At 71.3% G+C, this 108098-nt stretch carries 104 protein-coding genes and 1 tRNA gene; 63 read left to right on the forward strand and 42 right to left on the reverse strand.

The window, feature by feature from the left end; translation table 11 throughout:
- Positions 1-160: 160 nt before the first annotated feature.
- Positions 161-805, reverse strand: coding sequence for a hypothetical protein (locus tag RAN62_RS36650; protein WP_305789461.1), 645 nt, complete (start codon positions 803-805; stop codon positions 161-163).
- Between the two features lie 271 nt (positions 806-1076).
- Entirely contained in the window at positions 1077-1730 is a 654-nt protein-coding gene (locus RAN62_RS36655) for a lytic polysaccharide monooxygenase auxiliary activity family 9 protein (RefSeq protein WP_305789462.1), read from the reverse strand.
- Positions 1731-1860: 130 nt separating this feature from the next.
- Between RAN62_RS36655 and RAN62_RS36660 the strand changes: the two genes are divergently transcribed.
- On the forward strand, positions 1861-2667 hold the full coding sequence (locus tag RAN62_RS36660) for an Fpg/Nei family DNA glycosylase (RefSeq protein WP_305789463.1): 807 nt from the start codon (positions 1861-1863) through the stop codon (positions 2665-2667).
- Positions 2668-2947: 280 nt separating this feature from the next.
- Here the strand turns inward: RAN62_RS36660 and RAN62_RS36665 are convergent, their stop codons facing one another.
- The 3 genes from RAN62_RS36665 to RAN62_RS36675 form a co-directional block, all read right to left on the reverse strand.
- A complete protein-coding gene (locus RAN62_RS36665) occupies positions 2948-4075 on the reverse strand; it encodes a polysaccharide deacetylase family protein (RefSeq protein ID WP_305789464.1) in 1128 nt (375 codons plus the stop codon).
- A gap of 464 nt (positions 4076-4539) precedes the next feature.
- Positions 4540-5916 (reverse strand): FAD-dependent oxidoreductase, encoded by a 1377-nt coding sequence (locus tag RAN62_RS36670; RefSeq protein ID WP_305789465.1) that lies wholly within the window; start codon positions 5914-5916, stop codon positions 4540-4542.
- A complete protein-coding gene (locus tag RAN62_RS36675) occupies positions 5913-7037 on the reverse strand; it encodes a carboxylate-amine ligase (protein ID WP_305789559.1) in 1125 nt (374 codons plus the stop codon). Before RAN62_RS36675 ends, RAN62_RS36670 begins: the two co-directional genes overlap by 4 nt.
- A 239-nt stretch (positions 7038-7276) precedes the next feature.
- Here RAN62_RS36675 and RAN62_RS36680 point away from each other — a divergent pair, with 239 nt between their 5' ends.
- The 3 genes from RAN62_RS36680 (at position 7277) to RAN62_RS36690 (ending at position 11334) form a co-directional block, all read left to right on the forward strand.
- Positions 7277-8635 carry a carbohydrate-binding protein gene (locus RAN62_RS36680; protein WP_305789466.1) on the forward strand — a complete coding sequence of 453 codons (1359 nt, stop codon included), beginning with the start codon at positions 7277-7279 and terminating at the stop codon, positions 8633-8635.
- Between the two features lie 244 nt (positions 8636-8879).
- Positions 8880-10142: a chitinase gene (locus RAN62_RS36685; protein ID WP_305789467.1), complete on the forward strand. Its 1263-nt coding sequence runs from the start codon at positions 8880-8882 to the stop codon at positions 10140-10142.
- Between the two features lie 76 nt (positions 10143-10218).
- A complete protein-coding gene (locus RAN62_RS36690) occupies positions 10219-11334 on the forward strand; it encodes a chitinase (protein WP_438874598.1) in 1116 nt (371 codons plus the stop codon).
- On the opposite strand, the gene RAN62_RS36695 is transcribed toward RAN62_RS36690, so the two are convergent.
- Positions 11318-12016 carry a DedA family protein gene (locus tag RAN62_RS36695; RefSeq protein WP_305789469.1) on the reverse strand — a complete coding sequence of 233 codons (699 nt, stop codon included), beginning with the start codon at positions 12014-12016 and terminating at the stop codon, positions 11318-11320. The two genes, RAN62_RS36690 and RAN62_RS36695, sit on opposite strands and share 17 nt — an antisense overlap.
- A 77-nt stretch (positions 12017-12093) precedes the next feature.
- Between RAN62_RS36695 and RAN62_RS36700 the strand changes: the two genes are divergently transcribed.
- The 4 genes from RAN62_RS36700 to RAN62_RS36715 all read left to right on the forward strand — a co-directional run bounded on the left by RAN62_RS36700 (position 12094) and on the right by RAN62_RS36715 (position 16515).
- On the forward strand, positions 12094-13740 hold the full coding sequence (locus RAN62_RS36700) for an alpha-amylase family protein (protein WP_305789470.1): 1647 nt from the start codon (positions 12094-12096) through the stop codon (positions 13738-13740).
- Between the two features lie 85 nt (positions 13741-13825).
- Positions 13826-14584, forward strand: a complete 759-nt coding sequence (gene fabG, locus RAN62_RS36705; protein WP_305789471.1) for a 3-oxoacyl-ACP reductase FabG — start codon at positions 13826-13828, stop codon at positions 14582-14584.
- Between the two features lie 72 nt (positions 14585-14656).
- On the forward strand, positions 14657-15058 hold the full coding sequence (locus RAN62_RS36710; RefSeq protein ID WP_305789472.1) for a hypothetical protein: 402 nt from the start codon (positions 14657-14659) through the stop codon (positions 15056-15058).
- Between the two features lie 2 nt (positions 15059-15060).
- Positions 15061-16515 (forward strand): glutathionylspermidine synthase family protein, encoded by a 1455-nt coding sequence (locus RAN62_RS36715; RefSeq protein ID WP_305789473.1) that lies wholly within the window; start codon positions 15061-15063, stop codon positions 16513-16515.
- 21 nt (positions 16516-16536) lie between these two features.
- On the opposite strand, the gene RAN62_RS36720 is transcribed toward RAN62_RS36715, so the two are convergent.
- Positions 16537-16989 (reverse strand): hypothetical protein, encoded by a 453-nt coding sequence (locus tag RAN62_RS36720; protein WP_305789474.1) that lies wholly within the window; start codon positions 16987-16989, stop codon positions 16537-16539.
- Positions 16982-17347 carry a hypothetical protein gene (locus RAN62_RS36725; RefSeq protein WP_305789560.1) on the reverse strand — a complete coding sequence of 122 codons (366 nt, stop codon included), beginning with the start codon at positions 17345-17347 and terminating at the stop codon, positions 16982-16984. The genes RAN62_RS36720 and RAN62_RS36725 overlap by 8 nt, the downstream gene beginning before the upstream one ends.
- Before the next feature lie 99 nt (positions 17348-17446).
- Between RAN62_RS36725 and RAN62_RS36730 the strand changes: the two genes are divergently transcribed.
- Positions 17447-18340: a Gfo/Idh/MocA family protein gene (locus RAN62_RS36730; protein ID WP_305789475.1), complete on the forward strand. Its 894-nt coding sequence runs from the start codon at positions 17447-17449 to the stop codon at positions 18338-18340.
- A gap of 4 nt (positions 18341-18344) precedes the next feature.
- Here the strand turns inward: RAN62_RS36730 and RAN62_RS36735 are convergent, their stop codons facing one another.
- The gene (locus tag RAN62_RS36735; protein ID WP_305789476.1) at positions 18345-19541 is read right to left on the reverse strand and encodes a hypothetical protein; all 1197 of its coding nucleotides are present in this window, start codon (positions 19539-19541) and stop codon (positions 18345-18347) included.
- A gap of 11 nt (positions 19542-19552) precedes the next feature.
- A complete protein-coding gene (locus tag RAN62_RS36740; RefSeq protein WP_305789477.1) occupies positions 19553-20074 on the reverse strand; it encodes a SigE family RNA polymerase sigma factor in 522 nt (173 codons plus the stop codon).
- Between the two features lie 205 nt (positions 20075-20279).
- On the opposite strand from RAN62_RS36740, the gene RAN62_RS36745 reads away from it, so the two are divergent.
- From RAN62_RS36745 to RAN62_RS36760, 4 genes are all read left to right on the forward strand, one after another.
- The gene (locus tag RAN62_RS36745; protein ID WP_305789478.1) at positions 20280-20888 is read left to right on the forward strand and encodes a sigma-70 family RNA polymerase sigma factor; all 609 of its coding nucleotides are present in this window, start codon (positions 20280-20282) and stop codon (positions 20886-20888) included.
- A complete protein-coding gene (locus RAN62_RS36750) occupies positions 20885-21643 on the forward strand; it encodes an anti-sigma factor (RefSeq protein WP_305789479.1) in 759 nt (252 codons plus the stop codon). Before RAN62_RS36745 ends, RAN62_RS36750 begins: the two co-directional genes overlap by 4 nt.
- A gap of 67 nt (positions 21644-21710) precedes the next feature.
- Positions 21711-22349, forward strand: a complete 639-nt coding sequence (locus RAN62_RS36755) for a fasciclin domain-containing protein (RefSeq protein ID WP_305789480.1) — start codon at positions 21711-21713, stop codon at positions 22347-22349.
- A gap of 20 nt (positions 22350-22369) precedes the next feature.
- Positions 22370-23848, forward strand: coding sequence for a molybdopterin-dependent oxidoreductase (locus tag RAN62_RS36760; RefSeq protein WP_305789481.1), 1479 nt, complete (start codon positions 22370-22372; stop codon positions 23846-23848).
- Positions 23849-24114: 266 nt separating this feature from the next.
- Here the strand turns inward: RAN62_RS36760 and RAN62_RS36765 are convergent, their stop codons facing one another.
- Positions 24115-24405 (reverse strand): hypothetical protein, encoded by a 291-nt coding sequence (locus tag RAN62_RS36765; protein WP_305789482.1) that lies wholly within the window; start codon positions 24403-24405, stop codon positions 24115-24117.
- 343 nt (positions 24406-24748) lie between these two features.
- Between RAN62_RS36765 and RAN62_RS36770 the strand changes: the two genes are divergently transcribed.
- The gene (locus tag RAN62_RS36770; protein WP_305789483.1) at positions 24749-25087 is read left to right on the forward strand and encodes a hypothetical protein; all 339 of its coding nucleotides are present in this window, start codon (positions 24749-24751) and stop codon (positions 25085-25087) included.
- A gap of 279 nt (positions 25088-25366) precedes the next feature.
- Here RAN62_RS36770 and RAN62_RS36775 read toward each other — a convergent pair whose 3' ends face one another.
- Positions 25367-26275, reverse strand: a complete 909-nt coding sequence (locus RAN62_RS36775) for an AraC family transcriptional regulator (RefSeq protein ID WP_305789484.1) — start codon at positions 26273-26275, stop codon at positions 25367-25369.
- A gap of 367 nt (positions 26276-26642) precedes the next feature.
- On the opposite strand from RAN62_RS36775, the gene RAN62_RS36780 reads away from it, so the two are divergent.
- On the forward strand, positions 26643-26999 hold the full coding sequence (locus RAN62_RS36780) for an STAS domain-containing protein (RefSeq protein WP_305789485.1): 357 nt from the start codon (positions 26643-26645) through the stop codon (positions 26997-26999).
- A 144-nt stretch (positions 27000-27143) separates the two neighbouring features.
- Here RAN62_RS36780 and RAN62_RS36785 read toward each other — a convergent pair whose 3' ends face one another.
- Positions 27144-28721, reverse strand: a complete 1578-nt coding sequence (locus tag RAN62_RS36785) for an MDR family MFS transporter (RefSeq protein ID WP_305789486.1) — start codon at positions 28719-28721, stop codon at positions 27144-27146.
- The gene (locus RAN62_RS36790; protein WP_305789487.1) at positions 28718-29347 is read right to left on the reverse strand and encodes a TetR/AcrR family transcriptional regulator; all 630 of its coding nucleotides are present in this window, start codon (positions 29345-29347) and stop codon (positions 28718-28720) included. The genes RAN62_RS36785 and RAN62_RS36790 overlap by 4 nt, the downstream gene beginning before the upstream one ends.
- 93 nt (positions 29348-29440) lie before the next feature.
- Here RAN62_RS36790 and RAN62_RS36795 point away from each other — a divergent pair, with 93 nt between their 5' ends.
- Positions 29441-29908, forward strand: coding sequence for a VanZ family protein (locus RAN62_RS36795; protein WP_305789488.1), 468 nt, complete (start codon positions 29441-29443; stop codon positions 29906-29908).
- Here RAN62_RS36795 and RAN62_RS36800 read toward each other — a convergent pair.
- Together RAN62_RS36800 and RAN62_RS36805 are read right to left on the reverse strand one after the other, a co-directional pair.
- Positions 29871-30593 (reverse strand): VOC family protein, encoded by a 723-nt coding sequence (locus tag RAN62_RS36800; protein ID WP_305789489.1) that lies wholly within the window; start codon positions 30591-30593, stop codon positions 29871-29873. The two genes, RAN62_RS36795 and RAN62_RS36800, sit on opposite strands and share 38 nt — an antisense overlap.
- A 122-nt stretch (positions 30594-30715) precedes the next feature.
- Positions 30716-31144, reverse strand: coding sequence for a hypothetical protein (locus RAN62_RS36805; RefSeq protein WP_305789490.1), 429 nt, complete (start codon positions 31142-31144; stop codon positions 30716-30718).
- A gap of 116 nt (positions 31145-31260) precedes the next feature.
- On the opposite strand from RAN62_RS36805, the gene RAN62_RS36810 reads away from it, so the two are divergent.
- Positions 31261-32214, forward strand: a complete 954-nt coding sequence (locus tag RAN62_RS36810) for a GlxA family transcriptional regulator (RefSeq protein ID WP_305789491.1) — start codon at positions 31261-31263, stop codon at positions 32212-32214.
- Between the two features lie 46 nt (positions 32215-32260).
- Here RAN62_RS36810 and RAN62_RS36815 read toward each other — a convergent pair whose 3' ends face one another.
- Together RAN62_RS36815 and RAN62_RS36820 are read right to left on the reverse strand one after the other, a co-directional pair.
- Positions 32261-32731, reverse strand: a complete 471-nt coding sequence (locus tag RAN62_RS36815) for a hypothetical protein (RefSeq protein WP_305789492.1) — start codon at positions 32729-32731, stop codon at positions 32261-32263.
- Entirely contained in the window at positions 32728-33114 is a 387-nt protein-coding gene (locus RAN62_RS36820) for a winged helix-turn-helix transcriptional regulator (protein ID WP_305789493.1), read from the reverse strand. The genes RAN62_RS36815 and RAN62_RS36820 overlap by 4 nt, the downstream gene beginning before the upstream one ends.
- A gap of 74 nt (positions 33115-33188) precedes the next feature.
- Between RAN62_RS36820 and RAN62_RS36825 the strand changes: the two genes are divergently transcribed.
- The 4 genes from RAN62_RS36825 to RAN62_RS36840 all read left to right on the forward strand — a co-directional run bounded on the left by RAN62_RS36825 (position 33189) and on the right by RAN62_RS36840 (position 36541).
- Positions 33189-34181: a zinc-binding alcohol dehydrogenase family protein gene (locus RAN62_RS36825; protein WP_305789494.1), complete on the forward strand. Its 993-nt coding sequence runs from the start codon at positions 33189-33191 to the stop codon at positions 34179-34181.
- 32 nt (positions 34182-34213) lie between these two features.
- Positions 34214-35362, forward strand: coding sequence for a serine hydrolase domain-containing protein (locus tag RAN62_RS36830; protein ID WP_305789495.1), 1149 nt, complete (start codon positions 34214-34216; stop codon positions 35360-35362).
- The gene (locus RAN62_RS36835; RefSeq protein ID WP_305789496.1) at positions 35359-35775 is read left to right on the forward strand and encodes a VOC family protein; all 417 of its coding nucleotides are present in this window, start codon (positions 35359-35361) and stop codon (positions 35773-35775) included. Before RAN62_RS36830 ends, RAN62_RS36835 begins: the two co-directional genes overlap by 4 nt.
- Before the next feature lie 379 nt (positions 35776-36154).
- Entirely contained in the window at positions 36155-36541 is a 387-nt protein-coding gene (locus RAN62_RS36840) for a nuclear transport factor 2 family protein (protein WP_305789497.1), read from the forward strand.
- Positions 36542-37116: 575 nt separating this feature from the next.
- Here RAN62_RS36840 and RAN62_RS36845 read toward each other — a convergent pair.
- From RAN62_RS36845 to RAN62_RS36875, 7 genes are read right to left on the reverse strand one after another with little or no spacing between them, the layout of a single operon-like run.
- Positions 37117-38367, reverse strand: coding sequence for a sensor histidine kinase (locus RAN62_RS36845; RefSeq protein WP_305789498.1), 1251 nt, complete (start codon positions 38365-38367; stop codon positions 37117-37119).
- Positions 38364-39020, reverse strand: a complete 657-nt coding sequence (locus RAN62_RS36850) for a response regulator transcription factor (protein WP_305789499.1) — start codon at positions 39018-39020, stop codon at positions 38364-38366. The genes RAN62_RS36845 and RAN62_RS36850 overlap by 4 nt, the downstream gene beginning before the upstream one ends.
- Before the next feature lie 27 nt (positions 39021-39047).
- A complete protein-coding gene (locus tag RAN62_RS36855; RefSeq protein ID WP_305789500.1) occupies positions 39048-40310 on the reverse strand; it encodes a cation:proton antiporter in 1263 nt (420 codons plus the stop codon).
- Positions 40307-41560 carry a cytochrome P450 gene (locus tag RAN62_RS36860; protein ID WP_305789501.1) on the reverse strand — a complete coding sequence of 418 codons (1254 nt, stop codon included), beginning with the start codon at positions 41558-41560 and terminating at the stop codon, positions 40307-40309. The genes RAN62_RS36855 and RAN62_RS36860 overlap by 4 nt, the downstream gene beginning before the upstream one ends.
- Entirely contained in the window at positions 41557-42546 is a 990-nt protein-coding gene (locus RAN62_RS36865; protein WP_305789502.1) for an alpha-hydroxy acid oxidase, read from the reverse strand. Before RAN62_RS36865 ends, RAN62_RS36860 begins: the two co-directional genes overlap by 4 nt.
- Position 42547: 1 nt before the next feature.
- The gene (locus tag RAN62_RS36870) at positions 42548-44113 is read right to left on the reverse strand and encodes an NAD(P)-binding domain-containing protein (RefSeq protein ID WP_305789503.1); all 1566 of its coding nucleotides are present in this window, start codon (positions 44111-44113) and stop codon (positions 42548-42550) included.
- Positions 44103-45617, reverse strand: a complete 1515-nt coding sequence (locus RAN62_RS36875; RefSeq protein ID WP_305789504.1) for an aromatic amino acid ammonia-lyase — start codon at positions 45615-45617, stop codon at positions 44103-44105. Before RAN62_RS36875 ends, RAN62_RS36870 begins: the two co-directional genes overlap by 11 nt.
- A 63-nt stretch (positions 45618-45680) precedes the next feature.
- On the opposite strand from RAN62_RS36875, the gene RAN62_RS36880 reads away from it, so the two are divergent.
- From RAN62_RS36880 to RAN62_RS36915, 8 genes are all read left to right on the forward strand, one after another.
- Positions 45681-47219 (forward strand): NAD(P)-binding domain-containing protein, encoded by a 1539-nt coding sequence (locus tag RAN62_RS36880; RefSeq protein WP_305789505.1) that lies wholly within the window; start codon positions 45681-45683, stop codon positions 47217-47219.
- Complete coding sequence (locus tag RAN62_RS36885) at positions 47209-48579, forward strand: class I adenylate-forming enzyme family protein (RefSeq protein ID WP_305789506.1); 1371 nt, start codon at positions 47209-47211, stop codon at positions 48577-48579. Before RAN62_RS36880 ends, RAN62_RS36885 begins: the two co-directional genes overlap by 11 nt.
- An 85-nt stretch (positions 48580-48664) precedes the next feature.
- Positions 48665-49675, forward strand: a complete 1011-nt coding sequence (locus tag RAN62_RS36890) for an iron-siderophore ABC transporter substrate-binding protein (RefSeq protein ID WP_305789507.1) — start codon at positions 48665-48667, stop codon at positions 49673-49675.
- 5 nt (positions 49676-49680) lie between these two features.
- On the forward strand, positions 49681-50700 hold the full coding sequence (locus RAN62_RS36895) for a FecCD family ABC transporter permease (protein WP_305789508.1): 1020 nt from the start codon (positions 49681-49683) through the stop codon (positions 50698-50700).
- On the forward strand, positions 50697-51728 hold the full coding sequence (locus RAN62_RS36900; RefSeq protein ID WP_305789509.1) for a FecCD family ABC transporter permease: 1032 nt from the start codon (positions 50697-50699) through the stop codon (positions 51726-51728). Before RAN62_RS36895 ends, RAN62_RS36900 begins: the two co-directional genes overlap by 4 nt.
- Positions 51725-52540: an ABC transporter ATP-binding protein gene (locus RAN62_RS36905; protein WP_305789510.1), complete on the forward strand. Its 816-nt coding sequence runs from the start codon at positions 51725-51727 to the stop codon at positions 52538-52540. Before RAN62_RS36900 ends, RAN62_RS36905 begins: the two co-directional genes overlap by 4 nt.
- Positions 52537-53091 carry an MSMEG_1061 family FMN-dependent PPOX-type flavoprotein gene (locus RAN62_RS36910; protein WP_305789511.1) on the forward strand — a complete coding sequence of 185 codons (555 nt, stop codon included), beginning with the start codon at positions 52537-52539 and terminating at the stop codon, positions 53089-53091. The genes RAN62_RS36905 and RAN62_RS36910 overlap by 4 nt, the downstream gene beginning before the upstream one ends.
- Before the next feature lie 435 nt (positions 53092-53526).
- The gene (locus tag RAN62_RS36915; RefSeq protein WP_305789512.1) at positions 53527-55335 is read left to right on the forward strand and encodes an immune inhibitor A domain-containing protein; all 1809 of its coding nucleotides are present in this window, start codon (positions 53527-53529) and stop codon (positions 55333-55335) included.
- Between the two features lie 42 nt (positions 55336-55377).
- On the opposite strand, the gene RAN62_RS36920 is transcribed toward RAN62_RS36915, so the two are convergent.
- A complete protein-coding gene (locus RAN62_RS36920; protein ID WP_305789513.1) occupies positions 55378-55548 on the reverse strand; it encodes a hypothetical protein in 171 nt (56 codons plus the stop codon).
- Positions 55549-55867: 319 nt separating this feature from the next.
- Here RAN62_RS36920 and RAN62_RS36925 point away from each other — a divergent pair, with 319 nt between their 5' ends.
- Positions 55868-56449, forward strand: coding sequence for an NUDIX domain-containing protein (locus RAN62_RS36925; RefSeq protein ID WP_305789514.1), 582 nt, complete (start codon positions 55868-55870; stop codon positions 56447-56449).
- Between the two features lie 8 nt (positions 56450-56457).
- Here RAN62_RS36925 and RAN62_RS36930 read toward each other — a convergent pair whose 3' ends face one another.
- Genes RAN62_RS36930 through RAN62_RS36940 form a run of 3 tightly spaced genes read right to left on the reverse strand, consistent with a single transcriptional unit; the run spans position 56458 to position 59784 of the window.
- Positions 56458-57255, reverse strand: a complete 798-nt coding sequence (locus RAN62_RS36930) for a carbohydrate kinase family protein (protein ID WP_305789515.1) — start codon at positions 57253-57255, stop codon at positions 56458-56460.
- Between the two features lie 52 nt (positions 57256-57307).
- Complete coding sequence (locus tag RAN62_RS36935; protein WP_305789516.1) at positions 57308-58765, reverse strand: toll/interleukin-1 receptor domain-containing protein; 1458 nt, start codon at positions 58763-58765, stop codon at positions 57308-57310.
- On the reverse strand, positions 58720-59784 hold the full coding sequence (locus RAN62_RS36940) for a hypothetical protein (RefSeq protein ID WP_305789517.1): 1065 nt from the start codon (positions 59782-59784) through the stop codon (positions 58720-58722). The genes RAN62_RS36935 and RAN62_RS36940 overlap by 46 nt, the downstream gene beginning before the upstream one ends.
- A gap of 282 nt (positions 59785-60066) precedes the next feature.
- On the opposite strand from RAN62_RS36940, the gene RAN62_RS36945 reads away from it, so the two are divergent.
- Positions 60067-60138 (forward strand) — tRNA-Arg (locus RAN62_RS36945).
- Positions 60139-60519: 381 nt separating this feature from the next.
- Here the strand turns inward: RAN62_RS36945 and RAN62_RS36950 are convergent.
- Both RAN62_RS36950 and RAN62_RS36955 read right to left on the reverse strand, forming a co-directional pair.
- The gene (locus RAN62_RS36950) at positions 60520-61188 is read right to left on the reverse strand and encodes a DUF305 domain-containing protein (RefSeq protein ID WP_305789518.1); all 669 of its coding nucleotides are present in this window, start codon (positions 61186-61188) and stop codon (positions 60520-60522) included.
- Positions 61185-61982: a thioredoxin-like domain-containing protein gene (locus RAN62_RS36955; protein ID WP_305789519.1), complete on the reverse strand. Its 798-nt coding sequence runs from the start codon at positions 61980-61982 to the stop codon at positions 61185-61187. The genes RAN62_RS36950 and RAN62_RS36955 overlap by 4 nt, the downstream gene beginning before the upstream one ends.
- A gap of 96 nt (positions 61983-62078) precedes the next feature.
- Between RAN62_RS36955 and argS the strand changes: the two genes are divergently transcribed.
- From argS to thrC, 4 genes are all read left to right on the forward strand, one after another.
- Complete coding sequence (argS, locus tag RAN62_RS36960) at positions 62079-63722, forward strand: arginine--tRNA ligase (protein ID WP_305789520.1); 1644 nt, start codon at positions 62079-62081, stop codon at positions 63720-63722.
- Between the two features lie 3 nt (positions 63723-63725).
- On the forward strand, positions 63726-65111 hold the full coding sequence (gene lysA, locus RAN62_RS36965; RefSeq protein WP_305789521.1) for a diaminopimelate decarboxylase: 1386 nt from the start codon (positions 63726-63728) through the stop codon (positions 65109-65111).
- Positions 65108-66421: a homoserine dehydrogenase gene (locus RAN62_RS36970; protein WP_305789522.1), complete on the forward strand. Its 1314-nt coding sequence runs from the start codon at positions 65108-65110 to the stop codon at positions 66419-66421. Before lysA ends, RAN62_RS36970 begins: the two co-directional genes overlap by 4 nt.
- A 78-nt stretch (positions 66422-66499) precedes the next feature.
- The gene (thrC, locus tag RAN62_RS36975; RefSeq protein WP_305789523.1) at positions 66500-67549 is read left to right on the forward strand and encodes a threonine synthase; all 1050 of its coding nucleotides are present in this window, start codon (positions 66500-66502) and stop codon (positions 67547-67549) included.
- 60 nt (positions 67550-67609) lie between these two features.
- On the opposite strand, the gene RAN62_RS36980 is transcribed toward thrC, so the two are convergent.
- On the reverse strand, positions 67610-68008 hold the full coding sequence (locus RAN62_RS36980) for a hypothetical protein (protein ID WP_305789524.1): 399 nt from the start codon (positions 68006-68008) through the stop codon (positions 67610-67612).
- 377 nt (positions 68009-68385) lie between these two features.
- Between RAN62_RS36980 and RAN62_RS36985 the strand changes: the two genes are divergently transcribed.
- Complete coding sequence (locus tag RAN62_RS36985; RefSeq protein WP_305789525.1) at positions 68386-68562, forward strand: hypothetical protein; 177 nt, start codon at positions 68386-68388, stop codon at positions 68560-68562.
- Positions 68563-68570: 8 nt separating this feature from the next.
- Here RAN62_RS36985 and RAN62_RS36990 read toward each other — a convergent pair whose 3' ends face one another.
- Entirely contained in the window at positions 68571-69059 is a 489-nt protein-coding gene (locus RAN62_RS36990; RefSeq protein ID WP_305789526.1) for a MarR family winged helix-turn-helix transcriptional regulator, read from the reverse strand.
- Between the two features lie 104 nt (positions 69060-69163).
- Here RAN62_RS36990 and RAN62_RS36995 point away from each other — a divergent pair, with 104 nt between their 5' ends.
- Both RAN62_RS36995 and RAN62_RS37000 read left to right on the forward strand, forming a co-directional pair.
- Positions 69164-72433: an efflux RND transporter permease subunit gene (locus RAN62_RS36995; protein ID WP_305789527.1), complete on the forward strand. Its 3270-nt coding sequence runs from the start codon at positions 69164-69166 to the stop codon at positions 72431-72433.
- Positions 72434-72499: 66 nt separating this feature from the next.
- The gene (locus tag RAN62_RS37000) at positions 72500-73729 is read left to right on the forward strand and encodes an MFS transporter (RefSeq protein ID WP_305789528.1); all 1230 of its coding nucleotides are present in this window, start codon (positions 72500-72502) and stop codon (positions 73727-73729) included.
- A gap of 155 nt (positions 73730-73884) precedes the next feature.
- On the opposite strand, the gene RAN62_RS37005 is transcribed toward RAN62_RS37000, so the two are convergent.
- Complete coding sequence (locus tag RAN62_RS37005) at positions 73885-74277, reverse strand: hypothetical protein (RefSeq protein ID WP_305789529.1); 393 nt, start codon at positions 74275-74277, stop codon at positions 73885-73887.
- A gap of 52 nt (positions 74278-74329) precedes the next feature.
- Between RAN62_RS37005 and thrB the strand changes: the two genes are divergently transcribed.
- Both thrB and rho read left to right on the forward strand, forming a co-directional pair.
- Entirely contained in the window at positions 74330-75208 is an 879-nt protein-coding gene (thrB, locus tag RAN62_RS37010) for a homoserine kinase (RefSeq protein ID WP_305789530.1), read from the forward strand.
- A 351-nt stretch (positions 75209-75559) separates the two neighbouring features.
- Positions 75560-77644, forward strand: coding sequence for a transcription termination factor Rho (gene rho / locus RAN62_RS37015; RefSeq protein ID WP_305789531.1), 2085 nt, complete (start codon positions 75560-75562; stop codon positions 77642-77644).
- 196 nt (positions 77645-77840) lie between these two features.
- Here the strand turns inward: rho and RAN62_RS37020 are convergent, their stop codons facing one another.
- From RAN62_RS37020 to RAN62_RS37030, 3 genes are read right to left on the reverse strand one after another with little or no spacing between them, the layout of a single operon-like run.
- Positions 77841-78473, reverse strand: coding sequence for an RNA ligase family protein (locus tag RAN62_RS37020; protein WP_305789532.1), 633 nt, complete (start codon positions 78471-78473; stop codon positions 77841-77843).
- Complete coding sequence (locus RAN62_RS37025) at positions 78473-79369, reverse strand: phosphatase domain-containing protein (protein ID WP_305789533.1); 897 nt, start codon at positions 79367-79369, stop codon at positions 78473-78475. Before RAN62_RS37025 ends, RAN62_RS37020 begins: the two co-directional genes overlap by 1 nt.
- The gene (locus tag RAN62_RS37030) at positions 79366-80427 is read right to left on the reverse strand and encodes an RNA ligase (RefSeq protein WP_305789534.1); all 1062 of its coding nucleotides are present in this window, start codon (positions 80425-80427) and stop codon (positions 79366-79368) included. The genes RAN62_RS37025 and RAN62_RS37030 overlap by 4 nt, the downstream gene beginning before the upstream one ends.
- Before the next feature lie 194 nt (positions 80428-80621).
- Here RAN62_RS37030 and rpmE point away from each other — a divergent pair, with 194 nt between their 5' ends.
- Both rpmE and prfA read left to right on the forward strand, forming a co-directional pair.
- Complete coding sequence (gene rpmE / locus RAN62_RS37035; RefSeq protein ID WP_305789535.1) at positions 80622-80846, forward strand: 50S ribosomal protein L31; 225 nt, start codon at positions 80622-80624, stop codon at positions 80844-80846.
- Positions 80847-81145: 299 nt separating this feature from the next.
- The gene (prfA, locus tag RAN62_RS37040; RefSeq protein ID WP_305789536.1) at positions 81146-82234 is read left to right on the forward strand and encodes a peptide chain release factor 1; all 1089 of its coding nucleotides are present in this window, start codon (positions 81146-81148) and stop codon (positions 82232-82234) included.
- Here prfA and RAN62_RS37045 read toward each other — a convergent pair whose 3' ends face one another.
- Genes RAN62_RS37045 through RAN62_RS37055 form a run of 3 tightly spaced genes read right to left on the reverse strand, consistent with a single transcriptional unit; the run spans position 82235 to position 86430 of the window.
- Positions 82235-83557 carry an outer membrane protein assembly factor BamB family protein gene (locus RAN62_RS37045; protein ID WP_305789537.1) on the reverse strand — a complete coding sequence of 441 codons (1323 nt, stop codon included), beginning with the start codon at positions 83555-83557 and terminating at the stop codon, positions 82235-82237.
- Between the two features lie 14 nt (positions 83558-83571).
- Complete coding sequence (locus RAN62_RS37050) at positions 83572-84900, reverse strand: PQQ-binding-like beta-propeller repeat protein (RefSeq protein ID WP_305789538.1); 1329 nt, start codon at positions 84898-84900, stop codon at positions 83572-83574.
- Between the two features lie 24 nt (positions 84901-84924).
- Positions 84925-86430 (reverse strand): GGDEF domain-containing protein, encoded by a 1506-nt coding sequence (locus RAN62_RS37055; RefSeq protein ID WP_305789539.1) that lies wholly within the window; start codon positions 86428-86430, stop codon positions 84925-84927.
- 112 nt (positions 86431-86542) lie between these two features.
- On the opposite strand from RAN62_RS37055, the gene prmC reads away from it, so the two are divergent.
- From prmC to RAN62_RS37075, 4 genes are read left to right on the forward strand one after another with little or no spacing between them, the layout of a single operon-like run.
- Complete coding sequence (prmC, locus tag RAN62_RS37060; protein WP_305789540.1) at positions 86543-87427, forward strand: peptide chain release factor N(5)-glutamine methyltransferase; 885 nt, start codon at positions 86543-86545, stop codon at positions 87425-87427.
- Positions 87427-88071 carry an L-threonylcarbamoyladenylate synthase gene (locus RAN62_RS37065; protein ID WP_305789561.1) on the forward strand — a complete coding sequence of 215 codons (645 nt, stop codon included), beginning with the start codon at positions 87427-87429 and terminating at the stop codon, positions 88069-88071. Before prmC ends, RAN62_RS37065 begins: the two co-directional genes overlap by 1 nt.
- A 1-nt stretch (position 88072) precedes the next feature.
- The gene (locus RAN62_RS37070) at positions 88073-88696 is read left to right on the forward strand and encodes an arsenate reductase/protein-tyrosine-phosphatase family protein (protein WP_305789541.1); all 624 of its coding nucleotides are present in this window, start codon (positions 88073-88075) and stop codon (positions 88694-88696) included.
- Positions 88693-89622, forward strand: coding sequence for an L-threonylcarbamoyladenylate synthase (locus RAN62_RS37075; protein WP_305789542.1), 930 nt, complete (start codon positions 88693-88695; stop codon positions 89620-89622). The genes RAN62_RS37070 and RAN62_RS37075 overlap by 4 nt, the downstream gene beginning before the upstream one ends.
- Here RAN62_RS37075 and RAN62_RS37080 read toward each other — a convergent pair.
- Complete coding sequence (locus RAN62_RS37080) at positions 89546-91063, reverse strand: SDR family oxidoreductase (RefSeq protein WP_305789543.1); 1518 nt, start codon at positions 91061-91063, stop codon at positions 89546-89548. The genes RAN62_RS37075 and RAN62_RS37080 overlap by 77 nt on opposite strands.
- Before the next feature lie 72 nt (positions 91064-91135).
- On the opposite strand from RAN62_RS37080, the gene glyA reads away from it, so the two are divergent.
- From glyA to RAN62_RS37165, 17 genes are all read left to right on the forward strand, one after another.
- Positions 91136-92416 carry a serine hydroxymethyltransferase gene (gene glyA / locus RAN62_RS37085; protein ID WP_305789544.1) on the forward strand — a complete coding sequence of 427 codons (1281 nt, stop codon included), beginning with the start codon at positions 91136-91138 and terminating at the stop codon, positions 92414-92416.
- Positions 92417-92428: 12 nt separating this feature from the next.
- Entirely contained in the window at positions 92429-92914 is a 486-nt protein-coding gene (locus tag RAN62_RS37090; RefSeq protein WP_305789545.1) for a hypothetical protein, read from the forward strand.
- A gap of 210 nt (positions 92915-93124) precedes the next feature.
- On the forward strand, positions 93125-93358 hold the full coding sequence (locus RAN62_RS37095) for an AtpZ/AtpI family protein (protein ID WP_306203851.1): 234 nt from the start codon (positions 93125-93127) through the stop codon (positions 93356-93358).
- A 15-nt stretch (positions 93359-93373) separates the two neighbouring features.
- Positions 93374-94162 (forward strand): F0F1 ATP synthase subunit A, encoded by a 789-nt coding sequence (gene atpB / locus RAN62_RS37100; protein ID WP_305789547.1) that lies wholly within the window; start codon positions 93374-93376, stop codon positions 94160-94162.
- A gap of 73 nt (positions 94163-94235) precedes the next feature.
- Positions 94236-94469, forward strand: a complete 234-nt coding sequence (locus tag RAN62_RS37105) for an ATP synthase F0 subunit C (protein WP_305789548.1) — start codon at positions 94236-94238, stop codon at positions 94467-94469.
- Between the two features lie 37 nt (positions 94470-94506).
- Positions 94507-95052: a F0F1 ATP synthase subunit B gene (locus tag RAN62_RS37110; protein WP_305789562.1), complete on the forward strand. Its 546-nt coding sequence runs from the start codon at positions 94507-94509 to the stop codon at positions 95050-95052.
- Positions 95049-95870 carry a F0F1 ATP synthase subunit delta gene (locus tag RAN62_RS37115; RefSeq protein WP_305789563.1) on the forward strand — a complete coding sequence of 274 codons (822 nt, stop codon included), beginning with the start codon at positions 95049-95051 and terminating at the stop codon, positions 95868-95870. The genes RAN62_RS37110 and RAN62_RS37115 overlap by 4 nt, the downstream gene beginning before the upstream one ends.
- An 82-nt stretch (positions 95871-95952) precedes the next feature.
- Positions 95953-97599, forward strand: coding sequence for a F0F1 ATP synthase subunit alpha (gene atpA, locus RAN62_RS37120; RefSeq protein ID WP_305789549.1), 1647 nt, complete (start codon positions 95953-95955; stop codon positions 97597-97599).
- Positions 97600-97602: 3 nt separating this feature from the next.
- Positions 97603-98532 (forward strand): F0F1 ATP synthase subunit gamma, encoded by a 930-nt coding sequence (locus RAN62_RS37125; RefSeq protein WP_305789550.1) that lies wholly within the window; start codon positions 97603-97605, stop codon positions 98530-98532.
- Positions 98532-99974 carry a F0F1 ATP synthase subunit beta gene (atpD, locus tag RAN62_RS37130; RefSeq protein ID WP_438874596.1) on the forward strand — a complete coding sequence of 481 codons (1443 nt, stop codon included), beginning with the start codon at positions 98532-98534 and terminating at the stop codon, positions 99972-99974. The genes RAN62_RS37125 and atpD overlap by 1 nt, the downstream gene beginning before the upstream one ends.
- Positions 99975-100234: 260 nt before the next feature.
- The gene (locus RAN62_RS37135; RefSeq protein WP_438874597.1) at positions 100235-101368 is read left to right on the forward strand and encodes an LCP family protein; all 1134 of its coding nucleotides are present in this window, start codon (positions 100235-100237) and stop codon (positions 101366-101368) included.
- A gap of 133 nt (positions 101369-101501) precedes the next feature.
- Positions 101502-101783, forward strand: a complete 282-nt coding sequence (locus RAN62_RS37140; RefSeq protein WP_305789552.1) for a F0F1 ATP synthase subunit epsilon — start codon at positions 101502-101504, stop codon at positions 101781-101783.
- Positions 101784-101790: 7 nt separating this feature from the next.
- Positions 101791-102258, forward strand: a complete 468-nt coding sequence (locus tag RAN62_RS37145) for a DUF2550 domain-containing protein (RefSeq protein ID WP_305789553.1) — start codon at positions 101791-101793, stop codon at positions 102256-102258.
- A 388-nt stretch (positions 102259-102646) separates the two neighbouring features.
- Positions 102647-103021, forward strand: a complete 375-nt coding sequence (locus RAN62_RS37150; protein WP_305789554.1) for a DUF2255 family protein — start codon at positions 102647-102649, stop codon at positions 103019-103021.
- A 10-nt stretch (positions 103022-103031) separates the two neighbouring features.
- Positions 103032-104054 carry an aldo/keto reductase gene (locus tag RAN62_RS37155; RefSeq protein WP_305789555.1) on the forward strand — a complete coding sequence of 341 codons (1023 nt, stop codon included), beginning with the start codon at positions 103032-103034 and terminating at the stop codon, positions 104052-104054.
- 90 nt (positions 104055-104144) lie between these two features.
- Complete coding sequence (locus tag RAN62_RS37160) at positions 104145-106778, forward strand: FtsK/SpoIIIE domain-containing protein (protein ID WP_305789556.1); 2634 nt, start codon at positions 104145-104147, stop codon at positions 106776-106778.
- A complete protein-coding gene (locus RAN62_RS37165) occupies positions 106765-107502 on the forward strand; it encodes a hypothetical protein (protein WP_305789557.1) in 738 nt (245 codons plus the stop codon). Before RAN62_RS37160 ends, RAN62_RS37165 begins: the two co-directional genes overlap by 14 nt.
- Positions 107503-107520: 18 nt before the next feature.
- Here RAN62_RS37165 and RAN62_RS37170 read toward each other — a convergent pair whose 3' ends face one another.
- Entirely contained in the window at positions 107521-107919 is a 399-nt protein-coding gene (locus tag RAN62_RS37170; protein ID WP_305789558.1) for a hypothetical protein, read from the reverse strand.
- Between the last annotated feature and the right edge of the window lie 179 nt (positions 107920-108098).

Here is a 108098-nt window from a genome sequence, read left to right on the forward strand (position 1 = left end):
CCCCGTCCGGGGCCGTATGCCCTCCGAAACAGACGCTCACCAAGTCACATGTCGCGGTGGCCGCGGGATCGCGTCGGTCGCGGCGTGCGGTGGCTGCTGTTCGGCGGCGCCGGGATCAGATGCCGGCCGGGCCGCGCGGTGGCTTTCGGCGGCGCCGGGGTCAGATGCCGGCCGCGGCCTCGTAGCGGCGGCGGGTCTCCGCCATCTCCGGCTCGGACAGCGCCTCCTTCATGGCCAGGTCCGCGTACTTGGGCGGGAACATCTGGCGCAGCCGGTCGACGTATCTGACCTGCGGTGTCGCCTCGACCACGCGAATGCCCGGCGGCTCGGTGGACATGTCGACGATGAGCGGGCCGGCCAGCTTGACGGCCACGTCCCACGGGCGCTTCTGCTCGGCGACTCCGCAGAAGTGGAAGCCGTAGACCGTCCGTACCGCGGCGATCGTGGTGGCGGCGGCGGGTTCGTACCCGTAGACGCGGACCCCGCAGATCACCGGAGCCGGCGCCGCCGGGGCCGAGTGGCCGGCATGGTGATGTTGCTCGGGGCTCTGCTGCTCGAGCGTGTCGCGCATCCGGGTCATGAGCTGGTCCTCCAAGCTGACCGGGGCGCCGGCTTCAACCGCCCCTGCGCGGCCTGCTTCCGAGCCCGCGCCTGCCGGGCCGGCCACTGAGCCGGTGCGTGCGGGGTCGGCCACCGAGCCGGTGCGGGCGGGGTTCGTCTCCGAGCCGGACGCGCGGGCCACGGCGACCGCGCCGCCCGTCACTGCCAGGATCACGGCCACTCCCGCGAAGCGGTTCAGGCCCATCGCTGCTGCTCCTCCCAGGTCGGCCGCGCTGCCTTCGCCTCCGTGGCAGCGCGGATGGTCATGACGGGCGGCGGTGAGCCCGGGTCCGCCGTTCGGGAGCCCGGGCTCGAAGCGAACCGGGGCCCCGATGGACGCCCGGGCTCGGAGCGAACCCGGGTTGCCGGTCCGGAGTCCGGGCTCGAAGCGAACCGGGGCCCCGACGGACGCCCGGGCTCGGAGCGAACCCGGGGCCGTCGGACGGAGCCCCGGGTTCGAAGCGCCTCCGGGCGGATCAGCCGAAGGTCACGTCGCTGCACCACATGTAGGCCTGGTCGAGGTGCGAGGCCTGCCAGATGACGAACAGGATGTGGTTGCCGGTGTAGCCCGACGTGTTGATGTTGAACGAGATGTTCTGCGCCGGGGCGTACCGGCCGGTCTGCGTGATGAAGTCGAGGTTGCTCCAGCCGAGGGTCTGCGTGGCCGGGTTGTAGCCCTGCTTGCTCACATAGACCTTGAAGTAGTCGGCGCCGTGGCTCGCCTGGTCGTAGAGCTGCACCGTGAAGTTGTTGCTGACCCGGGTGCTCTTCCAGGCGCCGGGCTTGTTCAGGCTGTCGTTGCGGGTGAGGCCGTTGCTGCACAGCTGCCCGTTCGGCGTCTTGGCCTCGAACTGCGCGCCGAGACCGTCGCGCAGGGCGCTCATCCAGTTCCACATGGTGTCGGGGTTGGCCTGGAAGGCCTGGTAACACATCGGGTCCTGGGTCTGCATCGCCGGATCCATGTGGTGGCTGCCCCAGGTCTGCCAGCACTGATAGGCGCGGCTCGCCGGGTTGACGATGGTGCCGTGGGCCTGCGCCGGGCCGGCCCAGGACAGCAGGCTGATCATGGTGGCCAGCGCCACGGCCAGCACAAACACCGGCCGGCGGACGGTTGATCGGGATGTGTCCACGGGTGGTCCTCCAATTCCGGGGGATGGGAGCGCTCCCAGCATTGCAGGTATGTTTCGTAATATCAACGTTGATCTATGTCAGACGGTCTCGAATGGCGGAGAAGCGGACAGCTGGCTAGCGTTGTCCGACGTGCCGGAGGGACATACGATTCATCGCCTCGCCGCCCGTCACCGGGAGCTCTTCGCCGGGCAGGCCGTCGCCGTCGACAGCCCGCAAGGCCGCTTCCAGGCGGGCGCCGCGCTGCTCGACGGGCGCCGCCTGGCGGACACCGAGGCGTACGGGAAACATCTGCTCCACCACTACGACGGCGACGCGACCGTCCACATCCACCTGGGGCTCTACGGCAAGTTCGCCGACGGTGAGCTGCCGGCGCCCCCGCCCGTGGGGCTGATCCGGCTGCGCATGACCGGCGAGCGGCACTGGCTGGAGCTGCGCGGGCCGACCGCGTGCGAGATCCTGAACCCGCCCGAGGTCGCGGCGCTGCGAGCCCGGCTCGGCCAGGACCCGCTGCGCGACGACGCCGAGCCCGCTCTGGCCCACGCGCGGATCGGTGGCAGCTCGAAGCCCTTGTTCGCGCTGCTCATGGACCAGACCGTGGTGGCTGGGTGCGGGCTGATCTATGCCAACGAGGTGCTCTTCCGGGCCGGTCTCGCCCCGACGCTGCCGGGCCGCCGGGTGAGCGCCGAGCTGTGGCAGGAGATCTGGGACGACCTACGCGCGCTCATGAAGGAGGGCGTCGCGCGGGGCCGGATCGACACCGTGCACACCGAGCACACCCCCGAGGCGATGCGCCGGGCGCCCCGCGTGGACCGGCACGGCGGCGAGGTGTACGTCTACCGCCGCCCCGGCCAGCCCTGCCTGGTCTGCGGCACGACGGTCGCCCGGGGCGCGATGGCCGGCCGCAACCTCTACTGGTGCCCGTCCTGCCAGAAGTGAAGTCCGAACGGCGTCGCCCGGCTCCGCAAGAAGCAAAAGGCGATCAGTCCTCGCCCGCCGCTGACTCTCGCTTCCCTGACCTGCAGCGCTCCGCTCGCGGGCGTCCAGGAGGGGCGGGACATGCGGCGCTGCTCAACTCATGCGCGCGCCGGGTGGCCGGGGCGGGCGACGGTGCTGACCTCGCGGGCGGGGTGACGACGGTGCCCGGTGCGCGGGCGGGGTGACGACGGCGCTCAGTGCGCGGGCGAAGGCGACGGCGGGGCTGAGGGCGACGGCGGGGTCAGCTTGCGGGCGGGGGCGACGGCGGGGCTGAGGGCGACGGGCGGTCCACTCCGGCGGCTCCCGCGGCGGGGGCCGAGGAGGCCGGAGCGGCCGGGGCCGTCGGGGCCGGCGGGATGCCCGGCAGTCCGAGCGTGAAGCGCGTCTGCAGCCACGGGATCAGTGTCTCGTACGCCTTGATCGTGTCGGGCTGGTTGAAGTCGTGCGACAGCACGATCGCCCCGGGCCGGGTGTGCTTCTGGACGCTCTTGATGACCCGCTCGATGTGCGTGTCGTCCTTCTCGCCCTCGGGGTGGTCCCAGTCGGCCGGGTCGACCTCCCAGTAGAGCGAGGTCATCCCGTCGGCGTAGGCCGTCTGCACCAGCAGGTCGGTGAAGTTGCCGCCCGGCGCCCGGAAGAACGGGATCTCGGCGCCCGGGACGGCGGCGCGGATGGCGGCGTTGGTGCGGGCCAGGTCGGCGCGGATCTTCTCCGGCTTGTCCTTGCCGATGGTGAGGCTGTGGTCCCACGTGTGGTTGCACAGCGTGTGCCCGGCCTCGACGATGTCGCGGACGATGTCGGGGTGCCGCTTGACCTGCTGGCCGACCAGGCAGAAGGTCGCCTTGACCCGATATTTGGCCAGCATCGCCAGCAGCTTGGGCGTCTGCTCGGGGTCGGGCCCGTCGTCGAAGGTCAGCGCGACGGTGGACGAGCCCGTGGTGCGCAGCGACTGGCCCGGGCCGTCGCCGGCGGGCACCAGCACGGTCTGCGCGGCGGCGGTCGGCGTGGCCGAGGCGCCCGGGGTCGCGGCCGGGACGGCGTGCGTCGGACCGGCGGACTTGCCGGAGCCGGCCGCTTCGGGCGCACCGGCCGTCTGGTCGGCGTCGCCGGCGACGGGCTTGCCGGCGGGGGCGTCGGCGGTGTCCTGCGGCTTGGTCTTGGGCTTGCTGGTCGCCGTGACGGCGTGGTCGGCTGCGATCGGGTCGACCGTCGTGTCGCCGCCGCGCTGCTGCATGGGCAGGATGACCGCGAACAGGCCGGCGACGACGAGGGCGCCGAGCACCACCGACTGGCGGGTCCGGCTGAGGGTGCCCGAGCCCGGGGCGCGGTGGGCGCCGCCGGAGGAGCGCACGCCGGGCAGCCCGCGCACGGTGACGACCGGTTGGTCCGGGTGGGAGTGCCGGCCCCGGCGGCCCGAGCCCGCGTCGAGCGCGGCGCGGCGGCCCCCGGCGATCCGGCGGGTGGAGGACCCGGGCGCCGCGGAGTCCGCACGCGGCTCGGAACGCCGATGCCGTCCGAACTCGCCAGTGCCACCGGTGAGAGCAGAACCCGGCGTGGCCGACGAAGGCGCAGCAGCCGACGAAGACGCGGATGCCGAAGAAGAAGACGCGCGCGAAGAGCGCGAAGGGGCGCCGCTGACACGGGCGCGCGGGGCCGGCCCGGCCGCGTGTCGCGGCCCGCTTCCGGTCGCCGTACGTTTGGGGGGTTGCGGCGGCATTCGTCATGGATACCGTTTGGCTCGATCAAAAACGATACCAATATCGTGTACGCGCAATTACACCCGGTCATTGACGCTGGTGAACCGAGTGTGATGAAGCGCCGAGGTGATAAGACTCAGCGTGAGGCGTGGACCTCGTCGGTCGCTTTCCGGGCGGCGATGAGCACCGGATCCCACACGGGGGAGAACGGCGGCGCGTAACTCAGATCGAGCGCCGTCATCTCCTCGACCGTCATGCGGTTCCAGATGGCGATGGCCAGCGAGTCGATCCGCTTGGCCGCCTCCTCGCGCCCGACGATCTGGGCGCCCAGCAACATTCCCGTACGCCGCTCCGCGATCAGCTTGATCGTCATCTCCGACGCCCCGGGGTAATAGCCCGCGCGACTGGTCGACTCCACCGTGGACGTGACGAACGCGAAGCCCGCCTGATCCGCTTCCTTCTCGGTGAGTCCGGTGCGCGCCACTTCGAGTTCGCACACCTTCGTGACGGCCGTGCCGATGACTCCGGGAAAGGTCGCGTATCCGCCGCCGAGATTGATGCCCGCCACCCGGCCCTGTTTGTTGGCGTGCGTGCCGAGCGGGGCGTGCAGCGGGCGGCCGCTGATCCGGTGCACGGTCTGCACACAGTCGCCCGCGGCCCACACCCCGGGGACGGGCCCGTCCGGCCCCACGACGCGCATGCGCAGATCGGTCCGAAGGCCACCGGTCGGGCCCAGCGGGAGGCCGGCCTCGGCGGCGAGGGCGGTGTTCGGGCGGACGCCCAGCCCGAGCACCACGATGTCGGCCGGGAGTGTCCCGTCGTCGGTGACCACGGCACGCACCCGGCCGTCCGCGGTCTCGAGCCCGGTGACGTGCGTGTCCGTGCGTACCTCGATGCCCAGCCCGCAGATCGCGTCGCGCACCCGGCGGCCCATGTCGGGATCCACCGTGGACATGGGCTGCGCCGACTTCTCGACCAGCGTGACGTCGAGCCCGCGGCGGACCATTGCCTCGGCCATCTCCACGCCGATGTAGCCGCCGCCGATGACCACGGCCTTGCGGCGCTCGGCGGACGACAGCCACTCCATGATGGCGGTCCCGTCGTCGAGCGTCTGCACGCCGAAGACGCCGGCGGCATCCACCCGCGCCCACTCCGGCGTGACCGGGACGGCGCCGGCGGCGTACACGAGCTCGTCGAAGCCCTCCCGGCGCTCGCCGCCGCCCGTCAGGTCCCGCGCGACCACCTCGCGCCGGTCGAGGTCGATCGCGGTCACCTCGTGCCGCAGGTGCACGTCGATCCCGGCCTGCGCGAACTCCGCGGGCGTCCGGGCGATCAGCGCGTCCCGGTCCTTGACGGCGCCGCCGATCCAGTACGGAATCCCGCACGCCGAGTAGGACGTGAAGTGCCCGCGCTCGAACGCCACGATCTCCAGCTCGTCCGGTCCCCGGCGCTTACGGGCCTGCGACGCGGCCGACATGCCCGCCGCGTCGGCGCCGACGACCACGAGCTTCACAGCTCGGGGGCGCCCTTCGTGGTGGCGGCCAGCCAGTCGACGACGTCCGAGACGGTGGCGCCCTGGGAGAGCAGTGCGCGCTGCCGGGCCGCCCCGGTGCCGTGCGAGCGCAGCCGGCCCATCAGGATCGTCGCCATCTCGAGGTCGCCGTGGCGCTCGAGCTCCGGGCGTACGTAGTCGAAGAGCTGGCGCATCAGCCGCCACGCCGGGCGCGGCTCGCGGGTGGCCATGTCGATGTTGAGCCCCTCGAGCCCGTCCTTCGCGGCCCGCCAGTGCGCGGCCATGAGCAGCGGCTGCGGCACGTCGGGAGCCTGCTTGCCGTCCTGCACGTCGCTGAGGATCGTCGCGACGAGCGCCCGGGCGAGCGCGGCCAGCAGCAGCGTGTCGTCGAGCGAGGGGCAGACGTCGCCCATCCTGATCTCGACCGTGGGGTAGTTGGCGGAGAGGCGGGCGTACCAGTAGAGCATGCCCTCGTCCAGTGCGGCGCCGCTCGCGATGAGGTCGGAGATCATCGTCAGGTAGTGGTCGTGCGACTGGAGATAGGGCGTCGGGCCGACGGTGGGCCAGCGCTCCCACTGCATCGAGCGCCAGCTGGCGTACGTGGTGTCGCGCCCGGCCCACAACGGCGAGTTGGCCGTCGCCGCCTGGAAGATGGGCAGCCAGGGGCGCAGGTGGTTGAGGACCTGCACGCCCGTCTCCGGGTCGGGGATGCTGACGTGGACGTGCATGCCGCACATGCCGCCGCCGGGGGAGAGCTCGCCGAAGCGCTCGCGCATCCGGTGGTAGCGCGGCTTGTCGACCACGCGCGCGTTGGGTCCGGCCGCGGGGGCGGTGCCGACGGCGAGCAGCCGGACGCCGGCGGCCTCGGCGGCGCTCGCGATGCCGGCGCGCACATGCCGCAGAGCGTCGTACAGACCGCGCAGCTCGAGCTGGGGCGGGCTCGCCGTCTCGATCTGGCTGCGCATGAACTCGTGCTGCACCGCTTCGGCCAGCTCGTCGGGAACCTGGTCGAAGACCTCCTCGACCGCCTCCACCGCGCGCGGCTCGACCGCGTCGACCAGGAGGTATTCCTCCTCGACGCCGAGCGTCAGCAGGCCCTGGGACTCGGCCTCGTCGCGCATCTCCTCGGAGATCGTCGTCGCTCCTGCTGCGGTCTCCGAAGTCGCCATGCGCCGCAAGATACCCCCTGGGGTCGGCCGGAAAACGAACATCGTCCCCAGCCTGTCGCGGGCCCGGCGCCCCCGGGACGTTTCAGGCTTCTTGTCGCCCGGTCGTGCATTGAGATTGATAGATATTGACTCGATCTCGTAACGTCCCCGAAACTCTGTGAGAGCGCTCTCACGATCAAGGAGCCGTCCTCATGAAGATTCGTCTCGCCCTGGCCGCCGGTGCGGCCGTCCTCGTAGCCCCGCTCGCCCTCGCCGCCACCGCCGACGCCTCGCTGCCGCCCCCGCCCTCCGGCTGGACCCAGGTCTGGGCGGACGACTTCACCGGGTCCGCGGGCACCCTGCCCAGCTCGGCCAACTGGATCTTCGACACCGGCACCAGCTATCCGGGCGGCCCCGCCAACTGGGGCACCGGCGAGATCCAGACCTACACCACGAGTACGAGCAACATCAGCCAGGACGGGTCCGGCAACCTGCGCATCACGCCGATCCGCAGCAGCTCCGGCCAGTGGACGTCGGCGCGCATCGAGACGCAGCGCAGCGACTTCAAGCCGCCGTCGGGCGGGGTGCTGCGGCTCGAGGGGCGCATCCAGATGCCGAACGTCACCGGCGCGGCGGCGTCGGGTTACTGGCCGGCGTTCTGGGCCCTCGGCGCGCCCTATCGCGGCAACTACCAGAACTGGCCGGGCATCGGCGAGCTCGACATCATGGAGAACGTCAACGGCATCAACCAGGTCTGGGGCACGCTGCACTGCGGCGTCAACCCGGGCGGCCCGTGCAACGAGACGAACGGCCTCGGCGCGACGCGGGCCTGTCCGGGCTCCAGCTGCCAGGGCAATTTCCACACGTACGCCTTCGAGTGGGACCGCAGCACGAGCCCCGAGCAGCTCCGGTGGTACGTCGACGGGACGCAGTTCTTCACGGTCACGTCCAGTCAGGTCGGCGAGCCGTACTGGACGAACATGACGTCGCACAACGGTTACTTCATGCTGCTGAACGTGGCGATCGGCGGCGCCTTCCCGAACGGGGTCGCCGGGTCCGCGACGCCGACGAGCGCGACCGTCTCCGGCGTGCCCATGCTGGTCGACTATGTCGCGGCCTACACCCGGGGCGGGGGCGGCACCACTCCGCCGCCGAGCGGGGGCACGCGGGACGCCTACTCGACGATCGAGGCCGAGTCGTACGACGCCGCGTCCTCAGTGATCAAGGAGACGGCTTCGGAGGGTGGCCAGAACGTCGGCGCGATCGGCAACGGTGACTGGCTGCAGTTCAACAACGTCAACTTCGGCTCGTCGGCGCCGCGCGACTTCCTGGCGCGGGTGTCCTCCGGCGCGGGAAGTGGCGTCAGCGGTCTCGTCGAGGTGCGCGTGGACAGCCGGTCGAATGCGCCGATCGGGTCCTTCGCGCTCGGCAACACGGGCGGCTGGCAGTCGTGGCGCTCGGTGCCCGGCAACGTCTCCGGGGTCACCGGCACGCACACGGTCTACCTGACCTTCACCAGCGGCCAGTCCGCCGACTTCGTCAACGTCAACTGGTTCCAGTTCCGCCGCTAGGGGTTTTTCCACTCACACACGTCGCCCGGTGCGGCATCGCGATCTGGACGCGTCAGCGGCCAGCGATGTCGTGCCGGGCCCTCGGCGTGAGCGACGGTCTGTACGCCCCACCCAGCTACGACATCCAGAATTTGATCTTGATCTGGACGTTAACTGGAAATTAAGTTGGCCAATACCTTTACAGGCTTTGTAAACACTCCTAATAATTGGGCCACCCCATCCCCCTGGTGGAAGGCCCATCCCCATGCGCCGATCCCTTCCCCTGGCCGTCGCCGCCGTCGTCCTGACGTCCGGCGCCGGCCTCTACCTCGCCACCGGGGCGAACGCGGCCGTCGCGTGCGCCCCGGCCTGGTCCTCGTCGCAGGTCTACACCGGCGGCAACCAGGCCTCCCAGAGTGGCCACAACTACACCGCCAAGTGGTGGACGCAGAACGAGTCGCCGGCCATGCACAGCGCCCAGTGGGACGTCTGGGCCGACAACGGCGCCTGCGGCACGGGCGGCACCGACCCGACCACGCCGCCGACGACCCCGCCCACCACGCCGCCGACAACCCCGCCCACCACGCCGCCCACCACCCCGCCGACCACGCCCCCTCCCTCCAACGGGACGCTGCCGAAGCACGTGGTCACGGGTTACTGGCACAACTTCGACAACCCGGCCCAGGAGATCAAGCTGGCCGCGGTGCCGAACACGTACGACCTCGTGGCCGTCGCCTTCGCGAACGCGACCTCCACCCCGGGCGCGGTGTCCTTCGCCGTCGACCCCGGGCTGGCGGCGAGCGTCGGCGGCTACACCGACGCGCAGTTCAAGGCCGACGTCGCGACCCTGCACAGCCGGGGCAAGAAGGTCATCATCTCGGTCGGCGGCGAGACCGGCACGGTGTCGGTCAACGACGCGACCGCCGCGACGAACTTCGCCAATTCGGTGTGGTCGGTGATGCAGACGTACGGCTTCGACGGCGTCGACATCGACCTGGAGAACGGCGTCAACCCGACCTACATGGCCCAGGCGCTGCGGAGCCTGCGCACCAAGGCGGGCTCGGGCCTGATCATCACGATGGCCCCGCAGACGATCGACATGCAGAACCCGGCCGGCTCGTACTTCAAGCTCGCGCTGGACATCAAGGACATCCTGACGATCGTCAACACGCAGTTCTACAACTCCGGCGCCATGCTGGGCTGCGACCAGAACGCCGCGTACGGCCAGGGCTCGGTCAACTTCATCGTCGCGCTCGCCTGCATCCAGCTCGAGGCGGGTCTCCGCCCCGATCAAGTCGGGATCGGCGTGCCGGCGACCACCAGCGCGGCCGGCGGCGGCTACGTCACCCCGGCGGTCGTCAACCAGGCCCTCGACTGCCTGGCCCGCGGCACCAACTGCGGCTCGTTCAAGCCCCCGCGCACCTACCCCGGGCTGCGCGGCGCGATGACCTGGTCCGTGAACTGGGACGTCACCGCCGGCAACGGCTGGGCGAACGTCGTCTCCCCCCACGTCCACGCTCTCCCCTGAGGAATCCCCCGTGAAGAAGTCCCTCCTGGCGGCCCTGGCCGTCACCGTCGCCGGCGGCGCCGCGGCGATCATCCCCATGACGGCCTCGAACGCGGCCGTCGTCTGTGCCCCGGCCTGGTCCGCCAGTGCCGTCTACACGGCCAGCAACCAGGCCTCGCAGTCCGGTCACAATTACACGGCCAAGTGGTGGACGCAGAACGAGTCGCCCACCACGCACAGCGGCCAGTGGGACGTCTGGGCCGACAACGGCGCCTGCGGCGGCACGACCGACCCGACCACCCCGCCGACCACGCCGCCCACCCAGCCGCCGGCGACGGGCACGAAGATGGCCTCGGCGCCCTACATCTACCCGGGCTGGGGCAACCCGCCCGCGCCCTCGACGGTCATGAACGCCACCGGCATCAAGGCCTTCACGATGGCCTTCGTGCTCGCCAACGGCTGCAACCCCGTCTGGGACGGTGAGGGCGGCCTGACCGGCGGCGTGCACGCCAGCACGATCAACGCCATCAAGGCGGCCGGCGGCTCGGTCGTCCCGTCGATCGGCGGCTGGTCGGGCAACAAGCTGGGCCCGAACTGCTCGACGCCCGAGGCGCTCGCCGGCGCGTACCAGAAGGTGATCGACGCCTTCGGCCTGCAGGCGATCGACATCGACATCGAGAACAGCGACGAGTTCGAGAACACGGTCGTCCAGGACCGCATCCTCAACGCGCTGAAGATCGTCAAGCAGAAGAACCCGTCGGTGAAGACGATCCTCACCTTCGGCACCTCGCCGACCGGCCCGAACTACTACGGCACCCGGCTCGTGCAGCAGGCCAAGGCGCTGGGCGCGAACATCGACATCTTCACCCAGATGCCGTTCGACTTCGGCGGCGGCAGCGACATGTACGCGGCCACGGTCGGCGCCTCCGAGGGGCTCAAGAACCTGCTCAAGACCACCTTCGGCTACACCGACGCGCAGGCGTACAGCCACATGGGGATCTCCGGCATGAACGGCCTGTCCGACCAGCAGGAGCTGACCAGCACCGCGACGTGGACCAAGATCCGTGACTACGCGAAGAGCAACAACTTCGCTCGGTTCACCTTCTGGGCCGTCAACCGTGACCGGGGCTGCGCCGGGGGCGGCGTGGTCTCCGACTGCTCCGGCATCGCGCAGGGCGACTGGGAGTTCACGCGGATCAGCGCGGGCTTCTGATCTCCTTGTCCGTGGCGCGGTCCTTCGGGGCCGCGCCACGGCGTTTCCGGACCTTCTTCACGATCCAGCTGACCACCATGTAGAGGATCAGCGCCCAGATCGCGTAGTCGAACCAGTGGCTGTACTTCTCGACGTTCTGCCAGCGCTCGCCGAGCACGTAACCCCCGCCGACGAAGAGCGCGTTCCACACCCCGCTGCCGATCGCGGTGAGCAGCGTGAACAGACCGAGCCGCATGTGGTTGGCGCCGGCCGGGATCGACACCACGCTACGGACCACGGGCGCGACGCGGCCGAAGAGCACGGCGGCCTTCTCGTGGCGCTCGAACCAGCGGTCGGCCTTCTCCAGGTCGTCCGCGTCGACCAGCGGGATGTGGTCGAGCCACCGCTTCAGCCGGTCCTCGCCGACACCGCGGCCGAGCCAGTAGAGCAGCAGCGCGCCGACCACCGAGCCGGCCGTCGCCGCGGCCCACATCAGGATCAGGTTGCCCTTGCCCTCGCTGGCCAGATAGCCGGCCAGGGACAGCACGATCTCGCTGGGGATCGGCGGGACGATGTTCTCGAGGGCGACGAGCAGGCCGACGCCGAGGGCGCCGAGGGAGTCGATCACCGACGCCACCCAGCCGGTCAGGCCGCCCGCCTGGGTCAGGTCGGCCTCGGCCGCGAGGACGTGGGGGACGCTCATGACTCTCTGCCTACCCGGCCCGGCCGGAAAGAATCCCTGGTTTCCGCGCGGGCAGCGGTGGGGGATGTAACAGGGACATGAGCGACCGGTGGTACGAGAAGGCCGTCATCTACTGCTTGGACATCGACACGTTCGCCGATTCGGACGGCGACGGCGTCGGGGACATCCGGGGACTGATAGGGCGGCTGGACTATCTCGCCCGGCTCGGCATCAACACCCTGTGGCTCAACCCCATCCACCCGACGCCGGACAAGGACGACGGGTACGACGTCTCCGACTTCTACAACGTGGACCCCCGGTTCGGGAGCCTCGGTGACTTCGCCGAGCTGCTGCACCAGGCGGAGAACCGCGGCATCAAGGTCATCATCGACCTGGTCGTCAACCACACGTCGGACCAGCACCCGTGGTTCCAGTCGGCGCGGTCGTCGCCCGATTCGCCGTACCGGGACTGGTATGTCTGGAGCGAGACCGAGCCGCCGGACCGGCACCAGGGCATGGTCTTCCCGGGCGAGCAGGACACGACCTGGAGCTACGACCGGACCGCCAAGCAGTGGTACTACCACCGCTTCTACAAGTTCCAGCCGGACCTCAACATCGAGAACCCGCAGGTCCGCGCGGAGATCAAGAAGATCTGCGCCTTCTGGCTGCAGCTCGGCGTCGCCGGCTTCCGGATGGACGCGGTGCCGTTCATCATCGAGGAGACCAAGCCCGGCAACCCGGCGCCGCCCAAGGACCTCGAGTTCCTCAGCGAGCTGCGCCAGCACGTTCAGTGGCGCAAGGGCGACGCCGTCCTGCTGGCCGAGGCGAACGTCGAGCCCGACGAGCTGAAGCACTTCTTCGGCGATGACGGCGGCTCGTCCAACCGCATCCACATGCTCTTCGACTTCATGCTCAACAGCCGGCTGATGCTCGGCCTGGCCCGCAAGGACCCCGAGGGCATCATCGACGCGCTGCGCGACACCCCCAAGCTGCCCGCGGGCGGTCAGTGGGCGACGTTCCTGCGCAACCACGACGAGGTCGACCTCTCCCGGCTCACCGCCGAGCAGCGGGCCGAGGTGTTCGCCGAGTTCGGACCGGACGAGACCATGCAGCTGTACGGGCGGGGCATCCGCCGCCGCCTCGCCCCGATGCTCGGTGGCGACCGTCGTCGCATCGAGCTGGCCTACGCGCTGCAGTTCAGCCTGCGCGGCACGCCGGTGATCCGCTACGGCGAGGAACTGGGCATGGGCGAGGACCTTTCCCAGGACGGGCGCAATGCCATCCGTACGCCGATGCAGTGGTCGTCGCTCCCCAACGGCGGCTTCTCGACCGCGTCGCCGGACAAGGTGGTGCGGCCGGTCATCTCCGGTGGTGACTACGGCTACGAGACGGTCAACGCCACGCTGCAGCGCCACGATCCGAAGTCGCTGTTCTCGTGGTTCGAGCGGATGATCCGTACGCTCCGGGAGACGCCCGAGGTCGGCAGCGGCAGCTGCACGCACGTCGACGTGCCGGTGCCGCACGGCGTGCTGGTGCACCGGGCCGACGCCGACACCGGCTGCATGGTCTTCATCCACAACCTCGGCGAGTCCGACGCCGTGGTGGACCTGAGCTCGCTGGCCGCCGAGGCGGAGTTCCCCAACGACATCCTCGCCGATCAGCAGTATCCGGACCTGGACAAGTTCGACGCCCTGCCGGTGGCCGGCTACGGCTACCGCTGGATCCGCCTGCGCCGATACGCGTGAGATCTTGCACTCGGCCTCACAATTGTTCACCGGCCGGAAACACATCGATAGAGTCGGTCTCACATCGAGCATCTGGAGGCCACGAATGACCCAGCCGAGCCGGGTAGCCATCGTCACCGGAGCCGCGCGCGGGATCGGGGAGGCGACCGCGCGCAAGCTGGCGGGCGACGGCCTCGCGGTCGCCGTCGTCGACCTCGACGAGGGGGCGTGCGCGAACACGGTGACGGCCATCCACGACGCCGGCGGCACCGCGCTCGCGGTCGGCGCCGACGTCTCGGACGCCAAGCAGGTCACCGCGGCCGTCGAGCGGGTCACGGCCGAGCTCGGCGCCCCGACCGTGCTGGTCAACAACGCCGGCGTGCTGCGCGACAACCTGCTGTTCAAGATGACCGACGACGACTGGGAGACCGTGATGGCGGTCCACCTGCGCGGCGCGTTCCTCTTCAGCCGGGCCGTGCAGAAGCACATGGTGGACGCCGGCTGGGGCCGCATTGTCAGCCTCTCCAGCACGTCGGCGCTGGGCAACCGGGGTCAGGCGAACTACGCGGCGGCGAAGGCCGGGCTGCAGGGCTTCACCAAGACGCTGGCGATCGAGCTGGGCCGCTTCGGCGTCACCGCGAACGCGGTCGCGCCGGGGTTCATCGTGACCGATATGACCGCGGCGACCGCCGCGCGGGTCGGCGTCGACTTCGCGGATTTCCAGAAAGCGGCGATCGGCCAGATCCCGGTCGGCCGGGCGGGCCGTCCCGAAGACGTGGCGAACACCGTATCCTTCCTGGTCAGTGAGGGCGCCGGATTCGTCTCCGGTCAGGTGATCTATGTCGCCGGCGGCCCTCGCGCCTAGTTACTGAAGTTGTCCGGGGTCGCTACACATGAGTAAGGGACCCCGGACAGCGAAAGGGCGGAGAAGCCGACTGTGACACGACGGATGACCTCGCGTAGCGTCTCGTTGACCAGCACGTTCCTGCTGCTGGCGGCCGGTGGCGCGGCCGCGTGCGACAACGGGAACCAATATCAGGACGAGGGCTTCTACTGCGCCGACGCCAACGGTGTCATCGTCGACGAGGACTACTGCGACGACGACTACCACGGCGGCGGCGGGGGCGGCGGCTTCTTCATCTGGCATTCGTCCGGCTACCGGTCCGGTTATCCGATCGGCTCGCGGCTCCCGGCGGGCGGCTCCAAGTTCGCCTACAACGACGCGGCGGCCCGGCGCTCGTTCGGCCTGCCGTCCACCGGCAAGATCGGCAACGGCACCGTGAAGACCAGCGTCGTCGGCAAGGGCGGCACCGGCACCTCCGGAAAGTCGGGCAGCTGACCATGCGCCGTGTCCCCTACGGGCCCGTTCGCGAGGGCTGGCAGCTCACCAACTACAGCCTCGGGCTGACGTACAACGACACCGAGCTGCCCGACGGCACGATGCTGTCGTACTGGCAGGAGGGGCCGTACTACGACTTCACCCAGGCCGAGATCGAGGAGCTGGAGACGGCGACCTCGACGCTCTACCAGATGTGCCTCGACGCCGGCGACTGGATGGTCAAGCAGTGCCCGCGCCACACCGCGCAGGGCCGGCGCGACGGCTACTTCACGTCGGTCTGCACCCCTGACGCCTGCTTCCTGACGAAGATCGGCATCCCCGAGTACACGCACGAGCAGATCATCCGCACCTGGTACGACGGCGACGCCGAGACCTGGACCCACCTCGACAAGGACCCCGACAACCGGGTGCCCCTGCAGACGCCCGACTTCTCGCCGACCGTCTACGGGCGCTTCGACCTCTGGTACAACGGCGCCGGCACCGTGCCCCGGCTGCTCGAGTTCAACGCGCAGACCCCGACGTCACTGGTCGAGGCCGCCGTCATCCAGTGGCACTGGGCCGACCAGACCAACCTCACCCAGCACGAGTGGCGCCAGTGGAACTCGATCCACGACCGGCTCGTCGGCTGGGAGGCCACCCCGGACGAGCCCGCCGACCCGGGCGCCTGGCGCCGCAACATCGCCAAGCTGCGCGAGGCCCGGCCCTGGCTCCCGGAGAAACCCAAGATCTTCTTCGCGTACGAGACCAGCGAGCCGACCGGCGAGGACCGGATGAACGTGGCCTACCTCATGAGCACCGCCGAGGAGGCCGGCTTCGGTGTCGAGCTGATCGCCATGAGCCAGATCGGCTGGGACGTCAACGGCGACCGCGTCCTCTTCGTCCCGGCGCCGGGGCAGGAGCACAAGGCCGAGCCCATCGACGTGATCTTCATGCTCTACCCGTGGGAATGGTTCTGGAACGAGGAGGGCGGCAAGGCCTTCTTCCGCAACATGGCCGACCCGTCGAAGCGCGGCACGGTGTGGATCGAGCCGCCCTACAAGGCCGCGCTGCTCGGCAACAAGGCGCTGCTCCCGGTCCTGTGGAACCTCTTCGGCAACGACCCCGAGCGCGGCAAGTACCTGCTGCCCGCCTACTTCGCCGAGTCGTCCAAGGCGGCGACCCTGACGTCGTACGCGAAGAAGCCGGTCTGGGGCCGCGAGGGCGGGTCGGTCACGCTGATCAAGGACGGGGTCACCCTCACCGCCAACCCCAGCGAGTACGGGTCCGACGGGCGCTATGTCGTGCAGGAGCTGTGCGAACTGCCGTCCTTCGACGGGCTCGAGGGCACCGTGCACCCGGTGATCGGCTCATGGCTCATCGACGGCGAGCCGGCCGGGATGGGCATCCGCGAGGGCATCGGCCAGGACGGCCTCGTGACCAAGGACGCCTGCCACTTCCTCCCGCACGTCATCAGCTAGCTTTCCGTCGCCGGACCCCGGCTAGCCGGCCTGGGCGGTGCTCTCCTTCGCCGGGCGGTTGCGCCAGAGCCACCAGAGGCCGATGAAGGGGAGCACGAGGGGGACGTAGCCGTAGCCGCTGCCGTAGTGCGACCAGACGGTGTCGTCGGGGAAGGCCACCGCGTCGGCGATGCTGAGGGTGCCCACGATGAGGACGCCGAGGAGCTCGATCGAGCAGCTGACCAGGGCGATGCCGCGGCCGCGGGTGCCGCCGATCGCGAGGCCGACCGTGGCGGCGATGTAGACCAGGCCGGCGAAGGCCGAGAGCAGGTAGGCCAGCGGCGCCTCGGAGAAGTGCGTGGTGATCTGGACCAGGGCGCGGGCGCTCGCCGAGAGGGCGAAGATGCCGTACACCAGGAGCAGCACGCGGCCGAGGCCGGAGCCGATGGCGGCGTCCCGGGGCCGGGTCTGGGTGGGGGTCGGCTGCTCAGCCACTGGTCACCTCCGCGATCTGCTGCAGGCGCAGCACGAGTACCGGCAGCGTCAGTGCGGCGACGCCGAGAATGAGGGTGCCCCAGCGGGTCGGCTCCAGGCGGGCCAGATAGACGCCGACCGGCGCGAAGGCGACGGTGGTGATGAGATAGCCGACGAAGGTCGTCGTGTCGCTCGGGCGGTCACCGGTGAGCAAGCCGGCGATCGCGACGACGACCAGCACGACGACGAGCACGCCGAGCCCGAGCATCGCCCACAGGTCGGTGTTGGTCGGGCGCTTGTCGAGGGCACATCGCACGAGGTACCAGACACCCAGCACCAGGGCCACCACGATCGTCGCGAGCGAGAGCGGGCCGTTCATCACCGGCACAGCGTACTGAGCGGCCGGGGCGTGTTAGCTTTCGCCCGGGTGGATCATCGTCCTGCCCCCGGGCGGATCTTGACAGGAAGGCGGCGCGGCATGCGCTTCGGACTCTTCGGCACGGGGCCCTGGGCTCATCTGGCGCACGCGCCCGCCCTCGCGGCGCACAAGGACGTCGAGCTGGTCGGCGTCTGGGGCCGCAACCCGGCCAAGGCCGCCGCTCTCGCCCAGGAGCACGGCGCCACGGCCTACGCGGACATCGACGCCCTCATCGCCGACGTCGACGCCGTGGCCGTCGCCCTGCCGCCCGACATCCAGGCCGACATCGCCCTGCGCGCCGCCCGGGCCGGCAAGCACCTGCTCCTCGACAAGCCGGTCGCCTTCACCACCGAGGCCACCGACGCCATCGTCAGCGCCGCCGCGGAGCACGACGTGGCGAGTGTGGTCTTCTTCACCCGCCGCTTCATGCCGGCCATCCAGGACTTTCTCGACCAGGTCAGCGCGACGGGCGGCTGGCTCGAGGCCCGCGTGGACCACCTCGGCTCGATCTTCCAGGACGGCAACCCCTTCGGCGAGTCGGTCTGGCGCAAGGAGAGCGGCGGCCTCTGGGACGTCGGCCCGCACGCCGTCGCCCTGGTCCTGCCCGTCCTCGGACCGGTCACCCAGGTGACCGCCCTCGCCGGCGCCCGCGACATGACCCACGTCCTGCTCCGCCACGAGAGCGGCGGCATCACCACCCTCACGCTGACGGTCGACGCCCCGGAGAAGCTGGAGCGTGAGGACGCCTCCTTCCACGGCGAGTCGGGCATCGCCGTGGTCCCCGCCGTCCAGTGGGCCCCGGTCGACGCCTTCGCCCGGGCCGTCGACGCCCTGATCACCGCCGCGGCCGGCGGCCCCGCCTCCCCGCTCGACATCCGCTTCGGCGCCCAGGTCGGCCGCATCCTCGCCGCCGCCGCCGAATCCATCGACACCGGCCGCACCATCACCCTCTGACCCGTCAGGAGCAGGTCCACAGCGTGGCGCCGCCGGCCTGGCCGCCGAGCAGCCGCCCGTCGGCGCTGACGGCACGGACGCTCGCCCGTCCGCCCGCAGCGGAGCTGGGCAGGGTGAGGATCTTCGTGCCGTCGAAGAGGCGTGCCGTCTCCGTCCGCAGGTCGTCGCCCACGATCCAGCCGCGGGCGTTGACCGCGGCTGGCCGATCGATCCCGGCCGGGACGGCGGTCCACCGGCCGGCGGCGACCTCGTAGCGCAGCCCCACCTGCTTGCCGTCAAGGGTGCCCTCGGCGGCCAGCCAGCCGTCACCGGCCACGAAGTTCGCCGGGTTGCGCACGGTCGTCCCGTCCACGACCGGCGAGGGGATCACCTTTCCACCCCGGTGGTCGGCATTCCACCGGTAGAGCAGGTGCTCCCCGCCCCGGCCGACGTCGCCGAGGACCGTGCCGTCGGAGGAGATCCCCAGCGATCGGCTCGTCGTGTAGCCGGCGGGCAGCGGCAGCACGATCGGCTCGGCGCTGATGTCCTCCCAGACCACGGCCCGCCAATGGTCCGCGTCGCCCTGCCAGCCGGCGATCGTGCCGTCGTCGTTGACGCCGAACGCTTGAGCGCTCTTGGCGCCGGCCTTGAGCATGGTGAGCTTCCCCTCGGACCACGCCCAGGCCTGCAGCGTGTCCTCGACCGGCTCGTGCGATCCGACGATGACCCCCGCCGGGCTCACCGCCGCCACGATCGGCTTGCCGTTCGGGAAGGTGGCCCGGTCCTGCACAGTCCGGTCGCGCCAGACGGTCAGGTCGTCGCCCGCGGTCCCGGCGAGCCACCGGCCGGCCGGGTCCATCGCCTCGATCGCGGCATCGTCACCGGATGTCGCCGGACGTGCGCCGCCCGGCGTGGCCAGGTCGACCTGCTCACACGAGCGGACCCGCGCCAGGGCCGCCGGTGCGCTGCCGGTGGACGGCTTGACGCTCGCGGCCGGAGCCACGGATTCCGGCGCCGGTGGCCGCAGGGCCGAGAGCGCCACGGGAGTGCCGACGGCCACGGCGGCGGTGACCGCGACGACGCCCAGCGCGGCCGACACGCGGCGCCGGCCCCGGCGCCTGCGGCCCTCCCGGACCGCGCGATCCAGGTCGACGCCGGACGGCGTACCCGGCTCATGGGTGAGCGTGGTGAGCAGCTGCACCGCACGCTTGTCGTCGATCATGCTTTCCTCCCTCATCGCGCGCGGCCCAGCTCGTGGCCGGCCGGGTAGCTGCCGTTGTCGTCGTGGCCGGCCAGGATGCGGCGCAGCGCGGTCAGGCCGTGCGCGGTCTGGCTCTTGACCGTGCCCTCGCTGCAGCCGAGCAGGGCCGCGGTCTCCGCGACCGGCAAATCGTTCAGATAGCGCAGCACCAGCACCGCGCGTTGTCGTGGTGGCACCTGGGCCAGGGCCGTGCGCACGTAGTCGCGCTCCTCGACGGCCGGCGGCGGCGCCGCGACCCGGTCCGGTGGCGTGCCGAGCAGCACCTTCCACCAGCCACGACGGCGTGAGTCGAGGAAGGTGCGGACAAGCATCCGGTTGACGTAGGCGTCGACGCTCTCCAGCGACCGGATGCGCGACCACCGCACGTAGAGCTTGGTCACGGTCTCCTGCACGAGGTCGTCCGCCTCGTGCGGGTCGCCGCTGAGCTGGTGGGCCAGCCTGCGCAGCGCGGGCACGCGGGCTCGCACATAGGTGAGGTATTCCTCGTCCGCCATCGGCCGCCCTCCATCGTCTGGTCCGCCCTGTAAACGCAGTCCGCTCGGATGTCGGTTGTACGCGCCGCCGATGAACTGATCGTGAGTTGTCCACAGGCCCGCCGTTATCCACAGGCAAGACCCATCCGCGTGGCCTCGTGCGCCGAATCCGCGTTGAATGCCGGGTGACCCACCACCGGCACGACCAGTCAGGAAAGGCGGACCCATGACGGAGCACGGCGCGGCGCGGCGCCCGGACCATCTGTCCGCGGTGCCCGCCCCACCCGCGGACGTGGGCGATCTGCTCCGCGCGGTGGCTCGCGGTGACGAGCAGGCCTTCACCCGGCTGTACGACCTGGTGGCCCCGCGGGTCTACGGGCTGATCCGGCGCGTGCTGCGCGATCCCGCCCAGGCGGAGGAAGTCGCCCAGGAGGTGCTCGTCGAGGTGTGGCGCACGGCGGCCCGGTTCGACGCGGCCAAGGGCTCGGCGACCTCGTGGGTGTTCACGATCGCGCACCGGCGGGCCGTCGACCGGGTCCGCTCGGAGCAGGCTTCCGCCGACCGCACGATGAAGGCCGGCGCGGCGGCGATGGACACGCCTTACGACGAGGTCGCCGACGAGGTGTCCGGGCGTCTGGAGCGCCAGCAGGTCCGGCACTGCCTCGACGATCTGACCGAGCTGCAGCGGGAGGCCGTGACGCTCGCCTATTACAAAGGCCACTCGTACCGGGAAGTGGCCGACCTGCTCGGCGCGCCGTTGCCGACGGTCAAGACCCGGATGCGCGACGGCCTGATCCGCCTGCGTGACTGCCTGGGTGTGGAGGTGCCCGCATGACCTCAGATGATGTGCATTCGCTCGTGGGTGCGTACGTGCTCGATGCCGTGGACGACGACGAGCGGGCGTCCTTCGAGCAGCATGTGGCCGGCTGTGCGTCCTGCCGGGCCGAGCTGGCCGAGCTCCGCGAGACCGCCGGCCGGATGGCCGACAGCACCTGGTCGATCCCGCCGCCGCGGTTGCGGGCCGAAGTCATGGGGGCGATCAGGCGCACCCGGCAGCTGCCGCCGGCCGACGGCGGGCGTCCGGCGTCCGAGGTCGTCAGCCTGCGTCCGGCGGCACGTCTGCGGCGCTGGCCGGTCGCGGCGGCAGCGGCCCTGATTCTCTCCGCCGGCACCGGGGCAGGCGTCTGGGCCGTGCAGGAGCATCGGCTGGAGGAACAGAGCCGGATCGCAGCGGCGGCGGCCCAGCGCGAGGCACGCGTTCAGGCGATCTTGTCCGCGTCCGACGTCGTCATGAAGTCAGGTGCCGTTCGCGGGGGCGGGACCGTGACTGTCGCGTCGTCGGCCTCGCACAGCGCCGCGGTGGTGCTGATGGGGGCGGTCACCCCGCCGGCGAAGGACCGGGCCTTCCAGCTGTGGGCCGTGCACGACACCACCATGACCGATGCCGGCGTGCTGGCGGCCGGGGCCGGGTCCGCGGTGCAGATCGTGGAGGGCCTGCCGGGCAGCGACGCGCTGGGCGTGACGCTCGAGCCGGCCGGCGGGTCGGCCGAGCCCTCGTTGCCCCCGGTCGCGGAAATTTCTTTGACCTAGACCAATCCGGGCGTTCATCGGGTGCGAATCAGGAGTGAAGCCACGAACTACTACCGAGGGGTACGAAATGCGCAGCTCGAAGATCACCGCCGTCGCGGCGGCCGCCCTGTTCTCGGTGTCCGTCGCCGCCTGCGGCAGCGACTCCGACTCGGACAACACGGCCGCCGAGCCGGCTCCCACCATGACCTCGGCCGCGCCGATGATGTCCTCGGCGGCGCCGTCGGACACGATGACCAACTTCGGCGCCGGGTGTTCGGCGGTCCCGACGGACGACTCCAACCCGGGCAGCTTCGCCGCCATGGCGCAGGTGCCGGTGGCAACGGCGGCCTCCGGCAACCCGGTGCTGTCGACGCTGGTCACCGCGGTGAAGAAGGCCGGCCTCGTGGACTCGCTCAACACGGCCCCGGAGCTGACCGTCTTCGCCCCGGCCAACTCGGCGTTCGACAAGATCCCGAAGGCCGACCTCGACAAGGTGCTCGCCGACAAGAAGACGCTGACCAGCGTCCTGACCTACCACGTGGTTGCGGGCAAGCTGACGCCGGCGGAGCTGGCCGGCACGCACAAGACGCTGGAGGGTGACGAGGTCACCGTCACCGGCAGCGGCACCGACTTCAAGGTGGACGACGCGTCGGTGGTGTGCGGCAACGTGCAGACCGCGAACGCGACGGTCTACATCATCGACTCCGTGCTGATGCCGAAGGGCTGACAGTGTCACGGCGTGCGGGAGTGCCGGCACTGATCGGGATCCTGGCCGCCGGGCTCGGGCTGGCCGTCGCGGAGTTGCTCGCGGCGGCCACCCGGCCCCAGGCCGGACCGTTGGTCGCCGTGGGTGGTGCGGCGATCGACGCGGCGCCGACCCCGGTCAAGGAATTCGCGGTACGCACCTTCGGCACCCACGACAAGCCGGTGCTGCTGGCCGGGATCGTGGTGGTCCTGGTCCTCGTGGCCGCGGCCGTCGGAGTGGGTAACGCCCGCCGCCGCTGGATCGGCGTGACCGGCGCCGCGGTGCTCGGGCTGGTGGGTGCGGCGGCGGCGTTGTCCCGTCCGGCCGCCGGCTGGTACGACGCCGGGCCCGCCGTGGTCGCCGGCCTGGTGGCCGGTGCGGTGCTGTGGTGGCGTGGGCGACCGGGGCGAGGCGATGCTCCGGGGCCTGCGGGGTTCGATCGGCGGGCGTTCCTGCGTACGGCTGTGGTGGTCGGCGGGGGTGCGGTGCTCGCAGGGGGCGGCGCCGAGGTGGTCCGGCGGGCGCGCGGGGGAGCGGTGACCCGGTCGCGGGAGGCCATCCAGCTGCCGGCGGCGGCCGACCCGGCCCGGCCACTGCCGGCGGGGACGGCGCCCGGGTTCTATTCGGAGCGGTTCTATCGGGTGGACACGGCGCTGAGTGTTCCGCGGGTCGACGTCGGCGACTGGCGGCTGCGGGTGCACGGCATGGTGGACCGGGAGGCGACGTACACCTTCGACGACCTGCTGCGCCGGCCGCTCGTCGAGCGGGACATCACCTTGAACTGCGTGTCGAGCGAGGTGGGCGGGCCTTACACGGGGACCGCGCGGTGGCTCGGCGTGCCGCTGGCGCCGTTGCTGAGGGAAGCGGGGATCGACCCGGCGGCGGACCAACTGGTGGCGCGGTCCGGGGAGGGCATGACGATCGGCACGCCGGTCGCCACGGTGCTCGACGGGCGCGACGCGATGCTCTGCGTCGGGATGAACGGCGAGCCGCTGCCGCTCGAGCACGGTTTTCCCGTACGGATGCTGACGCCCGGCCTGTACGGATACGCCGGCGCTTGCAAGTGGGTGACCGAGCTGGAGCTGACCACGTTCGCGGAGTTCGACGCGTACTGGGTGCGGCGGGGCTGGGCGGCGCGGGGGCCGGTCAAGACGGCGTCGCGCATCGACAAGCCACAGCCCTTCGCCCAGCTGGACGCGGGACGGGTCACCGTCGCCGGGGTGGCGTGGGCGCAGGGGCGGGGCATCCGCACGGTCGAGGTTCGGGTGGACGAGCGCCCGTGGGAAAAGGCCGAGCTGCTCCCGGCGCCGTCCTCCGACACCTGGGTGCAGTGGCGCTGGGAGTGGCAGGCCGCGCCGGGGCCGCACACGCTGACAGTTCGCGCCACGGACGGCGCCGGGGCGCTGCAGACCGAGACGCGGGCGACACCCTTCCCGGACGGCGCCACCGGCTGGCACAGCATCACCGCCACCATCACCTGATGCTTCGCGCGTCGTCCGTCGCGCGGCGTTGCTCGGCTGCTGATCACGCTCGGGGAGACGGTTGCGCCTGACGGTCGGGCGAGGGCGGGCACCGTGGCCTCTTGCCCGGTCGTGGCGACGTGGGCCGGCACGGGCACAGCCGGCTTCGGGTGGCCGGCGTGCGCGGGCATGGGCGGAAGTTGCGGCTTGGGGATGGACACACGTCGGCGAGCCGGGCTCGGGGGAGCTGCGGCTCGCCGTGGCGGGTGGTGCGGGCGGGTGGCTGGTCAGGGGACCGTGCGTTCGATGGCGGCCGGGCCGTCCTGGTCGAGTTCCTGGCGGGCTCGCTCGATGTTGGCCGGGGTGGGGTCGCGGCCCTCGGCCTCGGCCAGGTCGACCGGCTCCCAGGGCTGGTCGGCGCCCGTGCGGATCTCGGGGCGGCTGCCGGGCTCGATGAACTCGGGGGTGTCGGAGTCGGGGCCACCGCCGGTGATGAAGGCGTCGACGGCCACGTCGTCCTCGATGGCGTCCGCCACTTCCGGCGACTCTTCCAGCGGCGGGCGGATCTCCTCGGTCATGGCTCCTCCAAGATGGATGCCCACGGGCATTGATCGATTCTTGTGCCTTTCTTCCTCTCGCTTACCCCGTCCGGGTGGATCTCAACGCGAACCCATCTCCATGCCGTTTCTTGCGCGTACGCAAAACGGGCGTTCATGCCGTTCGGCGCCGGGCGAGCGCGATTCGGACAACAGCCGCGCGCAGCGGATGGACGGTGAGTAGCCGGACGAATACATTTCTGCGGTGTCACCTGTGTGGGTGTCCGGCGGGGATCACACACGCGGTGGCGAGGGGAACGTGACGAGAGATGAGCGATCGCTGCGGTATGCGGCGCGACACTCCGGCGGGACCGGGTGGTTCACGATGAGCGACCTGAACGACGCGGAGCGCGACGCGAGCGAGGTGGTGCGGCTGCTCACGGGCCTCGCCATGGTGTTGGACCGGCGGGGTGCCGGGCCCGACGAGGACATGCAAGTGCTGTCCGCCCTCGCCCGTGACGGCGGGGCGGCGGCGGTCCGGGTCCTCGAATACCTGCGCGCCCTGCGGGGCGCCGGCGACGGCGTGGCGATGGCCGTGCCGATGCGGCTGGGCCTCTGGCGCGACTGGGTGCCGCCGCGGGGCAGCCTCTTCGCCGGCCCGCCCGGTGCGCCCCCGGTCGACGAGCTTCCCCGTCCACGCCGCCGCCGCGATCCCGGCGAGTAGTCCGCCCCGACGAAGGACGAAGAAGTCCCCGGCGGCCGCCGAAGAGCGGGCGGCGAAGAGCGGGCGGCGAAGAGCGGGCGGCGAAGAACAGGCGGCGAAGAACAGGCGGCCAAGAACGGGCGGCCAAGAACAGGCGGCCAAGAACAGGCGGCGAAGAAGGCCCGGGCGGGCAGGATCGCTGCGGCGACGACGGCCCGGTGGGCAGGCAAGGCCGCAGCGATCCTGCGAGAAACAACGAGGAGTGACGACAACCGCTGACCCGGCGGAGTGGTGCCCGGGTCAGCGGTTGCGCAGCGTGTCCGACGGCGACATGCCGTACCGGGCCCGGTAAGCCGACGCGAACCGTCCGAGGTGGGCGAATCCCCACCGGTGCGCGATGGCCGCCACGGTCGTCCGGGCCGGGTCTTCGCGCAGCAGGGCTTCGTGCGCGCGGGTGAGGCGTACCTGTTGCAGGTAGGTCATGGGCGCGCAGTCGAGGTGCCGGCGGAAGCCCTCCTGCAGGGACCGCACGCTCACGCCCGCGATCTCCGCGATCTCGCCCACCGTGTACGCCCGCTCGGGCTCGTCGTGGATCGCGTCGACGGCCCGCTGGATCGCGCGGGAGGGACCGGCTGTGACAGGCGCGGTCAACGCATCGGTGTAACGGTGCGGCAGGCCCAGTAGCAGACCGTTGATGATGCTGCGCCGCAACTGCTCCGCTATCAACGGCTCGTGCACGAGGCTGCCGCCGTGGCGGATCTCGCCGCGCAGGAGGCGGATCATGCGGATCCAGCTGCGCATCGGGCCGGTTCGCAGATCCGTGAACACGGGCAGGTCCAGGGGTCCCTCGATCCGGTGACCGAGCAGGGCGGCGAGTTCACTCTCCAGGGCGGCCCGTTCGATCTTGACGTCGAGTTCGGCCGAGTTGCGGTCGTGCAGCGTGTGGACCGGGGCGTCGGGGTGGAAGATCACCGCCTGGTCGACGTCGGTGAGCACGCGGTTGCCGTCCTGCCGGGAGCGGACCTGACCGGCGAGCGGAATGGTCAGGTGGTACGCGTCCAGGTCCCCCGAGGCGAGGGTCACAGGCGCGCCGAATCCCAGCTGGCCGACCGTCAGCGGTCCGAGTTGGATCACGTCGAACCGGAAGCGGAAATGGTGCGCCCCCTCGGGTACGCCCACGGACAGCGGATAGAAGAACCTCTTCAGCAAGTACCGAGTATCGTCGAGATCAACGCTCGCGATGCTTGCCTCGGCCGGGGCCGCCGCCGTTCTCGGGTGAACGTCAGTCATCTCTCAAGGCACTCCTATGCATACGCTGAGTATTCTTAGGGGTGGAGGTCGCGTCAATGTCCGCGGCTCTCGGTGACCGATCCAGCACATTCCGGCCATATGAACTACTCTGGCGTTCCGCGCCTACCTGGCGTAACTTGCAGACCAGCGGAATGTTGTCAGGACGCGACGTCGGCCGGTGCCTTGGTGAGGCATCCGGGCTGGGTGTGCCGGTGATGGCCGGCGGCGCAGCAGACTCCCGCGGAACGTTCGGCGTCGCCCGCACGACGCCAGGAAGAGGGCAGCCGTGTATCTGCCGATCACCACTCGCCAGTTGGCCGATGGCACCGTCGAGATCGCGCCGAGCGGTGAGATCGATCTGGACAACGCTCACGTCATGCGGGACGCCGTCAACGACGTCCTGACCACCCAGACGCCGGGCCGGATAGACCTCGACCTCCAACGGGTGATGCTGATCGACAGCATCGGCATCGGGATCCTGGTCGCCTGCTTCCACGCGGCGGCCGCCTCCGGGGTCAAGCTGGTGGTCAGCCACCCCAGCCCGACCGTCTACCGGCAGTTGTGGATCTCCGGACTCGTCGGGCTGCTCGGGTGCGCCGAGCCGCCGACACCGCGCACGTCCGTGGGCCTCCGCCCCAGCTGATCCGGCTCCCGTGCGCCCGTTGCCGCGAGCGCCGGGGACACGCCCGGGACAGGGATGCTCGCCCGAGGCGGTGGGCGGGTTCTCGTATGGGAAAGGAAGCGGGCGCCCCCGCAGAGCGGGAGCGCCCGATCGAGCCGGCACCGATCAGTGCATGGGCGCGGCGGCCTCGCGGGCGCGCCGTTCCTCACCGCTCAGCGTGTGCAGCGGCTTCTCCTTGATGAACAGCACCGCGACGACCGCCAGCGCGGCGATCGGGGCGCCGATGAGGAAGAGCTCCGACGTCGCCTGCGCGTAGATGTCGGCCACGATGGCGCGCACCGGCTCGGGCAGGGTGGAGACGTCGGGTACCTCCTGCGTGCCGCCGGTGGTGGCGGCCTGCGGGAACTTCTCGGCGAACAGGGACGAGACCTTCCCGGCGAGTACGGCCCCCAGGGCGCTGACGCCGATCGTGCCGCCCATGCTCCGGAAGAACGTGAGCGTCGACGTGGCGGCGCCCAGCTCGGCGGCGGGGACGTCGTTCTGGGCGGCCAGGACGAGGTTCTGCATGAGCATGCCGACGCCGGCGCCGAGGATCAGCATCCAGATCGACAGCATGAAGACGCTCGTGTCGGCGCCGATCGTGCTCAGCAGCAGCATGCCGATCGTCATCACGATGGCGCCGGCGACCAGGTAGATCTTCCAGCGGCCGGTCTTCGTGATGAGCGCGCCGGCGACGGTCGAGGAGACGAGCAGGCCGAAGATCATCGGCAGGCTCATGAGGCCGGCGACGGTCGGGGACTTGCCCAGGGCGATCTGGAAGTACTGGCTGAGGAACACCGTGCCGCCGAACATCGCCACGCCGACCAGGGCGCTCGCGACGATCGTCAGCGTGACCGTGCGGTTGCGGAAGATGCCGAGCGGGATGATCGGCTCCTTGGCCTTCGACTCGACGAGCACGGCGAGCGCGAGCAGCACGATGCCGCCGATCACGAAGGCCGCCGTCTCCCAGGACGCCCAGTCGAAGTGGTTGCCCGCGAGCGTCGACCAGATCAGCAGGTCGCTGACGCCGGCCGTGATGAGGAAGGCGCCGAGCCAGTCGATGCTGACTTCCTTGCGTACGGACGGCAGGTGCAGCGTCCGCTGCAGCAGAAAGATCGCGGCCAGCGAGAACGGCACGCCGATGAAGAAGCACCAGCGCCAGCCCAGCCACGACGTGTCCACGATGACGCCGCCGATCAGCGGGCCCGCGATCGTGGCGACGCCGAAGACCGCGCCGAAGATGCCGGAGTAGCGGCCCATCTCCCGGGGCGGGATCATGGCGGCCATGACGATCGTCGCGAGGGCCGTCATGCCGCCCGCGCCGACGCCCTGCAGGATGCGGCTGACGATCAGCAGCTCCACGTTGGGCGCGAAGCCGGCGATCAGCGAGCCGCCGACGAAGAGGCCGAGCGACAGCTGGATCAGCAACTTCTTGCTGTAGAGGTCGGCCATCTTGCCCCACAGCGGCACGGTCGCCGTCATGGCCAGCAGCTCGGTGGTGACGATCCACGTGTAGACCGACTGCGAGCCGTTCAGGTCGGCGATGATGCGGGGCAGGGCGTTGGAGACGATCGTCGAGGCCAGGATGCTGACGAACATGCCGAGCATCAGGCCGGAGAGCGCCTGCACGACCTCGCGGGGCGTCATGCGGCCGGCGGAGGCCGCGTCGGGCGCGTCCACCTTGGCCGTTTCGTCCAGGGTCATCGGTTGTCCTTGATAGTGGGGGTGGGGTCGGTCAAGCCGTGGGCGAGCAGGTCGAAGGCCTCGCGCGCCAGCTCGACGAGCGAGGGCGTGCCGCCGGCCGCGGCCCAGCGCATCACCGCGGTCCGCAGGGCGGCGCCGGCGACGGCGGCGGTCAACTGGGGGTACGTGTCCTCGGGGCTGACGCCCAGCCGCAGCGCGATGGCCGTGACGAGCTCGCGCTCCACCGCCGCGGACCGGCCGATGAGCCCGGCGATCAGCGCGGGGTTGGCGTCCATGACCCGGAAGCGCAGCAGCCACAGCTCGTGATCCGCCTCCATGACGGTGAGCAGGGGCTCGAGCGCGAGCAGCAACGCCCGGACCGTCGGCACCTCGCGGGGCACCCGCAGGAAGCGCTCCCGGGTCTCGTGGTCGTCCACGAACTGGTCGCCGGTGATCGCCTCGTCCTTGGTGGCGAAGTAGTTGAAGAACGTGCGGGGCGACACGTCGGCCGCCTCGGCGATGTCCTCGACCGTGACGTGGTCGAGCCCGCGCTCGTCGACGAGGCGCAGCGCGGCGGCGATCAGCGCCTGCCGCGTCTGCTGTTTCTTCCGGTCGCGCCGGCCCGGCGGCGCGGTCTGCTGGGGCACGCCCTCACCGTACGGTGATTTTTGCAGGCCGTGCAAACTTTTATCGCCTGCAAAGCTGTGGCCTCCATGACAGCAGGGCAGAATCGAGTCACCATGCGGCGGCTCCTTCTCGGCACCATCTCCCTGCTCTACGCGGCGGCGGTCATCCTGATCACGATCTTCCCGATCCGCCCGCACCCGGCGTCCTACTGGGCGGGGGAGCCCTTCAGCGGCATGGTCCACTGGATCCCGGGCGACGTGGACGCGCCGAGCTTCGTGCTCAACGTGATCATGTTGCTGCCCTTCGGCGTGCTCGGGCCGCTGCTCTCCCGCCGCTGCGACGGGTACGGCCCGATCGCCTGGCGCGCCGCCACGGCCAGCGCGGCGATCGAGCTGACCCAGCTGGTGCTCGGCCTGACGCTGGGCAGCCGGCGTACGATCGACGTCAACGACCTAGTCGCGAACACGGCCGGCGCCCTGCTCGGACTGCTGATCCTGCGCCTGGCAGTGCCGGCCCGGGCGCACCGGGCGAGGTTGGCGGGGGTCACACCAGCAGATCCGGCTCCACGTGGTGGATCTTGACCGGCATGCCGTCCGGGGTCTCGACGTGCAGCCGCGTACCCAGATCGGGGTCGGTCTTCGTCTCCACCACGGTCACGTTGCGCTCGCGCAGCATGCGTTCGAGCCGGTCGAGCGGCATGGTCGCGGAGAAGTTGAGCTCCACGGTGCTCTCGCCGCGGGTGGGGTCGGGCGGGCGGACGACCAGGCCGATCTGGGCCGTTCCGACCTGCATGAGCACCCACTCGCCGTCCCGGTCGCCGTGCACGAGCTCCCCGCCGAACGCCTCGTAGAAGGCGACGGCCGCGGCCATGTCGGCGACGTGCACCATGGGCTGCAGGGCGAGGCCGACGATCTGCGGGCGCGGGGTGGGCGGCGCGGGGACCTTGGCGACGCCGCGCTGGTTGGCCGGCCGGCGACCGGTGGGTGCGGCCCAGCCCGCCGCCCGGTTTTTCGTGGGCCTCGGCCGCTGCTGCTGCTCAGGGGCCGCGGCCGGGGGTTCGGGGGCGGGCCCGGCCTGCGGGTCGGGTCCGGGCTTGGCCTCGGGTTCGGCCTCGGGCGGTGGTGTGAGGAAGGGCGCGGGGATCGGGCGCGGATCGGCGGCGCGGCCGGAGACGGGACGGCGCGGCCCCGGGGTGGCGGGCGTGGCGCTCGGCCTGCCCCGGGTCGCCGCCTTGCCTCCGGACGGCGCCGGTCGTTGCTTGGCCATGGCGGACTCCTGTCGAGCGGCTCTCGGGCGCCGGCGGGTGCCGTCACCCGAGGGGCTCAACGACTGATGGCGTCCGTCGATACATCTCCCCGTGTGCCGTTTTTCGATGGGTGATCCGGACGTCACGCCCCCGTCGTGGAGCCGGGGCGGACGATCATGAGGACGACGACCGCCGCCCACAGCAGGTTGAAGATGCCTGTGACCATGCCCAGCCGGCGGGCCGTGTTCTCCTTCGGCGCGGCCAGGGCCTCGGCCTGACGCGGCAGCACCACGCCCACCAGCAGCAGGGCGGAAACCGCGGTCAGCACCATCGATGCGATCAGCCACGCGTCGGTGAGGACGCCGAGTGTACTGGCCGTGGCCAGGCCGAAGACGGGCACGAGCAGGCCCAGCGCCGCGTAGACCCGGCAGATCCGGTGCAGGGTCCGCAGCACCGCCGGATCGGCAGGGCGCCGTCGGAGCAGCCCCGGGAACATGCTGGCCGCCACAGTCACCGGGCCGATCGCGACAATGGCCGCGAGGACGTGCAGGGAGAGAAGCACTTTTGTCACGCCTGACGACCGTAGGGACGCCCACCGCCCGCGGACAGCGGCCGGAATGCCACATGTCAACGGATTCCCGCCACCCCCGGCGGCTGACGGTCCGGCGGGGCCTACAGTGCGACGTCATGCACATCGTGGCCGTGCTCGCCCTCGACGGCGTGATCGCCTTCGACTTGTCGACGCCCCTGGAGGTCTTCGGCCGGACCCGGCTCGCCGACGGGTCACCCGCTTACGAGGTACGCGTCTGCGCGCCGGCCGGGGAAGTCGACGCGGGCGCCTTCACGCTGCGGACCCGGTGGGGGCTCGACGCGCTGGCAACGGCCGGCACCATCATCGTGCCGGGGATCGCGGACGTCTCGGGTGGCGTACCCCCCGAAGTCGTGGCCGGGTTGCGGGATGCCGCCGCGCGCGGCACCCGGATCGCCTCGATCTGTGCGGGCGCGTTCGTGCTGGCCGCGACCGGTCTGCTGGACGGGCGCCGGGCGACCACGCACTGGCTCGGCGCGGCCGGGCTCGCCGAGCGTTACCCTGAGATCGACGTCGACCCGGACGTCCTCTACGTCGACAACGGCCAGATCCTGACCTCGGCCGGCGCCGCCGCGGGCCTCGACCTGTGCCTGCACCTGATCCGCCGCGACCACGGCTCGGCCGTCGCCGCGGACGCCGCCCGGCTGTCCGTGATGCCGCTGGAACGCGACGGCGGCCAGGCGCAGTTCATCGTGCCGGAACGCCCGCCCGCCCCGCGCGGCTCCGAGCTCGAACCGCTCCTGCGCTGGCTCGACGAGAGCGCCGGCCGCGACCTGACCACCGCCGAGATCGCGGCGCGCGCGGGCATGAGCACACGCACGTTGAACCGGCGCTTCCGCGAGCACACCGGCACGACGCCGCTGCAGTGGCTGCACCGCACCCGCGTCCGCCACGCCCAGCACCTGCTCGAGACCACCGGGGACGGCGTCGACCGGATCGGCGCCACGGTCGGCTTCGGCTCGCCGACCGCCTTCCGCGACCGCTTCAAGCGCATCGTCGGCACGAGCCCGCACGACTATCGCCGCGCCTTCCGCACCCGCACCCCGGCCTGAGCCGCCGCGGCGAATCAGTCGTCGAGCCGGCCGCGCTTCGAAACCGTCAGTCGTTGAGCTGGGCGCGTTCGATCTCGCCGAGGGCCGCCGTCAGCACCTCCTCCGGTTTCTCGCCGACCGTCAGATGACTGATGAGCAACGCGGCGTGCAGCCCCAGCGCGTCCGGCTTCGGCGGCGGGGAGCCGTCGTCCTCCCACACCTGCAGGGCGTTGGCGAGCAGGAACAGCAGCACCTGCGGGTCGACCTCGGGACACCACGCGGCGGCGGCGCGCACGCTGCTCGACAACACCTCGCGTACGTCGTCGGCGTCGAGCCCGTCGGGATGCCGCGCCTCCAGGAGCACGCGCACAGCCGTGCCGAGGATCAGGCCCGTCTGAGCCTGGTCCTGCGCGGCGAGCTCGGCCACCGCCTCGGTCAGCGCCACGCGCTCCTGGCGCCGGGCCGCCCCCACCGCCGCCACCGTGGCCGCCGCGATCGGGCGGGCCGGCGCGGGCAGATGCCGCCATTCGTTGGTCACACGAGCACGCTAGCCCCGGGGTCCGACACTTTTTCCGCCGGGAACCGCTCGATGTTGTCGACGACCCACCGGCGCAACAGGGCGAGGGGCTCGCAGGCGTCCCGGCCGAGCGGGGTCAGCGAGTATTCGACGTGCAACGGGACGGCCGGGAACACCGTACGGTCGATCAAGCCGTGCTCCTCCAGGCGGCGCAGTGTGGCGGTGAGCACCTTCGGGCTCACGCCGTCGAGCCGCGTGCGGAGCTCGCCGAAGCGGCGCGGGCCGTCCTCGAGGGCGCCGAGGGCGAGCGCGCTCCACTTGTTGGCCAGCAGATCCAGCATCTGACGGCACGGGCAGGAGGCGTCGTAGACGTCGTGGACCCGGCCGCACGAGGTGGTTGTCACGGCCCCACCGTAGTACCCAAAGGGAACCAGTGGCCGTTGACGGTAACTAGGGTCACCGAAATACCGTCCCCGACATGGCTGAACTCATGAAAGCGGTGGGCTACCGCATGTCCCTCCCGATCACCGACGCGGAGTCGCTCGTCGACCTCGAGCTGCCGGTGCCGGCGCCGGGCGCGCACGATCTGCTCGTCCGGGTGCGGGCGGTTTCGGTCAATCCCGTGGACGTCAAGGTGCGCGCCGGGGGCGACCCCGGGGCCGAACCCAAGATCCTCGGGTACGACGCAGCCGGCGTCGTGGAACAGGTCGGCAGCGCGGTCACGCTCTTCCGGCCCGGCGACGAGGTCTGGTACGCGGGAAGCATCGCCCGCCCCGGCACCAACGCCGAGCTGCACCTCGTGGACGAGCGCATCGTGGGTCCGAAACCGGTCACCCTCGACTTCGCCGAGGCCGCCGCGCTGCCCCTGACCGCGATCACCGCGTGGGAGTCGCTCTTCGACCGCCTCCGGCTGACTGCGGAGAGTACGGGCACCCTGCTCGTCATGGGCGGCGCCGGTGGCGTGGGTTCGATCCTCGTCCAGCTCGCCCGCAAGCTGACCAAGCTCGAGATCGTGGCCACCGCGTCGCGCCCCGAGTCGCGGCAGTGGGCGCTGGACCAGGGCGCCCACCGGGTCGTCGGGCACGACGAGCTCGTGGCGGCGCTGCCGGACGGCGTCGACTACGTCTTCTCACCGCACACCAAGGACATGATCGACACGTACGCCCGGATCGTCCGCCCGTACGGTGCGGTCGTCGCGATCGACGAGCCGGCCGGGCTGGAGCTGCTGCCGCTGAAGTCGAAGAGCATCGCCTTCCACTGGGAGCTGATGTTCACCGCCGTGCTCTACGGTCCCGCGGACAACGCGCAGCACGATCTCCTCGCCGAAGTCGCGCGGCTGGTCGACAAGGGTGTGCTGCGGACCACTCTGACGACCCGGTTCGACGGCATCAACGCCGAGAACCTGCGGAAAGCCCATGCCGTGGTCGAGTCGGGGTCCGCGATCGGGAAGACGGTCGTGGCGGGCTTCTGAAAATTGTCGGCAGGGCCTGGCAGGGTGTCCCCATGACGCTGCACGAGGTTCTGGCCGCACGCGTCGAGCGAGGCGAGCTCCCCGGAGCCGTCACGCTCGTCGCCCGCGGCGACGATGTCCAGGTCGACGCGATCGGCACCACCGCGTTCGGCGGCGCCGGGCCCATGCGCCGCGACACGGTCTTCCGCATCGCGTCGCTGACCAAGCCGCTGCTCGCCGCCCTCACCATGGTCCTGGTCGAGGACGACGTGATCGATCTCGAGGAGCCGGTCCACCGGCTGCTGCCCGAGCTGGCCGGCCAGCGGGTCCTCGCCCGCCCCGACGGCCCGCTCGACAAGACCGTCCCGCTCGACCGGCCGGTGACCGTCGAGGATCTGCTGACCTTCCGGCTCGGCTCCGGCATGGTGACCGAGCCCGTCCACAACCCGCCGTGGCCGGTCCTCCACGCGCTCCGCGAGCAGCAGGTGATCTCGGGTCCGCCCTATCCGCCGAACCCGTTGACCCCCGACGAGTGGATCCGCCGCTTCGCCGCCGTTCCGCTCATGTACCAGCCGGGGCAGAAGTGGCAGTACAACACGGGATCCGACGTGCTGGGCGTCCTGCTGGCCCGCGCGGGCGGCCGGCCGCTGGGCGACGTCTTCCGGGAGCGTCTGCTCGATCCGCTCGGCCTGCGGGCGACCGGCTTCACAGTGCCGGCCGGGTCCGAGCTTCCGCCGCTCTACGGCACCGACCAGGAGAGCGGCACGATGGTCGAGATCCCGGGCTCCGGCCCCGAGACCTGGATCGAGCCGCCCGTCTTCCCGTCCGGCTCCGGCGGCCTGGTGTCCACGGTCGACGACTACCACACGTTCGCCCGGATGCTGCGGCACAAGGGCGTGCACGGCGGCACCCGCATCCTGTCGGAGAAGTCCGTCGAGCTGATCACCTCCAACCACCTGACGCCCGAGCAGATCACCGGTGCCGGCGGGCTGCTGTCGGGGGCGGGCTGGGGCTTCGGCGTGGCTGTCGTCGTCGCGGCGGGCGGCATCGGGCGCCCCGGACAGTACGGATGGTCGGGCGGCACGGGCACCGACTGGTTCAACGATCCCCGCGAGGACCTCACCGCCATCCTGTTCACGCAGGTCAACGACATCCTGTGGAACGGGACGCTCACCGACTTCCAGCGGGAGGTCTACGCATGATCGCCGTCACGGCCGTGGACCACCTGGTCCTCACGGTCGCCTCGATCGACCGCACCGTGGCGTTCTACCGCGACGTGCTGGGGCTGCGGGCGGAGCAGTTCGGCGCGGGCCGGTGGGCGCTGCACTTCGGCGACCAGAAGTTCAACCTCCACGAGGCGGGGCACGAGTTCGAGCCGAAGGCCGCCGCGCCGGCGCCGGGTGCGATCGACGTCTGCCTGGTGACCGCCACCCCGCTCGACCAGGTGACGTCCGAGCTGCGGGCGCACGGCGTGCCGATCGTCGAGGGGCCGGTGGAGCGGACGGGGGCCCGGGGCCCGATCATCAGCGTCTACGTGCGTGACCCGGACGGCAACCTGATCGAGCTGGCCAATTACGCCGATCCGAGTTTCGCCGCCACCCGGGAGGCACCTTGATCGGTCGTCCCGGCGAGGGTGCCGAGGACGAGCAGGCCGGCCTGGGTGTGGTCGAGTTCGCGTAGCAGCCCGGCCCCGGCCAGCCGGTTCCACCACGCCCGCGGGTCCGGTGCCGCCGTGGCGCGGGCGGCTGTCTGATCGAGCCGTCCGGGGCGCGGGCGGCTGTCTGACCGAGCCGATTTCAGCGCGCCGCGGGTCCAGTTTCGCCGGGCTGTGGGCTGCGGGCGCGGGCGGCTGTCGGATTGGGCTCGCGAGCCTCGCCGCGGGTCGAGTTGCCGCCGGGCGCGGGGCGGCGAGCTGAGCGAGATGGCGAGCCGCGCGGCGGTGAGAGTGCCGGCGCGGGGCGGGGTGACATGATGGGGGCGGCGAAGGAGGGACAATGACCAGTCTCGATGCGGTCACCGGCTGGGTGGCCAGCTACCGGGCGGCCTGGGAGTCCAACGACCCGGACGACATCGGGGGCCTCTTCGCCGAGGACGCCGCCTACTTCACCGAGCCGTGGGCCAAGCCGTGGCTGGGGCGCGACGAGATCGTCAAGTGCTGGCTGCAGCGCAAGGACAACCCGGGCTCGACGACCTTCGAGTGGCATCCCGTCATCGTGACCGACGAGCTGGCCGTGGTGGCGGCGCGCACGGTCTACACCGAGCTCGCCCAGATCTTCCACAACATGTGGGTGCTCCGCCTCGACACCAACGGGCAGGCCCGCCAGTTCACGGAGTGGTGGATGCAGCAGCCCCCGTCCGACGCGGCCCGCGAGACGCCCTGACCACTCCGCCCGCCCCGCGTTCGTCTCGTTCTTGCCCGACACCGCGATGTCGGCCGGATTCGACGACCGTCCGGCCCGAGCCTGCGATGACCGACCGCTCGCGGTTTTGCCACGCGTCGGTGGCTCGCGATTCCGTCGCTCGATGGTTGCTCGCGGTGCCGCCGGGCTGCGTGACGCAGGCGGCCGGGCTCGTGCCATCGGTCGCTCGCGGTGATGCCGCGCGGTGGCCGCTTGTGGTGGCGCCGCGCGGTGGTCGCTTGTGGTGGCGCCGCGCGGTGGTCGCTTGTGGTGGCGCCGCGTGATGGTGATTGGCTCGTCGTCCTGCGCGCGGCCGTTCGCTCACCGTCCGGCGCGTGTCGGTTGTTCGCTCGGCGCCGGGCGCTCCGCCGACCGATGAGCGGCCGGCCGAGGTGCACCGGCACCCGGATCGCTGGTCAGGCGAGGCGGGCGACAGGCGACGGCGGGCGCCGCGTCGGGCGGGGTGCAGGATGGCGGGGCGGGCGACGGGCGCCGCGCAGGCGGGGCGCGGGATGGCCGGGACGGGCGGCGGGCGCCGCGTCGGGCGGGGCGCGGGATCAGGCGGGGCGGGCTACGGGGACGGGAGTGGGCGGGGGCGCAGGCGCGGACGTGGTGGGGAGGCGGACCGTGAAGGTCGCGCCCGCGCCGGGGTGGGCTTCGGCGGCGATCGTGCCGCCGTGGCTGGTGACGACCTCGCGCAGGAGGGCCAGCCCCAGCCCGAACCGGCGGTCACCCGCGCCGGCGCCCCGGTGGAAACGGTCGAAGAGGCGTTCGGCGTCGGCCGGGTCGAAGCCCGCCCCCGTGTCCGTGACCATGAGGTGGGCGCCGCGGCGGGTGGTGTGCAGGGTGACGTCTATCCGGCCGCCGGACGGGGTGTGGGTGAGGGCGTTGGCGAGGAGTTCGCTGACGACCCGGTGCAGGGCCGAGGCGATGCCGGGCACGAGGACCGGCGCTCCCGGCACGGACAGGTGCACGTGGACGTTCTTCTCGGCGGCGCGGTCGGTTTCGCCGGCCACCGCTTCGGAGGCAAGGCGGCTCAGGTCGACGGGTTCGGTCGGCCGGCTGTCGCCGGGGGCGGCGGCGAGGCGGGCCGACAGGAGGAGTTCGTCGACGATCTCGCCGAGGCGGCGGGTCGTGGCGATCAGGCGGTCGTAGTCGCGGCGGTCGGCGTCGCCCCGGGCGCGGCGGGCGAGGATCTGGGCGCGGGTGTGGACCTGGGCGATGGGGGTGCGGAGCTCATGGCTGGCGTCGGCGACGAAGCGGCGCTGGCGGCCCAGGGCCTCGGCCAGCGGGGCCACGGCGCGGCGGCCGACGAGGATGCCGGTGAGCAGGGCGGCCAGGAAGCCGGCGACCGCGGCGAGGGCGAAGGCGGCGAGCAGGTGCCGGCGGTCGGAGAGCTGGAACCGGGCGTCGAACACGGCCTGGACGACGGCGGTGCCGCGCGGCTGGGTGCGTACGTAATAGGTGGTGCCGTTGCGGGTCAGCTCGTCGGTGCGGACCGCGCCGGTGCGGGCGACGTCGTCGAGGGCGGATCGCAGGGGGAGTCCGGGCGGCGGGGCGTTGCGACCGGTGTCGGCGACGCCGGCTTCGTACAGGATGATCCAGCTGCAGCCGGGCGGCCCGGCGATGGTGCCGTAGGCCGCGCCGTAGCTGAGCTCGCGGGCGATCTGCTCCTCCTGGCTGTGCAGGAGGGCGGTGTAGGAGATGCCGCCGCCGAGCGTGAGCAGCGCCGAGATGGTGACGCCGACCCACAGCGTGACCCGCAACCGGGCCCGGCGCAGGGCGGACTGTTCGAACGAAGTGGTCACAGGGTTCCCATGCGGTAGCCGAGCCCGTGCACGGTGCGGATGACCGAGCGGCCGAGCTTGCGGCGCAGGTAGTAGACGTAGGTGTCGACGAGCGACGCCGCGGCCGCCTCGTCGAAGACCCGGGCGCGCAGCTCGGATCGGGAGTGGACGGTGTGCGGGCGGGCGGCGAGGACGTGCAGCAGCTCGAACTCGCGGGCGGACAACGCGATCCGGGTGCCGTCGGGCAGGACGGCGTCGCGGAGGGAGAGGTCGAGCAGGCCCGCCCCGAGCCGCAGCACCTCGGTGGAGTCGGAGGTGCGGCGGCACAGGGCGCGGATGCGGGCGCTGAGCTCGTCGAGGTCGAAGGGTTTGACCAGATAGTCGTCGGCGCCCGCGTCGAGGCCGGCGATCCGGTCGCCGACCGTGCCGAGGGCGGTGAGCATGAGCGCCCGGGCGGGGACGGCCCGGGAGCGCAGCCGCAGCACCAGGTCGAGCCCGTCGAGGGCGGGCAGGAGCCGGTCGATGACCATCACGTCGTACGGCCGGGTGAGGCCCAGGTGCAGCCCGCGCTGGCCGTCCGGGGCCTGGTCGACGACGTAGCCCTCGTCGGTCAGCGTCTCGGCGACCATGCCGCGCAGGTCCGCGTCGTCCTCGACGAGCAGGAGGCGATTCATGCCACGACCATGGCATATAGACCGGAGTCATTGTCTAGTGAAACTTGTCTCTTCAAATGATGGGGCAACTGGTGTAGAAAGAGGACGCCTGTCGAACCAGCTGAGCAGCGGCGTCGTCATGAGCGTGGTGACGAGCGCGACCAGCACCAGCACCGTGAAGAGCGACGGGTTCACGATGCCCGCGTCCAGTCCCACGTTGAGGGCGATCAGCTGCATCAGGCCACGCGCGTTCATCAGGGCGCCGACCCGCAGCGCCACCTCGTTGGGCTCGCCGCGCAGCCGGGCCGCGGCCCAGCAGGCGCCGAACTTCCCGGCGATGGCGACCGTGACGCAGGCGGCGGCGAAGCCGAGCACGGCCGGGTCACCCAGCAGCGCGAACTCGGTCCGCAGCCCGGAGTAGGTGAAGAAGAGCGGCAGGAACACCGTCGTGGCCACGGGCGTCAGGGTGCCCACGACCTTCTCGGTCGCCGGCGTCCGCGGCATGACCACGCCGACGGCGAAGGCGCCGAAGACCGCGTAGAGCCCGATCTCGTCGGTGTACCAGGCGACGAGGAAGAGCAGGGCCACCGTGCCGAGCAGCCGGGCGCCGTCCGACGGGAGAGCCATGACGGCCCCGGTGGCCCGGCGCCCGCCCAGCCACAGGGCCAGGCCGAAGAGGACCGAGCCGCCCGCCGTGACGAGCGCCGGCCCGGCCGACCCCGAGGCGACGGCGAGCACCACGGCCAGCATGATCCACGCGACCATGTCGTCGACGGCGCCGCTGGCCAGGGCGAGCGAGCCGTGCCGGGTGCCCGCGTGCCCGCGCTCGGTGATGATCCGCGCGAGCATGGGGAAGGCGGTGATCGCCAGGGCCACGCCGACGAACGCCGCCGACACGCCCAGCGAGGTGCCCTCGGCCTGGATCGGGACGAAGCCCGCGGTGCCCAGCACGAGGAGCACGCCGAGCAGCAGCGGCGCGGTGATGCCGGCCAGCGACACCGCGCCCGCGGTCCCGGCGAGCTTCGGCGTCCGGTGCGAGGAGAAGGCGTACCCGGCCTGGAACATGAACAGGACCAGGCCCACCTGGCCGACCACGTAGAGGACCGGCAGCAGGGGAGCGGGGAAGAGGGCGCCCTGCGCGTCCGGCCACAGCAGACCGAGCAGGGAGGGCCCGAGCAGCACGCCCGCGAGCATCTCGCTCACCACGGGCGGCTGGCCGACCTGGCCGAGGAGCCAGGCGACGAGCCGGCAGAAGAGCAGGATGACCGCGACCGCGATGAAGAACCGCGGCGCCAGCTCGGTGGGGGTCACGCGCTTGCCTCCTCGAAATAGGTGGTGCACAGCTTCCGGCGCCGGGCGTCGACGACCATCCAGGTGCCGCAGACGAGTTGCTTGAGCGACCGGCCCACGTCGAAGAACCGGTCCCGCTGCCGCATGAGGGCGAGCCGGCCGCGGCCGGGACCGGGGAGATCCCGCGGCACCAGGTACGCGGGCCCGCGGCTGGGCAGCGACCGCGTGTGCACCGCCGACGAACTCACCGAGAACCGCCGCAGCACTTCCCGCGTCGCGGCGCGCAGCTGGACGGGTGCCGACCCGCGCGCCGGACACGCCCGGTTGGCCGTCACGCCGTAGGGGACAAAATGGGCGTCCCGCCGGTGCAGAGACAGCCAGCGGTCGGGATCGAAATGATCGTCCGCGGCCGGCCCGGTGCGTTGATAAGCCAGATAGTTGAACAGCAGGACGGACCCGGTCGGCAAAACATGATCACCCACGGCGATCGGCGCGGACGTGATCCGGTGCGCGATGCCGAACAACGGGTGGACCCGCAGCGTCTCGTCGATGAGCCGATCCAGCCCGGCATCGGAGGTGTCTGAAATGTCCGAGGAGCACAACAGAACGTGCGCCATGGCTTCCGACATCTGCACGACGGCCGTGTTGAAGAAGGCGCCCTGCAGATACCAGGCGGTCTCCAGCGCACTGAACGGCGGCGGAAGGACGACCGGGCACGTCCCCGCGTCGATCCGGTCCAGCAGATACTTCGTCAGCCGGTCCCGCCGGGACATGTGCCGCAGGCTCATCCCCTTCAGCGCGGTCACCACGTCGGCCGCGTTGGCCACGATCAGATCGCGTACGGCGGGCGGGCACGGACCACCGAACACCAGCTCGTACGCGACCTCCGCCCAGACCGGCATCATCAGGTCCCGCAGCCGCACGTGGCTGATCCGGCCCGCCGGCAGCGCGTCGAGGGCCCGCCGGGTCGCGGCCGTCGCCAGCTCGTCCGAGCGCGCGTGCGGCACGGCCAGCACCTGCCGCGTCGTCCGCGCGACCGTCTTGTACCGCTCGCCGGGCTCGAGGTGTTCCTGGTGCATCTGCGGGCCGGGCGCCAGCCAGTACCAGAACAGGTCGGACAGGCCGGCCCCGCGGCTGCGCCCGTCGGCGGCCGGATCGCTGTAGACCCGCTCGAAGTCCTCGGCCCCGACCAGCGGGCCGGGCACGGGGATGCCCTCGGTGCCGTTGACCCGCTCGAAGATCCACTCGCGGAGGGCGACGACGGCCTTCACAAGGTCACGACCTGATCGGGCGTCAGGTCGGCCGGGCGGCGCGCGCCGGCCAGGGCCAGGGTGTGGTCCAGCTCGGCGGTGAGCCGCTGCAGAGTCTCCTGTACGCCCGAAGCCCCGCCCGCCCCGAGCCCGTCCACCACCGGCCGCCCCACCAGCACCGCGACCGCCCCGAGGGCCAGCGCGACGGCCACGTCGGTGCCCCGCCGCACGCCCCCGTCCAGCAGCACCGGGATCCGTCCGTCGACCGCGGCGACGACCGGCGGCAGCGCGTCCAGCGTCGGAATGGCGCCGTCGAGCTGGCGTCCGCCGTGGTTGGACACGATCACGCCGGCGACTCCGTGCTCCACCGCGAGCCGGGCATCCGCGGGGTGCAGCACGCCCTTGAGCAGGATCGGCAGTCCCGTCACGCCGCGCAGCCAGGCGATCCGGTCCCAGCCGAGCCCGGCGTCCATGGCGATCGGGCGGACCCGGCCCGTGGCGTCGCGCATGTTCTCGCACGCGAGCCCGGGCGGCAGGTCCGTGAACCCGTTGCGCAGGTCGCGCTCGCGCCGTCCGAACACCGGGGAGTCCACGGTGACCACGAGCGCGCGGCAGCCCGCCGACTCGGCGCGCTTGATCACCAACTCGGTGAAGTCGAGGTCGGGTTGCGGGTAGAGCTGGAACCACAGCGTCCCGCCCGCCGCCGCGATCGCCTCGACCGGCCGCGTGGCGGCCATGCTGACCACCATCGCGGTGCCCGCCGCCGCGGCCCCGCGCGCCGTGGCGGCTTCGCCGTCCGGATGCGCGAGCCGGTGAAAGGCGGTCGGGGCCACCAGGATCGGCGTACTCAGCGGGGTGCCGGCGACGGTGGTGCGCAGGTCCCGCTCGCCGGTCGCCCGGAGCACCCGGGGCACGAGCCACCGCCGCGCGAAGGCCCGCTCGTTGGCGGCCACGGTCCGCTCCGACCCCGCGCCGCCCGCGAAGAAGTCCTCGTGCACGGGGTTCATGTCAGCCCTCGGCGCCGGACAGGCACCGGCCGACGAACTCCGCCAGCGGCCGCACGTGGCCCTCCGGCCGGTCCCACCGGTTCTCCAGGTTCTCGGCGACATGATGGGTGCTGACCAGCTGACCCTCGCGGTGATAGCGGACGACCGGATGCAGGTACGCGGCGTCGTGCGCCTGCCCCGGCACGTCCTGCGCCACGCGCGTCACCGTGATGTCGAACGGGTCGACCTGGTCGTGCTCGGGGCCGTACTCGAGGGTGACCACGAACGCCTGGTCGTAGTCGTGGTCGGCGGTGAAGAGCCCGGCCGTCGCGAAGTAGTCGACCGGCACCTCCTCGTGGTAGCGCGCGTCCGCCCCGGCGACCGTGACGACGTCGGCGAGGAAGCCGAACTGCTGCCACAGCGCGGAGGTGCGGTTGACCCGCTCGATGACGGCCGCGGTGAGGGCGTCCGGTGTGGCGTCGAGAGCGGCGAAGGGCCACGGTTTGCCGTCGTACCGGCGGGAAAGGACGCGGTGCAGGGCCCGGACCGCGTACCGGAAACCGTGCACGAATCCGCTCGTCGACTTCTTGAAGTCGCGCTCCTGCGAGATCGTCCCGGCGAAGAACAGTCCCGGGACGTTCACCGACTCCCATTCCTCGGTCTGCGCCGGGAACCGGTCCCGGATGGCCAGCTCCGGCCGGGCCGAATCGTCGAAGATCGAGGCGTCGAACCGGAATCCCGTGCACGCCAGCACCCGGTCGTAGTGCAGGTCCTTCACGACCTCGTTCGCCCGCGAGAAGCTGAACGTGACTTTGTAGCCCGTACCGTCGCGCTCGATGCTCCTGACCGTGCCGTCGAGGATCGCGTTGGCCGACTTGAGCTGATAGGTGTCGAGGAAGTTGTTGTTCACCGCGCGCAGGTGACCGACGTAATGGGTGCGCCACGCCATCCGGACCGAGCTCGGCCCGGCGAGATGGATCAGCGTCGTGGTCTCCATGAGGTTGTCGGCGGTCTCGAAGGCGGAGTTGCCCTTGCCGATGATGAGCACCTTCTGGTCGAGATAGTCGCGGGGGTCGACGCTCATCACGTCGTAGCCCTCGGCCAGCTCGAATCCGGGAATGGCCGGCTCGTAGGTCTTCGACACGCCCGTGGCCACGACGACCGCCCGCGCCTGCCAGCTCTGGTCGCCGGCCTCGACCGTGAAGAGGTCGCCGTTCTTGGACACCCGCGTCACCCGGGTGCCGTAGCTGACCCTGACGCCCGTCTTCGCCGCGAAATCGGCGAGGTACTGCACCATCACGTCGGCCGAAGGGAAGTACTTCTCGGTGTAGGCCGTGAAGAGCAGCGCCGGGTCGTCGGTGAGCAGGGAATTCCAGTCGAGCCGCAGATTCAGCTCGGGGTCGTCCGTACCCGTGTGCCGTTTGTTGATGGAAATGAGCTGGCGGTGCCGCGGATAGGTGGCGAAGAACGCCCCCGGCGCGTCCGCACCCTCCAGCACCAGATAGTCGCGCTGGCCGTCGGCCTCGAGCAGGGCGGCGAGCTGAAGACCGGCCGGCCCGGCCCCGATGATCAGGTAATCAAGCGTCACGGCGGTCACCGTACGAGCCGGAAATCAGAGAGTTTTCAAGCCTTTCGAGAATCGCGGCCGCCGTGCGGACATCCGCGTCGAGCGGCCGGTCCGGGTCGATCGGGGCGATCTCCTCCAGGGCCCGGAGGGTACGGTCGCAGCCCGCCGCCGTGGGCCGGCGGGCGCCCACGTGCACCGCTTGCCGGAGCCCGAGTCCCAGCGAGCCGGTGATCAGCCGGAGCAGTTCCGCCTGGTCGAGCGCGCGCAGGGCGGCCTGGGTGCCGAGCGGGACGACGTCCTGGTTGTGCAGGTTGGTGGGGAGGCTCTGCAGGCTCGCGGGCACCGAGTCGCGCCGGATCTCGGCGATCAGCGCGGTCGACGCCAGCTGCACGCCCTGCAGCCCGTGCTGCTGCCCCGGGCCGGCCGCCAGCATGGGTGGCAGCCCGCCGTTGCGCACCGGGTCCACCAGCAGGTCCAGCTGCCGTTCGGCCAGGTTGCCGACCTGGGCGGCCACCATGGACAGCACGTCGGCGGCGAACGCGGCGGGCTGGCCGAAAAAGTTGCCGCCGTGCACGACCTTGTCGTCGGAGGGGAAGAACAGCGGGTTGTCGCTCACGCCACCGAGGTCCGCGGCGACGACGCCGTCGACGTAGCGCAAAGCGTCCTCGGCCGCGCCGAGCAGCTGCGGCGCGCAGCGGATGCTGTAGGGCTCCTGCAGCGGTCTCTTACCCGAGGATTTCGTCCCGTTCAGGAGAGAGCGCATCGCCGCGCCGACATCGATCGTGCCCCGATGGCCATAGGCCGCGAGGAGCGAGGCGTCCAGGAATTGCGGGTCGCAGCCCAGCAGATCGGCCAGCAGGCAGCTCAACGTCTGCACCACGCGGTGCGACGTCCGGACCCGGTCCAGGGCCAGAGCCAGCGCGGCCGTGGTGAGCGACGTGCCGTTGACCAGCGCGAGCGCGTCCCGGCCGTCGAGCGGCAGCGGCTCGAGCCCGGCCCGGGCCAGCGCCTCGGCGGCGGGCAGCCGCTCACCGTCCACATAGGCGTGACCCCGGCCGCGCAACGCCTGGGCCGCGGCCCCGAGCGGGATCAGGTCCCCGCTGGCGCCGACCGAACCGAGCCGGGGCATCGCGGGCGTGAACGTCGTGCCCAGCGCGGCCGCCAGCGCGTCGAGCACGTGCGGCGAGACGCCCGACGCCCCGTGGGCCAGGGATCGGGCGCGGACCAGCAGCGTGGCGCGCACGACGTCCGGGGCGACGTCCGGGCCCTGGCCCGCCCCGAGGTGGGCGAGGGTGTTGTCGGCCTGGTCGCGCTGGTCGGCCCGGCCCGCGTACCCGACCAGCGCCCCGAACCCGGTCGTGGCGCCGTAGATCGCGCGGTCGTCGCCCAGCGCCTTGCTCAGGAAGGCGCGGCCGGCCGCGACACTGTCCCGGACCTCCGCCCCGATCACGACCGTCACCGGGCCGGCCGCCGCGCGCAGGTCGGCGGTGCGCAACGGCGCCGCCAGATCCACCTCAATCGTCATGGGACCGGACGCTAGAGACGATTTCTCAGAGCGCTCTGAAATCGGCTCAGTAGGTTGCGGCGCATGACGCACGACTACCTGATCATCGGGGCCGGCCCGGCGGGTCTGCAGCTCGCCGCCCTGCTCGCGCGCGACGGTCACGACTATGTGGTGCTGGAGGCCGGACCCCGGCCCGGCACGTTCTTCGAGACCTATCCGCGGCACCGGCAGCTGATCTCCATCAACAAGGTGTGGACCGGCTCCGACGACCCGGAGTTCAATCTGCGCTCGGACTGGAACTCGCTGCTGACCGATGATCCGGCGCTGCTCTTCAAGAACTACAGCAAGCGCTATTTCCCGGCGGCGGACGATCTCGTGCGCTATCTCGGCGACTTCGCGCGCGGCCTGAACGTCGTCTACGACACCCGGGTGACGTCGGTTTCCCGCGACGACGGCGGTTTCGTGGTGCGCTCGGGTGACCAGATCCGGGAAGCGAAACAGGTCGTCGTCGCCACCGGCGTCTCGCAGCTCTACGTGCCGCCGATCCCGGGCGCCGACCTCGCCGAGCGCTACGACACCGTCAGCGTCGACCCTTCCGGCTTCACCAATCAGCGGGTGCTGATCATCGGCAAGGGCAACTCGGCCTTCGAGACCGCGGACGCGCTCGTCGAGACGGCCGCCACCATTCACGTGGCCGGCCCGCACTCCATCAAGCTGGCCTGGCAGTCGCATTACGTCGGGCATCTGCGCGCGGTGAACAACAACTTCCTCGACACTTATCAGCTCAAGTCGCAGAACGCCGTCCTGGACGGCACGGTCGAGGAGATCAGCCGCCGGGCGGGCGGCGGGTTCCGGGTGCTCTTCCGGTACGCCCGGACGGTCGAGAAACTGCGCGAGCTCGAGTACGACCGCGTCATCCTGTGCACCGGCTTCCAGTTCGACGCGTCGCCGTTCGAGGGGTCGGCGCGGCCGGAACTGGTCATCAAGGACCGGTTCCCAGCGCAGACCCCGGCCTTCGAGTCGGTGAACGTGCCCGGGCTCTATTTCGCCGGCACGCTCAGCCAGCAGCGCGATTTCAAGAAGTCGACGAACGGGTTCATCCACGGCTTCCGCTACGCCACCCGGGCCCTGCACCACATCTTGCGGGAACGGCACCACGGGCAGCCGTGGCCGTACCGGGAGATCGCCCTGTCGCCGGAGGCGATAACCGACGCGATCATCGCGCGCATCAACGTGACGTCGGCCCTGTGGCAGCAGTTCGCGGTGCTCGCCGATGTCGTCGTGGTGGACGGCGAGACCGCCCGCTATCTCCAGGAGATGCCGGTGGCGTATCTGCGGGAGGCGTACCCGGACGTGTTCGCGTTCGTGGTCACCCTGGAGTACGGGCCGGACCACGATCAGGTGGACCCCTTCGACATCACCGTGCCGCGGGTCGCCGAGAACGACGCGTCGGCCGCGCACGACGCCAGTTATCTGCACCCTGTCGTCCGGGTGCTGCGGGACGGGCGGATCGTCGCCGAGCACCACCTGGCCGAGAACCTGGAGAACAACTGGGACCTGCCGGCCGTGCACCAGCAGCCGCTCGAGGTCTTCGTCAAGGGCGTCCTCGCCGATGCCCTCTGACGTCTGGCCGCAGCCCGTCCTCGATCTCCTGGCCGCCGGGGGTGACCGCCCGGTCTTCGAGGACGGGCCGGTCGTCACCACCGCTTCTGAGATGTCGGTACTGATCCGGCGGATCGCTGCGGGGTTGCGGGCTGCCGGCGTCGGGCCCGGGGTGGGCGTCGTGCTCTCGCTCGGTGTCACAGCGCCCGCGTTCGCCGCCACCATGGCCGCTTTCGCCGTCGGGGCCCGGGTGTCCGGCGGGCAATCCGCACCGCTTGCCGATTTTGTCCTCGATGAATCGCGGCTGGCGTCGCTGCTCGAGCACGAGGACGAGCCGCTGCGGGCGGCCGGGCGGCCCGGGGACCCCGCGCGGATCATCTGGACCAGCGGGAGCACCGGCACGCCGAAGGGTGCGGTCCAGACGTACGCGGCGATGTCGGCGGCCTGGGCCCCGTACCCGGACCGCTGGCCCCCGGCGATCGCCGAGCTGGCCCCCCGCCTCCAGCGCTACCTGGTCTTCGGCTCGCTGGCCAGCCAGGTGATGCTGGAATACGGCGTGCTCGCGCTGGCCGCCGGCGGCACCCTGGTCGTCGCGCCGCGCCCGGTCTTCCCGGACGCCCTGGCCGAGCATCGGGCCACGGCGAGCGTGATCACCGTCGGCAAGCTGCACCGGCTCGTCCGGGCGCAACGCGAGCAGCCGGCGGACCTGAGTCACCTGCGGGCGCTCATGGTCTCGGGCTCGCCGCTCGCCCCGGGCCGGCTGGCGGAGGCCCTGGACGTGCTCGGGCCGGTGCTCTTCCACGGCTACGGCCAGACCGAGACGTCGATGATCGCCATGGCCACGCCGGGGGAGATGCTGGCCGATCCGGCGGTCCTGGAGACGGTCGGCCGCCCGGCGGTCGAGGTGGCCGTCCGCGACGGGGAGGTCTATGTGCGGGCTCCCGCCCAGGCCTCCTCGTACTGGGAGGACCCCGGCGAGTCGGCCGAGGTGTTCGTCGACGGCTGGGTGCGCACGCGCGACCTCGGCTCGCTGGGCACCGACGGGTATCTGCGACTGTCCGGGCGGGCCCGGGACGTGATCATTGTCAACGCGATCCTGGTGCATGCGGGCGCGGTGGAGCGGGTGTTGGCTTCCGATGCCACGGTGGCCGAGGCGTACGCGGTGGGAGCTCCGGACGAGACGACGGGTGAGGCGGTGCACGCGTACGTGGTGCCGGCGACCGGGAGAACGCCCGACCCGGACATGTTGCGCAAGCTGGTCGGCGTACGGCTGGGTGATCATGCGGTGCCTCGGACCGTGACCCTCGTCGATCGCGTCCCGCTCGCACCCAGCGGGAAGCCGGACAAAGCGCAACTCTCCCAGCTCAATAACGATTTGTGACGTCCGCCCCACGGACTTGAAGATCCACGTAGCCTGCCTGTTAGGTAAGGCAACCCTTCATCACCTCATCGTGGAGTCTCCCCCCATGCGTTTCGTCCCGTCCCGGAGCCGCCGGCTGTTCCTCGCCGGCGTGGCCACCGCCGTTGCCCTGAGTGCCTGTTCGACGACCGGGACGGATGACGACAGCGCCGCCGAGCCGGCCGCCTCCGCCTCCTCCGCCGGGCAGTTCCCGGTCACCATCGCCACCGCCTTCGGCGACGTGACCGTCGAGAAGCAGCCCACCAAGGTCGTCACCCTGGGCTGGAGCGACGCCGAGGTCGCGCTCGCGCTGGGCGTGCAGCCCGTGGGCGACGCCGACTGGCTGGCCTTCGGCGGCGACGGCCAGGGCGCTTGGAACCAGGGCAAGTACACGACCCCGCCGGAGAAGCTCGGCACCCTCGAGCTGGACATGGAGAAGATCGCGGCGCTGCAGCCCGACCTGATCCTGGACACCCGCTCGAGCGGCGACAAGGCGCGCTACGACCAGCTCGCCGCGCTCGGCGTGCCGGTGGTCGACATCCCCCAGGGCGGCGAGGCCTACAAGACGACCTGGGAGCAGCAGCTCGAGATGGTCGGGAAGGCGCTGGGCAAGTCGGCCGAGGCGACGCAGCTCAAGTCCGACCTGGACGCTCAGTTCCAGCAGGTCGCCGCGGCGAACCCGCAGTTCGCCGGCAAGACCGTCACGGCGGGCGTGAAGACGAGCCAGGGCTGGGGCGCCTACGTCTCCGGCGACGGCCGCGTCGACTTCCTCACCAAGCTCGGCTTCACCTCGGCGCCCGAGGTCGAGGCGCTGAAGAAGGACAGCTTCTTCGTCAACCTGTCGAACGAGCAGCTCAACACCCTCGACGCCGACCTCACCACCGTCTTCATGATCGGCCTCACCGCCGACCAGGTGAAGGCCGACAAGCTGCTGCAGGCCGTCCCGTCGGTCAAGGCCGGCCACGTCGTCTACCTCGACGACAAGGACATCTCCGCCGCGTTCTCCAGCAACTCGGTCCTGGGTCTCAAGTACGCCCTGGAGAAGGTGCCGCCGCTGCTCGCCGGCGCCCTGGGCTGACGACGATGCCGGACACTCGCGTCCGGCGCACCGCCGCGCTCTCCACGGGACTCGTGGTGAGCGCGGCGGCGCTCGCCGCGGCGGCACTGCTCAGCCTCACGGTGGGCGCCCAGCACATCCCGTTCGGGACGGTGATGGACGCGCTCTTCCACCCGAACCCCGACAACGGCCAGCATCTGATCATCACCGAGTCGCGCATCCCGCGTACGGTGGTCGGCCTGCTCGCCGGGGCCGCCCTGGGTCTGGCCGGCGCCGTGATCCAGGCCGTCACCCGCAACCCGCTGGCCGACCCGGGCATCCTCGGCGTGAACGCCGGGGCGGCCCTCTTCGTCGTCTTCGGCATCAGCGTCCTCGGCATCAGCAGCCTGACCGGCTACGTCTGGCTCGGCTTCGCCGGGGCGGCGGTCGCCTCGGTCGTCGTCTACACGATCGGCTCGCTGGGCCGCGGCGGCGCGACGCCCGTCAAGGTCGCCCTCGCCGGTGCCGCGATGTCGGCCGCCCTCACCTCCCTGACCACGGCCGTGCTGCTCACCGATGTCGCCACTTTCGACCAGTTCCGCTTCTGGCAGGTCGGCTCGCTCGCCGGGCGCGGCATGGACATCGCGCTGCAGGGCCTGCCCTTCGTGGCGGTCGGCATCGTCATCGCGCTGGCCTCGACGCGCTCGCTCAATGCGCTGGCGCTCGGCGACGACGTGGCCGCCTCGCTCGGTCAGAACGTCGCCACGGCCCGGGTCATCGCCGCGATCGCCGTCGTCCTTCTGTGCGGCACGGCGACCGCGATGGCGGGGCCGATCGGCTTCGTCGGACTCGTCGTCCCGCACGTCGCGCGCATGATCACCGGTCCCGATCATCGCTGGCTCCTGCCGTACTCGATGCTGTTCGCTCCTCTGCTCCTGCTGTTGGCCGACGTGCTCGGCCGGGTCATCGCCAACCCGGGCGAGGTCCAGGTGGGCATCGTCACCGCCGTGATCGGTGCGCCGATCTTCGTGGCGCTGGCCCGGCGCAAGCGGCTGGCGGAGCTGTGACCGCGTCCCCGGTGGTGGCCGAGCGCCGCCGCGAGACCCGGCGCGTCCGGGTCGTCTCGCTGATCCTGCTCGCGCTTGTCGTCGCGCTCTTCGCGCTGTCGCTGTCCTACGGCTCGTTCCAGATCTCGCTGCCGGACATCGTGCGGTCCCTGCTCGGGCAGCCCACGCCGCCGCAGGTCGACTACATCGTCCACACGCTGCGCCTGCCCCGGGCCGTCGTGGCCGTGCTGGTCGGGCTCGCGTTCGGCCTGGCCGGGGCGATCTTCCAGCAACTGGTACGCAACCCGCTGGCCAGCCCCGACGTCATCGGCGTGACGGCGGGGGCGAGCTCGGCGGCCGTCCTCGCGATCGCGATCCTGTCGGTGAGCAGCCTGACCGCCTCCGCCATGGCGCTGGGCGGCGCGCTGCTCACGTCGGCCCTCGTGTACGTGCTCTCGTGGCGCCAGGGCGTCGGCGGCTACCGGCTCGTCCTGGTCGGCATCGGGGTCGGGGCGGCGCTCGCCAGCGTCACGTCGTTCCTGCTCACCCGGGCCGACGTGCGCACCGCCCAGGACTCGCTCATCTGGCTCGTCGGCAGCCTCAACGGGCGTACGTGGGACCAGGTCAAGCCCCTGTCGGTGGCCATGCTGATCCTGGTGCCCGCCGCGCTGATCCTGCGCCGCGCCGTCGCGGGGCTCCAGCTCGGCGACGACGTGGCCAAGGGACTCGGCATGAACGTCGAGCGCAACCGGCTCGCCCTGCTCGTCGTGGGCGTCTGCCTGGCCGGCGTGGCCACGGCCGCCGCGGGGCCGGTGGCGTTCGTGGCGTTCATGTCCAGCCCCATCGCCGTACGCCTCATCGGGACCGGCCGTCCCACCCTGCTGCCCGCCGGCCTGATCGGGGCCGTGGTCGTCCTGGCCGCGGACTTCATCGGCGCCCACCTGGTCGGCGGCACCCCCTACCCGGCCGGCGTGATCACCGGCGTCGTCGGGGCGCCCTACCTGCTCTGGCTGCTCGCCACGGCCAACCGCACCGGACGAGGAGGATGACCGTGCCCGCACCGTCCACCCTGCAGGCCGAGGGGCTCTCCCTCGGCTACGGCGACCGGCGCGTCGTCACCGACCTCACCCTGGAGATCCCCCGGGGCAAGGTCACCGTCATCGTCGGCCCCAACGCCTGCGGCAAGTCGACCTTCCTGCGCGGCCTGGCCCGGCTCCTGCCACCGTCGGCCGGCGCCGTGCTCCTCGACGGCAAGTCCATCCACGCGGCGCCGAGCCGGGAGGTCGCGCTCAAGCTGGGCATCCTCCCGCAGGGCCCGATCGCCCCGGACGGCATCACCGTCACCGACCTGGTCAGCCGGGGCCGCCACCCGCACCAGGGCATGTTCCGCCGCTGGACCGCCGACGACGACAACGCCGTGGCTGCCGCGCTGTCGGCCACCGGCACCCTCGAGCTGGCCGCCCGGGGCGTCGACGAGCTCTCCGGCGGCCAGCGCCAGCGCGTGTGGATCGCCATGGCGCTGGCGCAGCGTACGGGCATCCTGCTCCTGGACGAGCCCACCACCTATCTGGACGTGACCCACCAGGTGGAGGTCCTCGACCTCCTCGTCGACCTCAACGAGGCCGAGGGCGCCACCGTCGTGATGGTCCTTCACGAGCTCAACCTCGCCGCCCGTTACGCTGACCACTTGATCGTCATGAAATCCGGCGCCGTCGTCACCGCGGGCGAGCCCAGCGCAGTGCTCACCGAGTCCGTCGTCGAGGAGGTCTTCAGCATGCGCTGCCGCGTCGTCCCGGATCCCGTCTCCCGGACCCCGATGATCGTCCCCATCGGCCGCCACCGCTCCGGCGATGCCCGATGAGAATCACCACCGAGGCGGAACTCCGCGAGCTCGTCGAGGAGCCCCACCCCTTCATCCGCGACAAGGCCATCAGCGTCATCGACGAGGCCAGCGGCCGCTTCATCCAGGCCTCGACCTTCTTCCTGTTGGCCACCCGCCGCCCCGACGGCCAGGTCACCGTCTCCCCGCGCGGCGAGCCTGCGGGCGCCGCGGTCGTCCTGGACCCTCAGCGCCTCGCCTTCGCCGACCGCCCGGGCAACCGCCGCCTCGACAGCCTCCGCAACATTCTTCAGTGTCCGGACGTCGGCCTCCTCTTCATGGTCCCCGGCCACCTGGAAACCCTGCGCGTCAACGGGCGCGCGGCGCTGCACCGCGATCCCGAGTGGACAGACGCGCCGATCGGCATCGAGGTCGAGGTGGACGAGCTGTTCCTGCACTGCTCCCAGTCGATCAAGCGGGGGTCGCTGTGGGAGCCGTCGGGCTGGCCCGAGCCCGCCACCTACCCCACCACCGGCGAAATGATCAAAAGCACCAACGCGGCCCGCGCCCACGCCCCCGTCACCGTCGCCTGACCGCCGACGTGCCACCAGCCCCGATGTGGTCGCCGTAGGGCTGCCCGAAGCTGGGTGAGTTGCATGCTCGCGGGGGTCGCGTTCATGTAGCTGGGCCGGCGGGTGGGTCGCGCCCAGCGGGCGGCGGTGGGCCCGGTTCTTCAGTTACTTGCCGCCCGTACATGGGGATTCGTCGCGGGCTGGGGCACGACGGTGGGTGGGCGCAAGGGCGGGCCCGGCCCCGCGGGGTCAAGATCCATCGCGCGCACCAACTCTCCTTCCTGGACAAGCCTGACCATCCGCGCACGCGGCCGTATCGCCGCATGCAAATGCGTGAGATTTTATGGCGGCGTCGCCGGCTCGAAACGGGGGTCGGCGAGCGTGCGATCAGTCCGGTCCCCGTGCACCCACCCCTGCGCGCGGGGAAGGGCTTGTCCGGGGAAGGGAGCACCCCTCGTGAAGAGGAAGATACTGGCCGGGACCGCTGCGTTCGCGGTGGTTCTGGGCGGACCGGCGGCGGGTCCGGCGCATGCGGCACCGACGGCGGCCGAGGCCGAGCCGCAGGCGTCGCTCGGGGAGGACAATCTGCCGCACCCGCTGGGCGAGGAGCGGGAGGCGGAGCGGACCGAGGCGCTGCGGAAGCTGATCTCGGGCCAGACCGGCACCGAGCAGCGGAACGGCTCCGAGGTCATCAAGCTCGGCGCGAACAAGTTCGTCGAGTATCGCAAGAAGGAGACCAAGACCGACCCGATCCTGACCTTCCTGGTCGAGTTCGGCGATCAGGTCTATCCCGCCGCGGGCGGCACGCCGGGGCCGGTGCACAACACCATTCCGGCGCCCGACCGCGACTGGAACGGCGACGCGACCGACGACAACACCACGATCTGGGCGCCGGACTTCAGCCCGTCCTATTACAAACAGCTCCTGTTCGCGAAGAACAAGGAGTCGATGACGAACTTCTACTACAAGCAGTCGGGCGGCCGGTACACGGTCGGCGGCGACGTCTCGGACTGGGTGAAGGTGCCCTACAACGAGGCGCGCTACGGCAGCAACGAGATCGCCGAGTCGGACGGCTACTGGAACTTCATCCAAGACAGTGCCACGGCCTGGTACGACTCGCAGGTCGCCGCGGGCAAGACGCCGGAGGAGATCAAGGCGTACCTGAAGACGTTCGACGTCTGGGACCGCGACGACTTCGACGGGGACGGCAACTTCAACGAGCCCGACGGCTACGTCGACCACTTCCAGGCCATCCACGCCGGTGCGGGCGAGGAGGCCGGCGGCGGCGCCGAGGGGCCGGACGCGATCTGGGCCCACCGGTGGTACGCGTTCAGCAACCTCGCCGGCACCGCGGGCCCGGCGGGCAACCTCGCGGGCGGCGTGCAGATCGGCGACACCGGCATGTGGATCGGCGACTACACGACCGAGCCGGAGAACGGCGGGCTGGGTGTCTTCGCCCACGAGTACGGCCACGACCTGGGCCTGCCCGACCTGTACGACACGGCCGGCGGCGAGAACGGCACCGGCTTCTGGACGCTCATGTCCTCCGGCTCCTGGCTGGGCCGCGGCTCTCCGACGATCGGCTCGACGCCCGGCTACATGGGGGCGTGGGAGAAGATCTGGCTGGGCTGGTCCACCTTCGTGACCGTGAACCCGGGCAAGAGCAAGCTCGTGACCCTCGGGTCGGCGGCGCTCGCCGAGACAAGCGCGCTCCCGGAGGCCGTGGTCGTCCCGCTGGCCGACGGCTCCTACTACGCGGCGGAGTACCGGACCTACACGGGCTATGACGAGACGCTCAAGCTGGGCCCGTACAACTGGGGCTGGGCCGACAGCAAGCCCGACTGGGCCGAGCGGTTCCCCTACCAGGACGGCCTGCTGGTCTGGTACGTCAACCCGGCGGTCGGCAACAACAACACCAGCCGCCACCCGGGCACCGGCCTGACCCTGCCGGTCGACGCCCGCCCGGCGCCGATCGTCTTCGCGGACGGCACCCTGGCCAGCAATCGCCGCCAGCCCTTCGACGCCACGTTCGGCCTGCAGAAGACCGACAAGATCACGCTGCACCGCAACGGCGTCCCGGTCACGGTCCCGTCGTCGAAGGCCATCCCGGTCTTCGACGACTCCGACCCGCTGCGCTACTACAGCGCCCTCAACCCGCAGAGCTCGGTCAAGGTGGCCGGCGCGGGCGTCAAGATCGAGGTCAAGACCCAGATCACTGGTCTCATCCCGCTGATGACGCTCAAGGTCACGCCGCCCGCGGCGTGACACCGACATGCCGGGTCCGGTGCCCCCACCGGACCCGGCATGTCAGCCTTTGTCGTCGTCCCCGGCCGCCATCTTCGCCTGGATCCCCGGCACCAGAATCCCCGCGAAGACGACCACGAGCCACGCGACGACCGCCCACCCCGGCACCACGGCATGCGGGCCGATGATCCCGCCCAGCACCTGGTTGCCCAGGTCGATGAAGTGCTCCGCCATGGCCACCAAGATCGGCCCGCAACCTCCGGACTTGAGCGTTGACGCCGAGCTTCGGCAACCGCCACGCGAATGCGCGGGCCGAACCCTGCGACGATGAAGCGGAGATTGCCGGCCGCCTTCGTGCCGGCAGCGCGGGCGGCCTCGCCGCTGTGAATCCTGACACTCAGGGGCCGGAGCCCGCGGGCCGGTGATCCGTCATATATCCGGCAGTGCTCGGGTGGGTGTCGGGCTGGCCTCGTCCTTCCCGGCGCGACTACGGTGCTCCCATCTTCGGAACATCCATCGTCTGGCACGGCGATCCCGCCCGGAGGAAGCGACAGTGACCGGAAAGCCGAACCCCGTCCACCATCAGATCGTCTGCGCCAACGTCTTCATCAGACGCGGCGGGCGTCTGCTCGTGCTGCGGCGATCCGCGACGCGGAAGTATGCGGCCAACGTCGTGCATCCCGTCGGCGGCAAGGTGGAGCCCGACGAGGATCCCTTCACCGCAGCTCAGCGCGAGGTGGTCGAAGAGACCGGGCTGTCAGTGACCAACATGAGGCTCGAAGCTGTGTTGCTCGACCTGACCCCGGTCCCCGACGAGCCGCACAACTGGCTGATCTATCACTTCTCGGCGGACTCCGCATCGGGTGAGCCCCATCAAACCGACGAGGGCGAGCTCGTCTGGATGACGCCCGCCGAATTCTTGCGGCAACCCTTGCACCCTTCCCTGCAGGGGATCGCCGAGCACATCCTCGATCGGCGCAAAGGCACGCTCTTCATCACCCACACCTATGACGCCGACGGTTCCATCGACGGTCGTTCCGAGAAGGCGTGCGTCAGCAAGCCACCGCTCTGGCCCGCGGTGGCCTCGGCCGCCCGGAGCCTCTTGCCGCACCGGCGCCACGCTGCCACCTCCTGACCGGTCTCTCAACCGCTTCCCGCCCGGCTTGCCAGGAATTCCGCGGTCCTCAGCCGGGCGGTGGCTACCGCGGCGGCGAGGGCGCTGCCCTGCGTAGCGGCCAGTGCGGCGACCAGCGCGCCGGTGAACGCGTCCCCGGCGCCGGTCGGGTCGGCGACGGCGACGGGGGAGACCGACTGCACAGCCCAGCGTCCCGCGTGCCCGAATCGCACCGGTCCTGTGCCGTCAGTGATCACGACGGCTTTCCGTGGCGGTCCTGTGAGGCCGGCGAAATCGCGCTCGGCGCGGTTCAGCACCACCACGTCGGCACGGGCGCGCAGACGAGCTCTCAACGTGTCCGGAAAACACCCAGGATCGGCCTTCACCAGCCACAGCACCCGTGTCCGCCCACCCACCCGGTCGAGCACCGCGTCTGTCACATCGGGCGGCCCAGCGGTCAGACATATCCACGAAGCGCTGTCCAGCACGCGCAACTGCGCCGCTGTGAGACGCCACGTGGAGAGGACGCCCGGATCCAGGAACGACATCGAGCCGCCGCCGAGATCGTGGAAGAGCCAGGATGACGCCGTGCGGCCCGGACTGGTGGCCAAGCCGTCCGTGCGGACACCCGCCTCGGCAAGCTCGGCGCGGGCCCGGACGCCGGCGCTGTCATCGCCCACTCCGCTCACCACGGTGGCGTCCCCGAGGATCGAAGCGGCGGCGCGAGCGACATTCGCCGCGCTTCCGCCGAGTCGTGGCCACGGATCAGCCAGACGGTCGTCCACCAGTGCGCCCGTGTCCCGGTCCGGCAGCTCCCGGACCAGCATCGGGTGGTCGAAAGCGACGAATCCCGTGACGGCGACGGAAGTCGGCTTCGCGTCAGGCACTGACCCGGTAGCTTTCCCGGCAGAGCTCGTCGATGCGCGAGTCTCGTTGCAGGCGGAGTAGATCCAACGGTTCCGACCGGCGCACCTCCCGCCACAACTCCTCATCGAGACGCAGAGCGCGGAGGAACGTGCGGTAGGACAGCACCGTGGCACCCGTGGCGGGCCGCATGCCGCGGATGTAGGTCATGTCCTCCATCAGCGTGGCGCGATGATCCCGGGACATGACCCGGAAGAACATCGAGCAGACGAGCGCCGAGAGGCGACCGAGCAGGACGGGGTCGTAGCGGGCGAAAAGCACCGGATAGATGTTCTCGCCCACGAAAGCAGCCGGACCGAGGACATCCACGACGTCGGTCACGTCGATGGTGACAGGCTCGACCGGTAACCCGGTCAACGAGCGGGCAAGATCGACGGCACGGCGTGGCGTGCCGGCGGATGCGCTCGCGAAGCTTCGCCATTCCTCGTGCAGCGCCTCGGTGGTGTTCTGATCGGTTCCCGCCAAGGCGGGCAGCGGCCCTCTGACTCGGCGTAGGCCGTCATAGATGTCGTACTGACGGCTCCCGGGAGAGTATTCCTGGAGCCGATTGAGCCGGAACTCGCGCCAGTCGTACGCATCGCCGACGAGTTTGATGATGCCCATGTCGAAAAATGGACGGAACCGGGTGACGATGCGTCGGCACAGCGGGGATTGAAAGAACGATACCGCAGGGACGAGAACCTGGTCCGCGGCGAGCAGGGCCACGCGGAAGGCGAGAGCCGCCTCGGTGGCTGTCTGGCGATCGAACGTAGGGCCCGACACCCCGTACCCGGACAGTTCGAGGACGTAGTGATCGAGGAAATGCGCGATGATCACCGGTCGGCGCTCCCGGTTTCCGACGGTTACCGCGGTGGTGAGCGGGGCGGTGCTGTCGGTGCCGGTGAATCGGCCGAAGAGTGTCTGTTTCAGTAAGGTGTAACCTTGGTCCGCCTTCCGTTCGGAACTCATGTCGACGTACCAGCGGCCAAGAGCGTACGACGGTGCCGCTTCGGCCCAGGACCCGGCGCGCAGCACCGGGATCACCTTCTGGCCGTTGGCCAGCGCGAACACTTCGCCGCTCAGTACCTGGCTCTCGTAACCGACGCCGCCTGTCCGGTTGTCCGCCGCCGTCTTGAACTGGGGAGTGCAGATGATGACGACGAACTCGGATTCCCGCACGGCGACTTCCATGAAGGTGGGAATGTCGTCCCCCGGGCGCATGTACCACTGATCCAGGCGAACGTTGATACCGTCCGTGCGAAGCCTTTCCGCAAGCGCCGCCACCCACGTGCGATGGTCGTCGCTGTCCCATGAGTAGGAGATGAAGACCGAAGGGCCGGCGGCCATCTCGAATTCCTCCTCCGGCGCAGTGACGTTGTCCGCCGGCGTCACGCGCCGCTGCTCGCCAGATCCCGGATCCGAATGGTCTCCCACGACGAGGACAGTAACGGAGGGACCTCGGCCAGAATTGTCTCTCCATGTGACACGCTTGGCTTTCGCCAGAGTCCGGAACAACCTTCGCGCACCAGGCCGGTCAGGCCGCCCGCCCGGGTGGCGAACGCGTCAAGCGCGTGAAAGGCCTGGTTCGCCTCCGTCATGTCGGCGAAGTGGGCGCTGAAAAGGAAGTTTCCCGCCTGCGAGACGATCTCGTAGAACCCGGCGTCGACGAGCCTGTCGACGAGCGCCTGCTCGGCGCCGGGTCGCATGGCCCGCCGTTCCTGGATCAGGTCGGCGGCTGTGTGCCAGGACCGCTCCGGGAACCGGCCGGGGATCTTCGCGTGGATGTCCGCGGCGCGTCTTGCCTGCAGCGGCATGCCCGTGATCGCGGCTTCCGCGGCCGACCGCGGAACGGCGCGCATCGTGAACCGAAGCTGCTCGGCAGGAAACTGGTCAAGGGCAGCGAGCGGAAGCTCCATGGCTTGATATCGGCTGCTGTACTCACTGCGGTAGACCTCGGTCTCCACATAACCCGACGCAACGGGGTGCTCGTCGATCAGACGTATCGCTGTTGCGTTGGCGGTCGCCAGTATCTCGTGCACAGCCGCGGCACGGTCGCGCGTCGTGCACACGAACTGTTGCGTGAAGTGACGTACGTATTGCGGCGGCTCCATCAGGGCGAAATCATCCGGCTCGAAGCCCGCGGCGACGAGTCCACCGGCGAGGTCGTCATCCAGGTAGGTCAGGTCGATGTGCGACTCGATGACCACGTGCGGCCCGCCGTTGGAGCCGGCCGTGCCCAGCACTTCCCGCACCGCATCGGTGAGCCGGCCGCGGCGTTCAGGCGTGGAGACCGCGCGCTCGACCACCCGCTCCATGAGGTCGGCCGGCATTCCTTCAAACGGTAGGCGCTCTGGGCAGAGAGGCAGCGCTCGATCCGGCAATTCGTATCGGCGAAGTGCTTCCAGCGTCGCTGTCCGGCTGCCGGTCGGCATGTCGTGCCATGAGGTGACCATCGCCGCTCCTTCGTGAGCGCGTCTTCTCCGACAGCCCCAGTGTTCGGACGTATGTAGCCGGAAAGCAACGTGCTGATGGCCGACTGTCATATAGAGAACGTTCGCTATACTGCTCATCCGGATCGAGAAGCGCTGATCAAGCTTGTGTCCCGGAGTGGGCCGGCCCCGACCCGGCGGACTGCGCGGACTCGGCCCGCAGGTGGCTGTGAGCAGTAAGGATGCGGCGCGCCCGCATCCGGTTCGCAGGCATCCGGGGTGGCCTGCTAGAGTTTCCCTCACTGAGCCCCCGTAGCTCAGGGGATAGAGCGTCGCCCTCCGGAGGCGAAAGCGCAGGTTCGAATCCTGCCGGGGGCACATATTCTTCGCTGGCTTCCAACGCCACCATCAGGTCACGCCCTGATGGTGGCGTTTTGCATGGCGGCCCGGCGTGCTCGACGCTGCGAAGTCCTCCGCGGGTCCGGCCCTCTTCGGCGCTGCCGGGCCTCGCACCTCCCGTGCCGGGCGGACGGCGCTCGAGTCTGGCACTGCCGGCGCCCGAGCCAAAGTGTCCGGGACGGCTCAGCCGCCCCGGGCTGGCCACCGGGGGTGAGCCGGCCCGCTCGGCAAGCACCCGAGGCAGCCAAAGCGCGGCAGGGGTGACGGCGAGGGCTGCGGGCCGGGAAACGGCGCAGCCGCCGGCGCGGGGAGGCGCGGGCGGCTGCGGGGGCGTGCGCGCGGGGTGGCGTACGCGGGAGTTCAGGACTTCTGGATTTTGGCGAGCAGGTCGTCGATCAGGTTGAGGTCGCTCTGCTGGCCGGCGACCATTGTCTGGGCCAGATCGGTGACCTGCTTGTTGTCGGACAGGCCGATGATTTCCTGGGCCATGTGGATGCCGCCCAGGTGGTGCTGGCGCATGAGGGTCAGGAACTGGATGTCGAGGTCGGGGCTGGCGGCCTTGCGGAGGTCGGCCAGCTGCGACGGGGTGGCCATGCCGGGCATGAGGCCGTTCCGGACCGAGCCCTCGGAGCCGGGCATCCAGGTCATCGGGTCCTGCGAGCCGGTCGGGCTCAGGTTCCACTCGCGCAGCCAGGCCAGCATCGTGGAGACCTGGCCGTGCTGGGTGAGGGCGATGTCTCCCGAGAGGGTGACGATGTCGCTGTTCGTCGAAGCGGCGTGGGCGATCATCGACATCTCGACGGCCTGGGCGTGGTGGGTGCTCATGTCGCGCAGGAAGCCCGCCTCGACCGAGTCGTCGCCAGGCGTGCCGAAGAGGCGGGGGACGAGCAGGCCGCCGGCCGCGCCGACCACGAGGCCGAAGACGAGGACGGCGGCGAGCCAGGCCGCCCCGAAGCGGCGGGTGCGCTCCGGGGCCGAGCCGTTGACCGGCGCGGTGACCGCGTCCTGGTCCGTGGAGACGGTCATCATCCGCCCATGGTCGTGCCGTTGCCGGCGGCGGCGGTCAGCGGGCCGGTGGTCGTGTTGCCGCCGGAGCAGGCCGCGTTGGGCTCCATCGTCGCGTTGAGGCGCAGGGCCTTGATGAAGGCGTCGATGCGGGCGTCGTCGGCGTTGTCGACCTTGAGCTGGTAGCCCCAGACCTGCAGGGAGATGTTCTTGTCGAGCCCGGCATAGGGGCTCATCAACATGTAGTCCTTGCCCTGCACCTTGGCGGCGAGCTTGTCGATCTGGTCCTGGGCGAGACCCTGCTTGTACGTGACCCAGACCGCGCCGTGCTCGAGGCTGTGCACCGCGTGCTCGTTGGCGATGGGCTCGGTGTAGATGTCGCCCATGCAGTTCTGCCACGTGGCGTTGTGGTCGCCACCCACGGGCGGGCTCGTCACGTACGTCTGGGCGCCCTCGACGTGGTTGCGCGAGTCGATCTTCGCGTTCTTCTGGGCGCGGTAGTCGACGATGCCGGAGATGTCCGCGGCCCGCTCCTCCCAGGTGGCGCTGCCCTTGGCCGAGGCGAAGATGCCATAGCCGATGATGCCGGCGGCGATCAGCACGACGACGCCGGCGACCGCGATCGGCCCCCAGTTGCGGCCGCCGCTGACCTTGACGGGCTGAACCTTCCGGCCCTTGCCCTGCGGACCCTTGCCGGCGGGACGGCCACCCTTGGGCGGCGTCTTCTTCGGGCCGGTGGGCGGCTTGCCCTGACCGGAGGTCTTGCCGACCTTGACGGTGGAGGGAACCCGCTCGGGCCCCGGGGTGCTCATGGACATCGTGCCTCGTCAATTCATGGGGAAGGTCGCGCCGGGCCCGCGCAGGAGCCTGGACACGCCGCCGGGCGCCAAAGTCTACCCGGATAGCATGGCTCAGTGACTCCCGCTGACCTCGCTGCCACCGTTCTCACAGCTGCGCGTGCCGTTTTCGTCACCCGCGGCCTCGACGTCTCGCTGCTGCCGGAGACGACGACGGTGGAGCGTCCCCGCAACCCCGAGCACGGCGACTACGCCTCGACGATGGCGCTGCAGCTGGCCAAGAAGGCCGGCGTGCAGCCGCGTGAGTTCGCCGCGGCCCTCGCCGAGGAGCTCGGCGGGCAGCCGGGGATCAAGTCGGTCGAGATCGCCGGCCCCGGCTTCCTCAACATCCGGCTCGACGCGGCCGCGGCCGGCGTCCTGGCCCGCGACATCATCACCGCCGGCAGTGAATACGGACACACCGACCGCCTGCGCGGCCGGCGCATCAACCTCGAGTTCGTCTCGGCCAACCCCACGGGCCCCGTGCACATCGGCGGCGTGCGGTGGGCGGCCGTGGGCGACGCGCTGTCCCGCCTGCTGCGCGCGTCGGGCGCCGACGTCGGCACGGAGTACTACTTCAACGACGCCGGCTCCCAGATCGACCGCTTCGCCCGTTCCCTGTACGCGGCGGCGAAGGGCGAGCCGGCCCCCGAGGACGGCTACGGCGGCGCCTACATCGCGGAGATCGCGCAGACGATCGTCGCCGAGCGGCCGGACGCCGATCTGAGGACGTTCCACGAGCGGGGCGTCGAGCTCATGTTCGCCGAGATCAAGCAGTCGCTGGCCGACTTCGGCGTGCGCTTCGACACGTACTTCAACGAGAAGGACCTGCACGACCGCGGTGAGCTGCAGGAGGCGCTCGACCGGCTGCGCGAGCAGGGCCACGTCTACGAGTCCGAGGGCGCGACCTGGTTGCGGACCAGCGAGTTCGGCGACGACAAGGACCGGGTGCTGCGCAAGTCCGACGGCGACTGGACCTACTTCGCCGCTGACTGCGCCTACTATCTCGACAAGCGCAAGCGCGGCTTCGACCAGGTCGTGATCATGCTGGGCGCCGACCACCACGGCTACATCGGCCGGATGAAGGCCATGGCGGCGTGCTTCGGCGACGACCCGGCGGTCAACCTGGAGATCCTGATCGGCCAGCTGGTCAATCTGGTGCGCGACGGTGAGCCCGTACGCATGAGCAAGCGCGCCGGCACGGTCGTGACCCTGGAGGACTTCGTCGACGCCCTCGGCGTGGACGCCACCCGCTACGCCCTGGCCCGTTACTCCAGCGACAGCCCGATCGACATCGACATCGACCTGTGGACCCGGGCCAAGAGCGACAACCCTGTCTATTACGTCCAATATGTCGCGGCCAGGTCCGCCAGCGTGGCCCGGCAAGCCGCATCAATTGGCCTCACCCGGGGCGAGCCCGGCGACTTCAAGCCCGAGCTGCTGACCCACGAGAAGGAAAACGACCTGCTCAAGGCGCTCGGCGAATACCCGGCCGTGGTGGGCAGTGCGGCCGAGCTGCGCGAGCCGCACCGGGTGGCGCGTTATCTCGAGGATCTGGCCGGCGACTACCACCGCTTCTTCGACAAGTGCCGGGTGACTCCCATGGGGGACGAACCCATCAACGACCTGCACCGGGCCCGCCTGTGGCTGAACGACGCCACCCGAACGGTGATCGCGAACGGTTTGGGACTCCTCGGTGTGTCCGCGCCGGAGAGGATGTAAGACATGCGCGCACATGAGGCGGGAGCGCTGCACGGTGAGCTCGGCACGCGCGGGCCGGCCTGGTTGCGTACCCCGGAAGACGTCAATGCCCTCGTGCCGCAGCTGTGGCCGCGGACCGTGCGCCGCGACCAGGCCGGGGCCCTGGAGGTCGGCGGCGTGAGCGTGCTCGACCTGGCCGAGGAGTACGGCACGCCCGCGTACTTCCTCGACGAGGACGACCTGCGCAGCCGCTGCCGGGAGTTCGTGGGTGCCTTCGCGGACGCGGACGTCTATTACGCGGGCAAGTCGTTCCTGTGCAAGGCGGTCGTGCGGGTGGTCGCCGAGGAGGGGCTCTTCCTCGACGTGTGCTCGGGCGGTGAGCTGGCCGTGGCTCTGGCGGCGGGCTTCCCGGCGGAGCGGATCGGCTTCCACGGCAACAACAAGTCCGTGTCCGAGCTGCGCCGCGCGCTCGAGGCCGGCGTCGGGCGGATCGTGCTCGACTCGTTCCACGAGATCGACCGGCTGACCGCGCTGGCGCGGGAGGCGGGGACCAGTCCCGCCGTGCTGATCCGCGTCACGGTCGGTGTCGAGGCTCACACGCACGAGTTCATCGCGACGGCGCACGAGGACCAGAAGTTCGGCTTCTCGCTGGCGGGCGGGGCGGCGTTCGAGGCGGCTACGCGCGTACTCGATGAGGGTGTCCTTGATCTCCGGGGGTTGCACTCGCACATCGGGTCGCAGATCTTCGACACGTCCGGCTTCGAGGTCGCGGCGCGGCGGGTGCTGGAGCTGCAGGCGCAGATCCGGGACGCGCGCGGCGTCGAGCTGCCCGAGCTGGACCTGGGCGGCGGCTTCGGCATCGCGTACACCACGCAGGACGACCCCTCCCCGGCCGCCGACCTCGCGAAGCGGATCAACAAGATCGTCGAGGGCGAGTGCGAAATGGCCGCGCTGCGGAAGCCCAAGCTCTCGATCGAGCCCGGCCGGGCCGTCGTCGGTCCCTCCGTCTTCACCCTGTACGAGGTGGGCACCGTCAAGGACGTCGACGGCATCCGCACGTACGTGAGCGTCGACGGCGGCATGAGTGACAACATCCGGACGGCGCTCTACGACGCGTCGTACTCGGCCACCGTGGCGGGACGTGCGTCACACGAACCGCCGATCCTGGCCCGTGTCGTGGGAAAGCATTGCGAGTCCGGGGACATCGTCGTGAAGGATGAATTCCTGCCCGCCGACGTTCAGCCCGGAGATCTTGTCGCCGTGCCCGGCACGGGAGCGTACTGCCGCAGCATGGCCAGCAACTACAACCATGTGCCGCGGCCGCCCGTGATCGCGGTGCGCGACGGTGCCTCCCGGGTCATCGTGCGCCGGGAGACCGAAGACGATCTGCTCGCATTGGATGTGGGATGAGCTCTGGTAAGCCTGCGGTCCGCCTCGCCCTGCTCGGTTGTGGCACGGTCGGCAGCGAGGTCGTACGCCTCCTGCACGACCAGGCCGACGACCTGACGGCCCGGATCGGGGCGCCGCTGGAGCTGGTCGGCATCGCGGTCCGCCGGCCCGGCCGCGAGCGGGGTGACCTGCCCGTCGACCCGGCGCTCTTCACCACCGACGCGCTGGGCCTGGTCAAGCGGGACGACGTCGACGTGATCATCGAGGTGGTGGGCGGCATCGAGCCCGCCCGCACCTGGCTCACCGAGGGGCTGCGGGCCGGCAAGAGCGTCGTCACGGCGAACAAGGCGCTGCTCGCCGAGGACGGCGCCGCGCTGCACGACGCCGCGGCCGAGGGCGACGCCGACCTCTACTACGAGGCGTCGGTCGCCGGGGCGATCCCGCTGCTGCGCCCGCTGCGCGAGTCGCTGCACGGCGACCGCGTGACCCGGGTCACCGGCATCGTGAACGGCACGACCAACTTCATCCTGTCGTCGATGGACTCGTCGGGCGCCGGTTTCGGGGAGGCGCTGGACGAGGCCACCGAGCTGGGCTACGCCGAGGCCGACCCGACCGCCGACGTCGAGGGCTTCGACGCCGCCGCCAAGGCCGCCATCCTGGCCTCGCTGGCGTTCCACACCCGGGTGACGGCCGCCGACGTGTTCCGCGAGGGCATGACCGGCGTGACGGCCGGCGACATGGCCAGCGCCAAGGAGATGGGCTGCACGATCAAGCTGCTCTGCATCGCCGAGCGCGGGCCCGACTCGAGCGGCGCGGAGTCGGTCAGCGTGCGGGTGCATCCGGCGATGATTCCGCGTACGCACCCCCTGGCCAGCGTCGGCGACGCGTTCAACGCCGTCTTCGTCGAGGCCGAGGCCGCGGGTCAGCTGATGTTCTACGGCCGCGGGGCCGGCGGCACCCCGACCGCGAGCGCCGTGCTCGGAGACATCGTGGCGGCGGCTCGCAACCGGCTCAGCGGCACCCGGGCGCCGAGCGAGAGCGCGTACGCCCACCTGCCCATCCGTCCCATCGGCGAGGCCGTCACCCGCTATCACATCAGCCTCGACGTCGCCGACCGGCAGGGTGTGCTCGCCACGGTCGCCGGCGTCTTCGCGCAGCACGAGGTGTCCATCGCCACGGTGCGCCAGCAGGGGCGCGACGAGGACGCGACGCTGGTCGTCGTCACGCACGGCGCGCCGGACGCCAACCTGCAGGCCACCGTCGACGAGCTGCGGGGGCTGCCGATCGTACGGTCGATCGCCTCGGTCCTGCGGGTCGAAGGCGGGGCCTGATCCCGCATGTTGGACCGATGGTCTCGCTATTCGGTGCCCTGCGGCATCCTGGTCGGGACCCGCTGAGAGGAAAAGGCCATGTGGCGCGGACTTATCGAGGCTTACCGTGACCGTCTCCCGGTCACCGACAAGACGCCGGTCGTCACGCTGCACGAGGGCAACACGCCGCTCGTGCCCGCCCCGGTGCTGTCCCAGCGCACGGGGGCCGAGGTCTATCTCAAGGTCGAGGGCGCCAACCCGACGGGCTCCTTCAAGGACCGTGGCATGACCATGGCCGTGTCGAAGGCCGTCGAGGAGGGCGCCAAGGCCATCATCTGCGCCTCCACCGGCAACACGAGCGCGTCGGCCGCCGCCTACGCCGCCCGCGCCGGCATCACCTGCGCCGTCCTCGTCCCGCAGGGCAAGATCGCGCTCGGCAAGCTGGCCCAGGCCCTCGTTCACGGGGCCAAGCTGCTGCAGGTCAACGGCAACTTCGACGACTGCCTGGCGCTCGCCTCGAAGCTGTCCCAGGACTTCCCGGTCGCCCTGGTCAACTCGGTCAACATCTTCCGCCTGCACGGGCAGAAGACGGCCGCCTTCGAGATCGTCGAGGCCCTGGGCACGGCGCCCGACATCCACTGCCTCCCGGTCGGCAACGCGGGCAACATCTCCGCCTACTGGATGGGCTACCAGGAGGACCACGCGGCGGGCAACAGCAAGATCCTCCCCAAGATGTACGGCTTCCAGGCCGCCGGCGCCGCGCCCATCGTCACCGGCCAGGTCGTCGAGCAGCCGTCCACCATCGCGACCGCCATCCGCATCGGCAACCCGGCCAGCTGGACCAAGGCGCTCGACGCCCGCGACTCCTCCGGCGGTCTCATCTCCGCCGTGACCGACCGCGACATCCTCAACGCCTATCGGCTGCTCGCCCGCGAGGTCGGCGTCTTCGTCGAGCTGGGCAGCGCGGCCAGCGTGGCCGGGCTGCTCCAGCAGGCCGCCGCCGGGCAGGTCCCGGCCGGGGCGAAGGTCGTCTGCACGGTCACCGGGCACGGCCTCAAGGACCCGGAGTGGGCCATCTCGACCGCGCCGTCACCCACGACGATCAGCAATGACGTTCTGATCGCGGCGCGGGAGCTCGGGCTCGCCTGATCGGGCTGCTTTTGATGGGCGCGCTCAGCTCGCCGGCCGGGCGCGTGCGGCGCGCCGGGCTCAGCTCACGGGGACGGGCTGCGGGGCGGTGGCCCGGCCCAGCTGGGTGGTGACCAAGGTGCCCGCGAGGGTGCCCAGCAGCACCAGCGCCGCACCCACCGGCCACAGCCCGTCGCCCTCCGCCTCACCGACCGCCACCAGCACGAAAGCCGCCGTGACGGTGACCGTGAGCGTCGCCGTCGCGAGCCGCGCGTGCCCCGCCCGCCCGGCGGCGAAGCCCAGCGCCCCGATGATCAGCGCCAGCGCAACCACCTGCCACGCCTCGTACGGCCCACTGGAATGGCTGGTCACCGGGTCGAGATCGCGCTCCGTGTCCCACCCGAGCAGCGCCGCGTAGGCCGCGCCGCTGCCGGCCACAAGAGCCGCTGTCCACCCGATGATCCGCTTGTTGTCTGCCATGCCGACGAGCCTTCCGCAGCCGCCGGCGGCCGGGATGAGTCCCCGTACTCAACCCTCCCCGGGTACGAACGCCTCGCGGTGACGAGGCGGCCCCCTTCACGCACGTCGCCGCTTCTTGCCGGCCGGTTGCCTCAGCGATTGCGTCGGCGCGATCCTCCGACCATGGCAGCAGGCTGGATAGCGCCCGTCGCGGCAGCGGCGTCGGGCTGCGCCGGAATCCTTTTCACCCGGCTGACCGGTTCGCAGACCCGGGGCCAGGTCGAGCGGCTGGCGGAAAGTTCCGCACTGAGCAATAGCGGCTGGGCTACCGGCAAGGGGGCGAACTGGACAAGCTGAGCGAAGTCGACAGCACCTGTCCCAAGGGTGAACGTGTGCGCATGTCGATGGAGTCCAAGATCGCCGTCGAGGCGTTCGGCAGTCCGGCCGCTCGCGAGAACCGGCGGCGTGCCGTTGCGGCATATGTGCGGAAGGACCAGGTCAAGATGCGCGAGTCGTACGAGGAATTCCTCGAGATCGTTCGCATGGAGCTGGGCACTACGGCGCTCGACAGCTGACAAACCCTTCAATCGTCACGGAGTGCGCCAAGTGCTTCTTTCCGCTGAGGTTTGGGGGCGGCCTCTTCGGAGGCGGCGCGGATCATGGCTTGGATGCCGTCGCGGACGGCGTGGAGTTCGCTTTCGGAGAGGCGGTTGAGCAGCCTCAGCTGGAGGTCGGCGCCGGCGTTGGCGATCTTGTCGACGACGTCGCGGCCGTGGGGGCTGAGGGTGATGCGGCGGACGCGGCGGTCGTGGGGGTCCTCGGTGCGGGTGGCCAGGTCGTGGGCGACGAGGCGGTCGACCATGCCGCTCAGGGTGGCGAGGCTCACACTCATGAGTCCGGCCAGTTCCCGGCCCGAGGTGTCGCCCAGGCGGCGCAGCAGCATGAGCACTTTGAGCTGTTGCATCGTGAGGTTCGAGTCGAAGAGCGGGTCGGCCCGATCCTGCATGAACAGGTCCTGCAGGCGTTGCTGCGCTGCGATGATGTCGGCGATGAGGTGATCGTTCGCGGACACGGTCCTCCTGTGGTGCGCTCCGGCGGCGAGGCGGCCCCGGGCAAAAAGAATTTGTTCGCGTCGGGCAAACTATATGTCTTGACCGAACTTTTCCGGGGGAGCACATGTCGTTTCTGACGAGGCTCAGTCTCGCGAACCGGGGGCTGGTGGCCCTCATAGCCGTGGTGATCACCGGTTTCGGTGTCTACGCCATCCCGTCCCTGAAGCAGCAGCTCCTGCCCTCGCTGGAGTTCCCGGGCGCCTTCATCGGGGCCTCGCTGCCCGGTGCCTCCCCGGAGATCATGGAGGAGCAGGTCACCGAGCCGATCGAGCAGGCCGTCCAGGGGGCCGACGGGCTCGACTCGGTGCAGTCGACGACCCGGGAGGGCTCGGCGACGATCCAGGTGACGTTCGAGTTCGGCACCGACATCGACAACGCGGTCAACCAGCTGACCACGTCGATCAACCGGATCCAGTCGCAGCTGCCCGACAACGTGGAGCCGACGGTCTTCGCCGGCAGCACGGACGACATCCCGGCCATCATCCTGGCCGCGTCCGGCGGGTCGGACCAGAACGACCTGGCCAACCGGCTCGACACCACCGTGGTGCCCGAGCTCAAGAACATCGAGGGCGTCCGCGACGTCCAGATCACCGGCACGCGTACGCGGCAGGTCGTCATCAAGCCCGACCTGGCCAAGCTGGCGGCGTCCGGGGCGAGCCCGCAGGCCATCACCACGCTGCTGCAGAGCAACGGCATCTCGGTCCCGGCCGGCGCGCTCACCGAGGGCGACCGCACGCTGAGCGTCCAGGTCGGCTCCCCGATCACGTCGGTCGACCAGCTCAAGGGCCTCTATCTCAACGGCTCGACCAAGCTCGGCGACGTCGCCTCGGTGACCACGCAGGAGTCGACGGCGACCTCGTTCACGCGCACCGACGGGGTGGAGAGCCTCGGCGTCGCGGTCACCGCCAAGCCCGACGGCAACCCGGTGGCCATCTCGCACGAGGTGCGCGACAAGCTGACCGACCTGCAGAGCGCCTCGGACACCAAGCTCACGGTCATCACCGACCAGGCGCCCTTCGTCGAGCGGTCGATCGAGAGCCTGACCACCGAGGGCCTGCTCGGCCTCGTGATGGCCGTCATCGTCATCCTGATCTTCCTGCTGTCCGTGCGCTCGACGCTCGTGACGGCGGTGTCGATCCCGCTGTCCGTGCTGATCGCGCTGATCAGCCTCTGGATCGGCGACTACTCGCTCAACCTGCTCACCCTGGGCGCGCTGACCATCGCCGTCGGCCGCGTGGTCGACGACTCGATCGTGGTGCTGGAGAACATCAAGCGCCACCTCGGGTACGGCGAGGAGAAGGTGCACGCGGTCATGGCCGGCGTGCGGGAGGTGGCCGGGGCGGTCACCGCCTCGACGCTGACCACGGTGGCCGTGTTCGCGCCGATCGCGCTGGTCGGCGGGTTCGTCGGGCAGCTGTTCTCGCCGTTCGCGATCACCGTGACCGTGGCACTGGTCGCGTCGCTGTTCGTGTCGCTGACCGTGGTGCCCGTGCTGGCGTACTGGTTCCTGCGGCCCGCCGCGGGTGGCGCCGAGTCGGAGGCCGTGCGCAAGGCCGCCGAGGAGAAGGAGCTGCGCAGCCCGCTGCAGCGCGGCTACCTCCCGATCATCCGCTGGGTCACCAAGAGCCGGGGCACCCGCTGGGCGACCGTGGCGATCGGCGTCGTCGTGCTGATCGGCACGCTCGGGCTGGCCAGCCGGCTGGAGACGAACTTCATCGACCAGTCCGGCCAGGACACGATCACGATCAGTCAGGACCTGCCGGTCGGCACGAGCCTGGCCGCGACCGACGCCGCCGCCAAGAAGGTCGAGGCGGTGCTCGCGGGCCGCGACGACGTCGAGACCTACCAGGTGACGGTCGGCTCCGGCGAGTTCAACCCGTTCGCGGGCTCGGGCGGGGCCAGCGGCGCCAGCTTCAACGTGGCGCTCAAGTCCGACGTCGACTCGGTCAAGGTCTCCGACGAGCTGCGCGACGAGCTCAAGGGCCTGACGGACGTCGGTGAGGTCACGGTCGGCGGCGACAGCGGCACCGGGTTCGACGGCAGCCAGCTCTCCGTCGTCGTCCAGGCGAACGAGCAGGAAGCCCTGCAGGCGGCGACCAAGCTGGTGCAGGACGCCATGGCCGGCACGGAAAATGTCACCGACGTCAGCTCGTCCCTGGCCGCCAGCGTGCCCCGCCTCGACGTGCAGGTCGACCGGGCCGCCGCCGCCCAGCGCGGGCTCACCGAGGCCGCCGTCGGCCAGGCCGTCGCCGGGGCGTTCCGCTCCGCGCCGGCCGGGCAGATCACGGTCGACGGCTCCAGCGAGGACGTGGTCGTCACGTTCGGCGCCCCGCCGTCCAGCGCCGCGGCCCTGCGCGCCCTGCCGATCACCACGCCGAGCGGGCAGCGCGTGCCCCTCGACCAGGTCGCCGACGTCAAGGAGGTCGCCGGGCCCGAGGAGGTCACCCGGATCGACGGCAACCGCAGCGTCACGGTCAACGGCACGGCCACCGGCTCCAACGTCGGTGCGGTCACGACCGACCTGACGCAGCGGCTCGACGAGCTGACCCTCCCGGCCGGGGCTTCGTACTCCATCGGCGGGGTCAGCCAGGACCAGGCCGACGCGTTCGCCGACCTGGGGCTCGCGGTTCTCGCCGCCATCGCGATCGTCTTCGTGATCATGGTGGCCACGTTCCGCAGCCTGCTCCAGCCGCTGCTGCTGCTCATCTCGATCCCGTTCGCGGCGACCGGCGCCATCGCGCTGCTGCTGGCCACGGGGACCCCGCTGGGCGTACCGGCATTGATCGGTGTCCTGATGCTCGTTGGCATCGTGGTCACCAACGCGATCGTGCTCATGGACCTCATCAACCACTACCGTGCGGCCGGTCTCGGCGTGCGGGAGGCGGTCGTCGAGGGCGGGCGGCACCGTCTGCGCCCGATCCTCATGACGGCGATCGCGACCATCTTCGCGCTGATCCCGATGGCGCTCGGCCTCACCGGCGAGGGCGGCTTCATCTCGCAGCCGCTGGCCGTCGTGGTCATCGGCGGCCTGGTCAGCTCGACGCTGCTGACCCTGGTGCTGGTCCCGGCCCTCTACACGATGGTCGAGAACACCAAGATCAGCCGGCGCGAGAAGCGGGACCGTCGCCGCGCCCGCAAGGCCGGCGTGCAGCCGTCGCCACGGCACGCCGCGGCCGAGCCGGACCCGGAGCCCGGGCCGGACCCGGTGCCGGACGCCGCCGGCGGAGCGCACGAGGCACCGGTGCGCTCCGAGGAGGCGCCGGGAGCACTGCGGGGCTACACGGACCAGTTCGAGGTCCTGAAGATGCCGAAGCGCCCGCAGACCGAGGGCTGATCGGGGCATCGAGCAGCAAACCGGCCGCCCCCGCACCCGCGGAGGCGGCCGGTACTGTGTGCGTACGTGCCCACCCCGTTTTCGGTCCTTACCCGCAATCGTGACTTCCGGCGCCTCTTCGCCGCTGAGCTGGTCGTCTTCGGCGCCGACTGGTTCGTCATGGTGCCGCTGCTCGTGCTGCTGCCCGAGCTCACCGGCAGCGGCGTCTGGGGCGCCCTCGTCCTGGCCGCCGACACGGGCATCAATGCGCTGCTCCTGCCGTACACCGGGGTCGTCGCCGACCGGCTGGACCGCCGCAAGATCCTGATCGCCGCCAACCTCGCGGCCTTCGTGGCTGTTCTTCTGCTTTTCACCGTACGTTCAGCCGCGACCGCGCCCCTGGCCCTGGTGGCGATCGGGGCGGTGGCCGTGGCCAAGGCGTTCTACTCCCCGGCGGCCTCCGCGGCCCTGCCGAACGTCGTCGACCCCGAGGACCTCGCCGCCGCGAACACCGTCGCCGGCTCCGCGTGGGGCACGATGACGATCGTCGGCGCGTCGCTCGGCGGGATCGTGAGCAGCGCCGCGGGCCCGTACGTCAGCTTCGGCGTCGCCGCCGCGAGCCTGTTCGTGGCCGCGGTCGTGACCATGCTCATCCGCCGCCCGCTGCAGGCGCCGCGGGACCCGGACGCCACCCCGGTCCGCAGCTGGCACGCCATGCTCGAGGCCCTGCGCTACATCGGGGCGCGGCCGCGGCTCGGCGCCCTCGTCACGGTCAAGTCGGCGGTCGGCCTCGGCAACGGCGTGCTCACCGTCTTCCCCCTGCTGGCCACCATGTACGGCGTCGGCGCCCTGGGCGCGGGCCTGCTCTTCGCCGTCCGCGGAGCCGGCGCGCTGATCGGCCCGCTGGTGCTGCGCCCGGTCCTGCGGCATCGGGCCTGGCTGCTGCCCGGCCTCGCGCTTTCCATGATCCTGTACGGCCTCGGCTACATCGGCGTCGCCTTCGCCCCGTGGTTCCCGCTCGTCCTGGTGCTGGTCTTCGTCGCGCACTTCGCGGGCGGCAGCAACTGGGTCCTGAGCAACTACGCGTTGCAGGGCGAGGTGCCCGACCGGCTCCGGGGGCGGGTCTTCGCCACCGACCTCATGCTGGCCACGCTGGCGATCGCCGTCAGCCAGCTCGGCGTGGCGGCCGTCGTCGACCACGTCGACAAGCGGATCGTGCTCGTCGCGTGCGGCCTGGTCACCGTCGTGTACGCGATCGGCTGGCGGATCGCCACGCGCAAGCTGTCGCTGACGGAGCAACCTTCCGCGCGCGTCTGACCACTGGATGATCGGGAACGGCGCCGGGTGTGGAGACGGCCGGCGCCGCGACTGAGGACAAGCCGGCTCGGCACACCGGCTCCCGCGGTGTGCCCGGCTTCGCTCGGCGCACGGGCTCTTCGGCCTTTTTCAACGCACGGGCTTTTGGGGTTTTTTCAGCGCACGGGCTCTTGGGGCGTACCCAGGAAGCCACCCGGCGCCCGGTCGGCCAGCCCGCGCCCGTCGGGGGAGCGGGTCAGCAGGGCGCCGAGCAGCAGCGCGATGCCACCGGCCGAGAACACGGTGCGGATCAGGCCGACGAGCAGGTTGAGCAGCTGCCAGACCGAGGCCGACACCGCCGCGCCGCCAACCAGCGTCGGGATCAGCAGCGACCAGAGGAAGCTGAGGACCAGCCCGGCGGCGAGCGCGCCGAGCCCCAGCTGGGCCAACGTAGTGCTGCGCCGGCCCAGGCGGCCCCGGGTGCGGGCCACGAGGATTGAGCCGGCCAGCAGGACCCCCGCCTCGGGCAGCAGGCCGACCATGATCGAGAGGACGTATCCGACGCTCATGGCGGCGACCGTACCCGCCGACCGGCCGATGATCGACCACTAGAGTCGGCGCATGGGCCTGACCTTCGCCTCCCAGCCGGTGCACGTGCGGACCCCGGCGACCAGCGCCAACCTGGGGCCGGGCTTCGACTCGCTGGGCCTCGCGCTCACTCTTCACGACGATCTGACCGCCCGGGTCACCGGGGACGGCTTCACGGTCTCGGTCACCGGCGAGGGCGCGGGTGACCTGCCTGCCGACGAGTCGCACCTGGTCGTACGGGCGATGCTGGCGACCTTCGACGAGCTGGGCGGCCGGCCCGCCGGGGTGGCCGTGGAGTGCGTCAACCGCATCCCGCAGGCCCGCGGCCTGGGCTCGTCGTCCGCGGCGATCGTGGGCGGCGTGCAACTCGCCCGGGCGCTCGCGACGACCAAGATCAGCGACGAGGACGCGCTGCGCATCGCCGGCCGCCTCGAGGGGCACCCCGACAACGTCGCTCCCTGCCTGCTCGGCGGCTTCACGATCGCCTGGACCGAGGCGGGCGGCGCGCGCGCCGTGCGGCTGCCGGTGTCCGATTCCCTACGCCCGACGCTTTTCGTCCCGCAGGAGCGCGGCCTGACCTCCACGGCCCGCGCCGCCCTGCCGCCGAGCGTGCCGCACGCGGACGCCGTGTTCAACACGAGTCGCGCCGCGCTGCTGGTGCACGCCCTCCAGCACGACCCCGGGCTGCTGCTCACCGCGACCGAGGACCGCCTGCACCAGGGCTATCGGGCCGAGAGCATGCCGGGTACGGCCTCCCTGGTCGCCTCGCTCCGCTCGGTCGGCGTGCCGGCCGTGGTCAGCGGGGCCGGGCCCACCGTGCTGGCATTCGGGCCGGTCCCGGGCGATTTCCACCCCGGAATCACGTGGCGCGCCGAAACGTTGGGGGTGGACAGCGCCGGAGCCCTTGCGTGAGGGAGTATGGTGGAACACGCCGAGCGGGACACTGTTGCCGCAGGTCGCACGAGTTGACTACGCTCAAGACCTAGCACAGCCGCGAAGCAAGCGATCTCTGCGGTCCGGCGCGCACCCCGAGACTCATGCCGATCCGGCTCGTCTCATTTCTCATCAGGCACACGCCGGTCAGCAGGTCTCCAGGTCGCTGCACTCGCCGAGACCTACCCGTCATTGTCCGACGGGGCGGGAGACCGTCGAGCTGCCGTGCTGCAAAACTCCCGCACCGCACATGCGAAGCGGGGTCCGAGGGCACCCGGCCACCAGGCTGCAGACCCGGGTGGACTTGGTTTTTTCGACGGAAGGAATCCATTGAGCGACACCACCGACGTGACGTCGGGTGTTTCTGACGTCGCTGCTGACGGCACCACCACTGCTGTCACCAAGCGCCGCCGTGGCGGCACCGGGCTCTCCGCCATGCTGCTGCCCGAGCTGCAGAGCCTCGCGGCCTCCCTCGGCATCTCCGGCACCGCCCGGATGCGCAAGGGCGAGCTGATCACCGCCATCACGGAGCGTCAGAACGGTGGCGGCGGGTCCGCCGCCCCGGCCGCCGAGGCCGCGCCCCGCCCCCGCCGGAGCAGCGCCGCCGCGGCCGCCGAGCCGGCCACCGAGGCCGCTCCGCAGGTCTCGGCTCCGCAGACCTCGGCTCCGCAGACCTCGGCTCCGCAGGTCTCGGCTCCGCAAGCTTCGGCCCCGCAGGTTTCCGCGTCGCAGCCCGTCGCGCAGGAGACGCCCGCGGCCGCGCAGAGCGCCCCCGCGGCGACCGCCCCCGCGACCGAGCAGGGTCAGCAGCCCGAGCAGGGCCGTCGCAGCCGCCGCGAGCGCCAGGGTCAGGAGCGGTCCGAGCGCGCCGAGCGCGAGCCCCGTGACCAGGGCGAGCCTCGGGCCGAGACCCGCACCGAGGGCGACACCGAGCGGACTGACCGCGGCGACCGGGGCGACCGTCCCGAGCGCGGCGAGCGCAACCGCGACCGCCAGCGCAACCAGCAGCGGGGCGAGGGCGGCGACCGCGACCGCAACGATCGCGGCGACCGTGACCGCGACCGCAACGATCGCGACCGCAACGACCGCGGTGACCGCAACGACCGGGGCCCGCGCAACGACGCCCACGACGACGACGACAACGACGGTGGTGAGGGCGGCCGCCGCAGCCGGCGCAGCCGCTTCCGCGACCGCCGCCGGGGCCGTGACCGCGACGGCGAGGGCGGTGGCCGCGACAGTCGCGAGGGCCGCGAGCCGCACGTCGCCGAGGACGAGGTTCTCGTGCCGGTCGCCGGCATCCTGGACGTCCTCGACAACTACGCGTTCGTCCGCACGACCGGCTACCTGTCCGGCCCCAACGACGTCTACGTGTCGATGTCGCAGGTCAAGAAGCACGGCCTGCGCCGCGGCGACGCCGTCACCGGGGCCGTGCGCTCCGCGCCCCGCGAGGGTGCCAGTGGCGACCAGCGCCGCGACAAGTACAACCCGCTGGTCCGCCTCGACACCATCAACGGGATGGAGCCCGACGAGGCCCGCCGGCGCCCCGAGTTCTACAAGCTCACCCCGCTCTACCCGCAGGAGCGCCTGCGGCTGGAGACCGAGCCGCACATCCTGACCACGCGCGTCATCGACCTGGTGATGCCCATCGGCAAGGGCCAGCGGGCCCTGATCGTCTCGCCGCCCAAGGCCGGCAAGACGATGGTGCTGCAGGCGATCGCCAACGCGATCACCCACAACAACCCCGAGTGCCACCTGATGGTCGTGCTGGTCGACGAGCGGCCCGAAGAGGTCACCGACATGCAGCGCTCGGTCAAGGGCGAGGTCATCGCGGCCACGTTCGACCGGCCGCCGCAGGACCACACCACGGTCGCCGAGCTCGCCATCGAGCGGGCCAAGCGGCTGGTCGAGCTGGGTCACGACGTCGTCGTCCTGCTCGACTCGGTCACCCGCCTCGGCCGCTCCTACAACCTGGCGGCGCCGGCCTCCGGACGCATCATGTCCGGCGGTATCGACTCGACTGCGCTCTACCCGCCCAAGCGCTTCCTCGGCGCGGCCCGCAACATCGAGAACGGCGGCTCGCTCACCATCATCGCCACGGCGCTGGTGGAGACCGGCTCGATGATGGACACGGTCATCTTCGAGGAGTTCAAGGGCACCGGCAACGCCGAGCTCAAGCTCGACCGGAAGATCGCCGACAAGCGCGTCTTCCCGGCCATCGACACCCACCCCTCCGGCACGCGCAAGGAAGAGATCCTGCTCGGCAAGGAGGAGCTGGCGGTCGTGCACAAGCTCCGCAAGGTGCTCAGCTCCCTGGAGTCGGGCGCCGCGCTGGACCTGCTGCTCGACCGGCTCAAGCAGAGCCGGACGAACATCGAGTTCCTGATGCAGATCGCCAAGAGCACGCCCGGCGAGTAGTCGCCGGTCGGCCCGGCAGAAGGGCAGTCACCGCGGGGTGGCTGCCCTTCTCGCTGTCCGGTCGCAGGTAAGGGCCGAGCCATATCCGCGCGACGCGAAACCTGGTGCCCTCGGCTGCTGACTCCCGGGTTCGCGGAAACCACGCCGTCAACGTCGCCGATTCTTTGAGCGACGGCGAATTGAGAAGACGGAGATCTCAGGCGAAGCCGTTGACCGGGAAGTCGTCGCGATGGCGCCAGGTGTCGTCGGTGCGGACGTGGTCCGGGCGTACCCACTTGAGGAGCTTGAGGGGGAACTCGGCCGCCGGGATGCGGCCGGCGGAACGGACCACGAAGCCCTCGGAGGTTTCGGGGGTGTGGCGGCGCGCCCACGCCGCGCGGGCCTCGCTCAGGCTGCCGCCGCGGTAGAGGACCGGCACGACCGGCAGTTCGAGGCGCTGGGCCCAGTCGACGGTGTCGTCCCAGCCGAGCAGGGTGTCGGTCTCGTCCCAGATGCCGAAGACGATGAAGACGCCGGGCAGGTCCGTGTACGGGATGCTGCGCCGCGCCCACATCGACTCGCCGCACACGCGCCACTCGTCGGGGATGCGGTAGGACGTCATGGCCCACAGCGCCTTGGCCGGGGTGTCCCAGGGCTGGGTGCCGGAGTCGGGCGACCGGCCGTACATGGCATCGCGGGTGAAGGTGAGGTTGCCGCCGTCGAGCTTCTCCGTCACGACGAGTTCGCCGTCGAGCCAGGTCAGGTCCGGCTGGATCCGGTCGTCCGCGGTGGCGCCGGGGGAGTCGGGCAGGTGGAAGGTCCGCGGATACTTGACCGCCTGCCCGCTCATCAGAAGTCCCCCTCCGCCACCTGGAACACCGTGAGTCCCAGCGCGCGCCACATGCGCACCACCTGCTGACGGTCGTCGAAGACACCGACGACACGCCAGCGGTCGCGGATCTCCGTGTCGAAGATCTCCCGCTTCACGATCGCATCCTTGCGGGAGTCGCCGGCGGGCCGCATGAAGAGTCCTTCGTACGGCACATCGACGTAAAGATCCAGCCAGGCCTCCGTTTCCGTACGGCACACCTCGTCGCGCCCCGAGCAGAAGACGATCGCGTGGCCCGCGGCGTGCATCGCCCGTACCGCCGCGATGACGGCCGGATTGGGGGAATCCTCGCCGACGCGCGACCAGTCGAAGGGGCTGCGCGCCCCCATCAGGGCCACGGTCCCGTCGATGTCCACCAGCACGACGGGTGGCAGTGAGAGGTCGGGTTCGTAGACGTGGCCCGGGCCGCCCGGGTCGACGTACGGAATCGGCAGTGGCAGTCGCTTGCCCGCCAGATAGCGGTCGTGCATCCGCCGGATCACGCCCTCGCCGACCTGGTCGCCGGCGTCCCGGGCGGCGTCGCGCCGGACGCACTCGTCCACGGGCACGTCGGTGAAGTCGTGCACCTCGAACTGCGCGTGGAAGCGCGCCGCCAGCTCGGCCCACTCGCGCACGGTCTTGGCCCGCAGGTTGGTGTCGTCGACGATCACGTCCGAGCGGGCGCGCAGCAGCGCCTCGACGGCGGCCCGCTGGGCGTGCGTGACCTGCGCCTCGGCGTGCTGGGTGTAGAGGCGCTGCCCGTGCAGCATCCGCCGCAGGTCGTCGCGGTTGACCCGGACGACCTGCGGCTGCAGCTTGCGGGCGAAGGTGGTCTTGCCCGAGGCGGGCAGCCCCCGCGTGATGAGAAGTCTGGTCATGAGTCAGCAATCTTCGTGGCCGGCGGGCGCACGGCGTCCCACAGGCCGGGGGTGTAGTCCTTGCCGTCGAGCCGGAGGAACAGCGAGCCCCGGCGCGGGCTCCGGACGGCCAGCGCGGCGAACTCCCGCCGTCCCCAGCCCTCCGGCAGCCGCGCCGTGATCGCCGCGAACTCCCGCTCGACGTCCTGCCGGGCCGCCTCGACGGACCCGGTGAGCTCCGTCGCGACGGTGCGGACCCACGCGTGGAACTCGTCGGGCAGGGGTGCCGTCAGCGCGTCCAGGTCGCCCCCGGAGACCAGGACCTCCCACACGGTACGGGCGCTGAGCCCGAACACGAGCCGGTGCAGCCGTACGTAGTCCGCGTACTTGATCTTCACCCGGATGTCCTCGTCCGGGAAGTGCACCACAAGTCCCTCCCGTCCCGGACGCGCCGGAGCGGCGAGGGCGTCCGCCAGCGTCGCGTAGCCGAACGACTCGACGACCGGGCCCGTCCAAGTGGGCACCGACTCCGGCCCGCCGGTGCGCCCGGTGGCGATGTCGACCGATCCGAGCAGCACCAGGTCGTCCAGCCCCGCGTAGTCGAGCACGATCCGGTTCTCCGGGTAGATGATCTCCACGAGGACCGTACGCCCGGCCGGCGGCACGAAGTCCGGATAGCGCGTCCGCAGCACCCGCGTGGCGTGCCGCGCCTGGTCCGACGCGAACGAGCCGCGCGTCGCCACCGCCCAGCCGTCCTCGTCGGGCCAGATGATCCCGAGCGACCCGTCCGACTTGTCGGTCACGGTGACCTTCGTCGCGGGGTCGAGCACGGGCGCCTGCGGCTCGGACACGTTGAAGAACTTCGCGAAGGGCCGGGCCAGCACCTCGCCCGTGCCGGCGTGCGTGATCAGCCCCCGGCAGGCGAGCGTCACCGGCGTCCAGGCGCCCACGTACTGACACGCCTCGGTGTAGTTGTGGATCACGTACGGCCGGCTGGGGTGACGCTGCGTCCGCACGTGTCCGGTGCGCACGGCCTCCGCCAGTGCGGCGGGGTCGAGGACGTCGGCGAGCAGCGTCATGGGACTTTCCCTTCCTGCGGGAATGGTTCGAGGGCGGCTCACGTTATCGATCACGGACCGGTTGACGCCTCCTGATTTCTTTCCAGGGGCCAGGGCATGGCAGACTGGTTCATCGGCCAGCAGAGGTTCCGGTTCCCGTTCCGCGGCAGCGCGGGCGACCCGGCGACCCGATCATCGAGAGGGACCGAGCACACATGAAGAGCGGCATCCACCCGGAGTACACGTCGACCGAGGTCGTCTGCTCCTGCGGCAGCACTTTCACGACCCGCAGCACCGCCAAGGGCGGCGAGATCCGCGTCGAGACCTGCAGCGCGTGCCACCCGTTCTACACGGGCAAGCAGCGCGTGCTGGACACCGCGGGCCGGGTCGCCAAGTTCCAGGCGAAGTACGCCAAGGTCAACGCCGGCAAGAAGAAGTAACTGCCTCCACGGCGCCCGGTTCCCGCTCGCGCGGGGGCGGGCGCCGTTGGCATGTTCGGGCCGCGGTGCGGTTCGGCACACGTAAACCGTCGCGCCGCCGGGAAAGCCGCAGTGCGGTTCGACACACGTAAACCGTCGCGCCGCCGGGAAAGCGGCGCCACGCGAGCGAATGGGCACGGCGCAGGAGAGCGGCGCCGCGTCGCGGTGGGCACGACGCCGGGCCGGGTGGCCCGCCGGCGGGGCGGGACGGGCCCGCGACGCAGGGTTGCGAGAGACACGGGCCGAGGGGCAGGACGACGGTGAGCAACGACCGGTTGAGCACGCTGCTGGACGAGTACGCGCGGCTCGAGAAGCAGATGGAGGACCCCTCCATCCACTCCGACCAGGCCCTGGTGCGCCGGGTCGGGCGCCGCTTCGCCGAGCTGGCCCCCCTGGTCGCCGCCCACAACGAGCTCGAGGCCGCGCGGGCCGACCTGGCCGCCGCCAAGGAGCTCGCGGCCGAGGACCCGTCGTTCTCCGGTGAGGTCGAGGCGGTCGCCGGCGCGCTGCCGCCGCTGGAGGAGAAGCTCGCCGAGATGTTGATCCCGCGCGACCCGCACGACGCCAAGGACGTGATCGTCGAGATCAAGGCGGGCGAGGGCGGGCAGGAGTCGGCGCTGTTCGCGGGCGACCTGCTGCGGATGTACACCCGCTATGCCGAGCGCCGCGGCTGGGTCGTCGAGGTCATCGACGCACAGGACTCCGACCTGGGTGGCGTCAAGGACGTCTCGGTCGCCGTCAAGACGAAGGGCGTGCCGGAGGGCGGCCACGGTGTCTGGTCCCGGATGAAGTGGGAGGGCGGCGTGCACCGGGTGCAGCGGGTGCCCGTCACCGAGTCGCAGGGCCGGATCCACACCTCGGCCGCGGGCGTGCTGGTGCTGCCCGAGGCGGAGGAGGTCGACGTGCAGATCGACCCGGGCGACATCCGGGTGGACGTGTTCCGGTCGTCGGGTCCCGGCGGGCAGTCGGTCAACACCACCGACTCGGCCGTGCGGATCACGCACCTGCCCACCGGCACGGTGGTGAGCTGCCAGAACGAGAAGAGCCAGCTGCAGAACCGCGAGTCGGCCATGCGCATTCTGCGCTCCCGGCTGCTGGCGATCGCGCAGGAGCAGGCCGACGCCGCCGCTTCGGACGCCCGCAAGCTGCAGGTGCGTACGGTGGACCGCTCGGAGCGGATCCGCACGTACAACTTCCCGCAGAACCGCATCAGCGACCACCGCATCGGCTACACCGCGTACAACCTCGATCTGGTCCTCGGCGGCGAGCTCGACGGCGTGCTGGACGCGCTGGCCGAGGCCGACCGCGCCGCCCGCCTCGGCGGCGAGACCGAGCTGGGCCGCAAGTGATCAGCCGGCGCGCAGCTCGCCGGGTGCGAGGATCAGCAGCTCGGTCGGCGACTGGCAGGTCATCAGCGGGCCCTCCGTGCGGCAGGAGTCCGGCACGACCGTCCCGATCCGGCCGAGGACATGGCGCTGCCCGGTGGCTGGGTCGACCCGGGTCACGACGGCCGGCGCGGTGATGTCGGCCGACTCGATCAGATAGGGAATCCCGTCGGCGGGGTCGAGGGTGATCGTGGTGGCCGAGCGCAGCTCCGCGATCTCCCGACCGGTCCGCGAGTCGAGCAGCACCCGCGGCGCCGCGTTGTCCTGGTCGGCCAGGACCAGGGTGTCGGCGAAGGAGAGCGGGTTGGTCGTCCCGGACCGCCGCCACAGCTGATTGCCCGTACGCGGATCGACCCCGATGGTCTCCTGCAGGTCGTAGACGCAGACCGCGGGCGCGCAACCGGTCAGCGACCCGGTGAGGCGCGTGGTCCACGTCTGTCGCAGCGTCTCCGTGTCGTACGCCCAGGCGTGCGGCCCGTCGGCGGCGCGGGCGGCGACGAGCACCGTGTGCCCCACGATGAGGATGTTGAGCAGCGTGTCGTTGTCGCGGACCGGCCGCCACGGAAGTTGCCCCCGGCTCACCACGTGGCCGTCCGCGCTGTCGAGGATCTCCGCGCTGCCCTCGCCGGTCATCGTGACCACGCGGTCCGAGACGGGGCTGTCGACGAACACGACGGGCCAGCCGGTGCTCGTGGGGGCCGTGCGGGACCACAGGAGCCGGCCGTCGCCGACCGCCGCACTGCGCACCGCGGCGACGGCCTGTCCGTCCGGCGTCCGTTCGAGCAGCAGCGTCCGGCCTTCGTACGGCTGATAGCTCGCCTCGCCGGGTTGCCGCCACAGCTGCCGGCCCGTGGCGGTGTCCAGGGCGATGGTGGCCCGGGCGTACTCGAAGGCGTCCGGGTCCTCCGAGCGCGGCGCACCGGTGGTGGCGACCAGCAGCACTCCGGGCGCGGACGGGATCAGCCACATGCGCTCGTCGGGTTGCGTCGCCTGCCACCGGATCCGGCCGGTGCGGGCGTCGTACGCGGTCAGGTGCCGGGCCCGCAGCACGTACAGCGCGTCGCCGAGCAGCAGCCGGACGGCGGAGGCGTCGTTGCCGGGCAGGCGCCACAGCGGGCCGATCGCGGGCTCGCGCGGCGGGCCCGACGCCGTGACGACGGCCAGGACCGCGACGGCCAGCGCGGCGGCGAGCAGCCCGCGCACCCCGGTGGTCAGCCGCCGTCGCCGGCGCGGCGCGACGGGCGTCTCGTCCTCCGCGCCCAATTGCCCGAGCTCGATGACCGGCATGGCGGAAGCCTAGGTCACGGACCTATTTTGAGCACTTCGAGGCGGCCGTCGGGGGTGGCGCAGGCGATCACGTCATCCTGGCTGTGGCAGCTGTCGCGCAGCACCTCGGGCACGCTGCCGCGCATGACGACCGTGGTGCCGGTCAGCTCGGCGATCGCGGTCCGCCGGGGCGGGTCGGCGGTGGCGGACGTCAGCCAGGTGGTGGCGCCGCCGGAGCGCCAGTCGTAGATGGGCTGGGCCTTGCCCGAGGCCACCAGCACCCGGCCGGTCGCGGCGTCCAGGAAGTAGTGCTGGGTCGACGGGTCGGAGTCGGTGGTGCCGTCGACCACGATGCGCCCGTCGCCCAGCGGGGCCGCGGTGGTCACCCCGGGGCGCTGCCAGCGCAGGTCGCCGGTCGCCATGTCGTACGCGTTCATCCCGTACGTCTGGAAGACGCACAGCACCGGCCCGCAGTCGATGCTCCCGCCGGCCTGCGGCGTCCGGACGTCCCAGGTCTGGCGCAGCCCGGGGAGCGCGTAGTGGGTGGTGCGCTGGAAGTCGCGGCCGACGTTCTCCACGAAGAGCCCGTCGGCGGTGAGCCGGAGCCCGGAGTAGCCCTGGAACGAGTTGCCCAGCAGGCCCACCCGGGTCCACGGCACGGTGACGCGCGCGAGGTGCCGGCCGTCGGCGCCGGCGAGCAGGTCGACTTGCCCGGTGTTCGTGGAGGTGGCGACGTACTCGCCGCCGGGCGCGGAGACGACGTCGCGCCAGCCCCCCGCGGGTGCGTCCCGCTTCCACACCGTGCCGCCGTCGGAGGCCCGGACCAGTTCGAAGCCGCGCGCCCCGCCGATCTCGTCGGACCAGTCGGTGAGCAGGACGTTGCCGCCGACGAGACCGGCGTTCTGGCCGGGCCGGCGCCACAGCGTGCGCCCGGTGACCGGGTCGACCGCGCTGGTCTCGTTGATCAGCGAGGTGGCGCTCCGGTCGGGGACCGACCAGGAGACCAGCAGCAGCCCGGGAGTCACGACGGCCGGCCACAGCCCGCCGTCCGGCGCGTGCAGGGTCCAGCGGGCGGCGCCCGAGCCGAGGTCGTACGCGGTCAGCTCGGTATCGGACAGCAGCACGAACGCCGCGTCGCCGGAGAGCAGGAAGGTGTTGCCCTCGTTCCGGAACGGGATGCTCCACAGCGTGCGCACCGGCTCCCCGCCCGGCGGGATCGAGGCGGTGACCCCGAGCAGGCAGCCGAGCGCGACAAGGGCCGCCAGGACCGTCCGCAGCTCGCCGCGGGGCAGGCCGGGGCGCCGGCGCGGCGGAGGCGGCTCCTCCTCGTCCCCGGTGACCAGCCCCAGCTCGATGACCGCCACGGCGAGAGCTTAGGTTCTCCGCGGCTAGGCCGGGGTCCGGTTGGCGGCCGCCGCGGCCAGGGCCGTGCTGAGGTTGCGCTGATCGGGCCCCACCTCGGCCCAGCCGGCCGCGAGCCCGATGGGGGTGCCGGGCACGAGCACCTGCCAGTTCTCCCCGGCGGCGGCGGCGCTGATCCGGCGGGAGACCTCGAGGGCCTGGGCCGGGCCGGCGCCGGGCAGCACCACCACGAACTCGTCGCCGGCGAACCGGGCCACGAAGTCGCCGCGGCGCATCACCCTGTTCAGCACGCCGGCTATGCGCTGCAGGACGAGGTCGCCGCAGTGCCGGCCGTGGCGGGCGTTGACCGCGGTGAAGCCGATCAGGTCGCACACCCCGATGGCCGCGCGTTCGCCGCGGGCCAGCATCGCGGAGACGTACCGCTCGAGCTGGCGCCGGTTGGGCAGGCCGGTGAGCGGGTCGGTGAGCGTCTCGTCGCCGTAGCGGCCCGGATCGCGGTGGGTCTCCTGCGCGTCCAGCCGGGCGGCCACCCCGTCGAGATAGCCCTCGCGCAGGCGGTCGATGCGCTGGGCGGCGAGGCGGAAGGCATAGCGGTCGGCGGCGTGGGCGGCCTCGTGCTCGCCCGCCACGGCGTAGCAGATGCTGCGCAACCGGGCGGGCTCGGCCGGGCCGAGGATCTCCGGCGAGACGGGTACGGCGTCCAGCTTGCGCAGCGCCCGCGTCGGCCGGCCGGCCGCGATGTCGAGGCAGACGCTGCCCAGGTGCCGCAGATCGCGCGAGCGCACACTGTCACCGCCGGTGTTGAGCAGCGGGAAGACGTCGGTGTTCGTGCTCTCGCCCAGGGCCGCCCGCCGGGCCAGCGCATAGCCGAAGACGGGGAACGTGCTCGGCCGCAGCCGCGAGTCGGCGCCCGTCGCGACATAGCGGGTCAGCTCGGCGTCGATGTCGCGCAGCACCCGCAGGCAGCCGTCGGTGTCGCCCTGGTGGTCGAGGGCGACCGCGTTGCGCAGCCGGATGCCGGGCGCGGCGAAGAGCTCCGGCGCCATCCCGGCCGCGGCGCCGACCTGGCGGGCCTGCTCGATGGCGGTCAGCGCGTGCCCGTGAAAGCCCAGGTACGAGTACGCCATGGCCAGGTCGTGCCAGCCCCACGCGGTCTCGGTGTCGCCGTCCGGCACCGCCGCCAGCGCCCGGGAGGCCTGGACCAGGTGCGTGACGCCGCGGTCGAGCGCGCTCTGCAGGTGGGCGCCGAGCGCGGCGAAGGCGTGCATCTGGCCCCGCAGATAGGGGTCCATGGTCTCGTGCACGGCGTTGGACGCCAGCGTCATGGCCGACGCGAACTCGGCCACGCGGCCCAGGTTGATGAGCGCCCCGAACCGCTGGACCAGCGCGTAGGCCCGGGTCAGCGGGTCGGTGGTGGCCTCGAGGACCTTGTCGAGGATCGGGAGCGCCTCCGCCGAGCGGCCGCCCTGCTGGAGCTCGCCGGCCCGGCGCAGGTCGTCGACGCTGTCGGGAAGCTGGTCCAACCAGGTCATGAGACCGCCACGGCCATTCAGGCCCCTCCTGCCGACGCGGGTCACCGCACCCCCGGCCCGCCCCGACGACCCGGCAGGCCGTCGCCGCGAGACGGCGTTCCATGATTATGCCGTGACAGACGCGCATGAACACCCCTCGGATCCGACGGACCGCACGCGGCTGGCCCCCGTGCTGGTCGCGGCGGCGAAGGAACTCGCCGCCGCGGGGGTCGCGTCCCCGAGAGTGGACGCCGAGCTCCTCGCCGCCCACGTGCTGGGAGTCGGCCGGGGGTGGCTCATGCTCGTCGACACCGTGCGGGGCGACGAGGCGGGCCGGCTGCGCGAGCTCGTGGCGCGACGGGCGGAACGCGTACCGCTGCAGCATCTGCTCGGCACGGCGGCGTTCCGGCATCTCGAGCTGGCCGTCGGCGACGGGGTGTTCGTCCCGCGGCCGGAGACCGAGCTGCTGGCCGGCTGGGGGATCGAGCACACCGCCCCCGGCGCGACGGTCGTCGACCTGTGCAGCGGCAGCGGGGCGATCGCGCTGTCGGTGGCGGACGAGGCGGAGCCCGGGCTGGTCGTCGCGGTGGAGCGGTCGGCGGACGCGTTGCGCTTTCTGCGGCGCAATGCGGCGGACTTCCCGTCCGTACGCGTGGAGCCCGGCGATGTCACCGACCCTGACCTGCTCCCGGGGCTGCGCGGCCGGGTGGACGTGGTGCTGTGCAACCCGCCGTACGTGCCGGCCGGGACGCCCGTACCCCCGGAAGTGGCCGACCACGACCCGGCGGAAGCGGTGTTCGGTGGTCTCGACGGCCTGAGCGTGATCCGGCCGGTGATCCGGCTCGCCGCCGCGCTGCTGCGCCCGGGCGGCGTGGTCGGCATCGAGCACGATGACGTGCACGGTTCCGTGGTGCCGGAGCTGCTGCGGGCGGACGGGCGATTCACCGGCGTGACCGCGCGTCCCGACCTGACCGGCCGCCCTCGATTCGCGACTGCCGTGGCAGACTGCATCTCGTGATGCTCTACGACTGCCGGTCCGTGGCAGAGCGCGATCGCGGCGTGGCCGCAGCCGTCGAGGCGGTCAAGAGCGGCGAGCTCGTCGTCATGCCGACCGACACCGTCTATGGCGTGGGCGCCGACGCGTTCACCGCGCACGCCGTCTCCGCGCTGCAGACCGCCCGCGGCGTCGACCGGCGGGTGCCGCCGCCGGTGCTCGTCGGCTCCCGGCACACCCTCGACGGCCTGGTCTATTCGCTGCCCAAGGCGGCGCGCGAGCTGGCCGACGCGTTCTGGCCGGGCGCGCTGACCATCATCGTCGAGCACTCGCCCAGCCTGCAGTGGGACCTGGGCGACACCGGCGGCCAGGTCGCCGTCCGGATGCCGCTGCACCCGGTCGCCCTCGAGGTGCTGCGCGAGGTCGGCCCGATGGCCGTCACCTCGGCCAACAAGGCCGGGCAGGCCGCGCCGGTCACCGCCGAGGAGGCCCGCGACCAGCTGGAATATGCCGTCCGCATCTACCTGGAGGCCGGCGAGGCCCACGACCCGGCGCCCAGCACGATCGTCGACGTGACCGGCGAGGTCCCGCAGGTGCTGCGGGCCGGGGCGATCCCGCTGGAGAAGCTGCGCGACGTCGTGCCGGACATCGTGGCCGCGGGGTCCTGAGATGGCGTTCACCGTGCTGCACGTGTGCATGGGCAACATCTGCCGCTCGCCCATGGCCGAGCGGCTCCTCGTGCTCGCGGCGAAGCAGCGCCTGGCCAAGCTGGCCCCCGACGTCCCGGTCGGCGAGCTGCTGGTCAGCCGGAGCGCCGGCACCGGCGGCTGGCACGAGGGCGAGGAGATGAACCCGCCCGCCGCGCGGCAGATCCGGCTGCGCGGGGGCAGCCCCGACGGGTTCGCCGCCCGCAAGCTCACCGGCGCCCAGCTGGCCGAGGCGGATCTCATCCTCACGGCCACCGCCGACCAGGCCGACTACGTGCACTCGCTCGTGCCGGACGCGGTCGGCCGCACGTTCGTGCTCACCCACTTCGCGCGGCTGCTGCGCGAGCTCGACCCCGCGAAGCTGCCGCCGGCCGGGACCGACGGGCAGACCTTCGGCGTACGGGCGGCCGCCGTCGTCGCGGCCGCGGCCGAGCGCCGGGGGGCCGACGAGCCCATGCCCGGTGACGACCTCGACGACCCGTGGGGCCGGGGCGACCAGACGTTCCAGCGCGTCGCGGACGACATCGACGAGTCGGTCTACGCGGTGGTCGACGCGCTGCTGCCGGGAGCGCCGAGGTCCGCGTGATCGTCCTCCCTGACGCCGATGGCCTGCGCCGGGCGGCTGAGTTGCTGCGCGCCGGCTCGGTGGTCGCCTTTCCCACCGAGACTGTGTACGGCTTGGGCGCCGACGCCTTCTCGGAAGCCGCCGTGGCGGAGATCTACCGCCTGAAGAACCGCCCCTCGTGGAACCCGCTGATCGTCCACGTCGCCGACGTCCCCGCCGCCCGCAAGCTGGCCGCGTCTTGGCCCGCCGTGGCCGACGAGCTGGCCGCGCGCTTCTGGCCGGGCCCGCTGACGCTTGTCGTCCGCCGCGCCGACCATGTGCCCGAGGTCGGCGCGAAAACCGGCGGGACGATCGCGATCCGGATCCCCGCGCACGAGGTGGCCCTCAAGCTCCTGGAAGCTGCCGGGATCCCGCTGGCCGCTCCGAGCGCGAACAAGTCGGAGAGCATCTCCCCGACGACCGCCTCGCATGTCATGCGCAGCCTTCCCGACGTGCCGCTGGTCCTCGACGGGGGCCCGGCCTCCTGGGGGATCGAGTCGACGGTGGTGGACGTGACCGGTGCTGTGCCGCGTCTGCTCCGGCCGGGCGCGCTGCCGTTGCGGGACATTCGTGACGTAACGGGTAAATTGCAGCTTCCCGATGACGTGGCCGACGGATCGGCGCGGCCCTCGCCGGGGATGAGCAAGCGGCATTACGCGCCACGCGCGCGGCTGGTGTTGACCCCGGAAATTTCGGATGTTCCCGACAATGCCGGAGTGCTGACCTACGTCGACCGGCCGGGGGCCGAGGTGCTGAGCGCCGATCCCCGGGAGTACGCGGCTGATCTCTACGCGGCGCTGCACCGGCTGGACGACCGCGGGGTCGCCACGATCATCGTGCAGGCGCCGCCGGAGACGGAGGAGTGGCTGGCCGTACGGGATCGGCTGTCCCGGGCGGCGGCGTCTTAGCGGCCCGGCGGGCGATGTTGCGGGCCATGCCCTTGAAGATGAACGCGTGGAAGGGCACGACGCTCGCCCAGTACGCGTGCCCGCCCAGCCCCCGGGGCACGAAGAGCGCCCGCTGGCGGTAGACGCTCGTGCCGTCCGGCCCCGGTTCGGCGTACATGTCGAGCCAGGCGCGGCCCGGCACCTTCATCTCCGCGCGCAACCGCAGCAGCTCGCCGGGCTTGATCTCCTCGACGCGCCACCAGTCGAGCGCCTCGCCGACGTAGAGATGCTCCCGGTCGCGGCGGCCCCGGCGCAGGCCGACCCCGCCCACCAGCCGGTCCAGCCAGCCGCGGACCGACCAGGCGAGCGGGAACGAGTACCAGCCGTTCTCCCCGCCGACGCCCTCGATGACCCGCCACAGCGCGGCCACCGGGGCGTTCACCTCGATGCAGCGCTCGTCGCGGTAGATCGTGCCGCCGGACCAGCCCGGGTCGCTGGGCAGCGGCTCGGCGTCCGCGTCCCGGCCCGAGGCGTTGGACCAGCGGGTCTCCACGTCGGCGTCACGGATCTTGGCGAGCGCCAGCCGGACCGACTCGTCGAAGCCGACCGGGTGGTCGTCGGGGACGTACTCGGCGATGTCGTGCTCGTGGGCCACGGCCTCGTGGATCAGGCTGCCCACGAGCGGCCGGGCGATGCTGTTGGGCACTGGGGTGATCGCGCCGACCCAGTGCGCCGACAGCCACGGGCTCAGCGGGCGCAGCGGGACGATCACGCGGCGGCGGAGGCCGGCCACCCGGGCGTACCGCTGCATCATCTCGCCGTAGGTCAGCACGTCCGGCCCGCCGATGTCGAAGCCGCGGTTGACCTCCGGGGGCAGGCCGGCCGCGGCGACCAGGTAGCGGAGCACGTCGCGGACGGCGATGGGCTGGATGCGGTTGCGTACCCACCGCGGGGTGACCATGACCGGCAGGCGCTCGGTCAGGTGGCGCAACATCTCGAAGGAGGCCGAGCCGGAGCCGATGATCACCGGGGCGCGCAGCACGACGGTCGGCACGCCGCTGTCGAGCAGGATGCGGCCGACCTCGGCCCGGGACCGCAGATGGGCCGATGGCCTCTCGCTCGCCGGGACCTCGGGGCCGCCCAGATAGACGATCCTTTTTGTGTCGGCGTCCGCGGCTGCCCGGGCGAAATTCCGCGCGGCCTCGCGGTCCCGGCGCTCGAAGTCACCCTGCCCCAGCGAGTGGACCAGGAAATACGCGGCGTCCACTCCGTTCAGCGCGGGACGCAGGGACTCGGGGTCGGTCAGGTCACCCTCGACGATCTCGACCCGCTTCGCCCACGGTACGTCCCGCAGCCGCGCGGCACTGCGGGACAGGGCGCGCACCTCGTGGCCGGCGTCGAGCAGCCGGGGCACGAGCCGGCCGCCGATGTAACCCGTGGCGCCGGTGACAAGGATTCGCATAACTCCCACTGTGCCCGGGCAGGCGGGACATATGCTTCTCACCAGCGGCAACGCCGGCCTTTGAGGAGTGCGATGGACACGGTCTGGGGTCCGGACTTCGCCGCGCTGCGCCGCGAGGATCCGGAGATCGCCGAGGTGGTGCTGGGCGAGCGGGACCGGCAGAACGCCGGGCTGCAGCTGATCGCCAGCGAGAATTTCACGTCGCCCGCCGTGCTCGCCGCGCTCGGGTCGACGCTCACCAACAAATACGCCGAGGGCTACCCGGGCGCGCGGTACTACGGCGGCTGCTCGTGGGTCGACCGGGCCGAGGACCTGGCGATCCGGCGGGCCCAGGACGTCTTCGGGGCGGCCCACGCCAACGTGCAGCCGCACTCCGGCTCCGCGGCGAACATGGCCGCCTACGCCGCGCTCGTGCAGCCCGGCGACACCGTGCTGGCGATGGACCTGCCGCACGGGGGGCACCTGACGCACGGCAGCAAGGCCAACTTCTCCGGCAAGTGGTTCCCGACGGTCGGCTACCGGGTGCGCCCGGACACCGAGCTGATCGACTACGACGAGGTGCGTGACCTCGCCCTCGCGCACAGGCCGAGCCTCATCGTGTGCGGGGCGACGGCGTATCCGCGGCTCATCGACTACCAGGCGTTCCGGGACGTGGCCGACGAGGTGGGCGCGTACCTGATGGTCGACGCGGCGCACTTCGGCGGGCTGGTCGCCGGGCGCGCGGTGCCGTCGCCGGTGGCGTACGCGGACGTGGTGACCCTGACCACCCACAAGACCTTGCGCGGGCCGCGGGGTGGCCTGATCCTCTGCCGCGCCGAGCTGGCCGCGCGCATCGACAAGGCGGTCTTCCCCTTCACCCAGGGCGGTCCGATGATGCACGTCGTCGCGGCCAAGGCGGTGGCCCTGCTGGAGGCCTCGACCCCCGCTTTCCAGGGGTACGCCCACCAGGTCGTCCGGAACAGCCGGGCGCTCGCGGCCGGGCTCGCCGCCGAGGGCATGCGCCCGGTGACCGGCGGGACCGACACCCATCTCGTCCTCGCCGACCTGCGCGACCTCGGCGTCAGCGGCCGGGAGGCCGAGCAGCGGTGCGCGCGGGCCGGGATCGAGCTGACCAAGAACGCGGTGCCGTACGACCCGTCGCCGCCGGCCGTCGCGTCCGGGATCCGGGTGGGGACGCCCGCGGTGACGACGCAGGGGATGCGCGAGGGGGAGATGCGGGAAGTCGCCGGGCTCATCGCGGCGGCGGTGCGCGGGGAGCCGGTGTCGGCGGCGGTCACGTCGCTGTCGGGGCGGTTCCCGGCGTACGCGACGGAGGAGTCCGGGGCGCTGGCGGGTACGCTCGGTGGCCCCTAGGAAAGGCTCGCTGTGAGCACCGATCCGCGTGCCGGGTATCCACCTGTCCCCGACGAGTTCCTGCGCAAGGACGAAGATGACGGGCCCCTGCCCGACCTCCCGCCGCTCCCGGCCGACCCGCGCTGGAGGGTCGAGCATCTTCCGCTGCTGAGCGCCTTCTCGTTCGCGCTGATGATGTGCGCCGCCTCGGTCGGCTTCTTCGTCTCGGGGCCCGACGCCGCGCTGGGCGCCGCGGCGGGCGTGCTCATCGTGACGGTCAGCTATACGATGTCGACGCTCGTGCTGGCCTGGGCCGACACCGTGCGCCCGGCGCTGCTGATGCCGCTGGGCATCCTCACTTACGTGGTGAAGTACTCGTTGCTCGGCGTCATCCTGGCTTTTGTGGTCTCCTCGGAGTGGGCCGGCCGGACCTCGCTCGGCCTGGGAGTCGTGGCGGGCGTGACGGGCTGGACCGCCGTGCAGATCTGGTGGGTGGCGCGCACGACGCGCCGTCAGTGATCTTGGCCACCGGCGTTCCCCCTGACCAGCGCACCTTTCGAGGTGCTTCGTCCCCGAATCGGTGACGGCAACCCGGCAATGGTGTCCGGTTAATGCGGAGGGGGAGTACGGTGTCTCTTCAGTTGCGAGACCCCTGACGCCTGGACAACTGCGGTTGTGCGGGGGGTCCCGCTTAGCTTCGTGTTTCCGACTGATATCTTTCTTGCCGTCATGGCCGGTCAGAAACCTCCCCACGATTCCCACGGTGACGACGATCCAGCTCCGCCCGACACGGGCATGGGGATGACGGCAGTCGCCTACCTCATTTCGGGCATGTTGGTCTGGGGCGGGATCGGCTGGCTGGTCGACCACTGGGTTGGTACCAGGGGCATCTTCGCCGGCATCGGCGCCGTCCTCGGTATGGCCGGTGGCGTCTACCTCATCGTGCGCCGGCTCGGCGCCTGACAGGAAAGGGCTACGGTGACTGGTTCGTCGACGGTCCTCGCAGCGGAGTTCCCGCCCAGCGTCGAGGACTTCTACCTGCCCAGCATCCTGCCGTGGAACGCGCACGACTCGTACTGGTTCACCAAGGTCACCGCGCTGGTCTGGGTGGCGGCGGCGATCATCATCATCTTCTTCCTCGTCTCCTACCGGAAGCCGCAGCTGGTTCCGACCAAGAAGCAGTGGCTGGCCGAGAGCGCGTACGGCTTCGTGCGCAACAACATCGCGGTCGAGATGATCGGGCCGCGTGGCGTCGCCTTCGCGCCCTACCTGACGACGTTGTTCGCGTTCGTCCTGGTCAACAACTTCTTCGGCATCGTGCCGCTGATCCAGATCTCGCCGAACTCGCACATCGCGTTCCCGGCGATCCTCGCGGTGATCAGCTATGTCATGTTCATCGCGGTCGGCATCCGGCACCACGGCTTCTTCAAGTACTTCAAGAACGCCCTGATCCCGCCGGCGCCGTGGTTCATCCTGCCGCTGCTGATCCCGATCGAGTTCTTCTCGAACTTCCTGGTGCGGCCCTTCTCGCTGGCGGTCCGACTCTTCGCCAACATGTTCGCCGGCCACATGCTGCTGCTGGTGTTCACGCTGGGCGGCTTCGCGATGATCAACGCGAACGCCTGGCTGGCGCCGGTGTCGGTGGTCTCGTGGATCATGACGATCGCGCTGACCTTCCTCGAGTTCCTGGTCATCTGCCTGCAGGCCTACGTGTTCACGGTTCTGACCGCGAGCTACGTCCAGGGCGCGCTCGCCGACGAGCACTGAGTTCCCGAGCTGTCTGGTAACACCCGTTGTCGTCCCGCGTGAACCTCACGCGAGATCTCAGGAGGAATCTGTAATGGACATCGTCGCCGCCGTTGAGGGCAGCACCGCCGCCATCGGTTACGGCCTTGCCGCGATCGGCCCCGGCATCGGCGTGGGCCTGGTCTTCTCGGCCTACATCCAGTCGACCGCCCGTCAGCCCGAGTCGTCGCGCCTGACCCTCCCGTACGTCTGGATCGGCTTCGCCGTCATCGAGGCGCTCGCGCTGCTGGGCATCGCCTTCGGCTTCATCTGGCAGGGCAACCTCTAAGCCCTTCCCTCGCTAGGAGGTGCTCATGCTCAACTCTCTGACGCTGCTGGCCGCCGAGGCCGGCGAAGAGAGCACGCACAACCCGATCATCCCGATCTGGCAGGAGATCGTGGTCGGCACCGTGGCGTTCGCGCTGCTGTGCTTCGTGCTCATGAAGTTCGTCTTCCCGCAGATGGAGAAGACGTTCCGCGCTCGCGTGGACGCGATCGAGGGCGGGATCAAGCGGGCCGAGGCCGCTCAGGCCGAGGCCAACGAGCTGCTCGAGCAGTACCGCGCGCAGCTGGCCGAGGCTCGCACCGAGGCCGCCCGCATCCGTGACGAGGCGCGCGCCGACGCCGAGGGCATCCGTTCGGACGTCCTGGCCAAGGCCCGCGAGGAGTCGGACCGCATCATCAACGCCGGTCGCGAGCAGCTCGCGACCCAGCGCGAGAGCATCGTCCGGGAGCTGCGCTCCGAGGTCGGCACGCTCGCGGTGGACCTGGCGTCGAAGATCGTCGGGGAGTCCCTCGCCGACGAGGCCCGCAACCGGGGCACCGTGGACCGGTTCATCAACGAGCTCGGCGCCGGCACGGGCGGGCGCTGATGGCGACCGTCAACCGGGAGTCCTACGCCGCGGCCGCGGAGAAGCTGACCGCGGACACGCGGTCGGTCACGGCCGCGCAGCTCGCCACCGTCGCCGACGAGATCCTGTCGGTGGCCCGGCTGCTGCGCGGCGAGCCGCGGCTGCGGCGCGCGCTGACCGACTCCTCCCGCTCCGGCGCGGAGCGGTCCGGGCTCTTCCGGTCGCTGGTCTCCGGCAAGCTCAGCGTGATCACGGTGGACGCCGTGGCCACGCTCGTCGCGGGCCGGTTCTCGGCGCCGGGCGAGCTGCTGGACGCCACTGAGCGGCTGGGCGTGGACACGGTGCTCGCCGCCGCGGACCGCGACGGCAAGCTGGCCGAGCTCGAGGACGAGCTGTTCCGCTTCGGGCAGGTCGTCTCGGGCAACCCGCAGCTCGCCGTCACGCTCAGTGACCCGGCGGCTCCGGCCGACCGTCGCGCTAAGCTGGTCGAGGACCTGCTCAAGGGCAAGTCGACGGCCGCCACGGTCCAGCTGGTCAAGATCGCTCTCGAGGGCTTCGGCGGCCGGGGCTTCGACAGCTCGCTCACCAAGCTCGTGGAGCTGACCGCCGCCAAGCGTGACCGCGAGGTCGCCTATGTGACGGTGGCCAAGCTGCTCGACGACGCGGAGGAGCAGCGGCTCGCCGCCAAGCTCGCTGAGATCTACGGCCGGCAGGTCTCGCTCAAGGTCGACGTGGACCCCGCCATCATCGGTGGCGTCAGCGTCCGGGTCGGCTCCGACCTCTACGACGGCACGATCCTGCGGCGGCTCAACGCGGCCCGGCAGGCGTTCGCCCAATAAGACACTTCCCCTCGGCGGCGGCGACGCCACCGAAAGCCCTCGGGCGCGGCGACCGCCCCGAGCCGACTAGAGAAGGCAGAGGATGGCCGAGCTGACCATCTCCTCGGACGAGATCCGGGGGGCGCTAGAGCGCTACGTCTCGTCCTACACGCCCGAGGTCTCCCGTGAGGAGGTCGGCATCGTCTCCGATGCGGGCGACGGCATCGCGCACGTCGAGGGTCTTCCCTCGACCCAGGCGAACGAGCTCCTCGAGTTCGCGGACGGCACCCTCGGTGTGGCGCTGAACCTCGACGTCCGGGAGATCGGCGTCGTGGTCCTGGGTGACTTCACCGGCATCGAGGAGGGCCAGCAGGTCAAGCGGACCGGCCGCGTCCTCTCCGTCCCGGTCGGCGACGCCTACCTGGGCCGCGTGGTCGACGCGCTGGGCAACCCGCTCGACGACCGTGGCGAGATCGCCAACGAGGGCTTCCGCGAGCTGGAGCTGCAGGCGCCCAACGTCATGGCGCGCCAGCCGGTGAAGCAGCCGCTGCAGACGGGCATCAAGGCGATCGACGCCATGACCCCGATCGGCCGCGGCCAGCGCCAGCTGATCATCGGTGACCGCAAGACCGGCAAGTCGACGGTCGCGCTGGACACCATCATCAACCAGAAGGCGAACTGGGAGTCCGGCGACCCGGACAAGCAGGTCCGCTGCATCTACGTGGCGATCGGCCAGAAGGCCTCCACGATCGCCAGCATCCGCGGCACGCTCGAGGAGCAGGGCGCGCTGGAGTACACGACCATCGTGGCCTCCCCGGCGTCCGACCCGGCCGGCTTCAAGTACATCGCGCCCTACACCGGTTCCTCGATCGGTCAGCACTGGATGTACAACGGCAAGCACGTCCTGATCGTCTTCGACGACCTGACGAAGCAGGCCGAGGCCTACCGCGCCGTGTCGCTGCTGCTGCGCCGCCCGCCGGGCCGTGAGGCGTACCCGGGTGACGTCTTCTACCTGCACTCCCGCCTGCTGGAGCGCTGCGCCAAGCTCTCCGACGAGCTGGGTGGCGGCTCGATGACCGGCCTGCCGATCATCGAGACCAAGGCCGGCGACATCTCGGCCTACATCCCGACCAACGTCATCTCGATCACCGACGGTCAGATCTTCCTCGAGGGCGACCTGTTTGCCTCGGGTGTGCGCCCGGCCATCAACGTCGGTACCTCGGTGTCCCGCGTCGGCGGTTCGGCGCAGGTCGGCGGCATGCGCCAGGTGTCCGGCCGCCTGCGCCTCGACCTCGCCCAGTTCCGTGAGCTGGAGGCCTTCTCGGCCTTCGCCTCCGACCTGGACCGGGCGTCGCGGGCCCAGCTCGAGAAGGGCGTCCGCCTGGTCGAGCTGCTCAAGCAGCCGCAGTACTCGCCGCTGAGCTCGGGCGAGCAGATCGTCGTCATCTGGGCCGGCACCACCGGCCAGCTCGACGACGTCGCCGTCGGTGACGTGCGCCGGTTCGAGGGCGAGTTCCTCGACTGGTTCAAGCGCAACCGCAGCGACGCCTTCGCGACGATCTCCGCCGGTGGCAAGCTCTCCGACGAGACGGTCGACCTGCTCAAGGCCGCCGTGGCCGAGTTCAAGGGGCAGTTCACGTCGGGCGCCGACGGCGGCAACGTCAACGAGGCCCCGGCCGAGCCGCTCGAGGGCGACCAGCCGCGTGAGACCGTGACCCGCGAGGTCCGGTCCGGCTCGGAAGAGCGCTGATCCATGGCCGGTCAGGTACAGGCCCTCCGGCGGCGCATCCGCACCGTCAAGTCGACCAAGAAGATCGCCAAGGCCCAGGAGCTCGTCGCCACCAGCCGCATCGCGAAGGCGCAGGAGCGGGTCGCCGCCTCCAAGCCCTACGCGGAGGCGATCACGCAGGTGCTGACCGCGCTCGCGTCCAACGCGTCGGTGGACAACCCCCTGCTGCAGCCGCGTGAGCGGGTGCGGCGGGCGGGTGTCCTGCTGATCACCAGCGACCGAGGCCTGGCCGGCGCCTACAACGCCAACGCCATCCGCACCGCCGAGCAGCTCATGGCCCGGCTCCGCGCGGACGGCAAGGACGTGGTGCTCTACACCGTCGGCCGCAAGGGTCTCGGCTACTTCCGGTTCCGCAACCGGCCGGTCGAGGCCAGCTGGACGGGCTTCTCCGAGCGCCCGACGTTCGAGGACGCCCGCAAGATCGGCGAGTCCCTGCTGGAGGCGTTCGTCGCCGGCGCGGACGACACCGACACCAGCTACGGCCCGGACGGCATCCAGGGCGTGGACGAGCTCCACATCGTCAGCACCCAGTTCAAGTCGCTCATGACCCAGAGCCCGGAGGCGCGCTTCCTGGCGCCGATGCAGGTCGAGGAGCGCGAGCGCGAGCCGGGGCTGCGGGCGGCGTACGAGTTCGAGCCCGAGGCCGAGGAGCTGCTCGACGCGCTCCTGCCGAAGTACCTCAACACGCGGATCTACGCGGCGTTGCTGGACTCGGCGGCGAGCGAGTCGGCGTCGCGGCGGCGGGCGATGAAGAGCGCGTCGGACAACGCGGACGATCTGCTCAAGCGGTACACGCGCGAGATGAACTCCGCGCGGCAGGCTGCGATCACCCAGGAAATCAGTGAAATCGTCGGCGGCGTCGAGGCGCTGTCCGCAGCGGGAAGTGATGTGTGATGACTGCTGTAGCTGAGCCCACCAAGACGGAGACCGGCACCGGCCGCGTCGTCCGGGTCATCGGCCCGGTCGTCGACGCGGAATTCCCCCGGGACGCCATGCCCGACATCTACAACGCGCTGCACGTCGACGTGACCCTCTCCGAGGGCACCAAGACGCTGACCCTCGAGGTCGCGCAGCACCTCGGCGACAACGTGGTGCGCGCCATCTCGATGCAGCCGACCGACGGCCTCGTGCGCGGCGCCGACGTCCGCGACACCGGCGCGCCGATCTCGGTGCCCGTCGGTGACGTGACCAAGGGCCACGTGTTCAACGCCCTGGGCGACGTGCTCAACGCCGACGCCTCGACCCTGGACATCCAGGAGCGCTGGCCGATCCACCGCAAGGCCCCGGCCTTCGCGGACCTCGAGCCGAAGACCGAGATGCTGGAGACCGGCATCAAGGTGATCGACCTGCTCGCGCCGTACGTGCGCGGTGGCAAGATCGGCCTGTTCGGCGGCGCGGGCGTGGGCAAGACGGTGCTCATCCAGGAGATGATCATCCGCGTGGCCCGCAACTTCGGCGGTACGTCGGTGTTCGCCGGCGTGGGTGAGCGCACCCGCGAGGGCAACGACCTCATCCTCGAGATGGACGAGGGTGGCGTGCTCGACAAGACCGCCCTGGTCTTCGGCCAGATGGACGAGCCGCCGGGCACCCGCCTGCGCGTCGCCCTGACCGCCCTGACCATGGCGGAGTACTTCCGGGACGTCCAGAACCAGGAGGTGCTGCTCTTCATCGACAACATCTTCCGGTTCACCCAGGCCGGTTCCGAGGTGTCGACGCTGCTCGGCCGCATGCCGTCGGCCGTGGGTTACCAGCCCACCCTGGCCGACGAGATGGGCCAGCTGCAGGAGCGCATCACCTCCGTCCGGGGCAAGGCCATCACCTCGCTCCAGGCGATCTACGTGCCCGCCGACGACTACACCGACCCGGCGCCGGCCACCACGTTCGCCCACCTGGACGCGACGACCAACCTTGAGCGGTCGATCTCGGACAAGGGCATCTACCCCGCCGTGGACCCGCTGGCCTCCAGCTCGCGGATCCTGGCCCCGGAGTACGTGGGCACCGAGCACTACGCGGTCGCCCGCGAGGTCCAGCGGATCCTCCAGAAGTACAAGGACCTGCAGGACATCATCGCGATCCTCGGCATGGACGAGCTCTCCGAGGAGGACAAGGTCACGGTGCAGCGGGCCCGCCGCATCGAGCGCTTCCTCTCGCAGAACACGTACGCCGCCGAGCAGTTCACCGGTGTCGCCGGCTCGACGGTCCCGCTCAAGGAGACCATCGAGGCGTTCAAGAAGATCGCCGAGGGTGAGTACGACCACTTCCCCGAGCAGGCGTTCTTCATGTGCGGTGGCCTCGAGGACCTCGAGCGCAACGCGCACGAGCTCATGAAGGGCTGACGCACGTCAGTGCCGTGACGGGCCGCTCCGACTCCGGTCGGGGCGGCCCGTTTCTTTGTGCTGTCGGTGCGGGTCCGGTAGCGCTCAGTTTTCGCCGTGTCCGTCTTGGTGTTTTGTCCGTTTAATCACGAGTATCGCGGGCGCCCGGACACGAAGAGTTCTTCGATGTTTCGGCTAATCTTGGCGCAGCCCGCAGACGGTCTCCGTCACCATGGACGCTTTGGTCGCGGGGGATCCCGGGTTCGACGGTTGGGGAGCGAGTGGCGAAGAGCGGCAAAACGACGTCGTGGCGGCGGACGCCCCTGTGGGCGCGGCTGTGCGCGGTCTTCGGCTGTGTGCTCATGGTGATCAGCGGCGGGGCGCTGGTGGGCGGGCAGGCCCTCATGGCGCGTTACGCGGGGGCGGTCGAGACGACCGACCTGCTCGGCGGCACGGCCGCGGGCGCCACGACGAAAAAGGTCAGCGAGATCAAGGGTCCGCTCAACCTCCTGCTCGTCGGCATCGACCCGCGCACGGACGACCAGCCGCCGCTCTCCGACTCGATCATCATCGTGCACGTCACGAAGTCGATGGAGGACGCGCAGCTCTTCTCGATCCCGCGCGACCTGCTGGTCGACATCCCGCCGTTCGAGAAGACGGGCTTCCGGGGCGGCCGGTCGAAGATCAACGCCGCCATGTCGCTGGGCAGCAGCGTGGGCAACGGCAAGCACGACGTGACCCAGGGCTTCGAGCTGCTGGCCAAGACGGTCAGCCAGCTCACCGGCATCAAGGAGTTCGACGCCGGCGCCATCATCAACTTCAACGGCTTCAAGAAGATCGTCGAGGCCATGGGCGGCGTCACGATGACGGTCGACCAGCTCGTGAAGTCGGAGCACCTCCAGCCCAACGGCAAGCCCCGCCCCCGCCGGCCCGAGTGCGCCGACAACAGCTGCGAGCACCCCTACATCGGGCCGCAGAAGACGTACAAGAAGGGCACCTACCACCTGCAGGCGTGGGAGGCGCTCGACTACGTCCGCCAGCGCTACGGCCTGCCCAACAGCGACTACGACCGGCAGCGGCACCAGCAGCAGTTCATCCGGGCCATCGCCGAGCAGGCGCTGAGCAAGGGCGTCGTGAGCAACCCGGTCAAGCTCGACTCGATCCTGCGCGCGGCCGGCGACGCGGTCATCTTCGACGGCGCCGGCCACGACATCGTCGAGTGGGCGCTGGCCCTGCACAGCCTCGACCCCGGCGCGATGGCCACCATCAAGCTGCCTGGCGGCTCGGTCTTCAACGGCGACGACTACCTCGGCGAGGGCCTGGCGGACTCGGCGGACGACTTCTTCACGGCTGTCCAGAAGGACACCGTCACCACCTTCCTGCTCGACCACCCCGAGTTCCTCCAGGCCAGCTAGCCGGTTGTCGGCGGGGCGGCCCCGGCGGGGCCGTCCGTGAAGACGGTCACCCGGGACGTCGGCGTGTCACGGCGCCGTTTAGAATTGGCCCACGGTTGCGGAGCCCCCCGCGCCGGGCTGACAAGGAGAGAGCGTGGCCAACCAGCTGCACGTCCAGGTCGTCGCCGTCGAGGAGCGCATCTGGTCGGGTGACGCCGAGATGGTCGTCGCGCGCACCACCGAGGGTGAGCTCGGTGTCCTGCCCGGCCACTCGCCGCTCCTGGGCCTGCTCAAGGAGCCCTCCCAGGTCCGCGTCAAGCTGAGCGGCGGTGAGCAGCTCACCTATGACGTCACCGGGGGCTTCCTCTCCATCGACGCCAACGGCGTGACCGTCCTGGCCGAGAGCGCGACGCCCGCCACCCCCGACGCCCACTGACGCGACGATGCGGGTTCTGGAGATCATCGGAATCTGCATCGCCGCGCTGCTCGTCGTCCTCTTCCTGATCTTCTTCCGGGGCCGCCTCCTGATGCGCGGCAGCGGCGGAATCCGCCTGCAGGTCCGGGTCACCACGGTGGTCCCGGGCCGCGGCTGGTCCACCGGCGTGGGGCGGTTCGTGGGCGACGAGCTGCGGTTCTACCGCTTGTTCAGCTTCGGCATCCGCCCCAAGCGCGTGCTCAACCGCCAGATCCTGGCCGTCGAGAGCCGCCGCCTCCCCGAGGGGCCCGAGCGCCTCAGCATGCCGGGCCACTGGGTGGTCCTCCTCTGCCGCCAGCACGGCGAGCCCATCGAGATCGCGATGGCCGAGTCGACCGTGACCGGCTTCCTGTCCTGGCTCGAGGCCGGCCCGCCGCGCCAGCCGGGCAGCATGCTCCCGCGCCCGACCATCACTCCGCGCCCCGCCGAGAGCTGACCCGGCGCCGCGCCCGCGCGCTTGTGCCCGCGCCCGCCTGCTTTGCTTGCTCGCGACTGCCCGCGTCTGCTCCGCCCGCGTCGGCTCGTCCGTGCCCGCCCGCGCCGGTCGGCTTGTAAGCGCCCGCCGCTGCTCGCCCGCCCACTCGCCCGCGCCCGCTTGCTCGGATCCGCCCACCCGCCGGCGCCCGCTGGTCCGCGTCCGCGCTCGGTCGCCCTTGCGCGACGTTCATCGCACCGCCCTGCTTCGGTGCTGCCGCCGCCGCGACCCCGCGCGACAGAGGGTCCGGCGCGGAGGGGGTTCTGCCGTTACCGGGGACAGCCGAAACTCCCACGGGACGCGGGTACACGGGTTTCATGGAGGGGAGCCCGAGAGAAGGAGTCCCGCGATGCCCTGGACGGATGACGAGCTGAGCCGGGTCGGCCGGGCCGAGGAGCTGCGCATCGCCTCGTATCGCCCGGACGGGTCGCTGCGCCCGTACGTGACGATCTGGGCCGTGCGGGCCGGCGACGATCTCTACGTGCGCAGCGCGTACGGGGCGGGCAACGGCTGGTTCCGCCGGGCGAAGGCGTCGGGCTCCGGCCGCATCCAGGCCGGCGGCGTCGAACGGGACGTCACCTTCGCCGGGGCGGAGCCGGGCGCGCACGTCGGCATCGACGAGGCCTATCACCGCAAGTACGACCGGTACGGCCCGGCGATCGTCGGCTCGGTCACCGGAGACGAGGCGCGGGCGGTCACGATCCGTCTGCGGCCCACCGACTAGAGGAGCGACCATGGAGATGCGACCGCTGGGCCGTACCGGCGTGCAGGTCAGCAAGTTGTGCCTGGGCACGATGATGTTCGGGGACTGGGGCACCAAGGATCACGACGAGAGCATCAAGATCATTCACCGGGCGCTGGACGCCGGGATCAACTTCGTGGACACCGCCGACGTCTACTCGCAGGGGGAGTCGGAGGAAATCGTCGGGAAGGCGCTGCGGGGCCGGCGGGACGACATCGTGCTGGCCACGAAGTTCTTCATGCCGTTCGACGACGACCCGAACCACCGGGGTGGCTCGCGCCGCTGGATCATGCGGTCGGTCGAGGACTCGCTGCGCCGGCTGGGCACCGACCACATCGACCTCTACCAGGTGCACCGCTGGGATCCCGCGGTCGACCTGGACGAGACGCTGGGCGCGCTGACCGATCTCGTCCGCGCGGGCAAGATCCGCTACTTCGGCCACTCCACCTACCCGGCATCCACGATCGTCGAGGCGCAGTGGGTCGCGGAGAAGCGGGGGCGGGAGCGGTTCGTCACCGAGCAGCCGCCCTACAACATCCTCGTGCGCAACATCGAGAACGAGGTGCTGCCGGTCGCCCAGCGGTACGGCCTGGGTGTCATCCCGTACAGTCCGCTGGCCGGCGGCTGGCTCTCCGGCCGCTACCGCAAGGACTCGCAGGACGGCCCGATGTCGGAGGCGCGGAAGCGGCTCGCGGCCCGCTTCGACCTGTCCCTGCCGGAGAATCAGCGCAAGCTGGACGCCGCCGAGCAGCTGGCCCGCCTGGCGGATGACGCCGGGCTGACGCTGGTCCAGCTGGCGATCGCGTTCGTGCTGCGCCACCCGGCGATCACCGCGCCGATCATCGGCCCGCGCACGATGGATCACCTGGAGTCCCAGCTGGCCGCGGCCGACGTCGAGCTCAGCGCCGACGTGCTGGACCGGATCGACGCGATCGTGCCGCCCGGTCTGACCATCAACCCGGCCGAGAACGGCTGGGTCAGCCCATCGCTGCAACCGTCGGCCCGCCGCCGCTGACGTATCCCGGATCGGCGACACGCGCCGGTTAATCGCCTCGAATAGCTCAAAGTGGTTAAAATCCCCCAATCTGGACTCCCGGGGGGACAAGTGCCTAGCCACCGCAATGCGCTGGTAGCCGTCGTCCGGCAGGAGCTGGCCGAGGCGCGCGGCACCGCGCGGGCCGTGCTGGCCGCCGCCGAGTCGGCCCGTGGCGAGGCGCAACGCCGGAAGCGGCTGATCCGGGAGGCCTACTCGACCTGCCTGGCCCAGCTGGCCGAGGCGCGCGACGCCGCCCGGCAGGACATTCTGCGCCGTACGCAGTCCGAGGCCGCCACGCTCACCCGCAACGTCGAGTCGCTGGCGGCCCTGTCCGCGCCCGGGGCGGCCGGGACGTCCTGGCGCTACTGGACGCCGACCGAGCCCGAGCGGGTGGGCCGGCCGGGCCTGCTGCGGATCGGGACCGTCGCCTACGAGGCCGGAGAGGAGCGGACCAAGCTGCCCGCCCTGGTGCCCTTCCTCGACCACGCGCACCTCAATGTCACGGGCGACCAGGAGGACGCCGACGGGGTGATCTCGGGGCTGCTGCTGCGCGCGCTCGGTACCACCCGGCCCGGCGACGTCACCCTCAGCGTGTACGACCCGGAGCGCCTCGGTGGCACGCTCGCCGGCTTCGCGCCGCTCACCACGAGCAAGCTGCTGTCGTTCGTGTCGCCGGGCGGGCTCAGCGGCACCCTCGACGAGCTGGTCGAGCACATCTGCCGGGTCAACGAGACCGTGCTCGCCGGGGAGTACTCGTCGCTGGCCGAGCTGACGGCCGCCACGCCCGGCCCGCGGCCCGAGCCGTGGCGGGTGCTGGTGCTGCTCATGGACAAGGCGGACCTCAAGGAGCGGGAGCAACTCGAGCGGATCGTGCGGACGGGCGTGGCGTGCGGGGTGCACCTCGTCGTCCGGGGACTCGAGCTGCCATCTCATCCGACGGTCGAGCGGATCGCCGCCACGAACGGCAGCGCGACCTGCGACATCACGGGCGAGATGAGCGTACGGCTGGATGCCCCGCCCCCGCCGGAGAAGATCGCCGCCTTCTGCCGGACCACCGCCGAGCGGCTGCGCGAGGGCCCGCCGCCCGCGCGGTTCACGGACCTCGAGCCCGCGCGGCTGTGGACCGAGTCGTCAGCCGCCGGGCTGCTCGCGCCGATCGGGGACAGCACGGACGGGTCGCTGGTGCCGGTGCCGCTCGGCGACGATCCGCCGCACGCGCTGATCGGGGGCCCTTCCGGGTCGGGCAAGACCAACCTGATCTACGCGTGGATCACCTCCCTCGCCGCCCGCTACGGCCCGGACGAGCTCGCGCTCTACCTGCTGGACTTCAAGGAGGGCGTGTCCTTCGCGCGGTTCGCTCCCGGTCCGCGCGACCCCAGCTGGCTTCCCCAGGTACGCCTGGCCGGCATCAATGTGAACGGCGACCGCGAGTTCGGGCTCGCCCTCCTGCGCCACCTGGGCGAGGAACTGCGCACGCGCGCCCAGGCCGCCAAGCGCGCCGAGGCGTCGAAGCTGGCCGAGCTGCGCGCCGAGGATCCCACCGGGCACTGGCCCCGGATCGTGGCGATCATCGACGAGTTCCAGGTGCTGCTCGGCGGCCGGGACGCGGTCGCCGACGAGGCCGTCGCCCTGCTCGAGGACCTGGCCCGGCGCGGCCGCTCGCAAGGCATCCACCTGGTGCTCGCCAGCCAGGACATCTCCGGCATCGAGGCGCTGTGGGGCCGCTCCGGGCTCGTCGAACAGTTCACGCTTCGCATCGCGCTGCCCAAGGCCCGCCGCATCCTGGCCGAGACCAACCTGGCCGCCGCCGTCATCCCCCGCTTCCACGCCGTGGTCAACGCCGACTCGGGGGTCGCGGGCGCCAACCGGATCGTGCGCCTGCCGGACGCCGGTGACCGCGCGGCGTGGCGCACGTTGCAGCGCAAGTTGTGGCAGCAGCGGCCCCTGGAGTGCGAGCCGCCGCGGCTCTTCGACGGCGACGCCGTGCCGCGGCTGCCCGACGCCTACCGGCCGGCCGGGCCTGTCCCCGTCCACGACCCGGCGCAGGTCGGCTCGTCGCCGGGCGCGGTGCTCGGCGAGCGGATCGACGTCGCCGCCCGGCCCGCCCGGCTGCGGCTGGGCCGGATGCCGGGGCGCAACCTGGCCGTACTGGGCACGCGCACGGACGAAGCCTGCGACATCCTCGCCGCCGCCGCACTGTCGCTCGCGGCGCAGGGGCCGGCCCGGTTCAGCGTCGCCTGTCTCGACCCGGGCGCCGAGCACGCGGCGGCGCGGCTGGTGGCCGAGCTTCCGCACGCCGACTGGTACGGGCACAGCGACCTCGGCGAGCTCTTCGCCGCCACGGTGCCCGACGGGATCCCGCACTATGTGCTCGGATACGCGCTGGATGCGGCGGGGGTCGCGTACCGGGAAGGGTTGAAGGCGCTGTTGACCGACGGCCCGGAGCAGCGCACCCACGTCCTCGGGTGGTGGCGCTCGGTCGGACGGCTGCGCGACAGCCTCGGCGGCCTCGGTGCGCGGCTCGACACGATCGGCGCCTGGGTGGCCCTCGACGTGCACGGCGCCGAGCTGACCCCGCTCTCCCCGCAGCCGGGCGGCCCGGTCTGGTACCCGCGCCGGCGCCGCGCGCTGTTCTTCGACCGCTCGGTGCACCGCAACCCCGAAGTGATCATCCCGTACGAGGTGAACAGTGACCACACGTGACCGCGACTACCAGCTGATGATGTCCGCGCTCGCCGACGTGGCGCGCCGCCGCGACGCCGAGCTGGGCGACGCCGACCAGGCCTACCAGGCCAACGCCGCCCAGGCCGCCGGCGAACTGGCCCGCGCCGAGGGCGACGCCGCCGCCGCCGACCGCTGGGCCGGCGCCGCCGCCGCCCAGGTCCTCGACGTCGACCGCGAGGCCGCCCGCCTCTGGGAACAGCTGCGCCGCGCGCCGGGCCTGCGGGTCCGCGCCCTGGGCGAGGTCCCCGAGCCGGTCGCGGTCGAAACCCTGCCGCAGATGGCCCTGGAACGCTCCCCGGGCTCCGGCGCGCTCGTGCCGGCCCCCCGCCAGTCGGCCCGCATGCTGCTGGCGCGCGCCGCGGAACGGATCGACATCACCGTACGCCCGGCCGAGCGCCGTTCCCTGCCCCGCTGGGCGCTGCCGCTGCTGCCGTTCCTGGGCGCGCTGGTGGCGGGCTTCACGGGTTTGGTGGCCGCCGGTCTCGTGACGGTCGGCGACTCCTCGCTGCCGGGCAACGCGGTGCTGCGGGGGCTCGGCTGGCTCGGCTTCCTGGTGGCGCCGTCCGCGGGCGTGCCGGTGGCGGCCCTCTTCGCCCACCGTCGCCTCCGCGCGCGCCTGGACATCGGCGGCATCGGGCTGACTCTGCTCGGCGGAATGCTCGCCGCCACGGTGCTGTCGGTGACCTTCGCCGCCTCGCGCTGACCGCCCAGCTGCGGCGGGTCAGAGCCGGCGCTGCCACCAGGGGAGGGCGGGGTCGGCGGCGGGGTCGGGCAGGGTGCGGCGCTCGAAGAGGTCGTCGAGGGCGGCGACCTGCGACCGGAGTTCGCGGGCGGCCCGGGCGGGGAGGCGAGTCAGGGCGGTGTCGAGGATGCGCCGATGTTCGACGGCGTCGCAGCAAAGGCAGTCGGCCCGATAGACCTCCGGCCGAAGCCGCCGTTGCGGGCCGTGGGCGAGACGCCGCCAGTCGGCCAGGGCTCGAGCCACGGCGCCGGGCCAGAGGTGGCGGCGCTCGCAGAGACGGATCTCGCGCACGGTCGCCGCGCTGAGACCGTCGACGGCGGCGCACTCGTCGCGGCGCGGGCGGGCGGCGCGCACGGCCGCCGGAGACCTACGCGGCATCATCCTCACGAAGAATCGTCATGGCGGCGATGGTGGCACGGCGCCAACCTCCCGCGCGACTGCAATTCCGCACGCCGCATGGGCGCAACGCCGCGAGCATCCCGCACGATGCGCGGCGGGATTGCCCGTGCGGTGGCACGTATGGGATGCCCGCGCGACTGCTGTTCCGGGCCGATGCG

The organism is Symbioplanes lichenis (assembly GCF_030709675.1).
GTDB classification, from domain to species: Bacteria; Actinomycetota; Actinomycetes; order Mycobacteriales; family Micromonosporaceae; genus Actinoplanes; species Actinoplanes lichenis.

Coding starts and splice junctions, on each gene's coding strand:
- RAN62_RS37020 (WP_305789532.1), bottom strand. CDS start 78,473: ATGAGCGGGCAGGCGGTCAAGTATCCGCGGACCTTCCACCTGCCCGAC.
- RAN62_RS36985 (WP_305789525.1), top strand. CDS start 68,386: ATGTCGATGGAGTCCAAGATCGCCGTCGAGGCGTTCGGCAGTCCGGCC.
- RAN62_RS36880 (WP_305789505.1), top strand. CDS start 45,681: ATGACGCACGACTACCTGATCATCGGGGCCGGCCCGGCGGGTCTGCAG.
- RAN62_RS37065 (WP_305789561.1), top strand. CDS start 87,427: ATGCTCTACGACTGCCGGTCCGTGGCAGAGCGCGATCGCGGCGTGGCC.
- atpA (WP_305789549.1), top strand. CDS start 95,953: ATGGCCGAGCTGACCATCTCCTCGGACGAGATCCGGGGGGCGCTAGAG.
- RAN62_RS36995 (WP_305789527.1), top strand. CDS start 69,164: ATGTCGTTTCTGACGAGGCTCAGTCTCGCGAACCGGGGGCTGGTGGCC.
- thrB (WP_305789530.1), top strand. CDS start 74,330: ATGGGCCTGACCTTCGCCTCCCAGCCGGTGCACGTGCGGACCCCGGCG.
- RAN62_RS36695 (WP_305789469.1), bottom strand. CDS start 12,016: ATGAGCGTCCCCCACGTCCTCGCGGCCGAGGCCGACCTGACCCAGGCG.
- RAN62_RS36980 (WP_305789524.1), bottom strand. CDS start 68,008: ATGGCAGACAACAAGCGGATCATCGGGTGGACAGCGGCTCTTGTGGCC.
- RAN62_RS36785 (WP_305789486.1), bottom strand. CDS start 28,721: ATGACCCTGGACGAAACGGCCAAGGTGGACGCGCCCGACGCGGCCTCC.
- RAN62_RS36890 (WP_305789507.1), top strand. CDS start 48,665: ATGCGTTTCGTCCCGTCCCGGAGCCGCCGGCTGTTCCTCGCCGGCGTG.
- RAN62_RS36730 (WP_305789475.1), top strand. CDS start 17,447: ATGCGCTTCGGACTCTTCGGCACGGGGCCCTGGGCTCATCTGGCGCAC.
- lysA (WP_305789521.1), top strand. CDS start 63,726: ATGCGCGCACATGAGGCGGGAGCGCTGCACGGTGAGCTCGGCACGCGC.
- RAN62_RS36950 (WP_305789518.1), bottom strand. CDS start 61,188: ATGATGACCGTCTCCACGGACCAGGACGCGGTCACCGCGCCGGTCAAC.
- RAN62_RS36885 (WP_305789506.1), top strand. CDS start 47,209: ATGCCCTCTGACGTCTGGCCGCAGCCCGTCCTCGATCTCCTGGCCGCC.
- glyA (WP_305789544.1), top strand. CDS start 91,136: ATGGACACGGTCTGGGGTCCGGACTTCGCCGCGCTGCGCCGCGAGGAT.
- RAN62_RS36930 (WP_305789515.1), bottom strand. CDS start 57,255: ATGCTGGTCCGGGAGCTGCCGGACCGGGACACGGGCGCACTGGTGGAC.
- RAN62_RS37030 (WP_305789534.1), bottom strand. CDS start 80,427: ATGACGCTGCTCGCCGACGTCCTCGACCCCGCCGCACTGGCGGAGGCC.
- RAN62_RS37105 (WP_305789548.1), top strand. CDS start 94,236: ATGGACATCGTCGCCGCCGTTGAGGGCAGCACCGCCGCCATCGGTTAC.
- RAN62_RS36735 (WP_305789476.1), bottom strand. CDS start 19,541: ATGATCGACGACAAGCGTGCGGTGCAGCTGCTCACCACGCTCACCCAT.
- RAN62_RS36685 (WP_305789467.1), top strand. CDS start 8,880: ATGCGCCGATCCCTTCCCCTGGCCGTCGCCGCCGTCGTCCTGACGTCC.
- RAN62_RS37095 (WP_306203851.1), top strand. CDS start 93,125: ATGGCCGGTCAGAAACCTCCCCACGATTCCCACGGTGACGACGATCCA.
- rpmE (WP_305789535.1), top strand. CDS start 80,622: ATGAAGAGCGGCATCCACCCGGAGTACACGTCGACCGAGGTCGTCTGC.
- fabG (WP_305789471.1), top strand. CDS start 13,826: ATGACCCAGCCGAGCCGGGTAGCCATCGTCACCGGAGCCGCGCGCGGG.
- RAN62_RS37155 (WP_305789555.1), top strand. CDS start 103,032: ATGGAGATGCGACCGCTGGGCCGTACCGGCGTGCAGGTCAGCAAGTTG.
- RAN62_RS36745 (WP_305789478.1), top strand. CDS start 20,280: ATGACGGAGCACGGCGCGGCGCGGCGCCCGGACCATCTGTCCGCGGTG.
- RAN62_RS36905 (WP_305789510.1), top strand. CDS start 51,725: ATGACCGTGCCCGCACCGTCCACCCTGCAGGCCGAGGGGCTCTCCCTC.
- RAN62_RS37045 (WP_305789537.1), bottom strand. CDS start 83,557: ATGCCGGTCATCGAGCTCGGGCAATTGGGCGCGGAGGACGAGACGCCC.
- RAN62_RS36795 (WP_305789488.1), top strand. CDS start 29,441: ATGCGGCGGCTCCTTCTCGGCACCATCTCCCTGCTCTACGCGGCGGCG.
- RAN62_RS37145 (WP_305789553.1), top strand. CDS start 101,791: ATGCGGGTTCTGGAGATCATCGGAATCTGCATCGCCGCGCTGCTCGTC.
- RAN62_RS37150 (WP_305789554.1), top strand. CDS start 102,647: ATGCCCTGGACGGATGACGAGCTGAGCCGGGTCGGCCGGGCCGAGGAG.
- RAN62_RS36700 (WP_305789470.1), top strand. CDS start 12,094: ATGAGCGACCGGTGGTACGAGAAGGCCGTCATCTACTGCTTGGACATC.
- RAN62_RS36970 (WP_305789522.1), top strand. CDS start 65,108: ATGAGCTCTGGTAAGCCTGCGGTCCGCCTCGCCCTGCTCGGTTGTGGC.
- RAN62_RS36750 (WP_305789479.1), top strand. CDS start 20,885: ATGACCTCAGATGATGTGCATTCGCTCGTGGGTGCGTACGTGCTCGAT.
- RAN62_RS36755 (WP_305789480.1), top strand. CDS start 21,711: ATGCGCAGCTCGAAGATCACCGCCGTCGCGGCGGCCGCCCTGTTCTCG.
- RAN62_RS36765 (WP_305789482.1), bottom strand. CDS start 24,405: ATGACCGAGGAGATCCGCCCGCCGCTGGAAGAGTCGCCGGAAGTGGCG.
- RAN62_RS36895 (WP_305789508.1), top strand. CDS start 49,681: ATGCCGGACACTCGCGTCCGGCGCACCGCCGCGCTCTCCACGGGACTC.
- RAN62_RS37080 (WP_305789543.1), bottom strand. CDS start 91,063: ATGCGAATCCTTGTCACCGGCGCCACGGGTTACATCGGCGGCCGGCTC.
- RAN62_RS36875 (WP_305789504.1), bottom strand. CDS start 45,617: ATGACGATTGAGGTGGATCTGGCGGCGCCGTTGCGCACCGCCGACCTG.
- RAN62_RS36865 (WP_305789502.1), bottom strand. CDS start 42,546: ATGAACCCCGTGCACGAGGACTTCTTCGCGGGCGGCGCGGGGTCGGAG.
- RAN62_RS36840 (WP_305789497.1), top strand. CDS start 36,155: ATGACCAGTCTCGATGCGGTCACCGGCTGGGTGGCCAGCTACCGGGCG.
- RAN62_RS37005 (WP_305789529.1), bottom strand. CDS start 74,277: ATGAGCGTCGGATACGTCCTCTCGATCATGGTCGGCCTGCTGCCCGAG.
- RAN62_RS36920 (WP_305789513.1), bottom strand. CDS start 55,548: ATGGCGGAGCACTTCATCGACCTGGGCAACCAGGTGCTGGGCGGGATC.
- RAN62_RS36680 (WP_305789466.1), top strand. CDS start 7,277: ATGAAGATTCGTCTCGCCCTGGCCGCCGGTGCGGCCGTCCTCGTAGCC.
- atpD (WP_438874596.1), top strand. CDS start 98,532: ATGACTGCTGTAGCTGAGCCCACCAAGACGGAGACCGGCACCGGCCGC.
- RAN62_RS36800 (WP_305789489.1), bottom strand. CDS start 30,593: ATGGCCAAGCAACGACCGGCGCCGTCCGGAGGCAAGGCGGCGACCCGG.
- RAN62_RS36940 (WP_305789517.1), bottom strand. CDS start 59,784: ATGGTCACCTCATGGCACGACATGCCGACCGGCAGCCGGACAGCGACG.
- RAN62_RS37070 (WP_305789541.1), top strand. CDS start 88,073: ATGGCGTTCACCGTGCTGCACGTGTGCATGGGCAACATCTGCCGCTCG.
- thrC (WP_305789523.1), top strand. CDS start 66,500: ATGTGGCGCGGACTTATCGAGGCTTACCGTGACCGTCTCCCGGTCACC.
- RAN62_RS37170 (WP_305789558.1), bottom strand. CDS start 107,919: ATGCCGCGTAGGTCTCCGGCGGCCGTGCGCGCCGCCCGCCCGCGCCGC.
- RAN62_RS36810 (WP_305789491.1), top strand. CDS start 31,261: ATGCACATCGTGGCCGTGCTCGCCCTCGACGGCGTGATCGCCTTCGAC.
- RAN62_RS36725 (WP_305789560.1), bottom strand. CDS start 17,347: ATGAACGGCCCGCTCTCGCTCGCGACGATCGTGGTGGCCCTGGTGCTG.
- RAN62_RS36830 (WP_305789495.1), top strand. CDS start 34,214: ATGACGCTGCACGAGGTTCTGGCCGCACGCGTCGAGCGAGGCGAGCTC.
- RAN62_RS36910 (WP_305789511.1), top strand. CDS start 52,537: ATGAGAATCACCACCGAGGCGGAACTCCGCGAGCTCGTCGAGGAGCCC.
- RAN62_RS36675 (WP_305789559.1), bottom strand. CDS start 7,037: ATGCGCGACGAGGCCGAGTCCCAGGGCCTGCTGACGCTCGGCGTCGAG.
- RAN62_RS37025 (WP_305789533.1), bottom strand. CDS start 79,369: ATGACCAGACTTCTCATCACGCGGGGGCTGCCCGCCTCGGGCAAGACC.
- RAN62_RS37125 (WP_305789550.1), top strand. CDS start 97,603: ATGGCCGGTCAGGTACAGGCCCTCCGGCGGCGCATCCGCACCGTCAAG.
- RAN62_RS37055 (WP_305789539.1), bottom strand. CDS start 86,430: ATGACCTGGTTGGACCAGCTTCCCGACAGCGTCGACGACCTGCGCCGG.
- RAN62_RS36650 (WP_305789461.1), bottom strand. CDS start 805: ATGGGCCTGAACCGCTTCGCGGGAGTGGCCGTGATCCTGGCAGTGACG.
- RAN62_RS36740 (WP_305789477.1), bottom strand. CDS start 20,074: ATGGCGGACGAGGAATACCTCACCTATGTGCGAGCCCGCGTGCCCGCG.
- RAN62_RS36955 (WP_305789519.1), bottom strand. CDS start 61,982: ATGTCCATGAGCACCCCGGGGCCCGAGCGGGTTCCCTCCACCGTCAAG.
- RAN62_RS36690 (WP_438874598.1), top strand. CDS start 10,219: ATGACGGCCTCGAACGCGGCCGTCGTCTGTGCCCCGGCCTGGTCCGCC.
- RAN62_RS36715 (WP_305789473.1), top strand. CDS start 15,061: ATGCGCCGTGTCCCCTACGGGCCCGTTCGCGAGGGCTGGCAGCTCACC.
- RAN62_RS36850 (WP_305789499.1), bottom strand. CDS start 39,020: ATGAATCGCCTCCTGCTCGTCGAGGACGACGCGGACCTGCGCGGCATG.
- RAN62_RS36770 (WP_305789483.1), top strand. CDS start 24,749: ATGAGCGACCTGAACGACGCGGAGCGCGACGCGAGCGAGGTGGTGCGG.
- RAN62_RS36825 (WP_305789494.1), top strand. CDS start 33,189: ATGGCTGAACTCATGAAAGCGGTGGGCTACCGCATGTCCCTCCCGATC.
- RAN62_RS36835 (WP_305789496.1), top strand. CDS start 35,359: ATGATCGCCGTCACGGCCGTGGACCACCTGGTCCTCACGGTCGCCTCG.